Genomic DNA, 115,343 nt, shown 5'->3' with positions numbered 1-115,343 from the left:
CACTCTAAAAGAGTGGGTTTCCGTATTCAAATCAATTGATTCGAGAAATTAGTTTTTCTCTTTATCAACGATTTTGTTTGCTTGAATCCAAGGCATCATCGCACGTAACTTGTTACCAGTTACTTCGATACCGTGAGCCGCGTTTTGACGACGACGAGCAGTCATAGAAGGGTAGTTTAAAGCACCTTCTTGGATGAACATCTTCGCGTATTCGCCAGATTGAATACGTTTAAGCGCATTACGCATCGCTTCACGAGATTGTTCGTTGATTACTTCAGTACCAGTTACATATTCGCCGTATTCAGCGTTGTTAGATACTGAGTAGTTCATGTCCGCGATACCGCCTTCGAACATTAAGTCAACGATCAATTTAAGTTCGTGTAGACATTCGAAGTACGCCATTTCTGGAGCATAACCAGCTTCAACAAGAGTTTCGAAGCCCATTTTAACAAGTTCAACAGCACCACCACAAAGAACTGCTTGCTCACCAAATAGGTCAGTTTCAGTTTCTTCACGGAATGAAGTTTCGATAATACCAGTACGGCCGCCACCTACGCCTGAAGCATAAGAAAGAGCTAAGTTACGAGCGTTACCAGAAGCATCTTGGTGAATAGCAATAAGATCAGGAACACCTGAACCACGTTGGTATTCAGAACGTACTGTGTGACCAGGTGCTTTTGGAGCAACCATGATTACGTCTAAGTCAGCACGTGGAACAACTTGGTTGTAAAGAACAGAGAAACCGTGAGCAAATGCAAGAGTTGCACCTTGCTTGATGTTTGGCTCGATTACGTCGCGGTAAAGTTGAGCTTGGAACTCATCTGGAGTCAAGATCATTACTACGTCAGCTTGAGCAACAGCAGCAGGAACCTCAGCAACTTTAAGACCAGAATTCTCAGCTTTCTTCCAAGAAGTAGAACCAGCACGTAGACCAACAGTTACGTCAACGCCTGAATCTTTAAGGTTAAGCGCATGCGCGTGACCTTGTGAACCGTAACCAATGATCGCTACTTTCTTAGATTGGATGATAGATAAGTCGCAGTCTTTATCGTAAAAAATTTGCATTGCTGTCTCCGCTTAAATGCTTAGTGTTCGTTTAATCAGGCGATGACCCTGTGTTTACATCGCCTGATACCCTCTTCTGTTTAAAGTCGAGGAAATAAATTCAATTTTAGATGGTCAATACTTTTTCGCCGCGTGCGATACCCGAAACACCTGAACGAACTACTTCTAAAATAGTATGTTCTGCAAGTGCATCAATAAACGCATCCACCTTTTCAGTCGTTCCTGCGATTTGAATCGTGTAAGTCGTTGGTGTTACATCAACAATCTGACCACGGAAAATATCAGCAGTACGCTTAATTTCGTCACGAGATGAACCCAATGCTTTTACTTTGATCAGCATTAATTCACGCTCGATGTGTGCACCTTCTGACAGATCAACTACTTTTACCACTTCAACTAATTTATTCAACTGCTTAGTGATTTGTTCGATCTTGTGATCATCGCCATAAGTGGTCAATGTCAAACGAGAAAGCGTTGGATCTTCAGTTGGCGCAACGTTTAATGTTTCAATGTTGTAGCCACGTTGTGAGAACAAACCCACTAAACGAGAAAGCGCGCCTGATTCATTTTCAACAAGTACAGAGATGATATGTCTCATGCTGTGCGCTCCCCTTTCGCTAACCACATATCTTGCATTGATTGACCTGCAACCAACATCGGATAAACGTGCTCAGTGCGGTCTACCATGACGTTAATGAATACACACTTGTCATTGATTGCCATTGCTTCAGCAAGCTTAGACTCAAGCTCATCTGCATGGTCAATCTGAATGCCCACGTGACCGTATGCTTCCATTAACTTGGCAAAGTCAGGCAATGACTCTACATAAGAGCTCGAATGACGACCTTCGTAGTTCATGTCTTGCCATTGTTTCACCATACCTAAGGCACGGTTATTCAAGCACAAGATTTTCACGTTCAAGCCGTATTGCTTACATGTAGAAAGCTCTTGGATACACATCTGAATTGATGCTTCACCGGTAATACACACCACTTGCTGATCTGGGAATGCAAGCTTCGCTGCCATTGCGTATGGCAAGCCCACGCCCATGGTGCCTAGACCACCCGAGTTGATCCATTGACGAGGACGCTTGTAGCGATAGTGCAATGCACCAAACATTTGATGCTGACCTACGTCAGAGGTAATGATCGCTTCGCCATTGGTGATTTTGTCTAAAGCACGAACCACTTGCTGCGGTTTCATTGAACCGTCAGTTGGTGTTTCATATTTCAAGCAATTCACTTGGCGCCATTCATCAATCTGTTTCCACCAATCTGCAATCACTTCAGGATTTGGCTTAGACACATTCATTTGCTTCAATTGGCTCAACATTTCGTTCAATACAGGTTCAACTGCACCTACGATTGGAATGTGTGCCATGATCGTTTTTGAAATCGTCGCTGGGTCGATATCAATATGAATCACTTTTGCGTTTGGACAGAATTTTGCCGGATTATTGGTTACACGGTCATCGAAACGTGCGCCAACACAGAAGATCAAGTCTGCATTGTGCATTGCCATATTGGCTTCGTAAGTACCATGCATACCCAACATGCCCAGGAACTGCTCATCATCACCAGGGAATGCGCCAAGACCCATTAAGGTATTGGTTACTGGATAACCAAGGATGTGCGCAATTTCAGTCAATTGAGCTGAAGCATTGCCTTGAACCACACCACCGCCAGAGTAAATCACTGGGCGTTTCGCGTTGATCAATTCTTCAATCGCTTTACGAATTTGACCTGAATGACCCCGGTAAGGTGGTTGGTAAGAACGCATCTTCACTTTTTCAGGATATTCGTATGCAAATTTTTCTGCAGGATTGGTTGCATCTTTTGGAATATCAACAACAACTGGACCTGGACGACCAGAAGACGCGATATAGAATGCTTTTTTGATGATTGCAGGAATTTCGCTTGCATGACGCACTTGGAAGCTATGCTTCACGATTGGGCGAGAGATCCCCACCATATCGGTTTCCTGGAATGCATCTTCACCAATCAGATGACTCGCAACCTGACCAGACAAAATCACCATTGGGATTGAGTCCATATAGGCTGTTGCAATTGGAGTTACCGTATTGGTTGCGCCCGGGCCTGATGTGACAAGTACAACACCTGTTTTACCGGTTACGCGCGAGTAAGCATCTGCCATGTGGCCGGCAGCTTGTTCGTGACGTACGAGGTAATGATTAATTCTGTCTTGTTGAAATAGCGCATCATAAATATGAAGAACTGCGCCGCCTGGATATCCAAAAACATGTTCAACGCCTTCGTCCGCTAATGCGCGAACAAGCATTTCACCACCAGATAGAAGTTCCAACGTGATTCACCCTAATATTATTCACTGCACAAATGGGAGGCATTTGCAGTGTTCATTCATTAACTGTCTGCACTGTTATAGCACATAAATTTCATAGTTTTCATCGCAATAGGGAAAAAATCTGATCTTTCAGCTGTTCGAGCAATACAAGACCTAAAACATGTTGGGATAAACATATTTTGTTTAGCTTTGTTCAATTTCTCGGCTAGAGAAATTGCCCACTGCATGAAATGACACTTATTCGAAGGGTGATCGATCTAAGGCATATAAAACTAATGCTGCATTCTTGTGTTTTCAGGCTTTAAAGTCAAGTTTAAAAAACACTCTGTTTCATCTACCTCGCAGGTTTTTTGCTGTTTTTCTAAACTTTTATCAAAAGTAAAGCTTTAAGCACCCTCTATATCAACCAAATATATTTAATAAAATCATTATGATAGATATTTATTTGCATAAATTTTTAATATGTCTCATATAAAAAAAATGAATGAATTTTTCTATTTTTTGATTTTAACGTTTATAAATAAATTTACTTATTCGCTTGCTTACATTTTACTCAATTACCTTTCTCTGCATTTACTACGAAATGTCGATAAAAATAGATAAAAATTCTCCTCTGATTATTTAAACTGACTACAATATGCACAAACTGAATGCTGAAATTGCAAAGGATCGAAAACTATGAAACGCTCACTGTTTGCTATTTTAACCAGCACCCTTCTGCTCAGTTTTGTGAGTGGAAATACCATGGCAGATCAATACTATAAATGGGTCGATGCCAAAGGGGTAACGCATTACACCAAAACACCACCGCCGAAAAATGCCAAAAAAGCAGGCAAAGTGGAAACTTATGGCTGGAAAAATTCAGCACCAACATCTCCTAGAAGTACTGATCCTGTTGAACAAACCGAGAACCTTTCTCAAGGCCAGCAGCAACAATCGCCTCAAGCTCCAGCGGATCAAGACCAGCAGCAACGCGAAGCGAACGAGGCATTGCAACAATCTAAAAATCGCGCAGTCGCTTTATAAGGACTCCGCCCTATAGAACCGTCGTTTTTTCTTCGGGAAATGTGAGTGCAAAATTCACTTTTAGGTGCATTTTGCGCTATGCTGTGCGTTAAATTTTTTAACCGTTCTCTTGTATTACGTATATGACTACTCACATTGACTCTGAATACCAAGCCAGTGCGATTGAGCCTCAAGTCCAACAGGATTGGGAATCTCGCAAAGCCTTTAAAGTTGCCGACACAGTAGAAGGTCCACGTCGTTATATCCTCTCGATGTTCCCTTACCCAAGTGGCAAACTGCATATGGGTCATGTGCGTAACTATACGATTGGTGACGTGATCAGCCGTTTCCACCGTTTAAAAGGTGAAACTGTACTTCAACCAATGGGTTGGGATGCGTTTGGTTTACCTGCGGAAAACGCAGCAATTGCCCATCAAGTTGCCCCTGCAAAATGGACATTTGAAAACATTGCTTACATGCGTGACCAATTGAAAAAACTTGGTTTGTCTGTAGATTGGGACCGTGAATTCGCGACGTGCACACCAGAATACTATCGCTGGGAACAATGGTTATTCGTTCAGCTTTATAAAAAAGGCTTGATCTACCGTAAACTTTCTACTGTGAACTGGGATCCAGTCGATCAAACTGTTCTTGCAAACGAACAAGTTGAAAATGGTCGCGGCTGGCGTTCAGGTGCATTGGTTGAAAAACGTGATATTCCAATGTACTACTTCCGCATCACTGACTATGCGCAAGAATTACTTGACGATTTAGACACGCTCAAAGACGGTTGGCCACAACAAGTCTTGACCATGCAACGTAACTGGATTGGTCGCTCACAGGGTATGGAAATTACCTTCCCTTCTGCGAACCCAGACGTGTATGCAGATGGTTTAACAGTATTTACCACGCGTGCTGATACGTTGATGGGCGTGACTTATGTTGCAGTTGCAGCAGAGCACCCAATGGCGCTTAAAGCGGCGGAAACAAATCCTGAACTTGCAGCATTTATTGAAGAATGCCGTATGGGTTCAGTGGCAGAAGCGGATCTTGCGACTGCTGAGAAGAAAGGCATGGCAACAGGTCTGTTTGTTAAACACCCTGTTACTGGCGAAGAAGTTCCAGTTTGGATCGCAAACTACGTCTTGATGTCTTATGGTTCAGGTGCGGTGATGGCGGTTCCATCACACGATGAACGCGACTTCGAGTTTGCCAACAAATATGGCTTAACCATCAAGCAAGTGATTGATGCCAAAGGTGCAGACGATGCGGACTTTGATGCAACTCAATGGCAAGAATGGTACGGCTCGAAAGAAGGCACACTGGTAAATTCAGGTGAATTTGACGGTTTAGATTTCCAAGGTGCATTTGATGCCTTCCTTGCAAAATTAGAGCCTCAAAAGCTTGCCAACGTAAAAGTTCAATTCCGTCTACGTGACTGGGGTGTTTCTCGTCAGCGTTATTGGGGTTGTCCAATTCCAATGATTAACTGTCCATCATGTGGTCAAGTGCCAGTGCCTGAAGATCAACTTCCTGTGGTTCTTCCGACTGACGTTGTTCCAGATGGTTCAGGTAACCCACTGAATAAAATGCCTGAGTTCTATGAAACTAAGTGCCCAAGCTGTGGTGGCGACGCTCGTCGTGAAACAGATACGCTAGATACATTCGTAGAATCATCTTGGTATTATGCACGTTATGCATCTCCAGACTTTACTGGCGGCATGGTAAAACCTGAAGCGGGTCAAACCTGGCTTCCAGTGAACCAATACATCGGTGGTGTTGAACACGCGATTCTGCATTTACTTTATGCGCGCTTCTTCCATAAATTGATGCGTGATGAAGGCGTAGTTCAAGGTAACGAACCATTCACCAACTTGTTAACACAAGGTATGGTATTGGCTGATACGTATTACCGTGAAGCGGAATCAGGTAAGAAAACGTGGTTCAACCCTGCTGACATCGAACTTGAGAAAGATGAAAAAGGTCGTATCACTTCTGCGAAATACAAAGAAGATGGCCAAGACGTTGTCGTTGGCGGTCAAGAAAAAATGTCGAAGTCGAAAAACAATGGTATCGACCCACAATCAATCATTGACCAATACGGTGCAGATACTGCACGTGTGTTCATGATGTTTGCTGCGCCACCAGATCAGTCACTTGAGTGGTCGGATGCAGGTGTTGAAGGTGCGAACCGCTTCTTGAAACGTGTATGGCGTTTGGCAACTGGTTTCCTTGAACAAGGCAACAACGCGTCTAACATTGACAAAGCTGCGCTATCTACTGCTGCGCAAGACTTACGTCGTAAAACACACGAAACCATCCAAAAAGTGGGTGATGACATCGAACGTCGTCATGCATTCAACACTGCCATTGCTGCGATGATGGAACTTCTCAACGCGAATAACAAGTTTGAAGCGAAAGATGACAATGACGTGGCTGTTGCACGTGAATCTATCACTACGCTGTTAACTTTACTTGCACCATTTGCACCACACTTAAGCCAAACGTTATTGGCTGAGTTCGGCATCGAATTGGAAAAAGTATTGTTCCCTGCTGTTGATGAGTCTGCACTTACACGTAATACGCAAACCATCGTGGTTCAAGTGAACGGTAAACTTCGTGGCAAACTTGAAGTGTCTGTAGATGCGTCTAAAGATGACATCTTGGCGCAAGCAAAAGCATTACCTGAAGTTCAACAATTCTTGACAGGTCCAACCAAGAAAGAAATTGTTGTACCAAATAAATTAGTGAACTTGGTGGTTTAAAGAATCTCCCCTAGCCCCTCTTTTTCAAAGAGGGGAAAAGCCTCCCTTTTTTAAAGGGAGGTTTGGAGGGATTAAATCTCTAAATAGAAAAAGGTAGGGATTAAAAAACAATTCCCAAACAAAGCCCGTTGCCAGTCAACGGGCTTTGACTTTACAATCCAATTCAGGATTTCAATATTTTCCCTTTCGGAAAAACAGAGGACAGCACATGCATTTGGGCAAACGTTTAGCAGCAATTGTTTTAACTTGTGGTCTCAGTGCAGGCTTAGTCGGCTGTGGTTTCCATTTAAAAGGCTCAAATCCAACATCAGCACCTGTGGCTTATTCAGTGATGAGCCTGGTTTTACCTGCCAATACCGAGGAGCTTCAGGAAAAGCTGGCAATTTATCTGGGTGCGGCTGGTGTACAATTATCAAATTCACCAAATGCCTATGTACTGCGTGTGTTGGACTATACTCCGCGTCGTCTGGAATTAAACGGTAAACTGGTAGAAACATTATTACGTCTCAATGTGACCTTCCGTATTGAAGATGCACAAGGTAATCCTGTGACCGAACCGCGTACGATCGTCGCGACCCGTACCTATCAATATGATATCGAGACAGTAAATACCGATGACCAGGAGCAGGTTTTCCTGAAACAGGTTCTCATTGATGATGTAGCACAACAGATTGCACGTCAGATATCGTCAAATCGTTTACCATTGGCAAAAACCGAAACTTCTACTCAACCAGTACAATAAGACTGAACTATGAAACTTGACTACCTTCAGGCATTAAAACGTGTTTCCGATGCTCGCGGTGCCTGGGTATTACATGGTCAGGAGCCTCTGCTTGAACAGAACCTGATGGATGCTTTTCGTGCCAGCTGGCAACAGCGGGAAGTTGAACGTCAGCGCTATGATGTCAGTTCCGTCAGCGACTGGAAAAATGTCTTTAATGCATTAAATAGTTTGTCTTTGTTTTCGACTCAACTCGCAGTTGAAGTACATGGCAATATCAAGCCGGATGCCAGTGGCATCAAACTATTAAAAAGCTATTTGCAGCAGGACAGTGACAATTTACTGCTGATCGTCATGCCTAAACAGGATAGCAGCAGCCTCAAATCCAGCTTTTTCCAGGTGATGGATGCGAATGGCGTCAATGTCTCCCTGACAGCCAATTATCCACGTGATCGTCAGCAAATTCTGTCAGTCGAGGCAGAAAAACTAGGCATTAAACTTGCCAATGATGCCTGGGCATGGCTGGAACAGCATCATGAGCACAACCTGCTGGCAGCCAAAAACAGCCTGATGCGTGTCAGTGATACCTTTGCAGAAGTCGATATGATTCAGGTGGATCATTTATATGCCTGCCTGCAAGATCAGTCGCGTTATAGCACTTACGACCTCAGTGATGCCCTGCTGAATGGCAACCTTGCGCAATCGATTAAAATTTTTCAATATCTGATTGCTTCTGGTGAGCCATTGAGCTTAATTTTGTGGAGCATTAGTAAAGAAATGCGTTTGTTAATGCAGCTGTTTGAACAGCCTCACAATGCACTACAGATCGGCATCTGGAAATCCAAAGTTAGCCTATATCAACAGGCCTTACGTCGACTCAGTCCACAAACCTTTTTAGCTTGGCCAGCCCTGTTATTAAAAATTGATGCTTCGATTAAAGGCTTAGGGCATGAAAACCCTGAACATCTGGTGCAGCAAGCGATTGCCAGTATGTGTGGCAAAACTTTGTTTTATTAATAGCTTAATAATCAGATAAATAAAATAATAATCATTCTTATTTGTTAAGAAAATTCACGATTTATCCTCAATTCGCTTTTATAATCACCTACATATCTCTGACTTAAATCTGTTCACTATGCCAAAAATAAAACCGTCTAAACTGATTATGGCAGTGGTCATTGCCATTGCACTTATAGCCACCGGGTGGTATTTCCTGAAACCTGAAGAAAAACCAACGCAGTATATTACTGCTGAAGTCACCCAGGGAGATATTGAAAGCTCGGTACTGGCTACAGGTGTACTGGAAGCAACCAAAATGGTAAGTGTCGGTGCACAGGTTTCTGGTCAGGTGAAAAGAATGTATGTGCAACTGGGCGATCAGGTTAAACAGGGTCAGCTGATTGCTCAAATTGATTCTGTACGTCAGGAAAATGATTTAAAAACGGCTGAAGCCAGCATTAAGAATCAGATGGCACAACTTGCAGTGCGACAAGCAAATCTGGCTAAAGTTGAAGCTGAATACAACCGTCAGAAAGTCATGTATGCCCAGGATGCCACTTCCCGTTCAGAGCTGGAATCAGCCTTGGCAAGTTATAAGACAGCACAAGCGGACATTACTGCAATTAATGCTCAGATTGAACAGTCACGTTTGACGCTGGCGACTGCCAAAGAAGATCTTGGGTATACCCAGATTGTGGCCCCTATGGACGGGACCATTGTCGCGATCGTGACTGAAGAAGGTCAGACCGTAAATGCCAACCAGAGTGCACCAACCATTGTGAAGCTGGCAAAACTCGACACTATGACTATCAAAGCCGAGATTTCTGAAGCAGATGTCATGAAAGTTGAAGAAGGTCAAACGGTTTACTTTACGACTCTAGGCAATAGTGAAAAGAAAATTTACGCGAAATTACGTCAGGTAGAACCAGCACCGAATTCAATTAATACCGATACTAATACTTCAAGTTCATCTTCAAGTTCTGCAGTGTATTACAACGCCCTGTTCGATGTACCGAATGAAGATGGCAAGCTGCGTATTGATATGACGGCACAAGTCTATATTGTGCTCGATGAAGCACGAAATGTAATGACCATTCCTGCTGCTGCGATTCAGAGCTCTAACCGTCCACAACGTCCAAGTCGTGGTGAAGGCACTCAAGGAACACGTGGCGAGGGACGTCCACGCGGTGAAGAATCTGCTGCTCGTGGTGACAATGCTAAAGGTGAGCGCCCTGCCCGTCTGGAACTTTCTGATGCAGAACGTTCTCTGATTGAACAAGGCAAAGCACAACGTGCCATGGTTCGCGTATTACAAGCGGACGGTACTGCAAAACCGACTCCTGTACTGATCGGGCTAAATAACCGTGTCACTGCTCAGGTCATTAAAGGCCTGAAACGTGGTGATCAAGTGGTCATTGCCGATGGTTCAGACACTTCAAATGACGGTGCTAAACGCGGTGCGAATAGCCGTGGCCCAATGAGAATGTAAGCATGAATCAACAACAACAGCCTCTGTTAGAGGTTAAGAATCTGATTCGTGAATTCCCTGCGGGTGAAAGTACGGTTCAGATTCTCAAGGGCGTTAACCTCGAAATCTATCCGGGCGAGCTGGTTGCCATTGTCGGTCAGTCGGGTTCGGGTAAATCGACGTTAATGAACATTCTGGGGTGTCTGGATAAGCCAACTGCTGGCAGTTATAAAGTCAAAGGGCGTGAAACCCGTGAGCTGGAAGCGGATGAACTGGCTCAGTTACGCCGTGAATACTTCGGCTTTATTTTCCAACGCTATCATCTTCTCGGTGACTTGAATGCTGCAGGCAACGTTGAAGTGCCTGCGATTTACGCGGGTGCAGATTCAAATGAACGTCATGAGCGTGCTGTTAAATTACTGACAGACTTAGGTTTAGGTGAAAAAACCGAAAACCGTCCAAGTCAGCTGTCTGGCGGTCAGCAACAGCGTGTTTCGATTGCCCGTGCCTTGATAAATGGTGGTGATGTGATTCTTGCCGATGAACCGACAGGTGCATTAGACAAGAACAGCGGTATTGAAGTCATGCGCATTTTGCGTGAGCTGAATGCCAAAGGTCATACCATTATTCTGGTCACGCATGATCATAATGTGGCGAAGAATGCGACCCGGATTATTGAGATTTCAGACGGTAATATTATTTCTGACCAGCAGAATGTACCTGAAATTGATGATGGCTTTACAAAACAAACACTCGAACGCAGTGAACAGAAGAAAATCTCTAGTTGGCGTTCAGCTGTAGATCGTCTGGGTGAAGCATTCCGTATGGCGCTACTGGCCATGAATGCTCATCGTATGCGAACCTTCCTGACCATGCTCGGGATTATTATCGGGATCGCGTCCGTGGTTTCTGTAGTGGCACTGGGTAATGGCTCCCAGAAACAGATTCTGGAAAATATTAGCAGTCTCGGGACCAATACCATTACCGTCTTCCAGGGCCGTGGCTTCGGGGATAATTCACGATCCTCGCAAGCCAAAACCCTGATTCCTGCTGATGCGGATGCTTTGGCAGAACAGCCTTATGTTGATGGCGTCAGTCCATCCGTCAACAGCAGTGTCACTGGACGTTATAAAGAAATTGAAGCTTCAACCACCGTCAACGGCGTCAGTGAAGATTTCTTTTATGTCAGAGGCATGACTTTTAAATCTGGCCAGCCTTTTGATAAACACAGTGTTTCACAACAAGCACAAGACGTGGTGATTGACACCAATACGCAAAACACCTTCTTTAGAGATGGCACCAATCCGGTTGGACAGGTCATTCTACTCGGTAGTGTACCAAGCCGAATCATTGGTGTGATCGATGCTCAAAAAGGCATGATGGGCAACAATGATAGCTTGAATGTATATTTGCCTTATTCCACCGTCATGAGCCGTATGCTGGGTCAGTCCAATGTGCGTCAGATCATTGTGCGTATTAAAGATGAATACCCAAGTGCCGCAGCTGAAAATGCGATCCTGAACTTGCTGGTACAGCGCCACGGTGCACAGGATGTATTCACCCAGAATGCTGACAGTATTCGTGAAACTATCCAGCAGACAACCCAGACCATGACCTTGCTGATTTCTGCGATTGCAGTCATTTCTCTGGTGGTTGGTGGTATTGGCGTGATGAACATCATGCTGGTATCGGTAACCGAACGTACCCAGGAAATTGGGGTGCGTATGGCGGTCGGTGCCCGTCAAAGTGACATCCTGCAACAGTTCCTGATCGAAGCAGTACTGGTTTGTATCCTGGGCGGTATTCTGGGTGTTTTGCTGTCACTCGGTATTGGTCAGCTGATTACCCATTTTGCTGGAGGTACTTTCCAGATGGCGTATTCGACCACTTCGATTGTGGCGGCCTTTGTCTGCTCTAGCCTGATCGGTATTGTGTTCGGCTTTATCCCGGCACGTAATGCAGCGCGACTGAATCCTGTCGATGCCCTCTCTCGAGAATAAGGAACCTGATATGCAAATGACTTTAACCAAACTTGCCAGTGCCTTGCTTCTCGGGAGTTCACTGGTGGGGTGCGCAGCTGTTGTAAAAACACCTTATGAACAGCCGAGCGTAGCTGTGCCTGGCAGTTTTCAGAATAATACTGCGCTAAGCAGGCAGATTTATGAGGATGTCCTGGCTGATCAGTGGTGGACCTTATTTAGAGATGCACAACTAAATACACTTGTCGAGGATGTGTTATCACGCAATAGCAACCTTGCAGTAGCCGGGATTAACCTGCAACAGGCGCGTATTCAGGCCAGACAAACGCAAAGCCAGCAAGGTGTACGCATTAGTGATGCACGAGTTTCAAATGGTCGTCAGTTTAGTCTGGATGGCGACGGTGACCGTTCTACTGGAATTTCACTAGGTTATCCAGGTCTTAGCTATGAACTGGATCTGTTTGGTAAGCTTGCCAATCAGACTGAAGCGGCCCGTTGGGAAGCCCGTGCTACTGAACAAGACTTGCAGGCAACGGCGCAAAGCCTGATTGGAACGACTGCACAGCTTTATTGGCAATTGGCTTATTTAAATGAGCGCTATAGTGTCGTACAGCAGAACCTGGCAACGGCGCAGAAGACGTATGACCTGGTACGTGTGCAGTATCGTGCTGGTGCAGTTTCCGGACTAGATCTGACTCAGGCCGAACAGGCGATTCAGAGTCAGCAAGCTACTTTAAGCCAGATTGAGCAGCAACGCGTTGAAACACGTACTGCACTTGCTGTCCTTATGAATATGCCGGTACAGCAGCTTTCAATTCAGGAACCGCAACGTCTGCCAAATATTGCCTTGCCTGCAATTAAAGCTGGCTTGCCTGCAAGCCAGCTCTCACGTCGTCCGGACCTGAATGCTGCTGAACTGCGTCTGCGTAAAGCCTTAGCCAATAAAGATGCCAATAAGGCCAGCTATTACCCTTCGATTAGTTTGACTGGTAGTTTAAGTACGGGGATTGGAACCAGTACATCCTTATCAGATGCGCTAAAAAATCCTGTCGCAACATTGGGCGCAGGTCTCACCTTACCCTTCCTGCAATGGAATGACATGAAACGTGACCTGAAAGTAAATGAGCTGGAATATGAAAAAGCGATTCTGCAGTATCGCCAGACCATTTATGAAGCTTTTGCCGATGTAGAAAATGCCCTGTCCAATCGGACTGAGTTAACCAAACAGGTGGAGCTACAGCGCCGTAATGTCGAGCTGGCAGAAAAAACTGAACGCTTGACTGAAGTGCGCTACCGTAATGGTGCGGTTGCCTTGAAAAACTTACTTGATGCGCAGGAAACCACACGTAATGCGCGCCTCAGTCTGGTACAAACGCGTCAAAATCAATACAACGCTTATGTCACTTTGATGCAGGCGCTGGGTGGTAGCCCAGTTAAACAATTACCATAATCTTTAAATAGAAAAACCGCTGCTGAGGCAGCGGTTTTTTATGCCAGTCTGTTTTTCATTTGCAGATAGGCATTCAGATTATTCAACTGCTCCTGCGAAGCCGCATGTCCTTGCAAGCTTCCCTTCTCTAGCCATGCTCGGGCGATCGTTATATCACGATTTACACCAATGCCCTTGGTATATAAACGTCCCAGATGACCATAAGCATCAGCATTTACCTGTGCAGCAGCTTTATGATAGAACTGGATCGCTTGATCCATATTGGCTTCTACACCAATACCTTGTTCCATTGCTTCACCGAGTGCATTCAGGGCTAGAGCATTTTGCTGTGCAGCAGCCTGTTTTAGATAATTCAAACCTAAAGCAATCTCTTGCTCTACACTTTCACCTTTGAGATACATCATACCGAGCTGGGCTTGTGCCTGTGCATGGCCTAACTGAGCTGCTTGATGCAGGTAGCGTTTGGCCTGATTTTCATCTTTGGCAAATACTGGATATTGGCCTGAAAGCGCCTGATACAGATACCAGGCGGCCTCAGCCGAACCTTTGTTCACGGCCTGGTTCAGATATTGAATCGCCTTATCCCGGTTGGGTAATGGATACTCTGGTAGGCTATAAAAACGCCCTAGGATATAAATCAGTTCAGCTTCAGATTGTGCACTGATATTCCAGTACTGCTGCGCAATCTTCTGAATGATTTGTGTGGCTTTCGCTGTATCTTTGACTGTACCAATACCATGCAGATAACACAGCGCCAGGCCCATCTGGCTATAGAAATCGTCTGGATCAATCTCAGCAGCAGCCTGATACAAGCTAAACGCTTTTTCAGGTTCATTCGCAACCAGATAAGACTCATAATATAAGGCTGCAATAATGCACAAAGCTTGAGGAAACTGAGTATTCGCAGCTTCACTCCAATAGCGAAAAGCCATAGTTTCATTCTTATCGACAAACCAGCCATGAAAATAGGCTAAACCAAGTAAAGTCTTGGCTTGAGCATCTTTATGCTCATAAGACAACTGTTGCAAATGCTGCAAAATTCGCTGACGCTGATCAACATCAATCGTACCCAGCAATACCCCAGCATAGTAATCGTACAGCCCCTCCTGATCGCCCAGATTGACGCTTTGCTTGATAAAACGTAAGGCTTGGGATTGGTCCTGTGGTAATAGCTCACCACGTGCATACAGCTGTGCAATCTGTTTGGTTGCTTCGAGGTGATCTTGCTGTGCGGCCAGAAACAGATAATGAATTCCTAAACTTAAATCTTGGACTGTACCATCTGCCAAATAGTATTGTGCCAACTGGTACTGTGAACTAGAGTGTCCTTGATCTGCATTCTGAATTAGCAGTTGTAGACGATGCTGTTCTGCTGCATCTTGAGTGGGTTCGGACAATTCTGTGATTCGATACTGGGCTTCCAGGTTACCGCGTGCCACGGCATGACGATACCAATACAGTGCTTTGTCGGCATCATGGTGCTGATAGCGATCACCTTCATAGATCTGCCCCAGATGATAAGCAGCTTCGTCACTACCTAGACGAAATGCATTTTCAAGCAGACTAATCGCATTTTCGATACTTTGTGGACGACCCAGAGCTTTGAGCTGCATCAGCCCCATGCCCACATAGGCCTGAGGAATTTCCTGCTGCTGAGCCAGATCCTGATAGATCTGATAGGCACGCTCATAATTCGGCTGCTGCCCCTCAGCACTGAGACGAGCCGCATGCTTGAGCTGGGCTTCAACCTGTTCAATCCATAGATCATGTTGCACTGCCCGGGCTTGATCTCGTGTTACCGGGTCAGGACGCTTCCACATCCAGATCCCCAACGCCACGATTCCCAAAATCAGCACCAGTAAGAACCACATAGCTGCTCCCTGATATTGTTTTTTGTTATATGAATATAGTTTTCATTCTAAACGCCGGCATAAAAAAAGCACAGAGAATGTACTTTTTTATTTTGTAAATCAGACTTTTGGTCGCTTCATATCGAGCTTTTTCAACACTTCTGATACTGCGACCATGGCAAAACTGGAGGTCACCACCACCGCAGAACCGTAGCCACCACAGCGTAAGCCTGCGCTTGGGCAGACATCAGCACTGGAGAATGGATTATCAATTGAATAAACACAGGTGATGCCGAATTTTTCTTTCGGTTTTTTACAGATGCCTTTAGCGCGTAACTGTGCACGTAATTTTGCCAGCATCGGATCCTGTTCAGTTTTGGATAAATCGGCAACACGAATTTTTAATGGATCTAACTTACCACCTGCGCCACCCGAGACAATCAGAGGAATTTTGTTAAAACGGCAATGTAGCATCAAAGCAAATTTAGCTTTCACGTCATCAATACAGTCCAGAATAATGTCAGGTTTTCCCGCCAGGATTTCTTTGACATTTTCTTGAGTGAGGTAATTGTCAATCAGATTTACTTTGATACGTGGGTTAATCGCACGGCAGCGTTCTGCCATGATTTCAATCTTTTCACGGCCTAAGGTAGTCGTCATCGCGGGTAACTGGCGGTTGATATTCGATGCAGCCACTACATCCATGTCGACAATAGTCAGTTCACCAATCCCGGTACGTGCCAGTGCCTCGACTGCCCAAGAGCCTACACCACCAATACCAATCACCATCACATGACTGTTTTCGTAATGATGAAAGCTGTCATCGCCATAAATTTTGGCCACACCGGCAAAACGGCGGTCATATTCATCATCTTGAAGCAGATCAGTCATAGGTCATCAATAGCAAGAAAAACATCGGGGCATTTTAGCAAATTCGCAGCCGGTTGACTGCCACTAAAATTCAGATACAAAATCAGTCAAAAAAGTATTCTTGCACCGTCCATAGAATGCTTAAAATCGATCAAATTATACTCATCAGTACAATCATCACTATAACCAAAATACTTTACTCATTATCAGCTTAAAGGGAGTCAGGTCAGTATGCTATTTAACGCCCTTTATGCACTCATGGTTTTTCTGTTCCTGCTTTATCTTTATAGCGTAGTTTTTCAAAAGCAGAAAAATTATTACCTCAGCATCATGATTCGCTTACTGACTTTGGGACTATTTGCTTTAATCGTCTTTGATCAACATGAAACCCAGACCCATCTTGCTTTGGTCCTGCTCACCTGGGTACTGTTTGAAAGTAGCGATAATTTTTATAGTAAAAGGCTCTCTTCTAGCAAATAAAAAAAAGAGGCTTTCGCCTCTTTCTTTGCATCTGATGATTAGTCTTTATTCATGATAAAGAAATAGTCACGATAGTATTTCAATTCTGCAATCGAATCACGGATGTCATCCATCGCCAAGTGCGATGCATTTTTCTTCAGACCACCCATGATTTCTGGACGCCAGCGTTTTGCAAGCTCTTTCACAGAAGACACATCTAAATTACGGTAATGGAAAAATTGCTCAAGTTCAGGCATTAAACGGTGCATAAAACGACGATCTTGGCAGATTGAGTTACCGCACATTGGTGAAGTTTTAGGGTTCACCCATTTTTTCAAAAATTCGAGCGTTTGTAGTTCTGCATCACGTGCGGTCAATTTACTACGGCGCACACGTTCAATTAAACCAGATTGACCATGCTGGCGTGTATTCCACTCATCCATTGCATTGAGCAAAATAGGTGACTGATGAATTGCCAGCACGGGACCTTCTGCCAAAATATTTAAATTATCATCTGTAACAATAGTCGCAATTTCAATAATCTGGTCATTGTCTGTATCCAGACCTGTCATTTCCAGGTCAATCCAAATCAGGCGGCTATCCGGGGTGCTGCTCATAAATGTGCAATCTTATTAGGCTATAAAACATTTATAGTAGCAAATTTATTACGCCGATGCTGTAACTGACACCCTGCTTCATGCTATTTTTGCCATCTCGCTCCCATGGTTTTTTAGGATTTGAATGGCTTTAATACGTAAACGTCGTTTAACTGAACAACAACAACGTCGTATTCAAAAACAGCACAAAACGCGTCAGGAAGAGATTGATACCTCTCAAGACCTGGAAGGTCTGGTCGTGCAGCATTATGGCCGACAGCTAGAAGTCCAGGCACTTTCAGTTCCTGCACAACATCCTGAAAAACCGGTGGTGGCTGAAGGTGAACCTGAACCCTTCTGGAAAGAAATTGAAATGGGCAGTGTATGGCGCTGTCATACCCGCACTAATCTTGAATTGCTGGTGACGGGTGACCGGGTCAAATGGCAGGCTGATCCAAATACTGGCTTAGGGATTATCACGGCAATCCATCCGCGTAAATCACTGCTGACCCGACCAGACCGCTATCATAAGGTTAAACCGGTCGCAGCCAATATTTCCCTGATCGTAATCGTGTTTGCACCTTTACCGGAACCAGCGCCGGGTCTGATTGACCGCTATCTGGTGGCTTGTGCTGATGCAGAGATTCCGGCTCTGTTGGTCCTGAATAAATCAGACTTGCTCAAGGAAAATGACCCGATTCTGGACCTACTCAAAGAGTATGAAAATCTGGGCTATGAAGTCATGCAAACCCAATCTGATGGAGATCTGACTGAACTGTCCGCTCGCCTAAATGATGAAACCGTGGCATTTGTAGGCCAGTCAGGTGTCGGTAAAAGCACCCTGATTAATGCCATCGTGCCTGATGCAGCTCAAAAAACCAATGTCATTTCTGAAAACTCGGCACTGGGTCAGCATACCACGACATCAACACGTCTGATTTCCTTTGGCGATGGCGCTGCGCTGATTGATTCTCCAGGGATTCGTGAATTTGGTCTGTGGCATCTGACTTTAGACAAAGTACAAACCGGTTTTCCAGAGATTGAAAATCTGCTGGGTCACTGTCAGTTCCGTAACTGTACGCATAAGCATGAAAAGCAATGTGCTTTACGTCAGGCAGCAAGTTCAGGTGAAATTCTGCCGCGTCGTTTGGACAGCTATCTGCGATTAATTGATGAAATCACGGAAGCTCAACAAAAAAATTGATATTCTTAAGCTTTAGCCCTTGAAGCGGTGATTTTGATCACCATATTTATGAGCTATACTCTTGGCAATTTTAAAATTGTAATTAGGTGAATTGTGGAACGTTGGTTCGAGTTTATGGGGAATCACCCCTTCTTGTTTGGCGCACTTGCAGCATTGGTGGTCTTGTTCTTCATTATCGAAGGTCAACGTAACGGTCGTAAAATTTCCCCGCAATCGCTGGGTATTTTGGTCAAGGCAAAAAATGCCATGCTGATCGACTTGCGTGATGGCAAAGATTTCCGTGAAGGTCATATCAGCGGTAGCCGTAATATTCCATATAGCCAAATTACCAAACATGTTGAAGAGTTAAAAACAGCAGATCGCCCATTGGTATTCATTTGTAATCTGGGGCAAGTTGCAGGTACTGCGCTACAACAAGTGGGCCATGCAGATGCTTACCGTCTTGATGGCGGCATTAGCAACTGGAAAGCTCAAGGCTTACCTCTGGTGAAAAGTAAATAATTTACGATCAGGAGATTCATTCATGGCTGAAGTCATTATCTATTCAACGACTGTGTGTCCATACTGTGTCCGTGCAAAACAGCTCCTTGAGCGTAAGGGCGTAGAATATAAAGAAATCAATCTGTCTAAAGAAGATCCACAGGTTCGTCTTGATTTGATGCAACGCACCAATCACCGCACCGTGCCACAGATTTTTATTAATGAACAATTCATCGGCGGTTTTGACCAGCTTTATGCTTTAGAGCGTGAAGGCAAACTCGACGAATTACTGGCTTAATGGCCTTTTAATTATCACTTCATATTAAGGATTAAAGAATGAGTGAAGAACAACAAGCTCAACCACAATTGGCATTAGAGCGTATTTATACTAAAGACATTTCTTTTGAAGTACCTGGGGCACAAGTTTTTACCAAGCAATGGCAACCTGAGCTGAACATCAACCTTTCTTCTTCTGCAGAAAAGATTGATCCAACTCACTTTGAAGTCGCTTTAAAAGTAGTCGTACAGGCAAATAACGAAGGTGATACAGCGTTTATCGTTGATGTAACTCAAGCAGGGATTTTCCTGATTGATAGCGTTGAAGAAGAGCGTCTACCTTACATTCTTGGTGCGTACTGCCCGAACATCCTGTTCCCATTCCTTCGTGAAGCAGTGAATGATCTGGTTACTAAAGGTAGCTTCCCACAGTTACTTCTTACGCCGATTAACTTCGATGCTGAATTCGAAGCCAACATGCAACGTGCGCAAGCTGCTGCTGTTGAAGGTCAAGCTTAATCGTTTGATCCTGAATCAAAAAAGACCGCTTGTGCGGTCTTTTTTATGGTCTGTTTATAAGTTATTTAAAAGCTTTATGCCCCTGCTTTTTAATTTCATCCATTTTCACAGATAAATTTTGGGCTTCATCTAATTGATTAGCAGCAACCAGCTGTTCTGCCTGCTTAATCTCTTTCAGCAAATCCTTTAGCAATCCCTGATAGGCCACTACCTGTGCATCTTCGGCTTTCAGCTTTTGCAACTTGGAAGGTAAATGTTTCTGGTAGCTTGCTACAGCTTGCTGCATGATCTTTAATGCTGCTTGTGCCTCTTTAGAATCATCTGCAGCTCTAAATTTTTTCAAATTTTTATCCAGGTCACGCATGCTGTAATGCTGATGCTCTTGTGCTGCCATAGCCGAAGTTCCCAGACCTAAGCCCATGACGAAAATGATGCTAACCCACAATGTTTTAAACATGGTGATTATCCTAAATTGTTTTTTAAACATATTAATGGCAAAGCCTTGAAAGATAAATTATCTTCATCCTAGTTTTTACACCTGATGTCATCAGATTTACATCATTGTCCATTAGCATAAAAAATAAAACCCCTCAATTGAGGGGTTTTATTTGCTCAAAATAAGTATTGAAAAACTTATTCTGCATCCAGCATCAGCTCTGCGCTCATGCCAACCGTATTATAACCAGCATCAACATACATGATTTCGCCAGTGATACCATTTGCCCATGGAGAGCACAGGAACAATGCTGCATTACCCACATCTTCAATCGTTACATTACGTTTAAGCGGTGCAACTTTTTCATTCAGATCCAGCATTTTACGGAAAGATTTAATACCAGACGCTGCAAGCGTACGGATTGGACCAGCGGAGATGGCATTGACACGAATACCTTCTGCACCCAAGCTAGATGCCAGGTAACGTACACCTGCTTCTAGTGATGCTTTTGCTAGGCCCATCACGTTGTAATTCGGCATCACACGCTCAGAACCTTGATAAGTTAAAGTGAGCAGACAGCCTTGACGAGCAGCTAAAAGCGGCTTTGCAGCACGCGCCATCGCGATAAAGCTATAAGCACTGATGTCATGTGCAATCTTGAAACCTTCACGATCCGTTACATCAGTAAAGTCACCGTCTAAGGTATGTGCTGGTGCAAAACCAATAGAATGCACAACACCATCCAGACCATCCCAGTGTTTTGCCAGTTCCGCAAATGCATTGTCAATTTCTGCATCTACTGCCACATCACAAGGAAATACCAATTCAGAACCGAATTGTGCAGCAAAATCATCTACACGTTTTTTCAGCTTTTCATTTGGATAGGTAAAAGCAAGTTCTGCACCTTCACGGTGTAATGCCTGAGCAATACCAAAAGCAATTGATAATTTACTTGCAATACCTGCGATCAGGAAGCGCTTACCCGCCAATAGTCCTTGTGCCATGTGAATCTCACTCAAAATAATTTATATGCATGATGCCAAGTCTAAAGTATTTTAGAAATTGCATAATGCGCCTTTTTTCATTGGATCATACATTGAAATACAGTTTTCGACTGATGCGGGGATTTTATATTAGACATCCAGATGTAGAACCTGATGTGTGTTTTTCCAGAGCTGCTCTGCTAGTTCATCTTGATCCATGTGCAAGCTCTTGGCCAGCCCTTGCAGAACATAGGGCAGATTTGCAGGCGTGTTACGGGTACGCTGTTCAGTAGAATGCTGACAACATAGGGGTGTCATGTCTGGGCAATCGGTTTCAAGGACCAGATGTTCTGGACCGATCTGCTGAACCACCTGATGCAGTTTTTTGGCGTTGGGATTGGTAATTTGCCCTGTCACCCCAATCTTGAAACCCAGTTTGATAAAAGCCTTGGCTTCTTCGATTCCTCCACCAAAGGCATGCGCAATACCGCCCTGTTTAAATTGATGCTGTTTTAAAGTTTGTAGAACATCAGCATGAGATTTACGGATATGCAGCAAGACAGGTTTATCAAACTGCTGTGCCAGTTCAATCTGAACGGCAAAAAAATCTTTCTGCTTCTGGAAAATTTCTGCTTGCTTATGCTGTTTCAGAAAAGTATCCAGACCGATCTCACCAATGGCAACACAGTCTTCAGTTTGTAGAATCTGCTCTAAATCCTGCAAATGATCCTGCTGATGTTGCTCGATATAAAAAGGATGTAAGCCAGGGGCTAAATAGCTTCTTGGTGCATCGGAAAGACCATTTAAAAAATGCTGGGTTTGAATCAGATCCTGAAAACGCTGCTGTAAAAAACCGATTAGAACCAGTCCTTCCACGCCCACCCTTTTAGCAGCATGAGCCAACTGTTCCCGATCATGGTCAAAATCAGGAACATCGAAGTGGGTGTGAGTATCAAACAGTTTCAGGCTCATTTTGCAACTTGAGCTTCTGAAGCAGCCTGTTCAGTTTTCGGCAGATATTCCGGTTTTAAAATTCCCTGCAAATCGCTATAAGGAATATTTAAACGCGGCAAGCCGACCACATAAGGTCCAATTTCATATTCTGCATATTGCAGAACCAGACCTTGTTTGGTCAGGAAGAAATTATCCGTCAGCTTGAATTTCCAGGCCTGCTCATATTCCGCAACGTCAGTTGCCAGCTCTGAATCCATCACCCAGGTTTTAAAGACTTCATGTGCTTTGGCTTCCAGCTGAGCCTTTTTTTTTGGCAGGACAATATCATCCAACTTGACCAGCTTTTTACTGTCCAGATCGAAGTTATAATAGTTCTGTGCAGTAGAACCATGTGCCCCACCCAGATAATGCGTGCTATTCAACACCACCGTTGCCAATGGATTACCTGGATTCAAGATCTTCGGCTTAATCATCAGGCTAATGCTGTGATTGGCACTGAGTGCTTTCAGCTCCTTATCTAGATTCAGGAAAGCCTGCATATAGGGAATGGTCTGCTTTTCCAGCTGCTGACGGGCACTGAGCTGAGGTTGAGTTACAGTTACCTCTGAAGCTGCAGATTCGGCAGGTGCTGGCTCGCTGGCTGCTGGTACTTTCGCTGGCGCAATCGCATCAACATCGAGCACGCCCTTCAATCGAGTTAAAATCTGTTGATCAACAAATTCATCAATAAAACGCTGATTACTGTTCAGACGTTCAATGGTGATTTCAGGACAGCTTTTACCATCACATTCCGGAATATCCAGACTAAGCTTTTCGGTTTCACCCTTGAGCTGGACGACTTCAGGCACTGCCTGAGTGACTTCCGGTGGATTAACCTCTTTGGCTTCCTTTTCTCGAGGCTGACAGGCAGTTAATAGGATCGCTGTCGCCAGTACAGAGAGGCCGAATATCTTGTTATATTTTGGCATTCAATAACCTTTTGTGTTACATCACATTCCACCCGTTTTCGGGCATTAATCCTAAAACATATGCTGATACACTTCAGCTTTCAAGACCTGTTGTGTTTGTTCTTGAGTAAGATAAATATCCAGTTGTTTAGCATCCTTGACAATTTCCCCACCACGATAATGCAGCCCAATCCCTTCCTGATCAAAGAACCAGTCAGCTTGCCCCCAATACAGTTTTTTCTGGGCGGTTTGTCGGACTTCTTTACTATTTTCTTTGAGCCATTTGACGTAAGCATCTTGCACGATCTTGTCCATGGTGACCCGTTTTTGTGGATCAATAATATCTAAGGCTGTCAGATTCTTTTGACTACGACGGTCTGCTACAAAGAAATAATAACGTTCCTTTACCGTAACATTTTCCTGCTCTGTATCCACCCCAATCTGCAGCAGCACATACTGATTACGCTGATAAGGAATGCGGGTATACATAGACAGTTGATAGGCTTTATTGATTTTAATCTGTTCCTGCCAGGCATCCGACTTTTTCACATAGGCATTTACGGCCTGCTGTAAACTTAAATTCTGCTGCTTGTCTTTATCGGTAATCTGGTCCTGAATCACCAGTGCCTGTTTACGTTCCATCCACTGGTTCAGCCATGGATCTACCGTATCCAGCGTCTGAATATCCAGGTCGATACAGTTTTTGGTTTCACAAAATGGAAGTGCAATCTTGGCAGACTGCTCCTGAATATTCAGATAAGGCAACACATCTGCCTTTTCTACTTTCTCAATTTCGACCACCGGATCCTGAGTTTTTATTTCTGGTTCTGATTTTTTTTGATCGCAGGCGCTCAGCAATAATCCCAGACTGATTGCTGAACTCAGCATGATTGCATTGCTAAGTTTCATATTCCCAAGCAAATTTGAAAAGATAAGTGAATGTAGCACAAAATAAAACAGCTTCCTGAGAAGCTGTTTTATTTTTAAATCATTTTATTACTTAGTGTTCACGGGTATTGCGGAACACGATATCCGGATAACGTTCCTGCATCAGTTGCAGGTTTACACGGCTTGGTGCCAGATAAGTCAGGTGGCCGCCGCCATCGACAGACAACTGGTCATGGGCTTTTTTCTTGAATTCGTTGAATTTCTTCTCATCATCACAAGTGACCCAACGCACAGTATTAATACTCACTGGCTCATACACGCAGTCTACTTTGTATTCTTCTTTCAGACGATACGCCACCACTTCAAACTGCAGCACACCGACCGCACCGACGATCAGGTCATTGTTATTCTGCGGCATGAACACTTGCGTCGCACCTTCTTCAGAAAGTTCTTTCAGACCTTTTTGCAGCTGCTTAGATTTCAAAGGATCTATCAGACGTACACGGCGGAACATTTCCGGAGCAAAGTGCGGAATACCTGTGAACTGCAGATCTTCACCTGAAGTGAACGTATCACCAATCTGAATGGTACCGTGGTTATGCAGACCAATAATATCGCCTGGCCATGCTTCTTCCAAATGCTGACGGTCACCTGCCAGGAAAGTTAAGGCATCACTAATACGCACATCTTTACCCAGACGTACATGCTTCATTTTCAGACCCTTTTCATATCTACCTGAACAGATACGCATGAAAGCAATACGGTCACGGTGCTTCGGATCCATATTGGCCTGAATCTTGAAGACAAAACCACTAAAGCCCTCTTCAGTTGCTTCAACTTTACGGTTTTGTGTTGGATGTGCTTTCGGCTCCGGTGCATATTCACTAAATGCATCCAGGACATGATCGACACCAAAGTTACCCAACGCTGTACCGAACAATACTGGAGTTTGGCGACCCGCAAGAAACTCTTCACGGTCTAATGGCTCATTGGCCATTTGAACCAGTTCAAGAGACTCTTCAAATGCTGCCCATGCCAGCTCACCCACTTTTTCACGCAGGTCTGCATGGTCATAACCATCACGTACCTCGATGTCGGTAATCACTGAGCCGAAACCCGCTTTATAAACGTAGAATTTTTCTTCGATCAAGTTATATACGCCAGCAAAGTCACGACCCGTGCCCAGCGGCCAGGTGATTGGCACACATTTAATTTTCAGGACGTTTTCGATCTCATCCAGAAGCTCAAGCGGCTCACGGATTTCACGGTCCATTTTGTTGACGAAAGAGATGATTGGTGTATCACGCATACGACACACTTCCATCAATTTAATGGTACGGTCCTCGACACCTTTTGCACCATCAATCACCATCAGCGCTGAGTCCACAGCAGTCAGGGTACGGTAAGTATCTTCCGAGAAGTCTTCATGCCCCGGGGTATCGAGCAGGTTGATCATCTTGTCTTTAAACGGGAACTGCATGACGGAGGTTGTGATCGAAATACCACGTTCCTTTTCCATTTCCATCCAGTCCGAAGTCGCTGCACGGTCAGACTTACGGCTTTTCACCATACCGGCAACCTGGATCGCCTGCCCCCATAACAGCAGTTTTTCTGTCATGGTAGTTTTACCAGCATCGGGGTGGGAAATAATCGCGAATGTACGTCGCTGAGCGACCTGCGCCGCTAACTCTTGTTTAAAACTCATGGAAAATACCTACTGCAGATCCGCAGTGCAAAAGATCAAGCACGATCAATATGAAAAATTGGCGATATTGTAGCAGAATTTCTAAATACAGTGATCATTCCTCAATGGCAGCCCTCTCTTGTCTTTCTTATTCATAGAGCAGACGGCTCATAAAAAAGATACTTTTTAAATAAGGATCTCCAGAGACATATCGACTTTTATCTCATGGTAAAACTTATCTAATTCGATTTATATTTTAAGAGATCATTTAGCCTTTATAAATTTATTGAAACAACTGATCGTATTTAAATAAGGATAAGAAAATGACAAGGATTGCCTTTCAGGATCTCTATGCTGAACCTTATACCCATTGTTATGGTTGTGGACGTGACAATCCACATGGTCATCAGTTGAAAAGTTATTGGGATATCCCTTTTTTACAGACTATTGCACATATTTGTCCTGCGCCTCACTTTACCGGTGGTGTGCCCGATCATCTATATGGTGGCTTGATCGCTTCCTTATTGGACTGTCATGGTACGGCTTCTGCTGCAGCATTTAAAAGCCATGCAGTTGGCATCGCATTTGATGGTAATGAAAGCTTAGTACGCTGTGTAACGGGCAACCTGAATATTCAGTTTATTCGCCCGGTACCTATAAATACTGACTTGGTATTGACGGGTCGATTACTGAAAATTGAAGACCGTAAAATCCAGGTTTTACTTTCCCTGTCTGCCAATCATATGGAATGTGCTCAAGCTGAAATGCTCGCTATTCAGATGAAATAGCCCCTGAATGCAGAGGCTGTAAAATAAAATTGAACAGATTAAGAAACGATGACGGCTTCAGGTAAATCCTGAACACTGACTGGCCTGCTGAGTAGAAATCCTTGCAACTGCTGACAACCCAAACGAGTCAGGATATCTGCCTGCAGTTGAGTTTCCACACCTTCAGCAGTGACCTGCAGGCCTAGCTTAATTGCAAGATGAATAATACTTTCCAGGATCATCTCTTCTTTAGAGCCTTCAGTCAGATCTGCAATAAACTCTTTATCAATTTTCAGTTCATTCACTGGCAGGTTCTTTAAATACAAGAAACTGGAATGTCCGGTACCAAAGTCATCAATTGCCAGCTGAATCCCCATATCACGTAGGCGTTCTAGGGTACGCACACTGCTATTAATATGATGCATGGCTGTAGATTCAGTAATCTCGATCATCAGGTGATTTGGATTAATCTGATAACGTGCTAACAGTTCTTCCAGATTTTTAAACAGGTTCTTATGTTCAAACTGCACGGCAGACAAGTTGACAGCAATCGGGAAGAAATGTGTTCCTTCCTCTTCCCATTGATGAATCTGCTTGCAGGCCTGTTCCAGTGCCCAATACCCCATCTGGATAATCAGGCCGGTCTTTTCTGCACCTCGGATAAACATGACCGGTGATAACAAGCCAAGTGCTGGGTGCCGCCAGCGAATCAGGGCTTCTACCCCACAAATTTGCAGATCTTCGGTCCGATATTTGGGCTGGTAATATAGCTCGAACTGGTGTTCTTCAACCGCCTTGTATAAATCATTAATCAGCTTGCTCTGACTTCTGGATTCCTTTTCATCATTGCTGAAATTGAAAAATGAATAAGTATTACGCCCCTGATTTTTGGAGCTTAGCATGGCTGAATCTGCATTGATCAGAAGATCCTGAATGTTTTGACCATGTTCCGGGTACATCGAAATGCCGATACTGCCTGAAACATTGATCACCTTACCCGCAATCGTAAAGCTTTCCTGAATCATACTTAAAATTTTTTCAGCAGCTTCAGTGGCTTGTTGCGGTACAGCATTTTCCATAATCAACAGAAATTCATCACCACCAATTCGCAGCAGTCTGGAGTTTTCATTGAGTAAACCGTGAATCCGATTAGCCAGCTGGATCAGGAGCTGGTCACCCACATGATGCCCAAAGACATCATTTACCGCTTTGAAGCGATCCAGATCGATATACAAAAAGGCAAACTGTACATTACGGTAATGATGGTCATTAAACAGAAAGTGAGAATACTCTGCCAGATAAAGACGATTAGGTAACTTGGTCAGATTATCCTGCACGGCCAGATTGGCCAGTTCTTTATTGGCCTCAGCCAGCTGACGATTGCGGTGCTCTAGGCGCTGTTCCAGCATGGCTACACAAAAACCAGCAACAAGAACCATACAGGTAATGAAAATCACGGTGATCAGCAGTTCGTGTTCAAGCGTAGACGTTTCAGCCAAGCCCTCACCCACCATGGAATGAAAACTGGTCGCTGCCATTCCGGTATAGTGCATACCGACAATGGAAAAAGTGAGCATCAATGCCACACCAACTTTCAGCCAGAAACTGCGACGAGCAATACTGCGATTCTTAAACAGCATCCAGAAGCCTAAACCAGCACCGCTGATAGCAATCAATACCGAACAAATCACCAGTACCGGGTCATAACGGATCACATAACCCTGTACCACCATACTCATCATACCAGTATAGTGCATGCCGGAAATTCCCAGACCCATCAATACGGCGCCGAGTACTAGACGGGGAAAAGGCAGAGTTTTTCGTGTCGTCAGCCAGATGGAAAAGGTTGAGGCAATAAAAGCGATAATGTAAGAGGTAAAGGTCAGTCCGGAGTCAAAATAGGTATTTTCCGGCAGATGACTAGCTGTCATGCCGACAAAGTGCATACACCAGATAGAAAGCCCAAGAATCGCACCACTTGTAATCAGAATCAGCTTTTCATATTTGGGAGGAGCTTTATCAAATAACAGCTGTTCAATTGAAATGGCGAGAAAACAAACCACCAAAGCTACAATGATCGAGCCTACAACCAGATTAATGTCATAATGAACATGAATCATATGAATGTCCTGTAGAGGCTTTCTTTCCCGAACTGTTTAAGCCCACATTGCATCTTCACCAGCCTAACTTGAGGGCACCCAAGAACATTGCTCAACCCACACACCCTTGGTCATATCTGACCCATAAAATTTTTTAATTTATAGATACTTGAACCGCAATAAAAACTATGGCTTTACTGACTTCAATTTAAATCAGAAAAATATGTAACACATATTAAAAGTGTTTCAATTTTTAGCAAATGGTTAAAGCCATTCATTGCTTAGAATTTAGTAGACCTATATCACAATATTGTAAATTTCAACAAAACAGCTAGCATTTTAAAGGCTTATCAATTTTTTTCTTGTTTACTATTTTCCAACAAAAAATAGAAAAACAGCCTGCATCTGCAGGCTGTTAGTCAAATTAAATCATTCAATTCTGGTTAACTATTTCGCTTTGCCTTGTAAACGCGCATAGTCATGCAGAACATTGGCAGCTTCCACGACAAATACTTCCTCTTCAGGGAGCTGCGGACGATCTTTCGCTTTCATCTTGGCACGTGCTTCAATCAATGCATCCAATGAAGCCTGGTAACTTTCCCAGTTTGGATAAGGCTTAAGGCCAGTTGCTGCACGACGAGCATTTTCAGATTCCAAGGTCTTACGTTCAAGTTCCAGCAATTCTGCTTTACGCTGATTCAGATCCAGCACTAAACGCTTTTTCTCCTCAGTTTTCTTGGTAATCGCTTTACGCTGCTCAAGATACTTAAACTGAGGATCCAGATTGACACGAACCTGTGAGCTCTTGATCAGATCAGGTACATATTTCTGTACTTCACCTTCACGTTTAAATGGTGCTGTCGGAATGGTATCCCACTGCAAGGCATTTTTAGCCTTACGCTCACCAAACTCTTCATTGTAGATATCAACCAATTTAATGTCTGGGATCACACCCTTGTTCTGGGTACTGCCACCGGTGACACGATAGAACTTACGTTGCGTCAACGTAGCCTGTCCATGTGCCAAGGTATCCAGCTGCACTTGTGCAGTACCTTTACCCGTAGTGGTGCTACCAATGACAATACCACGCTCATAATCCTGAATCGCAGCAGAGTAGATTTCACTTGCTGATGCAGAAGCCAGATTGACCATTACAGCCAGCGGACCTGCATAAGTCTGTGCACCGCCATCGTCATCTTCAAAGACACTGACATTACCATTGCCATCGCGAATCTGTACCACTGGACCAGACTTGATCACTTGCCCCAGCATACGCGCAACTTCCTCTAATGAACCACCAGGGTTATTGCGTAGATCGACAATGATCCCTTCAACATTCTTCGCTGAAAGTTCTTTCAGGGCATTATTGGTATCTTCTGAAACAGAACGATAATCCGTACCTGCACGACGTGCACGATAGTTCAGATAGAACGATGGAATTTCAATGACACCGTATTGATATTTTTTACCATCACGCTGGATTTCGACTACACGGGTACGTACGCCAGCATCTTCTTCCTGGATCACATCACGGGTAATGGTGACATTACGTGCCTGTCCCAGTGTTGCACCTGCGCCCAGTAAGCGTAAAGTGACTTTGGTTCCACGTTTACCACGAATCAGACCGACAATCTCATTGCTCGGCCAACCAATGACATCGACCATTGGTCCGCCATCCTGAGCGACACCAATAATGCGGTCACCAGATTTCACCTGACCTGATTTACTCGCCGGACCACCTTCAACAATAGTTTCAATCTTGGTGTAGTCTTCATTGCCACGTTCTGGACGAATGGAAACACCGACGCCTTCAAGCTGTAATGTCGTTTGACGGTTCAGCTCCATCGCATCCACAGGCGGGAAATAATTGCTGTGTGGATCGTAGGTCAGCATCATGGCATTCAGCGTTTTGTCCAGTACATCATCGCTCTTGAGACGACTTAAACGCTCAAGTTGACGGGTATAACGCTTGGTTAGGGTTTGTACCGGAGTCAAATCCTCTGGACCGCTTAGATCCTGACCATTGGCCAGTTCTGGATTGTCTTTTAATGCTTTCTGTTTGGCCTGCTCTTCTTCCTTACTAATCGTCAGATTAATCAGCTGAGAGACCAGCATTTTTGACCAATAAGCACGTTGTTCCTCAGGTGTCTTGAAGAATGGTGCTTTCTCACGGTCAGTATCGATATAGACATTGCTTTGATTCAGGTTTTGAGGCTTTTTCAGTTCATCCAGCATAAAGGTATAGAACTGCTTGAGACGATCACTATAGTGTGCATGAATCTCAAATGGACCAGCCAGATTGCCTGATTTCAAGTTGGCACCAAAATTAGCGCCATAACGTTTTTTATAGTTATCAATTTCAGGTGCCAGGAACAGGCTATGTTCCGGATCCAGACTATCAATATAAAAATCAAAGATACGCTGTGAGGTTTGAGTATCCAGACGCATATTCAAATAGTGCTGACGATCCACCAGAGTAGCCAGCTGTCTAGATACGAGCGCTTGTTCTTGAGAGGGTTGAAGGGCTTTGCTTACGACTTCTGATTTTTCAGCAGCAATCGCATCGCTCACCACATGGGTAAAAAAGAATCCGCCTGTCGCAACTGCAACTGCGCAAGCTACTGTTTGAAGTTTCATAAATAGTTCGTACTTCCTTGGCCTTTTGACCAATTTAACCGTGTCGTTTTCCGATCTGAAATAAACGTATCCGGGATCTTAAACAACTTAATAAGTTTATGTTGTGTAGTTTTATCATATTCTGTGCAGTCAAAGTGTAGCAAAAGATTGCAGAAATCAGGTATTGTTTTCGCTGAAAAATTCTAACATGGACACCGCATATGATTGGCGCATTGATGCTCGACATCGCTGGCACTCACCTGACTCAGGAAGATATTGAACTGCTACAGGCTCCACAGGTCGGAGGAGTCATTCTGTTCGGCCGTAATATTGAATCGCCTGTTCAAGTTCGTGTCCTGACGGATCATATGCGTCAGATTCGCCCGGATATTCTGATCGCAGTCGATCAGGAAGGTGGTCGCGTTCAGCGCTTGAAACAAGGCTTCACTCTACTCCCAGCGATGGGCCATTTTGGAGAACTCTACCAAAGTGAACCTGAACATGCACTGGAACTGTCAGAGAAATGTGGCTGGTTAATGGCAACAGAAGTCTTGGCGGTCGGCATTGATTTTAGCTTTGCTCCAGTGCTGGATCTGAACGACATCAGCGATGTTATTGGTGACCGTAGTTTTGCCACGAATATTCAGGACATCATTCCACTGGCAAGCGCTTTCCTAAAGGGTATGAAACGTGCTGGTATGGCATCGACCGGCAAACATTTCCCGGGGCATGGTTCTGTGAAAGCTGATTCTCATGTGGCTGCTGCTGTAGATCCACGTAGTTATGAAGAAATTCAGCAAAAAGACATGCAGACCTTTATTCAGCTGCAGTCACAACTGGATGCCTTAATGCCAGCGCATGTGATTTATAATCAGGTCGATCCAAATCCAGCCGGTTTCTCGGAATTCTGGATTCAAAAGGTGTTGCGTCAGGAGCTTGGTTTCGACGGCGTATTGTTCTCGGATGACTTGAGTATGCAAGCCGCTTGTGTTGCTGGTGGTGCTGATGCTCGCATTCAAGCAGCTTTGAAGGCCGGTTGTGATATGGGTCTGGTCTGTAACGACCGAGCAGCCCAATGTGTGGCGCTAGAAGGAATTGTTGATCTCCCTCTTCCTAATCAGCAACGTCTGGAACGTATGCGTGGTCGTATTCCTCAGATTCAGATTGATGAAGTCCTGGATCTTGGCGATGAATGGCGTCAGGTTCGCGATGAGATTATAAGATTTAAAAATCAGGTGGCTGCATAAGCGCATTTAGCCAGTACGATTTAGGAATACGATAAAAGGAACACCACAAGGTGTTCTTTTTGTTTATGATGTAAAAATACAAAAACTTATACAATAACAATAAGGTCAGGATGACATGACACAACCACTATCACAACATCGCCATATTTCCTTTACTGCGCACTATACCGGTTATATCTGGTACCAAATGGGAATTTCTCATCCAGTGTTTGCAACTGGACGAGGAAAATTCCTCGCCGCATTGGTTCATCCATTAGAAACCTGGGCTGAAAAGCATGTGGGCGGCAGTATGCGTACCACCCTGAAACAGCGCCACCAGATGATTGATGAACATCTATGCCAACTTATTACCCAGCACCCGCAACTACAGGTATTGGAAATTGCTTGTGGACTATCTCCGCGCAGCTGGAATTTCAGACAAAAATTTCCTGACATCAATTACCGCGAACTTGACCTACCCGATATGGCTAAGATCAAAACTCAGGCGCTGAAAATTCTGGATCAGGATGCACCAGAAGTTTTGACCGCTGATATTTTTAGTGAAGAACTGGCTAATATTTTTCAGGTTTTTGATCCTGAACAACCGCTAGTGGTCATTAGCGAAGGGCTGATTAACTACTTTGACAAGGATATGCTACATACATTATTAAAAGGTATTGCTGAGTATGGACAACGCTTTCCGGAAATTCATTACCTCAGCGATATTTACCCTGAACCAGTGAAGAACCGCTTAGCCAGCTTTATCTGGACATGCAGCCGCTTACTGAAATTTATGTCACGTAGTGCTTTTACTTTCCACTTTAAGTCACCGCAAGAATTACAGCAGTTCTGTCAGCAGGCAGGCTTTACAGAGGTAGAAGTAAAACAGCCACAGCGCTATTTTGCTCAGCCTCAGCAGACCAATCCCGCAATTGAACAAGATGAGCATTTAGGCGATCTGGTCTGGATGATTCATGCGACAAAAAAAAACAGCGTTAAATAACGCTGTTTTTTTTAAGTATTTAATTAAATTTCGAATTCAGGCCGGTAGCAGTCTAAACGACTGCATCCAGCACTTGCGCTTCAAGTAGCGCTTTTTGAGTCTGAACAAAACGTAGCAAACGTTCCGCCACTTCAAAACTACCGTGCTTAAATAAGGCACGAATCTGCGTTTCAGCATGCTGGAAGATCAGGCATTCAATCTTGAACTCACCCTCTTCATCCTCCAGATGCAAGGCCAAATCGCGTGGATACTGGATAGCCTGTTGCATGTGTGCTTCATTCATTTCAAATAAGACACCAAAGAAACTTAAGTCAACGATAGTGGTAGACAAACGCAGATCCGAGTGCCGGTGACTCAGGAAACGTTCAGGTTCTTGCACTGGAATACGGTCTTCGCCACGACGTTCAAGTTTCAGCATCTGTTCCCGCGTAAAGGGAATAATACCTTCCAGCTGATCTACCGGTTCATCACGCAGGAAAGTCGCAAACAGATGCATGGTTTCTTTACGGCGCTGTAGCTGTGGTACATGGTCGGCACTGGCAATCTGTACATACTGCATGTCTGGACACTGTAGAGCAAAGCCTGCATTTTCATGTGGCAGGGTAAAACTGTCATATTGGCCACACGCGACGAGTACTTTACATTGTGGAATCGGCACATGTTTCAGACGTAAGAGACGGTTGCAGTTAACATCATAACGATCTTGCTCAGTTGCGGTAAACTCCGCCATCTGTCTGAAAAACAGACGCTTGGCCGTCGGTGACATGCGGGTTTCTTTTAAACGTGCATGATTGACCAGATACAAAATAACAGCTTGACCAAACTCGTCCATCCGCCCTTCTCTCATCAGGTGCAGGGATTCTTCCAGCAACATCCGCCAGCTCTTGCGGGTTTTTTGCATCACACCCATCAGGATCATGCGATCCACCAGCTCAGGACGTTGATCTGCCAGACAGGAAGCGACGACAGATCCTAATGACATTCCCAATACTGCAACCTTAGGCAAACACATCTGCTCTAGCCAGCGTCCCAGCATGCCTGCGAGGTCTTCAAGTTCCAGAGAACCCGCAGAGATGCCTGTATCCACATTGGTGATCTGCTGGTTAGCACCCATTGAAGGCAAGTCAATCAAGATGATTGGCCCTGCAGCAAAGAGCTGCTCTACACAGTATTTATAGGAATTAAAGTTCTGAAACGCACCACCAATAATGACCATCGGTGTCATATGCAGAGTTTCAGGGCGGGCAATTGCCATATATTCAATTTTCCAGCCATCCATCCAGGTCGTACGCGGTGGCTGTTTAAAACTGTTTTTATCGTATAGATCAAAAAACGCATGGTGGCTGTGTTGATCAATGCGATGGTGGTCCATCTGGATAATGGAATTCATCTTCCTTTCCTCCATCCTTGCCTTATTTTTATTGTGCAAGCAATTATTGAGAGATTTCATGCTTCAAGATCAAATGGGAAAGACTTGAATACGCGTCCTACTCTTTATTTATTATTGAATTCGACATCAATGTCGCTGTCATCCATTCTATACAGAGGTTCTTTTTACACGCAACTAATCTTGCAACCGCTTGTCTGCTTTTAAAGATAAAACGATTTCAAAATGTTTAACGATTGTAAAAGCACATGAATTTTCGCCAGCAGACTTCATTGTAGCGGCTCAGACTGTTAATATCAGAAGGATATTTCTAAGTGATCGAACCGCTATGCAAGAGTCTATTGAACAATATATGCAAACGGTAGGACAGCAGGCTCGTCAGGCTTCACGCGTCTTGGCGCGTGCGTCCACCCAAACTAAAAACGATGCATTGTCAGCAATTTATACTGCTCTAAAAAACAGTGAAACTGCGATTTTAGCTGCCAACCAGATTGATATGACCAAAGCGCACACCAATAATCTGGACAGTGCCCTCCTCGATCGCTTAGAACTGACTCCCGCACGCTTTAAAGGCATGTTACAGGGACTGAATGATGTAATTAGCCTGGTAGATCCGATTGGTGAAATCACCGATATGGCTTATCGCCCATCTGGCATTCAACTGGGTAAAATGCGCGTTCCTCTTGGCGTGGTTGGCATGATCTATGAATCACGTCCAAATGTGACCTTGGAAGCAGCCTCTTTAGCACTTAAATCTGGCAATGCCATTATTTTACGTGGTGGTTCAGAAGCACTCGAGTCTAACCAGGCTATTGCCAAAGCGATTCAGCATGGTTTACAGGTTTCAGGCTTACCAGAAGCAGCCGTGCAAGTGATCAATACTACAGACCGTGCCGCAGTCGGCCAACTGATTACCATGTCTGAATATGTGGACGTAATCGTGCCTCGTGGTGGTAAGGGTCTGATTGAACGCATTACTAACGATGCACGTGTACCTGTGATTAAGCATCTTGATGGTAACTGTCATGTCTATGTAGAAGCACAGGCAGACTTGCTTAAAGCGCTGCCTATTGCCCTGAACGCCAAGACCCATCGCTATGGTGTATGTAATGCCATGGAAACTTTACTGGTCGATGAAAAAGTCGCTGAGGAGTTCCTGCCACGTATTGCTGAACTCTATGAAGAAAAACAGGTAGAACTGCGTGGTTGTCCTGCAACTCAACGTATTCTGGATAAAGCAATACCTGCTTCAGAAGAAGACTGGTATACCGAATATCTTGGTCCGATCCTGGCAGTGAAAGTGGTTTCTGGTGTGGAAGAAGCGATTGAACATATCAATAAATATGGTTCGCATCATACTGATTCAATCATCACTGAAAACTACAGCATTGCGCGTGAATTTTTAGCTGGTGTAGATTCCAGCTCGGTGATGATCAACGCCTCTACCCGCTTTGCTGATGGTTTTGAATATGGACTCGGTGCGGAAATCGGCATTTCAACCGATAAAATCCATGCCCGCGGTCCAGTTGGCCTTGAAGGTCTGACTTCACAAAAATGGGTAGTATTTGGTGACGGCCAGATTCGCCAATAAGAATTCAGTAGAAAATTATCTTCAGCCCTGTTCGCAGGGCTAATTTTTTTATAGAAGTAAATAAAGAAAAGAAAAATCCAGCTTAGTAAACCTTTGAGTCACTTTTTATGAAGATTATCTTTAGAAATTTGTAAGTTGTTTAAAATTCCAACAATTCAATGTATAAACTATAAAAAGTAAAGCGATTGGCAAGCTTTACAAGGCGTATCAGTTCAACAATGTTCTTTAATAAGATCTGATTTGACTACTATTTCACTGATAAATGAAAACGATGAACTGATAAATTTTAATTATAACTAGCCAAATGATCGATAGTGCTTAAGTCTAATCACCTAAAGTCTATCTAGGACGGAAAAATATCGCATGTTACAACTGCATCACTGATCTAAATTGCATCGCCTAGGCTTGCAAACCAGATCAACCAAATGGATGAGAATTTTAATTAGAATCGGGTAAACAATCGTGTCTAAATCAGTATTAGTTATTAATTGTGGCTCTTCTTCAATCAAATTTGCCTTATTACTTGAAGAACAGAATTTCCGTATTCACGGCTTAGCTGAGAACTTAGGCACAGAAAATGCCCGTATTAAAGGTGTGACTGTCGGTAATGAACCGGTAGACATCCATATCCCATTTGCAGATCATAAAAAAGCACTAGAAGTTGGTCTGGAACGTTTAGCCAACTATAAGCCAGATACAATTGGTCACCGTGTAGTACACGGCGGCAGCTTGACCAAAGCTGAACTGATCAATGATGAGATCATTGAAAAGATTCGTGAAGCCACTCCGCTTGCACCGTTACATAATCCGGCACATTTGATCGGGATCGAAGCGACACAACGCCTGTTCCCGGATTTGCCACAGGTTGCGGTATTTGATACGGCTTTCCATCAAACCATGCCAGCGCATGCTTACCGTTATGCTGTACCTAAATTCCTTTACGAGGATTTTGGGGTACGTCGTTACGGTTTCCATGGTACCAGCCATGCTTATGTATCTGAGCGCGGTTCTGAACTGGCGGGTAGCTTCAAACAAGGTGGCTGGTTAACAGCACATCTGGGTAATGGTAGCTCGACCTGTGCAGTATGGAATGGGCAAAGTGTCGATACCTCTATGGGCCTGACTCCACTGGAAGGGCTGGTAATGGGTACGCGTAGCGGTGATGTTGACCCGAGTCTGCATAGCTTCCTGGCAGCGAATCTGGGCTGGGATGTCTATAAAATTGACAGAATGCTAAACAAAGAAAGTGGCTTGCTCGGCTTATCAGACAATCTGTCTAATGACATGCGTACGCTAATCGAAGCCTCTGAACAAGGCAATGAAGATGCTACGCTTGCGATTGAAGTATTCTGCTACCGTCTAGCAAAATCACTGGCTGCTTTAAGCTGTGGCCTACCACGTCTTGATGGTCTGTTCTTCACAGGTGGTATCGGTGAAAACTCGGCTTATATCCGTGAAAAAACCATGGCCTACCTGCCACACTTTGGTTTCAACCTGGACAAAGAAGCCAATAATGTGTTGAAACGTGGTACCGAAGGTCGTATCGATAATGGTACAGGTCCACAAATCTGGGTGGTACCAACCGATGAAGAAGGCCGTATCGCCAAAGAAACCCAAAGCGTGGTTGAGCAGGAAGTGGAGAACGCTACTGCAAAAAAGTCTGAACTTGAGGCTACGCTTGCTTAAGCAAGCGTAGGATTCCTATACCTTCTATTTGATTTTAGATATTTGAATACACTATGAAGACCATTCTATTAGTTCCGACTGGGGAAGGCGTTGGTTTAACGTCTGCATGCTTAGGCCTGATTTACGCACTGGAATGCCAAGGTGTGAAGGCTGGTTTTGTCAAACCATTCTCTCAGGAAATTACTGATACGGCAGACCGTACCACTGCCCTGTATCGGCACGTCTCCAATGCCCAGACTGTGGAACCCATCAGCTATAACGCAATGATGCAACGTCTTAGCCATGGCGATCAGGATGAACTTCTAGAAGATGCTGTGCGTCTGCATCGTGAAATTGCCCGCAATCATGACCTGATCATTGTAGAAGGTGTGGTACCCAATGGTCGTGACAGTTTTGTCGATGACCTAAATGCTTCTCTGGCTCAGGCACTCGATGCCAAAGTGATTATTGTCAGCAATGCCGATATCCGTCATCCAGCGCAAACAGCAGAAAAAGTTGAAAATCAGATTCGTAATTTTGGTGGTGCGAGCTCAACACGTCTGTCTAGCGTCCTTTTCATGCGTACTAAAGGTTTATCTGAAGAATCTGCTCAGATTCCAGTGACCATTGATCCAGAACTGCGTCTGACTGCTGAAACTGAACAGTTTGTGCAAGCCATTCAGAAAACCCATCCCTATATCGGCTCTGAAAAGCTTCCAGTGATTGGCTTGGTACCATTTAGTAAAACCCTGAGCGTGCCACGTATGTCAGATCTGGCTGCGCACATTTCTGCGCTGTGGATTCATCAAGGTGAAGCCGCTCAACGCCGTGTTCAGCACAGCAGCCTGATTGCTTCTAGTATTGAACATGAACTGCATAAATTTATCGCGGGTGAACTGATCATTACTGCCTCTGACCGTGTCGATGTGCTGTTAGCAAGTAGTCTCGCGAGCTGTAATGGTATTCCACTGGCTGGTTTAGTCCTGACTGAACAACATCAGCCAAACGAACAGGTACTGGGTTTCTGCCAGTCTGCAATTAAACATGGCTTGCCAATTTTACACACCCCATTAAGCACATTCGAAACTGCGCAGAAGCTGGCCAATCTTGGCAATGAAATTCCAGTTGATGATACAGAACGTGCTGATCAGGTCACCCGTTTTGTATCTAGCCATATCAATCCAGACTGGCTGATTCAGATGCTAAATGGCACCTACAAGCCACGCCTGTCTCCTTCTGCTTTCCGTCATGAGCTGGTACAGAAATCGATTGCAGCAAAAAAACGTATTGTGCTACCTGAAGGTGATGAGCCACGCACCATTCAGGCCGCGGCTATCTGTCAGTCACGTGGTATTGCGCATTGTATTCTGCTGGCTAAGCCTGAAGCTGTACTGGAAGTTGCCAAAGCACGTGGTATTGAACTGCCAGAAGGTTTAGAAATTGTCGATCCTGACCTGATTCGCGATGACTATGTCGAAAAAATGGTAACGCTGCGTAAAGGCAAGCTGAATGAACTGCAAGCCAAAGAACAACTGCAGGATACTGTTGTTTTAGGTACGATGATGCTGGCACTTGATCAGGTGGATGGCCTAGTATCTGGTGCAGTTCACACTACTGCAAATACTGTGCGTCCAGCCTTCCAGCTGATTAAGACTGCGCCAGATTATTCACTGGTTTCTTCGGTGTTCTTTATGCTGTTACCAGATGAAGTATATGTGTATGGTGACTGCGCGATTAATCCGGATCCGGATGCTGCGCAACTGGCAGAAATTGCCATCCAGTCTGCTGACTCGGCAAAAGCTTTTGGTATTGACCCACGTATTGCTATGATTTCCTACTCTACCGGAACTTCTGGCGCCGGTGCTGATGTAGAGAAAGTGGCAGAAGCTACTCGTATTGCCAAGGAACGTCGTCCTGATCTGTTGATTGATGGTCCATTACAATATGATGCTGCATCAGTTGAAAGCGTAGGTCGTCAAAAAGCACCGGATTCACAAGTGGCTGGTCGTGCCAATGTCTTCATCTTCCCGGATTTGAATACGGGTAACACGACTTATAAAGCGGTGCAACGTGCAGCAAATGTGGTGAGTGTCGGTCCAATGCTGCAAGGCCTGAATAAGCCAGTAAATGACTTGTCACGTGGTGCCTTGGTCGATGACATCGTATTTACCATTGCACTCACTGCAATTCAGGCGGATCAGCAAGGTCAATAGATATATTCTAAATTTTTACAACCACCCATAAGGGTGGTTTTTTATTCTCTTTAAATAAATTTATTTTTAAAACATATATTTATTTTTCATGTAAAAATTCCTCTATTAATAATTTTGTTTACTAATAGAAATACGTTACCAAAAGAGCTTGACTTCCTTTTGCATAAATTATATACATCAATAATGATACGAATCGTATCATTATATGGAAATTATAAGAATATTTAAAATAGACAGGATGTGTGCCCATGATAGGTTTGATAGGAATTGTCTTATCCTTAATATTGCTCATGTATCTAGCATATAAAGGATTTAGCGTAATTATTTTGGCACCTGCTTTAGCATTATTTGCTGTGCTTTGGAGCGGGTATAGTCATGAACTACTCGGGTTTTACTCGCAAGTTTTTATGACTGGTCTCGGTGGTTACATCATCAAATATTTCCCATTGTTTTTACTTGGTGCCATTTTTGGGAAATTAATGGATGATTCAGGTTCAGCAAATACCATTGCTAACTTCTTTGTAAATAAATTAGGTCATCACCGTGCAATGCTTTCAATTGTATTGTCATGTGCAGTACTAACATATGGTGGAGTGTCGCTGTTTGTTGTTGGTTTTGCCGTCTTTCCAATTGCAGCCGCATTATTTCGAGAACTAAATATCCCTAAACGTTTGATTCCAGGTGCAATCATGTTAGGTGCATTGACCTTTACAATGACTGCATTACCAGGTACACCAGCCATTCAGAATGCTATTCCAATGCCTTTCTTTGGAACAGATCTTTATGCAGCACCTGGTTTAGGAATAATTTCTTCAATCTTTATGCTAATTGCAGGTATGTGGTGGCTTAATCGCAGAATTGCGCATGCTGCTGCAAATAATGAGGGCTATGGCAATCATATAGAACATCATCAAGGTCCGCGCCAACATGCAGGTCCTAGCTTGATGATCGCATTTGCTCCAATTATTGTAGTGATTGTGGCAAACCTTGTTTTAACTAAGTTGATCTTACCTCAACTTGACGTTTCCTATTTAGCCACCGATAAATTTGGCAATACTTCTCTTAATTCTGTTGTTGGTTTATGGGCCATTATCTGTGCCTTAGTACTTGCCTGTTTGACTATTATTTTCTGTAACTGGAACAGGATTGCTGATGTTAAAGAGTCATTACAACAAGGTGTATCTTCTTCTTTCTTGCCTATTTTTAACACAGCATCAGAAGTAGGTTATGGCTCAGTCATCGCTTCCTTAGCTGGCTTCCTCATTCTTAGAGACTTTCTTGTAGGGCTTGCACCTCATAACCCTCTTATCTCAGAAGCAATCGTAATTAATGTCTTAGCCGGAATTACAGGTTCAGCTTCTGGTGGTTTGAGTATTGCCCTAAATACGATGGGTGAAACCTATATGAATTTGGCAACTGAATTCGGAATCAATCCAGAACTTATGCATCGTGTTGCATCCATGGCCTCTGGTGCACTTGACTCTCTCCCTCACAACGGTGCGGTGATAACCATTATTACTTTATGTGGACTGACACATAAACAATCCTATTACGACATGTTTGTCGTCGCAGTCATTATTCCATTAATTGCACTGACTGGTGTTATTACACTTGGAACGATGTTTGGTTCTTTCTAAAACAAGTTGGAAAGTTATTAATAAAGGAAGATATGAATGACTCATACTATTAATTTACCAAGAATTATGGAAGTTGGTAAAAATTCAAGATTTAAACTCCCAGACATATTAAAAACGATAGGATGCAGCAAGCCACTTATTATCACAGATAAAGTGATGGTATCGCTGGGTTATGTTTCAGAAATCCAGTGCATCCTCAGCGAGGCAAATATTACATCAGAATATTTTGATGAAACTATCCCAGAACCAACATCGGCTTCTATTGAAGCAGGTGTAGTTAAAGTCAGATCAAGTCAATACGATTCAATTATCGCAGTTGGCGGTGGTAGCCCAATTGATAGTGCCAAAGCTATTAGTATCTTAGGAAAGTTTGGTGGTGAGATTCGTGACTACAAATTTCCTCGCCAGGTCAATGAAACAGGTTTACCTATTATTGCCATTCCCACGACAGCTGGTACCGGCTCTGAATGTACACGTTTTACCATTATTACCAATGATGCAACGAATGAAAAAATGCTCTGTGCAGGAATAGGCTTTCTCCCGATTGCTGCGATAGTAGACTATCAACTAACTATGTCTTTACCTGCCCGGACAACAGCAGATACAGGTATTGATGCTTTAACCCATGCCATAGAAGCCTATGTGAGTAAAAAAGCAAGTCCTTATAGTGATGCACAGGCTATCGCTGCTATGCGTTTAATCGGTCCTAACTTACAACGTGTTTACCACGAACCGAGCAATGAACTTGCGCGAGAAAGCATGATGCTTGGATCTACCTTGGCCGGTATCGCCTTTTCAAATGCATCTGTTGCTCTCGTTCACGGTATGAGTCGACCAATAGGTGCTTTTTTCCATGTACCTCATGGGCTGTCTAATGCCATGTTATTACCCATGATTACTGAGTATTCAATTGCAGCTGCACCTGAACGCTATGCTGACTGTGCCCGTGCAATTGGGGTCGCACATATTGATGATCATGATGATGTTGCAAACCAAAAACTGGTATCTGCACTCATTCAAATCAATCAAGAGCTACAAGTTCCAACTCTTGCGGAATTTGGAGTTGAAAAGACCTATTTTGATGAGGTTGTGCAAACTATGGCAGAACAGGCTTTAGCTTCTGGCTCACCAGGTAATAACCCGCGTGTGCCCTCTATCCCAGAAATGGTCGAACTTTATTACAAGCTTTGGTAATTCAGAATTCAAAAACTCACCTAATCATTTTTATTCAAGGAATTAGATTATGACAACTATCGGACATTTTATTAATGGTGAAACTTGCTTAGACGCTCATCGTACTCAACCAGTTTTTAATCCATCAACTGGTACTTCAGAAAATGAAGTTGCGATTGCAAGCAAGCAAACAGTCGAACAGGCCATTGCTGCTGCTGTAGCCGCTTTTCCAGAATGGCGTAACACACCTGTACTCAAACGTGCTCGGGTGATGTTCAAATTTAAAGAATTACTTGAGAAAAATGCAGATAAAATCTGTGAGCTGATCGGTAGTGAACACGGTAAAATTGTCCATGATGCAGCAGGTGAACTACAACGTGGCATTGAAAATGTTGAATATGCCTGTGGTGCTCCTGAATTCCTAAAAGGAGAATACAGTAAAAACGTAGGACCTAATATTGATTCCTGGAGTGAAATGCAGCCTTTAGGTGTGGTTGCAGGCATTACACCATTTAATTTCCCAGTTATGGTTCCACTGTGGATGTTCCCAATGGCAATTGTATGTGGGAACACTTTTGTATTGAAACCTTCAGAGCGCGATCCATCTTCTACACTATTTATTGCCCAACTTTTAAAAGAGGCTGGCTTACCAGATGGTGTATTAAATGTTGTAAATGGGGATAAAGAAGCGGTCGACACCTTATTATATGACCCTCGTGTACAAGCAATCAGTTTTGTAGGTTCTACCCCGATTGCTGAATACATTTATACTACTGCTACTTCACAAGGTAAACGTTGTCAGGCGCTAGGTGGAGCAAAAAATCATGCCATTATTATGCCTGACGCTGATATAGACAATGTCGTTAGCTCTTTGCTTGGTGCAGCATTTGGTTCATCGGGTGAGCGCTGCATGGCTTTATCCGTGGCTGTTGCAGTCGGTGACGAAATTGCCGACCAAGTTATTGAAAAATTAAAAAATGAAATTCAAAAATTAAAATTTGGTCATTTTTCTGACAAAAGTAATGATTTCGGTGCTGTGATTACCGCTCAACATAAAGCTAAAGTGATTGGTTATATTGATAGTGCAGAACAGCAAGGCGCCACCATTGTAGTAGATGGCCGTCAGGTAGCTCCTGAAGGCTATGAGAATGGTTTTTATGTTGGACCTACACTCATTGATCAGGTACGTTCAGACATGGTGAGTTATAAAGAAGAAATTTTTGGCCCCGTATTACAAATCTTGCGAGTAAATACCATGCAAGAAGCGATGGACTTGATTGATCAACATGAATACGGGAACGGAACATGTATCTATACTCGTGATGGTGAAGCTGCACGTTATTTCTCAGATCACATTCAAGTTGGGATGGTAGGAATTAATATCCCACTACCCGTACCAGTTGCATCACACAGCTTTGGTGGGTGGAAAAGATCATTATTTGGTGATTTACATGCTTATGGTCCGGATGGTGCACGTTTCTACACACGCCGTAAGACCATCACCCAACGTTGGCCATCTGCCAATATTAGAGAAGGTGCGCAATTCTCTATGCCAACCTTAAATTAATTTCAGTTATTCCCTTCTAAAAAGAGCAAATCTTTAAAAAGAATTGCTCTTTTTTTTACTCTTCATTTTCAATAAGCTTACTCAGTTCATGTGCTGCATTTCTTAATAATGGCTCAAATGCTAGTAAATCATCTAATGACTTTCTTATCGTGGGTGCATGAGTGTATAAACAGGCTACAATATTGTCATTTTTTTGAATAGGTACAGAGCAAGCTACCATACCTGCAACAAACTCCTCATTATCTGTTCCTAATTTTTTATTAAAAATTTCTTCCAAGTTTTGTTCTAAAAGTTCAGGATTAGTAATGGTATTTTTAGTCAGTTGAGTAATAGGTAAATGCTCAACAATATTTTTACGTTTATTTTTCGGCTGATAACTTAAAAATAATTTTCCACTCGAGGTACACCATAAAGGTACTTCTGAGCCTACAGGTAAGTAAATTTGTAATGGCCAGTTGGTTTGTACACGATCGGTATAAAGCATCTGATTATTATTTAAAATAGCAATCCCACAAGTTTCATTAATCTGATTAGACAATTTCTGAAGAATCGCCAGTCGTTCAACTTTTCGAGGTTCTTGTTCCCATGTGCACATCAGCATCTTATAGGTACGGTCAGCAATAATATAACCACCATACATATCATAGGTAACAAAACCTTCCTGTTCTAATGTCTGTAACAGTCGATGAATACTAGGCTTAGGGATATCAAGTTGAATGGATAAATCCAAGGGAGTTGGAGGATGCTTTGCTGTAGAAATTGCTTCCACAATATCTAATACTCGTGTAATCGATGATCCCTTTTTCATTCATCCCTCATAAGATTATGCAATTTATGATTTTCATTAGCGCTCTTTATTTTAGAGTTACCTTTTAAATTAATCTATGAAAATCGAATTTAATATCTATTAATAAAATATTAGACAGTTAACGATTAAAGCAGCTCATTAAGCTCTGACTCAATTCTCTATCTGTATTTACACCATCCAATGGACACATTGGATGGTTTTTTGTTTTTAAAGATGTATAAGAATGCCAGTCGATTTGACTGGCATTCTTGGGTAAATCATTTGCTTTTCTCCCTCTATTATAAAGAGAGGTAGGAATATAAAGAAAAGCAGTTTAACTTACATGGTTGTCCATTCATTACGAACATCATCTGCTGCTTTATTCAAAATCACCTGATCACCTTTGACTTCGCTGACCCAGTTTAACGGAATCAGATGATGCTCATTATTTTCGTCGTCACTTCTTGTTAATTTAATTGAATCTTGGCCTTCTAAATGGTCCACTTTTCCAACCTGTGTCCCGTCTGAAGCAATTACTGATGCATGTTCCTTGATGTCACCTGGATTTACTGTAGTCATTACAATTGCCCTATTATTAATAGAAGTTGAGAGAAATCAGTCTAGGCAATAAAAATTCGGTTGTGTGTAAGGGTTATCAGGCTTTGAGTATTACTGGGTTAATAATAGATCTCTTTCATAAATCAAAAAACGATCTTCTTTTTGGTTAATATTTGCACTCCGGATTTCTTGGCATTCGTGCATAATCTGCGGATGAAATACATCGATTCAAACAAGCTTTCTGATCCTCAGTTCAAGCGATACACAGGCATCTCATGGTCAACTTTCTATTTGATGGTTGAGCAATTGCAGAAGCATGTCTCTGCCAAAGGCAGACCGCCCAAGTTAAGCCTGGAGGATCAGGTTCTGCTCTGTCTGAGCTATTGGCGGGAATACCGAACCTTATTTCACGTTGCGACGAGTTACGGGGTTTCAGAGCCCACAGCCTCAAGAATTGTCCGTCATGTTGAAGACTGCCTGATTCGGTCCAATCTGTTTAATTTACCCAAAGATTTACCCGAGGGCGAAGGCATCGACTGGAATGTTGTGATCGTGGATGCCACGGAAATTCCAATCCAAAGGCCTAAAAAAACAGAAGAAAAGCTATAGCGGCAAGAAAAAGACCCATACCTTTAAAGTACAGGCCATGATTCACTACAAAACTCAGCAAATTCTGAGTTTATGTACCAGTCGCGGTGCAGTGCATGATTTCGAGTTGTTCAAACGCAATTTAAACCAGATTCCTTTTGGGGCTTTTATCCTTGCAGATAAAGGCTATCAGGGGATTTATGTGTTGTATCCGAATAGCCTGTTACCATTAAAAGCCAAAAGACACTGTAAATTGGATCCTGAATTGAAAATCTATAATCAGGAAATCAATAAAAGAAGAATCGGAATTGAGCATGTATTTGGCAGCCTGAAAACCTTCAAAATCCTTGCTGAGCGTTATCGAAATAGAGGTAAAAGGCTTGGTTTGAGATTCAATTTAATCGCTGGAATCTACAACTTGGAACTGAGCAAAAAATGATTTATGAAAGAGGTCTACTGTTTTTTTACTGCTTTTTAAATAAAATAATGATTTTAAAATCAATTGATTAAATATGTTTTAATAAAATATTTAAAGCTCAAATTTTGATTTGGTTTACGTAAAATATGAACAACTCAAAGAAAACCAACTCAATTAAAATTTAATGCTTATAACATGACATTTATTCAACATAGATCAACACAGAATACGGACTTTTAGCATCAAGACTACATATTCATTCCGCTATGGCTTGCATAATTTTGGGTGAGAATTAATCAAATATAACCTGGAGAAAAATCATGAGAAGACTTGGAACTTTAGACTGGATCGCCTACGCATTAGCCATTATTGGTGGCTTGAATTGGGGCTTGGTTGGTGCATTTGACTTTAACTTAGTCGCAGCAATCTTTGGTGAGCAGAGTGCACTTTCTCGAATTATTTATGTTCTGGTTGGCCTGTCTGCGATTTACCTGATCTATACTGCAACTAAGTTAGGCCGTCATGATGTGCATCATGAAGCTCATACACGAACAATGCATTAATAAATCAGCATATATAAGCTCACTCATTATTTAGTTAATGAATTAAATAGTTAAAGTGAGTTGGCTGCTAAATAAAAACGGAGCTTATGCTCCGTTTTTATTGTATAAAGAATAATTAAATATAGATTTATATTTTTATTTATCTGAATAATAGACTTATTTCATAAGTCATTTTTTACTCAGTTCCATATTGTAGATTCCAGCAATTAAATTGAATCTTAAACCCAGTCTTTTTCCTCGATTACGATATCGCTCAGCAAGGATTTTGAAGGTTTTTAAACTGCCAAATACATGCTCAATCCCAATTCTTCTTTTGTTGATTTCTTGATTATAGATTTTTAGTTCAGGATTCAATTTACAGCGCTTTTTTGCTTTTAATGGCAATAGGCTATTTGGATACACTGAGTAAATCCCTTGATAGCCTTTATCTGCAAGGATAAAGGCACCTGCCGGAATCTGATGCAAGTTTCGTTTGAAGAGTGCGAAATCATGTACAGCACCACGACTCGTGCATAAACTCAGAATTTGTTGAGTTCTATAATGAATGATGGCCTGTACTTTGAAAGTATGTGCCTTCTTTTTGCCACTATAGCTTTTCTTCTGTTTTTTTAGGTCTTTGTATTGGAATTTCTGTGGCATCAACAATCACCACGTTCCAGTCGATGCCTTCGCCCTTAGGTAAATGCTTCGGTAAATTAAATAGATTAGACTTGATCAGGCAGTCCTCTACATGACGGACAATTCTTGAAGCAGTCGGCTCTGACACACCATAACTAGTTGCAACATGGAACAATGTTCGATATTCACGCCAATAACTTAAGCACAGAAGGATTTGATCTTCTATGCTTAATTTGGTGGGTCTACCTTTAGCAGGAACATGCATTTTCAGTTGTTCCACCATTAAATCAAAGGTTGACCATGAGATGCCTGTGTATCGCTTAAACTGTGTTTCAGAAAGCTTTTTTGAATCGATGTATTTCATCCGCAGATTATGCATGAATATTTAAAATTCTTCGGTACAAATAATCAGCAAGAGACTGTTTGTTTTTTGATTTATGAAAGAGGCCTAATGTAATGATAAAAATACAGTGTGTTTCAACAAGTGAATTGCGTAGCAGAGTGGTGTAAAGATTTGGATTTGGAAGACTGTTTAGAAAAATATGAGAATAACTTTTATAAAATTATGGGCATAAAAAAAGAAGATTAAGCTTAGGCTTGATCTTCTTTCTGACCGTACATCCAAGTCGCTGCGATATATACACAAAAACCGCTAGCCATCAAAATACCTGTAACCATTGTCTTAGGATCTCTTCGTTTCGATGTGTGCATTATGCGAAAGTTTTATGACAGTTATATGACAATATACAAAGTAGTGTATTTTAAGAATATATATAAATTTCAAATACTTAATTAAATAGATAATGTTTTTCTATTTTTAAAATATGAAATATGACAGTCATTATGACAGTTTTTAGTCAAATTATGACACGCTAGACTCTATCTCTAGGCAGCTAAACGTATATTAAACTTTCGCCCAAAAGCGCCGTAAAACGTCCCACAACTTTTGTGTTTTGTCATATAATTTAGCCCGCTAGCTATCAGCCCGCTCAAGAGATTTTTGTATGACAACTATTATCAAGCAAGATGACTTGATCACATCGGTTAAAGATGCGCTTCAGTTCATTTCTTACTACCATCCACAAGACTTCATCCAGGCGATGAGTCGTGCGTATGACCGTGAAGAAAACAAAGCGGCTAAAGATGCGATCGCGCAAATCTTAATTAACTCTCGTATGTGTGCAGAAGGCCACCGCCCAATCTGCCAGGATACCGGTATCGTAAACGTATTCGTTGAAGTGGGCATGGACGTTAAATTCGATTTAACGATGAGCTTAGACGATGCGATTAATGAAGGTGTACGTCAAGGTTACCTAGAAAATTCTAACGTCCTGCGTGCGTCTGTACTTGCTGACCCTGCATTCGGTCGTAAGAATACCAAAGACAACACCCCTGCTGTGATCTACCACAAACTTGTTCCAGGTAACAAAGTTGACATCACTGTTGCAGCGAAAGGTGGCGGCTCAGAAAACAAATCTAAACTTGCAATGTTGAACCCATCTGACTCAATCGTGGATTGGGTACTGAAAACTGTTCCAACGATGGGTGCAGGCTGGTGTCCACCAGGTATGCTCGGTATTGGTATCGGTGGTACAGCTGAAAAAGCTATGATGCTTGCAAAAGAAGCCTTGATGGAAGAGTTGGACATGGACGAACTTCTTCGTCGTGGTCCACAATCTAAACTTGAAGAACTTCGTATTGAAATCTTTGAGAAAGTAAACGCGCTTGGTATTGGTGCTCAAGGTCTTGGCGGTTTAACCACTGTTCTCGACATCAAAATCAAAGATTACCCTTGTCACGCTGCGGGCAAACCAGTCGGCATGATTCCGAACTGTGCTGCAACGCGTCATGCACACTTCACGCTTGATGGTTCAGGTGTTGCAAACATTATTGCACCGAAACTTGAAGACTATCCTGAAGTAACTTGGGATTCATCTTCTTCTAAACGTGTAGATTTAGATACCATTACTCAAGAAGAAATGAACGCTTGGCAACCAGGTGACACATTACTTCTGAACGGTACAATCTATACAGGTCGTGATGCTGCACACAAACGTATGGTAGACATGCTGAACAACGGAGAAGAACTTCCTGTTGATCTTAAAGGCAAGTTCATCTACTACGTAGGTCCTGTTGATCCAGTGGGCGACGAAGTTGTAGGTCCTGCAGGTCCAACAACTGCAACACGTATGGACAAATTCACACGTCAAGTGCTTGAAGCAACTGGCATGTTCGGCATGATCGGTAAAGCAGACCGCGGTCCTGCTGCTGTTGAAGCAATCAAAGACAACAAAGCAACTTACTTAATGGCTGTTGGTGGTGCTGCATACTTAGTATCTAAAGCCATCCGTGAAGCTGAAGTTGTTGCATTTGCAGACCTTGGTATGGAAGCAATCTACAAGTTTGTTGTAAAAGACATGCCTGTATCTGTTGCTGTTGACGTAAACGGTACTTCTGTACACGCAACTGCACCGAAAATCTGGCAGGCTAAAATTGGCAAAATCCCAGTAGTTGACGCTGCTGCAGGCTAATTTAAGCTGCAAAAAAGCACCCTTGATGGGTGCTTTTTTATTGCGTTCTTTTATTACACAGGTTTGCTTACCAAGTGCGCGGATCCCACAATTTAAATGGTGTAGTCAGTTGTACGTCTTCAGCAGGATCATATTCGATGGCTTTAATTTTCTGAGCCTTCTTGCGAAGTTTCCCAGTGTCCTGATCTTGGGCAACAAAATTAAAACTGTCTGATTTAAGCTGGGTAAATGCAATTTCATTTAAACCAACATTTTCAGGCATCAACATTAATGGGCCTGTATCTGTACGGCGAGTCGCTATATTTTCTTCATCATATTTAATGAAGTAGGATTTGCCTGATTCCACACTGAAATCCAGATATTTCGGTTTCTGAAAATGCAGGGCACCGAGCGGACGACTGGTGCTAAGACGATAAGTACCCGGTGGCAGTTCAACCCAGTAATAATGATTATGCAACAGGCTTGGAATACGTTCCTGATTGATAAAAATGCTGGCAGCTACAATTTCCTGGCGGTTCCATTTCGAATCTGGACGATATAAGTAGACCAGTGCTGCCTGTTCATGCTGCGGCTTCACTGGTGCAAAACGTTGACCCAGCTTTTGATTGACCCATCCACCAATCGTGAACATGCCTACCTTATGCTGCTCGATAAAACCCGGTTTTTCGTTCAGATCGATATTTTTCAGTGTTGATGTCAGTTGCTGTTCCTGAACGGCGTGCTTCGAATGACACCCCATCAAAGCTAAACTGCTGATGAGTACAATTGCGGCTCCACGCATGCTTATCCCTCACTGCGTCTTTATTATTTTATGCACATTTTTATAAATTTATATGAATGATCAGGCGTCCACGCCTAAGAAGTGAGATTAACATTGTGCTTTATTTTTGAAAATAAAAAACGTGCGAAAACTGTTCATTTTCGCACGTTTCAGACGAACAGCAGTTAAGCAGACTTGCTATTTACTAGCTTTAAGTCAGCCTTGGGTGTAGCAGTCTGTTCAATAGCCTCCTGACGTTCCGGACGGAATTCCGGTTTAGCCTCACCATTGATCACAGCCTCACTCACCACCACAGTACCGACATCGGTACGGCTTGGCAGGTCATACATGGTTTCAAGCAATGAGTTCTCAAGAATAGAACGCAGACCACGCGCACCTGTATTACGTTCCAAGGCTTTTTTCGCCACAGCACGTAATGCAGAATCTTCAAACACAAGGTCTACATTTTCCATATCGAACAGATGCTTATACTGACGAGTTAAAGCATTCTTCGGCTCAGTCAGAATTTGCATCAAGGCTTCTTCATCCAGCTCATCTAGCGTTGCAATCACTGGCAGACGACCAATAAATTCTGGAATCAGACCGAATTTCACCAGGTCAGTTGCTTCAACTTGGCGGAACAGTTCAGACAACTTCTTGGTTTCTTCTTTATTGCGTACTTCTGCAGTAAAGCCGATACCACCCTTTTCCTGACGTTGCTGCACAATTTTCTCAAGACCTGAGAATGCACCACCACAGATGAACAGGATATTCGAAGTATCAATCTGAATAAATTCTTGCTGCGGATGCTTACGACCACCTTGTGGCGGGATTGAAGCAACCGTACCTTCGATCATTTTCAGTAACGCTTGCTGAACGCCTTCACCAGATACATCACGAGTAATCGATGGGTTTTCAGACTTACGGGTAATCTTGTCGATTTCATCGATATAGATAATACCCTTCTGCGCTTTCTCGACATCATAATCCGCTTTTTGCAGTAGCTTCTGTACGATGTTTTCAACATCCTCACCCACATAACCAGCTTCGGTTAATGTAGTGGCATCTGCCATGGCAAATGGGACATCCAGCAAACGTGCAAGGGTTTGTGCCAGTAAGGTTTTACCCGAACCCGTAGGTCCTACCAGCATGATGTTACTTTTCGAAATTTCAACGCTGTCATCAGCTTTTTTACCATTGGTCTGCACTTTCAGGCGCTTATAATGGTTATAGACTGCAACAGATAACGTCTTTTTCGCTACGTCCTGACCAATTACATATTGATCCAGCGCCGCACGGATCTCATGCGGTTTCGGCAAAGGACGATTCGCCCAGTCATTGGTTTCCACCTGTTGACTGGTCTGAACCAGATCCAAGCATACGTCTACACATTCATTACAAATGTAGGCGTCTTCGCCAGCAATCAGCTTGCCGACTTCAGACTGCGTTTTACCGCAGAATGAACAATGCTTTTGTCCTTGAGTATGTTCGGACATAGTCTCTCCAATATCTCAATCTTTCAAACTTATGGACGTTTCGTTAGAACTTCGTCCACGAGACCATATTCTTTCGCTTGCTGAGCAGTCATGAAGTTATCACGGTCAGTATCACGCGCGACTTTATCAAAGTCCTGGCCACTGTGTTCTGCCATCAGACGGTTTAAACGCTCTCTGATAAACAGGATTTCACGGGCATGGATTTCGATATCAGATGCCTGCCCCTTAAAACCACCCAATGGCTGGTGAATCATGACACGGGCATTTTCAAGGCAATAACGTTTGCCTTTTGTGCCCGCATTTAGCAGGAATGCACCCATTGATGCGGCCTGACCCATACAATAAGTCACAACATCCGGCTTAATGAATTGCATGGTATCGTAAATCGCCATACCTGCAGTCACCGAACCACCTGGCGAGTTAATATAGAGATGAATATCCTTATCAGGATTTTCAGCTTCTAGAAACAGCATTTGCGCAACAATTAAGTTGGCCATGTTGTCTTCAACTTCACCAGTCAAGAAAATTACCCGCTCACGTAAAAGACGTGAATAAATATCAAAAGAACGCTCACCACGAGATGATTGTTCTACCACCATTGGAACTAAAGCGTTTTCAATCGCTGGAACATACATACGTTTATTTATTCCTAAATTTTTTGTGACTTAACCCATAATTACAATATGAGGGATAATGATCTAAATTGCAAAAAATTCGCCACGAATTCCATGATATTTTTTGCATTAGTTTTGTGAAAAACTGATTAGGTCATAGAAAGCTAAAGTATTAAAAAAAGGCGCTTAAAGCGCCTTTTTTATGACCAGCTAAACTTAGCCTTGTTGGCGAGCTTGCTGAGCTTTCAATAGGTCTTCATAGCTAACCTTAGTGTCAGTCACTTTAGCAGCAGCCAGGATGTGATCAACAACTTGGTCTTCAAGAACAACTGCTTCGATTTGAGCACGTTGTTGCTTGTCGTTTTTGAAGTATTCAATCACTTCAGCAGGATCTTCGTAAGAAGAAGCCATGTCTTCGATGTAAGCTTCTACACGTGCTTGATCAACTTCAATTTTCGCGTCAGCAAGTACTTTACTTACCAATACGCCAAGTTTAACTGATTTTTCAGCTTGTTCTTTGAACAGTTCGTCTGGAAGCATGCTTGAATCAAATGCTTTCGCGCCCTGGGCACCGAACTGTTGAGTGAACTGCTGGATCATTTGTTGACGTTGACGGTCAACTTCTTGAGCAAGCATAGCAGCTGGAATTTCAACTTCGTTTGCAGCTACAAGTGCATCAAAAGTTGCGCCTTTAACCTGGTTGCGAAGACCGTTTTTCACTTCACGTTCCATGTTTTTACGAACGTCAGCTTTAAGTTTTTCAACGCCTTCTTCTTCAGTTAAACCGAAGATTTTCAGGAATTCAGCATCAATTTCTGGAAGTTTTTGCTTTTCAACAAGTTTTACAGTGATTTTGAATTGAGCTTGTTTACCAGCAAGGTTTTCAGCTTGGTAGTCTTCTGGGAAAGTTACATCGATAACTTTCTCTTCGCCTTTCTTCATGCCGATGATGCCATCTTCGAAGCCAGGGATCATACGACCAGAACCTAAAACAAGTTTAAAGTCTTGTGCAGAACCGCCTTCGAATTTTTCGCCATCAACTGAACCTTCAAAATCGAAAGTAACTTGCATGTCTTTTTTCGCCATGCCTTTGGTTTCAGCCCAAGCAGCACGTTGTTTTTGAAGATTTTCGATCATCTTCTCAACGTCTTTATCGTTTACTTCAGCTTCGTTGCGCTCAACTTCAAGGCCTTCAAACTTCACTTCAACTTCTGGGTAAACTTCAACAGTTGCTTCATAAACTAAAGCATCGTCTTTCATTTCAGTTTTTTCAATGTTTGGCATACCAACAGCGTTGATTTTCTCTTGTTGGATTGCTTCAAAAACTGTATCACGAATGATGTCGTTAACAACTTCTTGGTAGATACCAGCACCGTATTCACGACGAATAACGTTCAAAGGCACTTTACCAGGACGGAAGCCGTTGATCTTCGCAGTTTTAGCAGTGCGTTTTAAACGAGCTTCAAATTGCTCATTAATTCGGCTCGTCGGTACAGAAACATTTAAACGACGGGCAACGCCCGAAACCGCTTCAGAAGTTACTTGCATGGCTTCCTCTATATATTTGGTAATAACAGGTTATAAAAAAATGTGCCACATTATATGACATCATTTAAAGATATACAAAACATACAGCCTTGTTACAGTTTTTAGAAACGATTTCTTCACATTATTCCTACTTATACGATGAATCGCTCGTTTGATTAAATATTTATAGACACTTTATTGCAAATGATAAATATTATCATTATTATTGCAAAAATTAATTCAACCCTCTACATTTTCTCCATCTTTTTGGAATCTTGGTTATGCGCACTTTCAGTCTTCGTCCACTTGCTGTGGCTATCCTTGGGGTCACATCATCCTCAGTATTTGCAAATACAGACAATACACCAGTGACTCAATTATCCACCATCGTGGTATCGGCTGCGGGTTTTGAACAAGAATTAAAAAATGCCCCTGCTTCCATCAGTGTTGTAACCAAAGAAGATATTGAAAAGAAAAACGCCACCAGTATTGCTGATTTGTTAGCAGATGTTCCGGGTATCGACGTACGTAATGGCGTTGGTAAAACTGCAGGATTAAATGTCAGCATGCGTGGTATGGGAGCTGATGACACTCTTATTTTAATTGATGGTCGTCGTCAAACGACATCAACGGATGTAACACCAAATGGTTTTGGTGAAACATCAACAGGATTTATGCCACCACTTTCAGCGATTGAGCGTATTGAAGTCATTCGTGGCCCAATGTCTACCCTGTATGGTTCAGATGCCATGGGCGGCGTAATTAACATTATCACTAAAAAAGTTAGCGATGAATGGAATGGTAACGTGACTGTCAGTGGCAACGTTATGGAGCATGGTGCTGAAGCAGATTCTTGGAAAACGAGCTTTTTACTCAACGGGCCTGTAATTAATGACAAACTAGGTTTACAGCTTCGTGGCTCTTATTTAGATCGTCAACGTTCTGAACGTGTTGTAGAAGGTTCAACAAGTAGAGATCCTCGTCCGAATAAAGCAGACAATTACGATGTAGGTAGTAAATTATCATATGTGGTTGATAATAAGAATGCTGTTTGGTTTGATGCTTTTCATTCTAGCCAAACCTATAGCAATGAAGAAAATCGCTTAGGCAACCTAGATTGGACAACTACAGCAAAACTTTCCGATAACTCTGTGGTTCCTTCTGCTGATGGTTATAAAGATGAACTAGAATTTAATCGTACTCAATTTGCAGTTGGTCATGATGGTGATTACGATTTTGGTATTTGGAAAACATATATCAGCCACTCAACTACTGAAACAAAAGGACGCTCACTACCAACTGGTGCATTTACAGAATCTGAAATTATTAACAAAGATCCATTAATTGGTAGTCCTCGAAATTTATCAAATACTGACATTATTGCCGATAGCCATCTAGTTTCAACTATTAGCAATCACAAATTAACTATCGGAACACAATATAAAGAACAAAACATTGAAGATAATATTGCTCAACATATTACGGGTAAAAACGAATTTGATAGCAAATCTTGGTCACTTTATGCCGAAGATGAATGGCGTATTTTTGACAATTTAGGTCTTACATTAGGTGGTCGTTATGAAGATCACTCTGGTTTTGGTGGGCATTTCAGTCCACGCGCTTACTTAGTTTGGAATACCAATGACATTTTAACGGTTAAAGGCGGCGTCAGCACCGGTTATAAAGTACCGTCAGCAAAAGCTTTGGAAGGCAGCCTCATCAACCTAGGCAATCAAGGGAAAAGCTATACTTTCGGCAATCCTGATTTAAAACCTGAAGAATCAACAAATTACGAATTAGGTATCAACCTGCAACCTAATGATCAAATCACTTTTACCGCTACTGGTTTCTATAACGAAATTGAAAATGCTGTCGTATCAGGCATAAGAGTTCCTAGTCATCCTCAATGTCCAGCAGGTAAAACGTGTTCTCAAAGCATCAATGCCAGTGAAGCTGAGGTGTATGGCGTAGAGACAACTTTACAATACAGCATTATTCCTGAATGGGATATTAAAGCGGCTTATACTTATACAAAGAGTAAAATTACACAGAGTAATAATGCTGCAAATGAAGGTAATTATTACAACAACAACCCACGAAATGCGTTGAATTTAACCTCAACGTGGCATATCAATCCTGACATGGATTTATGGTTGCAACATGAGTATAAGTCGAGCCGTGTTCGTTCAACCTCTGTACCAACAGATGCTGATGATCTAGCAATTTATCAAGCTTCAGGCAATAAATTATCTGGTTATAATCTGTTTAATTTAGGTGCAAGTTATACAGTAAATGACCAAGTACGCTTTAATATGGCGGTAAATAACCTTTTAGATAAAGACTTTACCGAATACACAACTGTAGAATATTTGGATGACACCACTAATAAAACAACTCAAAGTTACAAGTATTTGTCAGGATTACAAGGAACATATCTTCCAGGCCGCAACTACTGGTTATCTGTCTCTTATGACTTCTAATCGTATCTAATCAATAAAAAAACCTGCTTCGGCAGGTTTTTTATGTCCTTAAAATTCTTACAAAATCCCTACTTTATGTACATAAAAAATCCCCATCAAAGAGACCTCAAACACCTATTTCCCCAATATTTATTAAATTCATTTACTTAGATATATTTTGTTACATCATTACATTCAATTTTCCAAAATCAGGCATTTATTAGATTGGCAAAAACAATGATAAAAACAAGCATTCACAAATAGGAATAATTATTATTCGCAAACATTTTCAGAATAATTAGTTATCTCATGTCATACATTAAATCACGTAAAAAAATGGTTTCTTCAGCCATCGCCTCATCCCTGTGTATTGTCACTGGTCAAGCCATTGCTGATGATGCTGTGATTCAACTCGAAACCATTCACCAAACCGTCGCCGAAGCACCCAAAGCTTCATTCAAAACGGATCAGTCTGCGAACCAAAAATTTACTGCCCCTCTTTTAGATACACCTAAATCGGTTTCTGTGATTTCAAAACAACTGATCGAAGATACCCAAGTTACTAGTCTTACAGATGCACTTCGTACTGTTCCTGGTATTACGCTAGGTGCAGGTGAAGGTGGTAACCCAAACGGCGATCGTCCATTTATTCGTGGTTATAACTCTGAAAGCTCAATGTATGTAGATGGAATTCGTAGTGCAACTTCGCAAAATCGTGAAATGTTTGCTGTAGAACAGGTTGAAGTCACCAAAGGTTCGGCTTCTGCTATGGGCGGTGCAGGGACCACTGGTGGTAGCATTAACATGATTTCTAAAGTTGCCAAAGCAGGGGATTCTTTAGAAGGTTCTGTTGCTGGAGGCACTGACAGCTACGCACGTATTACCTTAGATGGTAATAAAGATTTTGGTAATGGTGTTGCAGCACGTGTGGCGGTGATGGGTCATCATAATGAAAAAGCCGGTCAAAAAGACGGTACTGAATATAAACGTGCAGGTATTGCGCCAAGTATTACTTTTGGCCTGGATACCCCTACCCGTGCAACCTTAAGTTATTACTACTTAAAAACTGATGACACGCCAGATTCAGGTGTACCTTATAACAATCCATTTGGTGCCCCAGCTGCTGGTGCGACAGACAATAGACCTTTAAATGGCAATGGTAAACCAATTAATGTTAAACAAGGCGTTTACTATGGTTGGGAAGATCGCGACTTCCAAAAACAGGAAAATCAAATCGGTACGATCAAACTTGAACATGATTTAACCGACAATCTGACAATTTCCAATACTGCTAGCTACAGTAAATCTAAAAATGATTACCTGTGGACCAATCCTGATGACTCAAAAGGTAACATTTATCTAAATAATAGTGTTTTTGCACGTGCAAATTCACGTGTAGCTGATACAGATACTTTTACGGATCAATTAGCACTTACAGGTAAATTCAATACTGGCTCACTACAACATAGCTTTAACTTGGGTGCCGAATATTCTGACCAAGAAAATGACCGTACCCAGTATATTATCAATGGCTTAAATGCTACTGGTAGTGCCTATCAAACATGTCCTGATAGTGCACCAGCTGGTTGGTGTACTCCAGTTCAAAATCCCAACCGAGGCCCATGGACTGGCACAATTAGTACAGAGGGCGCTGATCAATACAACACAAGAACCAAATCTACCTCGATCTATTTCTTAGACAGTATTGAATTTAATCCTCAATGGATTTTGGATCTAGGTCTTCGTTGGGATAAATTTGATACAGAGCAAACCATGACTTATGGCGCGAATAACGCTGCAACAAAGCCAACAACCGTAGATGGTGTTGTCATTCCTCCTAAGAAGAATGTTGGTGACCAAGACACGGTAACAAGCGATACCGACTTTTTCACCTACCAAGCAGGGGTAACTTTCAAACCTGTTGAAAATGGTTCAATCTATGCAAGCTATGCAACTTCAGCTAACCCAGTTGGTGTTGATGCAGGTGATGGCTCTGAAGGTATCGGAGAGGCTTACAGTAACCTTGACCCAGAAGAAAGCCGTACTTTTGAAGTGGGTACAAAATGGGATTTATTCGATGATCGCTTGAATTTAACCGCTGCGATTTTCCGTACTGAAAAACAGAATGCCCGTATCCAGCTTGATTCAACCACTTATGCAAATATCGGCGAAAGTAAAGTAGACGGTTTTGAACTTGGTTTGAACGGTAACATCACGGATAAATGGGCAGCTTCTCTAGGTTACACCTACTTAGATAGTGAACAAACAGATCCAGGTCCATCTTGTACACGTGCTGGTGTGTGCACCTACCCGAATGCTGCAAAAGGCAAACGCTTACCAAATGTTCCTGAAAACAGTGCAACACTTTGGACAACTTATGCGTTCACACCATCATTCACCCTTGGTGCGGGTGCGGTTGCTATGGACAAAGTTTATGGTGATGCAGCCAATACTAAATATGTTCCAGGTTACGTACGTTACGATGCAATGGCTCGTTATAACGTGAACAAAAATGTTGACTTACAATTGAACGTAAATAACCTGACTGATGAACGTTACTTCACCAAAGCATATGCTTCTCACTATGCAACTGAAGCAGAAGGCCGTAACGCAGTACTTTCTCTAAACTTTAAATACTAAGTTTTAGCTTCTTCCCTCATCAAAAAATAGCCTCATTCGTGAGGCTATTTTTATTTTCTGAAAGATATAAAACCTTAAATCTAGATTTAGTTATATTTACGCACCTTTTGATAAAAAGCTTTAAATAGAAAATAATTACATTTTTTTAATCTTAGGTAAAAAACTGAAAAATAAGTTTATTTTGAAATTTTTCTTAATAGAAATCCTAGATTAAAGTTTGAATATTAAACAGTAATTTCATCCATAAATTCATAAGAATGACTTAATTGAATATTGTTAATGATAATTATTATCACTAAAATTCGTAAAATTGTTAAAGGCCATAACAATAACTCCATAATTGCTGCTATTTGATGAACTCGAGCATATCAAGGTGGTAAGGGAAATATTATTCAATTCAGGAATTCTGTCACATGGCACATATCAAAAGCCGAAAACATCATTACAAGACTTCATTGGTCGCACTTGCTGCAACTTTGCCACTGATCACTCATGCAGATAACATCACCAATGAAGGCGTAATTCAGCTTCCAGAAATTACAGTTAAGAATAAAACTGCAAATGAATATAAAGTGGATCAATTAAGTTCCGCTAAATCTAGCCAAGCTTTAGTAGATACGCCTCAAACTGTTTCGATTATCAACAAGAATTTATTAAAAGAACAAGGTGCAACTACTTTGGTTGAAGCCTTACGCAATACGCCAGGAATTACCTTACAACTCGGTGAGAATGGGAATACCAGTGCTGGCGATGCCTTCCAGATGCGCGGCTTCTCAACTCAAAGCTCCACCTATTTAGATGGCATTCGTGACCTCGGCGCTGTAAGTCGTGATGTATTTAACCTGGAACAGGTGGAAGTCGTAAAAGGCCCTGCGGGTGCCGAAGGTGGGCGTGGTACGGCGTCTGGCTATGTGAATCTGGTCAGCAAATTGCCTCATTTAGAAAACAGTCGTGAAGTCTCTGCTACCTACAATACGGCTGAACATACGCGTCTTGCCACTGACATTAATCAGGCGATCAATGACAGCGTTGCTGTCCGTTTAAATGCAATGGGTCAGGATGGCGGTGTAGAAGGTCGCGACTTTATCGAGAATCAAGGCTGGGCTGTTGCCCCTTCTATCGCTTTTGGTCTGGATAGTGATACTCGACTGTATCTTTATTCCCAGCATATCCGCCAACGTAACATTCCGGATGGCGGTATTCCAACGATTGGCATGAAAGGATTCTGGAATGCAGATCCGCTAATCGCCAGCGCACCTAAAGTAGACCGTGAAAATTATTATGGCCATGTAGATGACCATGAAGATGTTGATGCTGATATGTATACAGCCAAAATCGAAAGTGACTGGGCTGAAAATCTGAAATTTACCAATATTACCCGTCTGGGCAATACCCAGATGCAGCGTACTTTGACGGGGATTAATAGCCTTTCAAGAAATGACTCTACCAATCCTCAAGACTGGACAGTAAGCCGTTCACGCCAGGGTGTTGATCAGGAAAATAAAATTCTGGCCAATCAGAGCACGGTGAACTGGAATGTCAAAACCGGTTCAGTAGAGCATGATCTGGTCGCTGGCGTAGAACTCTTAAAAGAGCAGCAACATTCCAGAACACTGGCTACACAAATGCCAGGGCAGCCTACTAACAGTACACCACCCGCGAATCTATACCATCCTGACCGTCACCAGAATCTGCCTGATCCTGTGTATACGGGCGCTTATTCGGATGGTGAAACCCAGACGGCGGCTGCTTATCTTTTCGATACGCTCAGGTTTGGTGAACGTTTCCAACTCAATGGTGGCGTCCGTGTCGATTATTACGATACCAATTACGATGCACTGGGTTATTCAACCGATAGTACGACACTAGCAGTGACTGAAACCAAAACAGATTTAAAAGCCCATGACACTTTATTCAGCTGGAAGCTCGGTGGTTTATATAAGCCAACCGCCTACAGCAGTGTCTATGCATCTTATGCCAAATCCCTGACACCGCCTGGCAGCAGCAACTTTAGCCTTTCAACTACAGGAATAAACAGCTCGGCAGCAGACCCTCAAGAGACTCATCATTATGAAATTGGCACCAAATGGGACCTGCTGGATGGTGATCTGGCTTTAAATGCTGCGGCATATTATACCGAAAATGAAAACCAGTTTACCCAAGATCCAATTACCCGCGAGTCTGTTCAGGAAGGTAAGACTACAGTTAAAGGAATCGAATTGGGTGCTGTCGGTAAAATTACCGATGCTTGGAATATTTCAGCTGGCGTAGCTCATATGAAAACCGAGCAAAAAGGCCAGTTCAGTGTCAACTCCAACACGGGTGCAGTGACCCAGACCAATAGTGTACGCTGGTCACCTGAATGGACCGCTTCACTATGGACGACCTATAACATTGCTGGTTTAAAACTGGGCTTGGGAGCACGTTATGTGGATGAGCAAAAACGTGTGATTACCGACAGTACTGCAGCAGCAAATATGCCAAGTATTCCAAGCTATGTCGTATTTGATGCCATGGCCGGTTATACCTTTAATGACCAGACTTCTTTAAACCTGAATATTTATAATCTAGCAGATAAAGAGTATATCAGCACGCTGAATAATGGAGGTGGCCGTATGATCTTGGGTCAACCACGTTCAGCAGCTTTAACCCTGAACTATAAATTTTAATTCAGCTTTTATCTCTATCTATCAATATCGTGTATTCTCTTGAATGCACGATATTTTCAATTGCAGGAATGCTTTTAAAATGATGTTACATATCCCGGCAGTATTAAGCAAAGCCCAAGTTGCCGAACTGAGACAGCAATTGGATCGTTCAGAACACTGGATGAATGGGCAACTCAGTGCCGGGAGTCAGGCACATAAAATCAAAAAGAACCTGCAGCTGGATTCTTCTTCTGTCCTGTATCAGCAGATTAGCCCTATCATTTTACAGACGCTGAAAAGTCATCATTTAATTACTTCTGCTGCCCTACCGAAACATATCCTGCCGCCCCTGTTTAACTGTTATCAGGATTCAGGCACCTATGGCAATCATGTGGATAATGCCATTCATTATTCACCCCTACTTGGACAGGCCATTCGTACCGATGTGTCACTGACTTTATTTTTATCTGAAATCGATGAATATGAAGGTGGTGAGCTGGTCGTTGAAGACCAGTATGGTTGCCATGAAGTGAAACTGGATGCTGGTGATGTGATTGTTTATCCATCGACCAGCCTGCATCGGGTTGAACCAGTAACTCAAGGCAAACGTATTGCTGCCGTGACCTGGATTCAAAGTATGGTTCGCGAAGATGCCAAACGCAGCATGCTGTTTGATCTAGACATGACGATTATCAAACTACGCCAACAGCTTGGCGATACTGAAGAAGTCCTGCAGCTTACTCATCATTATCACAATCTGATTCGTCAATGGGGTGATTTATAATGTCACGTGAACCAATGGCGCCATTAACCCAGATCCCGGCCTACCTACAAACCATTGCTGACTATGAAATGGAGGCAAAAAAACATCTGTCCAGTATGGTCTGGGATTATCTGCAAGGCGGCTCCATGGATGAAGTCAGTGTCCGGGATAATTTACAGCAATTTCAGGATATTCAGCTTCTGCCGCGTATGCTGAAAGATCTGACCCAAGGCAGTACTGAAATTGAAATTTTTGGACAGAAATTTCCGCATCCGATTTTCCTGGCACCGATTGGACACCAGCAGCAATTTCACCCTGAGGCTGAAGCCGCTTCTGCCCTCGCCGCAGAAGTGATGGGCAGCAATATGATTCTCAGCACTTTTACTAATACCGATATGCGAGCACTCAAGCAGGATAATCCTCGCAAATGGTTCCAGCTTTACTGGCAAGGGCATCGGGAAAAATCTTTAGCTTTAGTGAAAATGGCTGAAGCGCATAATTATAAGGCGTTAGTGATTACGGTGGATTCACCGCATACTGGCATCCGCGATCGTGAACGTCGTGCTTTTTTCTATTTACCGGAAGGCATGCAACATCCGCATACGCCTACCCATATTCCCCTTCCAGAATTAAAGGAAGGTGATCATCCTGTTTTTAATGGACTGATGAAAATTGCCCCGACTTGGGAAGATGTTGCCTGGATGGTACAGCAGACCCATTTACCGGTCATTCTAAAAGGAATCGTGCATCCTCTGGATGCCCAGCTGGCGATTCAGCATGGGGTAAAAGGTCTGATCATTTCCAATCATGGCGGCCGGGTACTGGATACCTGCATTTCTCCACTGATTGCCCTACAACTAATTAAAAAGGTTGTGCCAGCAGATTTTCCTCTGATTTATGATGGCGGTATTCGCCGTGGATCTGATGTATTCAAGGCGATTGCCTTAGGTGCTTCTGCTGTCCTGATTGGCCGTCCTTATATTTATGGTCTGGCGACTGCTGGAGCACTTGGGGTCGCGCATGTGATCAAAATCCTGAAAGAAGAATTTGAAATTACCATGGCCTTAATGGGAACAGCGACCGTGGCAGATATTCAACCGGACTGTCTGTGTAGTGGAATTGATTAATTAGGATTTAATTGAAAATAAAATTGAAACATCAATGAGTTAAAAAATATATTTATCTTCTTGAAGCGTCTTTAAAAGTAATTCAATACAGCATTATCTATCAACAGCTATTATCAATAAAAACCAAACAAGATCCACATTTAATCAATCTATATTAAAAACATAGCGTTGATTCTCAATTTGCACTCTAGTCTATCTATTTTTTAAATTGATTAAATTTTATTCATCGCCAATATCAATACAAGAAGGATAGCAACGATAACAATAATAATTATTATTTGCTAATCCAAACTTAAAAATAAAAAAGAATCATTATGAGCTATATAAAATCTCGTAAAAAAATAGTTTCTTCAGCCATCGTTTCTTCCCTTTCTTTTGCATCCGCACATGCAATTGCCCAAGAAAACGTGGTGCAGCTTGAAACCATCCGTCAGGAAGTGCAAGTGGAATCTGTGCCAGGTTTAAAAATCGATCAGTCGGCAAATAGCAAATTTGTTGCCCCTCTCCTGGATACCCCGAAATCTGTGGTTGTGATCCCTCAGCAACTGATTGAAGATACCCAGGTTACGACCTTGGCAGATGCTTTGCGTACTGTGCCGGGGATTACCCTAGGCGCGGGAGAAGGTGGTAATCCAAATGGGGATCGACCTTTTATTCGGGGTTATAACTCGGAAAGTTCGATGTATGTGGATGGTGTACGGAATTCGACTTCACAAAACCGGGAAATGTTTGCCGTTGAGCAGGTCGAAGTCACCAAAGGTTCTGCCTCTGCCATGGGCGGCGCTGGTATCACTGGCGGCAGTATTAACCTGATTTCAAAAGTGGCGAAAAAGGGAGATGCACTGGAAGGTTCTGTTGCGGGTGGTACAGATATGTATGCACGTATCACTTTAGATGCTAACAAGGACTTCGGCAATGGTATGGCGGCTCGTGTCGCGGTCATGGGCCATCAGAATGAAAAAGCGGGTCAGCATGACGGTGCGGAATATAAACGTGCGGGTATTGCACCTAGCTTCAGTTTTGGTCTGGACAATGCAACACGTGGTACTTTGAGTTATTACTATCTAAAAACTGATGATATTCCAGACTCAGGCATTCCCTATAACAATCCATTTGCAGCGACCAATGCCAATGTCGCTTTAAATGGCAATGGAAAACCAATTGATGCCAAAGCTGGTCAATACTATGGCTGGAAAGATCGTGATTTCCAGAAACAGGAAAACCAGATTGGTACCTTTAAATTGGAACATGACCTGAATGACAATCTGACCCTAAGTAATACGGCGGTATTTAACCGTTCCAAAAATAACTATCTCTGGACCAACCCCGATGATTCACGCGGGAATTTCATTTTGAATGGCAATGTCTGGGCACGGGCCAATTCACGTATCGCAGATACCGGTACCTTTACTGACCTACTGGCTTTAACAGGCAAATTTGATACTGGTGCTATTCAGCACAGCTTTAATCTGGGTGCAGAATATTTAGATCAGGATACCGAGCGTACCCAATATATTATTAATGGTCTGAATGCTACAGGAAGCTCTTTTGCGGCTTGCGGTATTCTTGCCAATGTGGCCTTAGGCTGGTGTACTTCTGTAGACAATCCAGACCGGGGTGCGTGGACAGGGACTATTAGTACGGACGGTGCGGACCGTTATGATATCGAGACCAAATCAAAATCGATTTACTTGCTAGACAGCATCGAACTTCATCCACAATGGATTCTGGATCTGGGTGTACGTTGGGATGATTATAAAACCCAGCAAACCTTGACCTATGGACGATTCAATAGTGCGGTGACAGGCGCAAACAATACACCAATTACCGCCGTTCCAGGTGATCAGCTGACCCTCGAAAATGAAGAAGACTTTTTAAACTATCAGGCAGGTCTGGTCTTTAAGCCAAGAGAAAATGGCAGTATTTATGTCAGCTATGCCACTTCCTCGAATCCGGTCGGTGTCGATGGCGGTGATGGCTCTGAAAGTATTAGTGCAGCTATTGAAAATTTAAAAGCTGAAAAAGTTCGTACTATGGAACTGGGAACTAAATGGGATCTTCTGGAAGATAAACTGAATCTGACAGCCGCCATTTTCCGTACTGAAAAAACCAATACCCGCTCCGCCGACGCTGATGGCAGTACCCGTAATATCGGTGAGACCCGTGTCGATGGGATTGAGCTGGGTATCAATGGAAATGTTATTGAGAAATGGGCAATTTCTGCAGGCTATACCTATTTGGATAGTGAAGTGATTGATGGTGGCTTTGAGAATATTGGAACTACAGCAAATCCTATCTATGTACCAAGCTCGAACAATGGCAATCAGGTTCAGAACGTAGCAGAAAACAGTGCAACCTTATGGACAACCTATCAGATCATACCTCAACTGACATTGGGTGCCGGTGCTGTGGCAATGGATAAAGTTTATGGCAATGCCGCCAATACCAAATTTGTTCCCGGTTATGTGCGTTACGATGCCATGGCACGTTATCAGGTGAACCCCAATGTGGATCTGCAGCTGAATATCAATAACCTGTCCGATACGCGTTATTTTACCAAAGCGTATTCTTCCCACTATGCCACTGAAGCAGAAGGCATCAGTGCCGTTTTAGGGCTGCATTTTAAATACTGATCTGAGCAATCTTCATGCTATTACAGGCTAGTCTGGATCTATCAGGCTAGCCTTTATTTTTTGATATGAAAGATTTCATGTACGCATTGCTTAAGAACTTCTAACAAAGCTATCATATAAAGAAATATTTTAACCTTATCGCTTAATTACAGGAAAATCCAACAAGATTAAAATAGATCAGAGAAATATTTTTCCAATTAATAAATTTATAAGAAAATCTTTTTTAAGATACGACTAAAATCCATAGAAAAAGCAAAAACTTTTCATGTTTTCTGGACTAAAATTTAATTATAGGTTCACCATGCAGGTGTCTGGTTGATCCTGATGATCAAAACTTAAAAAATACAGGATTGATCTAATTTATCCTCACCTGCATGTAAACGAATATATAGACAAAATCTATGCTGTAGACCGAGCAACTGTTACACCAAGCAAGTATGCCGGGCTACCTAAGGAGCTCTCTCATGATGTTGGCTGATCCAAGTAAAAAATACCGTCGCATGTATCAACGTGTAGACTTACCAGACCGTCAATGGCCGAACAATGAAATCACTAAAGCGCCTATCTGGATGAGTACTGACCTGCGTGATGGTAACCAGGCGATCTTCGAGCCAATGAACATCGAGCAGAAGTTCAAAATGTTCCAGATGTTGGTAAAAATCGGTTTCAAACATATTGAAATCGGCTTTCCGTCTGCATCTCAAATTGATTTCGACTTCACCCGCAAATTGATCGAAGAAGGTCATATTCCGGATGACGTTTACATTGAAGTTTTGGTTCAGGCACGTGACCATTTGATCGCACGTACCTTTGAATCTTTACAAGGTGCAAAACGCGCCATCGTGCATATCTACAACTCGAACTCACCAACATTCCGTCAAAAAGTGTTGAATGTGGATGTTGAAGGTGCGAAACAGTTAGCGATCAATGCAGCGCAAAAAGTAAAAGAATACGCAGCGAAACAGCCTGAAACTGAATTTGTATTCCAGTACAGCCCTGAATGTTTCACTGCAACTGAATTAGAAGTGGCAAAAGATGTCTGTGATGCAGTGACTGAAATCTGGGAAGCATCTCCAGAAAACAAAGTCATCTTAAACTTGCCTGCAACGGTAGAAGTATCTTCTCCAAACGTCTATGCAGACCAAGTGGAATGGATGCACCGCAACATCGAACGTCGTGACGGCGTAATCATTTCAGTTCACTGTCATAATGACCGTGGTTGCGGTATCGCAGCGTCTGAATTGGCGATTATGGCGGGTGCTGACCGTGTCGAAGGTTGTGTATTCGGTAATGGTGAACGTACCGGTAACGTGGACGTTGCTGCAATTGCCTTGAACATGTATACCCAGGGTGTGGCACCAGAATTAGACTTCTCGAATATCAACGAAATTATTGCGACTGTTGAAGAATGTACAGGTTTGCCAGTGCATCCACGTCATCCATATGCAGGTGATTTGGTATTTACTGCATTCTCTGGTTCTCACCAGGATGCAATCAAAAAAGGTTTCGAGTTCCAAAAGAACGAAGAAATTTGGGATATGCCGTACTTGCCAATCGATCCAAAAGATTTGGGTCGCGACTATGATGCTGTAATTCGTGTCAACTCACAGTCTGGTAAAGGTGGTATTGCCTACTTGTTAGAATCGAACTACAACGTGACTTTGCCACGTCGTTTACAGATCGAATTCTCACAAATCGTGCAGCAAAAAACCGATGAAGACGGTACTGAGATTTCAGCACAAGCGATTTGGAGTTTGTTCAAAGATACTTATGTGTCAGTCAAAGACTCGCACTATGTGACCAAGAACTACAAATTGTCTGATGAAAATGGCAACCAAGTTGTAGAGCTTGATATTGAAGTAAATGGTGAAACTCAGCACTTACGCGGTGAAGGTAACGGTCCGATCTCTGCGATCTTGGATGCATTGCAATTGCCAATCGACGTATTGAACTATGAAGAACGCAGCATCAGTTCTGGTGCACATGCCAAAGCCTTGGCATTGGTTGAACTTCAAGTGAAAGGTACCGGTAAATCTGCCTTTGGTGCAGGTGTACATGACAACATCGTGACCTCTTCAATTGAAGCGATCATCGCATGTACCAACCGTCTGATTGATCAAGGTGTGTTAAGCACTGAACAAGTGATTGCTGCTGCTGTCTAAACACGGTATTAGAATTAGCAATAATCCATAGCATTAAAAAGACTTTAGAAGGATACCTGCAAATGGTATCCTTTTATTATTCATACTAAAGATTTAAGGCGAATTACTCCCGTGTCTTTTCCAGCAGACTCAGTGGGCCTTGTTACCCCACAAAAGTTCCAATTTGAAGAGCCGCTAGAGCTTGAATGCGGACGCATCCTCCCCCGTTTTGAACTGATGGTTGAAACTTATGGCGAACTGAATGCCGATAAGTCCAATGCCATTTTGATCTGCCATGCCCTTTCTGGTCATCACCATGCCGCAGGCTATCATCATGAAGATGATAAAAAACCAGGTTGGTGGGATGCCTGTATTGGCCCAAACAAGGCGATTGATACCAATAAATTCTTTGTGGTCGCCCTGAATAATATTGGTGGCTGTAGTGGGTCAACAGGTCCAACTTCTCCGAACCCTGAAAATGACAACCGCCCTTATGGTCCCGATTTTCCTCTAGTGACTGTACGTGACTGGGTGAAAACCCAAGCCATGCTGTCTGACCGTCTCGGCATTGATGTGTGGTATTCCATCATCGGTGGTTCATTAGGCGGTATGCAGGCATTGCAGTGGTCGGTAGATTATCCAGATCGTCTGCAAAAATGTGTGATTATTGCCAGCGCGCCTAAATTATCTGCACAGAATATTGCCTTTAACGAAGTGGCACGTCAGTCAATTCTGTCAGATCCAGATTTCCATAATGGCCGTTATCTGGAACATGATAGCTATCCAAAGCGTGGTCTGATTCTGGCACGTATGGTCGGTCATATTACCTATCTGTCTGAAGAAGCCATGAAGCAGAAATTTGGTCGTGATTTAAAATCCGGTAAATTTATGTATGGTTTCGACGTTGAATTCCAGGTCGAAAGCTATTTGCGCTATCAAGGCGAACAGTTCAGCCGTAACTTTGATGCCAATACTTACCTGATTATGACCAAGGCGCTGGATTATTTTGATCCATCTCGTGAGTATGAGCAGTCACTGGTAAAAGCCATGGCCAACACCAAGTGTAAATTCCTGGTGGTGTCATTTACCACAGACTGGCGTTTCTCACCGTCTCGTTCGGTTGAAATTGTCGATGCCTTAATTACCAATCATAAGCCAGTCAGCTATTTAGATATTGATGCTGAACAAGGCCATGACTCCTTCCTGTTCCCAATTCCGCTGTATGTCAAATCTATGCGAGCATTCCTCGGCGGTGAAGAACTATTAAAATCAACCCCGAAGGAGGCTGTGTAATGCGTATTGATCAACAACTGGCAGAACGTTGGATTAAACCGGGTTCACGCGTGCTTGACCTAGGCTGTGGTGATGGTGAATTACTGGCGCATATGAGCAAAAAGCACAATATTCGTGCATATGGATTAGAAATTGATCAAGAAAAGATTGCAATTGCAGTCAGTCGTGGGTTAAATATCATCCAGCAGGACTTAAATCTGGGATTAAGTCGTTTTGCGGACCAGTCTTTTGACTATGTTGTCATGGCACAGGCTTTGCAAGCTGTAGATGCACCGGACGTTTTATTACGTGATATGGTACGAGTGGGTAAACAGGCCATTATTACTTTCCCGAACTTTGCGCATTGGAAGACGCGTTCTTTCCTTGCCTTAAAAGGGAAAATGCCTGTTTCGGAAGCTTTACCGTATATGTGGTACAACACGCCGAACATCCACTTATGTACCTTCCGTGACTTTGAAGCACTTTGTGCGGAAAATAACATCAAAATTATTAATCGACTCGCTGTAAATGGGAATCAACAAGGTAGCATGCTCAGCAAGCACCTCCCTAATCTGTTTGGTGAAGTCGCAATTTATCGAGTGAGCGCTCTATGAAAAAATTATTACTAAGTACGACGCTACTGGCTGGACTTTTTAGCTTTCAGGCCCATGCAGACTATGTTGCTCCAACACCTTCGGTCGCAAGTCAAGCCGCACAATATTCTGTGATGGATATCAACAGCCTGATTAAGGCCGCGAAGGCAGGACAGCCAGGCGCACAATTTTATTTAGCCACCAAATACCAATATGGCAAAGACATTCAGAAAGATGAACGTCAGGCTTTTGCCTGGTATAAAGCAGCAGCCGATCAAGGTCTGGCAGTTGCCCAATTGAATGTGGGCCGTATGCTGGCAGATGGTATTGGGACCAAGAAAGATGAAGTACTGGCTCGCCAGTATTTTGAAAAAGCGGCAAGTCGTGGCGATAACCGTGCTAGCTTCAACCTCGCCATGATGGAAGAGAAGAAGAAAAACTATATGGGTGCTTACCAGTGGTATGAACTGTCTACCCGTGATGGCATGCTGGACAATAAAGTGATTACCTTATCTGAAGGCAAGAAAACCGCTTTGGCAGCCAACCTGACCCAAGAGCAAATTCGTCAGGCACGTGACCGTGCTGATAAATGGATTCAGGCACAATAAGCTTAATCTGTAAAAAAGCACCTTCGGGTGCTTTTTTATTGCCAGTTTATTTCACGTAAATTAGCAAGCAGGGTTAAAATAGCCCATCCTTAAAGTTCAATGATGAGATTCAACATGGCTTCAACTGACTGGTTATCCCAAGGCACACTGGTACTGGCAAGTAATAACAAGGGCAAGATTGCAGAATTTGAAAAGATGTTTGCAGAACTCAAACTTCCAGTTGAAGTCATTCCTCAGGGCAAACTGAATATTGAAGATGCGATTGAAGATGGTTTGAGCTTCGTTGAAAACGCGATTATCAAGGCACGTCATGCCGCTAAAATTTCTGGCAAACCTGCGATTGCCGATGACTCAGGGATTTGTGTACCAGTTCTGGGCGGCGCGCCTGGGATCTACTCTGCACGTTATGCGGGTGAACATGGTGATGATGCGGCGAACAATGAAAAATTACTGGCTGACCTGAAACCACTACGTAAAGATGGTGAAGCGATTGAAGGCATGTTTGTCTGTGTACTGGCTTTAGTGCAGCATGCTGAAGATCCATTACCACAAATCTTCCAGGGCATCTGGAAAGGTGAGATCCTAGAAACAGCTCGTGGTGAAAATGGCTTTGGTTATGATCCGCTGTTCTGGCTGCCAGAACTGGGGATTGCGAGTGCTGAAATGAGCAAAGAAGAAAAAAATAAAATCAGTCACCGCGGTCAGGCGATGAAATTGTTTAAAGAAAGTTTGGAGAAGTAAGTTCTACCTCTAATTCCCCCTCCCCCTTTGGGAGAGGGCTGGGGTGAGGGATTTTTTAAATAGACCTCTCCCTAACCCTCTCCTACAAGGAGAGGGAACACTCTCTTCTAAAGAATGGGCAACTACTCTTCGTAAGTAAAGCTTTTAAGCCTCTCTAACTCTTCCCCTACGGGAGAAAGAGCTTTCATTATTTATAAGCCCGGTATCACCGCATGCACCACCACTCCATAAATACCAATCAAAATCGCACTGGCAATCGTTCCTGAAGCAATATATTTGGCCGAATAACCTGTGCCCTGATAATGGGTTTCCAGTGCCACAATATTGGCGGCAGGTGGAAGCAGGAAATACATCATCAAGACAGCATAAGTCAGCATTTGATGCGGAATCGGCAATAAAAAATAAGCCCCGGCTGCCAGCCCCAAAGACAGAACAAAGCGGCCACTAATCAATATTAAACTACGTTTCAAATCACTGAGCTGAATCCGGACTTTACTCAACCACATACCCAGAATACACATGCCAGCAAAAGTCACCAGAAACTTGTTGGCTGCGTACCCCCATTGAATCAGCGGATGCAATTCATACGTACTAAAATCCCAAAATGATAAAACTGCTGCAACCGTCAGTGCAATCACCGGTGGTGACTTCAACATATTTTTAATAATAAATTTGGGATCTTGCCGATCAGGACTGACCGCTACTACGGCGCTGACATTACCAAATAATGAGCCACCTATATATAAGGCAACAATGGTATTTAACGCTTCAGGACCGAATAGCGCCAAGGCAAAGGGAAAGCCGAGCCAGACACCATTGAGATAGCTAAAACACAGTGCACGTAATTTATCTTTGGAGAAAAGATAGAACAAGCCAAACAGAAACAGCGAACTAAAAATGCTAAAACCAATCAGCCACAGGCTGCCCTGCTTATAGAACACCATGTTGTAAATCACAATCAATGGAATCAGCAGACGGGCCAGTAAAGCGGCCATGAATGGGCGAACCGGCTTTAAATAATGGACGCCCCAGAATCCAATCAGAAATGAAATAAGTGGTAGGAGCAATGCCATAAAGAAGATAGTGTCAGGAGTGGTAAATAGGCTTCATCCTAGCATACCTCTACATGCTGAGAGTTTGCTGTTTAAACTGATCTTTTTATAAATATCATCATCAATAGTTATTTAGAGAGCAATCGGAATAACTTGATTAACGATCAGCCCTGCTGTTGCACCCTGCTGGGATTTTTCTAACCACTGCCATTCATCGGCTTTCATTCTCAGGAAATTGGAACAGCGCGTGCCATAAATTGGACTTTGAATAAAGGTTGAAGATAATAATTGTTCCATTTCATGTGAAATCCCGGTCTTCGGCAATAACTCGGGAATGATCTTGCGCTCATCTTCCAGAATATCCCAGACGGCATAATAAAGATCCGACTCAAGTATATCGGGATACTGCATCATTGGCAGAAATTCCTGGGTAAAACGCTTGCGTAAGTGACGGGTCTTTTCCCAATGTTCAGTCAGCAAGCCATTGGAGACCACATAAACACCATGCGCCAGCACTTGTGGTGCCTCACCGCGGTTGCTCATATAGACCGCCTGCTCTCGATCACCGACAAACAGGTTAAAGCCTGCGTAGTCACATTGCTTTTTTTCCAATTCCTGGGCGAAACGAATGGGTGTTAATTTAGATTCCAGAAAATCCTGAAGAATATGACCGCGTGAAGTTGGATAAGACTTTTGATCCTGCCCATCTCTAAAATTAGTAATCACCGCCCAACGTCCTGAAGCAGTTACGCCCATCCAGGTACCACCAGACTGCAAATCCTGACCTGCAATAATCGGGCTACCTTCCCAGGCATGCAAGGCAGCTGTCGGACGCTGATAGAACTCATCCCGGTTTGAAATCAGACAAAGTGGCGTGTTATCCAGTACACGCCAGGCCAAGGCAACGATACACATAATTGATGCTCTAGATCTTTACACATTGAATGTACAACATTTTTCCCAAGTTTAGGCTAAAATCAGGACAAAACAGAAAGACAAAGGAAGATGCATGCTTACCTATCCCAATATTGATCCCGTAGCGATTTCGCTCGGGCCATTGCAGGTCCACTGGTATGGCCTGATGTACCTGATGGCATTTTTATTTGCCTGGGGGCTGGCGACTTATCGCGCTAAAAAACGCGGCTGGACATCAGATATGGTCTCGGATTTAATCTTCTTCGGGGCACTTGGGGTCATTATCGGTGGTCGAGTTGGCTATGTATTTTTTTACGGCTTTTCCCAGTTTCTGGCAGATCCATTGTGGCTGTTCCAGATCTGGACGGGTGGTATGAGCTTCCACGGTGGTTTCCTGGGTGTGATTCTGGCGATGCTTCTCTGGTGTAAAAAATACCAGATGACCTGGTTCCAGACGTTGGACTTTATCGCACCATGTGTGCCGACCGGACTGATGTTTGGTCGTATCGGTAATTTCATCGGCGGGGAACTGTATGGCCGTCAGGTGACTGACCCAAATTTTGCTTGGGGTATGATCTTCCCGACTGATCCACTGCAACTGGTTCGTCATCCATCACAACTGTATCAGGCACTTTGTGAAGGTCTAATCCTGTTTATTGTACTGTGGTGGTTCAGCTCTAAACCTCGCCCACGTATGGCAGTTTCTGCGCTATTCCTGATAGGTTATGGTCTGGCACGTTTCATCGTCGAATTCTTCCGTGAACCGGACAATGGCCAGCTGTTTATTGGCTGGATGAGTAAGGGTCAATTCCTGAGCCTGCCAATGATTCTGATTGGCCTATGGATGATGTGGTATGCCTACCAGAAGAAAATTTATGACTGGGGTCCACAGAAAAACGTGTAAGACATCCTGAAAATATTGCGAGGCATCTGCCTCGCTTTTTTATAACTGAAATATGCTAAAGTGCAGATCAACTCTTTTGGATCTTCACGGTTGCCATGCTTGAATACTGGTTTAATCCGCAAATTTCTGTCATTAAAAAATTACTGATTTTTATCGTGATTGCCACACTGACCGCAGTGCTGTACTGGATAGAACCTTTACCGCTGGATGCGATTCTGATGTTCGCCGGTACTGGAATTATTTTCCTGATCTGCCGTTATTGCAAAATTCATTTTGCTGCAAAGAATCCGACAGGCCTGTTCTATCGCGTACTGACCTGGATTCCAATTGCCCTGCTCTTGGCATTAATCTTCATGAATATGCAAGATGGCGAGATCCTGGTTGCAGGCGCTCAAGGAATTGGCTTTATGGCGATTGCCATCTGCCTGTTTTCGCCACTGTCTTTAATGCATAAAAATACGGATACTCCACCACCTCATGCTTAATTACTGGTATTCCGAACGCTGTACACGCCAGATCAGGCTAATTGTCTGTATCGCTACCTGCGCAGTAATTTATTACGCCTCCACCTTTGCGCAACTGAATGCAATATTTGTCGGCATCAGCCTGGCAATTGGGATGCTCAGTCATGGCTTACGTACTGTAGCCTTGAAACTGCCTGAGCAGAATCCCTATCGGGAAGGCTTTACACGACTGTTTTTCTGTATTCCGCTGATTGCCCTGATCACCCTGTTTGGCTATCTGCCTGAACAGCACAAGATAGCTTTAGGCATTCAATGCCTTGGCTTCAGTGCGATTGGACTGTTTATCGTGTCTATTTACGGGAATCGTGCGAAACGCTTCGAAGATTGAACCATTTCGCAAATGCTACTTTCAACTTCTGGTTTAAAGATGAGAATCCAGACGGTAATACGTGTATTTCACATCTGAATTACGATAAACCGCATGACTTGACTGTCTGAAATCGGATACCCATGCAGAACCTGAGTATGCTGCAATATGCCCATACTTATGCTTGGAAGTCCGGTCAATGATATAGATATCACCCTTTTTCGGACGGTCAAATGACAGGTTGATTTTGCGGTAGCCCAATTTTTGTAGGGTACTGCCCCAGTCAGCTGCAGCCACAGGATGATTCACAATTTTCGCACCTGAAGATTGCAAACCGATACGAATACTACGCGCACATTTCTGTGTACTGGTATTCCGGGTAATGCCTTGCAGATAACTGGTGAATTTTTCAATATTAAAACGCTGACCATTCATTACGCTAAAGGTCTTGCGCGATTCAGAACCGGTATTACGAGCTGATTCAGAGCTTTTACGCTGAGGCTGTCGTTTAGAATTTTGTCCCGACTGGGAACGAGTTATGACGTTCGCTTGAACAGGAGCATGAACTTCACTCATATTCACTTGATGATCATAAATCATATTAAACCAAGTACTCCTCGCCCTGAGTAGGCGTTCATATCTTTTGACAGGCCCAAATAGTAGCCCCATTAATGTTATTTTTCACGTTCAAAATGTAAATAAATTTAACAATATTTAATCAATTAAAGCTAAGACCATATTGTATATACAATTATTCAAATTCATTTGTTTACAAAAATATTATTTATTAAGTTTTATTGAACAATAAATTAATTAATCAATTTATTTTTAAGTAAAAAATTATAAAAATTAACCAGATCCTGACTTATTTAACATTTCTTATATATGCTCTACTTATCCCCATCTCATTGAAAACAAACATAACATTTCACTACATGATTACATCTTTTTTTAGCAGCTTCATATTTAGACTGATTGAGTGTAAAAATGAACTGAAATAAAACGGAGAAAATAATGAATCATGATATCCCTACCGTTTCAAATTTTGATCTCAGCAAATATTTAGGTACCTGGTATGAAATTGCCCGTCTCCCAATGAAACATCAACCTGAAGACAGTACTGATATTTCAGCGGTTTATAGCCTGAATGAAAGTGGGAGCGTACGTGTCCAGAACCGTTGTCTGGATGGGGATGGCAAGCTGGATGAATCCATTGGTGAAGCGACGGTTGTTGATGCCGCCAATGCCAAACTGGAGGTCAGCTTCCTGCCAGAGGGCTTACGCTGGGTTCCATTTACTAAGGGAGATTATTGGGTATTAAAGCTGGATGCTAATTATCAAACAGCTTTGGTCGGTGAGCCAAGTATGAAATATCTGTGGCTGTTGCACCGTACCCCAACCATTGATGAAACGACCAAACAGGAATATCTGGCTTATGCACAATCGCTCGGTTATGACCTGTCTGATCTGATTGACACAGTACATACCGGCCAGCCAACAGCTTAAAGTAGGCTATAAACAGGCATCCATTATGGGTGCCTGTTTTATTGCATTTTCTCTCTTATACAGTCACTTTCCCGGCGATGCTGAACTGCGAAAAAAAATGTTATGATGAGCGCAATTTTAAATTGCTCAGTTCAAAGAAAAGCAATTTTTCAACAAATTTTAAGAGAGACTTATGCGCCAATACCTTGACCTTTTACAACATATCCTCGACAACGGCGGCGATAAAGGCGACCGTACCGGTACTGGTACACGTTCGGTATTTGGTCATCAGATGCGCTTTGATCTTTCCAAAGGTTTCCCTTTGCTGACCACCAAAAAAGTTCACTTCCGCTCAATCGTGATTGAACTGCTCTGGTTCCTCAAAGGCGATACTAACGTTCAATATTTGAAAGATAATAAGGTTAGTATTTGGGATGAATGGTCAACTGCGGAACAGACTGCACGTTTTGGTCGTCCTGAAGGTGAGCTTGGTCCTGTATATGGTCATCAGTGGCGGAACTTTGGTGCCACAAAAAATGAAGATGGCAGCTATAAAAATGATGGTTTTGATCAGATCAAATGGCTGGTGAATGAGATCAAGACCAACCCAAACTCACGTCGTCTGATCGTGTCTGGCTGGAACCCGAATGAAGCTGGTCAAGTGGCATTGCCACCTTGTCATACCCTGTTCCAGTTCTTTGTCCATAACGGCAAGTTGTCTTGCCAGCTGTATCAACGTAGTGCTGACGTGTTTTTGGGCGTACCATTCAATATTGCCAGCTATGCTCTACTTACCCATATGATCGCGCAAGTCTGTGATCTGGATGTCGGTGATTTTGTCTGGACAGGTGGCGATACGCATTTATATGCCAACCACTTTGAACAGGCCCAACTTCAGCTGAGTCGTGAACCTTTAGGTCTATGTCAGTTAAAACTGAATCCTGAAATTAAAGACCTGTTCGATTTCAAATTCGAAGATATCGAAATTGTCGGTTATGAATCCCATCCGGGAATTAAAGCGCCTGTGGCAGTTTAATTTTTACTAAACTAAAGAAAATCAAAATCCCACTTTGCTTAAAGTGGGATTTTGCATTTTAATAGAAACAATTTTTATTTGTTTTTGAGTGTGGGTATGGCATTTCAGGATTTAGAAGTCGTTCATGTCGTTGCAATGGATCAGCAGCGCTGTATTGGTAAGGACAATGACCTGCCTTGGCATATCTCAGCGGATCTTAAACATTTTAAAGAAATCACCGAGGGTGGTGTAGTTGTCATGGGACGTAAGACCCTTGAGTCTATGGGTCGTGCCCTGCCTAAACGCGTAAATTGGGTCATTACCCGTGATACTGATTGGTCTTTTGAAGGCACCAAAGTTGCACATACGATTAAAGATGCCTTGAACCAAGCTGTTGCAGATGTAAAAGCGTCAGAAAAACCGGAGTCCATTTACATTATTGGGGGCGGTGAAATTTTCAAACAGACGATGAGTATCGCTGACCGACTGGAACTGACCCATGTGGAACTGGATGTACAAGGTCATGCCTTCTACCCGGAAATTCCTGCTGAATTCAAAAAAGTTTTTTCCGAACAACATATTGACGACAAAACCGGGATTGCTTTTGAGTTTGCAACATATAGAAAATAAAGAATAATTTTTAATTAAAGATTCAATTATGCATGCACAGGGAAATCCTGCACCCCACTGGCTATTCTGGTTAATGAATGCAGTATTTACCCTGTTTGTCATTGCATCGAGTCTATGGCTGTGCCTGGCGATCTGGGTACAGCAACCCTTCGGTGTGATTGGCAGTTCTGTGCTGATCGGCCTTTGGATTGTTTTAGCCTGTGCAGTTCTTGGTATTTATTTTAGCCGTCATCTGATTTCGCATGGTGTGGATACCCTGCTTTATATTCTGGCTTTCCTGTTTAGCCTGTTCTGGTATTTCAGTCTGGACGCCCATCAGGACCGAGAGTGGAATCCTGAAGTCGCCCGTATTCTCAGTTATGAGCAACAAGGTGATCAAGTCACCTTGCATAATGTGCGTAATTTTGTCTGGCAGCCAAATGGAAAATATATTGAGCGCTGGGAAAGTCGCAGCTTCGATTTAAATCAGATTACTGGCGTCAATGTCATCACCTCTTACTGGATGGGACCACATATTGCGCATACCTTGGTGAGTTTTGACTTTGCTGACCAGAAGCCACTGACTTTTTCGATTGAAATCCGCAAGGAAAAAAATGAAGATTTCTCTGCCATCGGCGGCTTCTTCCGCAAGTTTGAGCTGAGTCTGGTCGCTGCTGATGAACGGGATATTATCTACACCCGTAGCAATACTCGCGGTGAGCAGGTATATTTTTTCCCGGTCAACATGCCACAGGCACAAGCCAAGGCGCTATTTAAAGAGTATCTGAATAAGGTCGATGATCTCGCGCAGCAGCCAAAGTGGTACAACACCCTGACCAGTAATTGTACCACGCTGGTTTTTGATATGGTTCAAGCTGTTTCCCAGCAACCCTTACCGACTGATTATCGCCTGATTGCATCAGGTTATTTGCCAAATTATATGTATGACCTGCAAGCCTTGGATCAGGATTGGGATCTAACCACTTGGTATGCTCGAGCGCATGTAAATCCACGTGTCAAAGAATTTGCTCAGGTTAGCAGTGAACAATATTCCGCCCTGCTACGACAGGGATTACCGGTTCCAAAAGCAGAATAAAACCTACTTTCCAGGGAACCTAAAGATACAAATTATATTGGTATCATTCTATTTTTTCTGTTTATATACAGCGGTGTATCAAAGAAAAAGAGTAAGTCCAATGTTAAAAAAAGTGACCGCAATTGCAATGTTCGTTTCAGCTCTGGCCTTCACAGGCTGCCAAACCACACCAGACCAGACTTCCTCCCAGGCGGTTGAAAATCTGCAGCAACTTCAGAACCGCACCTGGATTGTCACTCACATTGGCAGTACAGAAATCACCACTGCCCCTACCACACGTAATATTCCAAGCCTGCAATTTGATGCTGCTACTCAGCGTGTTAGTGGCGCCGATGGCTGTAACCGTATTATGGGCAGCTATACTGCAGGCAAAGATACTTTAAATCTTAGCCAGATGGCGGGTACAAAAATGGCTTGTCTGAACAATGACAATCTGGATCAGAAATTTAATGAAGCCCTCTCCAAAGTCACCCATTATCAGGTTTTTGGTAAAACCCTGAAGCTGCTCGATAGCTATGGAAATCCGGTAATTCAGCTGGCAAGTCCGGTACAACCGCGCTAAAGCTTAAATAAAAAGCCTGTTTTTACAGGCTTTTTTTTATTTAGCATTTACAGCGTAGAATAGAGACAGAGACTCAGAATTAAGGATAAGATTATGCAACAGGCCTTATTTGGTGGTGGATGCTTTTGGTGTACCGAAGCGGTATTCCTGCAGATTCGTGGTGTCAGCAAAGTCGTGAGTGGCTATGCCGGTGGACATAGCACTCACCCAACCTATGAAGAGATCTGTAATGGTGATACCAACCATGCAGAAGTGATTCTGATTGATTTTGATGAAAGCCAGATCAGTTTTAAGCAATTGCTGGATGTATTCTTTGCCACTCATGATCCAACGACCCTCAATCGCCAAGGTAATGATGTCGGTACACAGTATCGTTCTGTTATTTATTATCTGAACGAAGAACAGCAGCAGCAGTCGCAAGAAACTATTGATGCACTGAAGACTGAAGGTCTGAATGTGGTCACTGAACTCAGTCCTGCTCCAACTTTCTATCCAGCTGAAGACTATCATCAAAACTTTTTTGCCAAAAACCCAAGTCAGGGTTATTGCAACTTTGCCATTCCTCCAAAGCTGAATAAGCTGCGTACCAAGTTTGTAGAGCTGTTGAAATAAGACAATCCATCATCATAAAAAAAGCGACCACATCGGGTCGCTTTTTTTGATCTTGAAAAAATCAGTTATCGGTTGCAAAAGCAATATCGCTGAGTCCGGCTCCACTCGCGCGTGACATCACTTGAGCAACTGTGTCATAACGTGATTCTTTATCCGCCTTCAATACAATCGTTGGCTGACGCTCTGCCTGACCTGCTTCATTGAAACGGCTTTCCAGCTGTTCCAGGCTAAGCACATCACCATTCCATGCCACATCACCCTGAGAGTTAATGCTGATGGTAATGTTCTCTGGCGGAAGATCAATAATTTCCGCAGTCGTTTGTGGCAAGGTTAATGGAATTGATGGGTTCGCAACGGTCGCTGTCACCAGGAAGATGATCATCAATACCAACATAATGTCGATCAGGGGAATGAGATTCATCTCATTCATGCCTGTATCGTTGTCTTCACCCAGTTGAAAAGCCATTAAACTTGACCTCTCACTAAACTGTCTTGTGCAACTTTGCTTTCAGCTTTCTTTGCAGATTCCTGTTGCAGCATCGTATCAATCAATAAGCTATGGGCATGGTCTTGTAGTTCATGCGATAAACCACGGTTAAAACGTACCGCGATGTTATAAGCCAATACAGCTGGAATCGCCACTGCCAGACCCAGACCCGTCATGATCAGTGCTTCACCTACTGGTGTTGCCACCTGAGCCAGACCTGCCTGACCACTCTTACCCACTGCTACCAATGCATGGAAGATACCCCATACTGTACCGAATAAACCAATGAAAGGTGAAATCGATGCGATGGTACCCAGAACCGAAACACCTTTCTCCGCATTGGCTTTTTCAGCTGCAATCTGGCGTAGCAATGCTTGTTCAGCTACGGCTTTGCGTTGTTCAAAGCCCAAAGGCGCCATTTTTGATTTCAGTTTATCTAGGGCATCAGATAACTGTGCATAAGCCACTTGCTTGAGTTGGCGCGTACCGAGTAAACGCAGTACAAAGATCGTCCATGTCACAATCGACATTGCCAGTAACACAAAATAAAGTGTTTTACTGACTGCATCAGCATGTTGCCAATAAACTGAAAAGTTCATATTCGAACTCCTAATGGGTTAGCCGTTATCTGGTAATCTGGAAGTCAAAGGGCTGCTCAACACGTGTTGGATAAGCAACGCCATTTTCAACATATTTGGTTAATTGTGCACGACGTACAGCAGACTCGACCTTACGGTTAATCGAAGGACTGCAGCTTGAATTACGTGCTGTCGCAGCCACTACCTTGCCCTGTTCATTCGCTGAGATATCCACCACCATGGAACAGGAACTTTTCAATTCACCTGCTGACATCGATACTTTTGGCGTACGCAACCAGGTCACACCACCACCCAAAGAAACACTCTTAGGAGAAGGAGGCGCAGGTGGTGCCGGTGGCGCAACAGGCGCAGGCGGTGCCACAGGTGCTGGTGGAGGTGTCGGAGCAACTTTGGTTTCTTTCACAACCGTTGGTACAACCGGACTTGGCGTTGGTTTTGCTTCAACTGGTGGTGCCACAACCTTAGGTGTTTCAGCCTTCTTCACTTCCTGGATTTTTTCAACCTTCTTCGGCGGTGGTGGCAACGGTTTTTCAACAATCTTGACCTCTTTCGGCTTCGGCGGCTCTTTCTTCGGCTCAGGCTTTGGCTTCGGAGGTAATGGTTTTGGTGCTTCCTGTAGTTTTACAAAGCGAACCTTCATCGGCTCCTTGTCTACAGGCTTGAGGTCAGGTGCTTCCATCTGGCTGACAGCCCACAATAGGCCAACATGTCCCACCAGCACAGCCGCCATGACAGCTGCAACTTTCTTCTTCATCTGGTTGGGTGGAGTAGGCGTCATAGGAGAAGCAACTTGACTCATTAAATCTTTTACCTTGAGGAGATGATGTAAAACAAACGATCAAGCTCATCGGTTAGCACAATTAAAGTACGCCAATAATAAATGAGAAGTGTTTTCATTTGCAATAACAATCCCCAACTTTCTTCATTTTTTTTCGAAAAAATGAGAGAAACAACTCAAATAAAAAAAGGCATACTTAAAGTATGCCTTTTTAAATGATGATGCAAGACTTATTGGAATACCACCGTCTTGTTACCATCTACAATAATACGGTCTTCCAGATGCCATCTTACGGCACGTGCCAGCACATTACGCTCAACGTCCTGCCCCAGTTCACGCAGCTGATCTACAGTAAAGTCATGGTTTACACGCTCTACGTCTTGCTCAATGATTGGACCTTGGTCCAGATCCGCAGTCACATAGTGTGCAGTCGCACCGATCAGTTTTACGCCTTTCTCATAAGCCTGTTTGTACGGATTTGCACCCACGAACGCTGGCAGGAACGAATGGTGAATGTTGATCACTTTCATTTCCCATTTTTGTACAAATTCTTCATCCAGAATCTGCATATAGCGCGCCAGTACTAACAAATCATTGCCTTGCATCAGCTCATCAATTTTTGCATAAGCTTCACGTTTGTTGTCTTTGGTCACTGGTACCACTTCAAATGGGATACCAAAGTTTTCAACCGATTCACGCAGTGTTTCATGATTCGATACCACTTTGGTGATTTCGCATGGCAAGCCACCACGTGCATGACGCCATAACAGCTCAAGTAAAGCATGATCAACTTTTGACACCAGAATGCCGACTTTTTTCACATCACTTACCAGTGCCAGACGCCAATGCATGTTATAGCGTTCTGCAACATTAGCAGCAAAAGTCTGTAACAGGCTTTCTTTACGGCTTTGCAGGTTATCCAGTTCAAACTCAACACGCATGAAGTAACGTCCACCCTGAGCCTCTGTCGCGTATTGATCAAGCGCAGTAATATTGGCGCCCTGATGATACAAGAAGCTTGAAACAGCCTGCACGATGCCCGGCTTGTCTTCACAAGTAATCAATAAACGTGCGGTGTTAGCAGTCGTCATATTCATGTTGGTAAACGTCACTAATCAGATAAATTAAAAAATAAGCCGAGTATTCTAGCGCGTTTCTTAATTATTCTGAATAGTCTGTTCAGTTTCCCGATCTTTAGCGGATGACAGACTGGCAAAAAGCTCGGAAGAACCAAAGGAATTCAACAGGCTTTCATAAGTCTCACGGCTTTCGCGACGCAGATATGCCCCTTCCAGGAACACCATCTGACGTAATGCCTGCCAGACCCATTTTTCTTCCAGATGGTTCGAGTCGGTAATATGACCTGACATATACAGGAAGTTGGTCCAGTTGGTCAGCACGATCCACAGGTTGATAATTAAGGCTTCAATTTCCGAATCTGTCATTTCCATCAGACCTGCAGTGACGAAAGCCTTGTAGATTTTTTGTCCCTGCTGCATCACTTCACCGGCAAAGCGCGGATATAGCTTACGGAAGTCTTCATTATTTTCAACAAGGTGGTAAACATCACGATGCAGGAAACGATAGGCCCATAACTGGCTGCTGAGCACCTGAAAATAATGAATCTTGTCATTGGCATCCAGCGGACGGTCATCCGGCAATGCCAGCATTTCCAGGGTTTCCTTCTGGTACTGCTCCATCAGTTCCTTGATGATTTCATTCTTATTGCGGAAATGATAGTACAAATTACCCGGGCTCATACTCAGTTCAGCAGCAATATGATTCGTCGTAACAGAACGCTCACCACGCTCATTAAATAACTGCAAACTGAGCTGCAAAATACGTTCTTTGGTTTTCAACGTTTTGGTTTGGGACATCCTAAAATAACCATTCAGTTCATGTACCCGCACGCACCAGCAGCGCATTGACGGTCGAGTACACAAAGTAACTTGACTAATTAGAGTATTTACTCTAAAAATGAATAATCGATTTTCTTAAAAATGGTAGTGCTGCATGAACAGTCACACAAAAACGACATTAATGACACCACATTTTTTTGATAGCCAGTGCCTTAATGACATTCTGGCACAACAAAAACATGCCTACTTACGTTACCCCTTGCCGACTGCAAAGGAACGTATCGATCGTTTAGCTCGACTTAAGCGTATCTTAGTTAAGTATCAAGATCAATTTGCCGATGCAATTAATCAGGATTATGGCAACCGTTCGATTGGGGAAACCAAAATCGGGGAACTGTTGACCTGCCTGGAACACATTAAATACTACAGTAAGAATCTGACTGGCTGGATGAAGCCATCAAAACGTCATGTCAGCATTATTCACCAGCCAGCGAAAGCCTGGGTGCAGTACCAGCCTTTAGGTGTGGTCGGCATCATCGCGCCATGGAACTATCCTTTATTATTATCCATTGGACCATTGGTCTGTGCACTGGCTGCAGGCAACCATGCCATGATCAAGGTATCTAGCGCATCCGCAGCATTTGGTGCAGTACTGGAAAAAGCACTGGCAGAAGCCTTCCCGAAAGAACTGGTCGCGGTAGTAAATGGTGGTGGGACTGTATCTGATGCATTCTCTCATTTGGCATTCGACAAGCTGATTTTCACTGGCTCAACCGCAGTCGGTAAAACCGTGATGGCAGCGGCGGCAGAAAATCTGGTACCGGTGATTCTGGAACTGGGTGGAAAATCCCCTGTTCTGGTTCATCCATCTATTGATATGAAGGATGTGGCAGAGCGTATTGCGGTGGGTAAACTCTGGAATGCCGGTCAAACCTGTGTGGCCCCTGACTATATGTTCCTGCCACGCAGCAAAACCGCTGAATTTATCGACCATTTCCGCAGTTATGTGGAAACCATGTACCCGGATATCACCCATAATCAGGATTACACCTCGATTATCAATGACAGGCAGTACAACCGTCTGCAAGGCTATTTAGAAGACGCACGTGCGCGCGGTGCCCAGGTTATTGAAATCAATCCGCGCAATGAAACACCAGCAAATCTGCGTAAGATTGCACCGACGATTCTGACCAATGTGACGCCTGATATGGATATCATGAAGAATGAAATCTTCGGTCCGTTGCTGCCAATCATGGAATATGATCAAATTGACGATGTAATCGACTTTATTAATAGCCGTCCGCGTCCACTTGCATTATACTATTTCGACTTTGATCAGGCGCGTGCCGATTATGTCGCACAGCGTACCCATTCAGGGCACTTCGGCCAGAACACGGTACTCACTCATGTCGCACAGGATGACCTGCCATTTGGCGGCGTTGGCGCTTCGGGGATGGGTAAATACCATGGGCCGGAAGGCTTCTTCAGTTTGTCGCATGAACGGTCTGTAATGTCTAATCCTAAGCTATATAGCTTGAAATACATTCTCCCACCGTTTAATAAGCCGATTCATAAACTGATTTCGAAGACTCTTCTTCGGTAAATGATCAAGGCATGAGCTGTTGCACCATCTCATGCCCGGTTTTAGACAAAATCGCTTGTCTTTTAAGCGCATTTTTGGTATAAAACGCCCCTTGAATGAATTCAATCCGTTTATTTTTGACTGGCCATACAGATTTGCTGTTGGCTAAATCAATGGAGTTACACCATGTCTAAGGTTTGCCAAGTTACCGGCAAGCGTCCAGTCGTTGGTAACAACGTCTCACACGCCAACAACAAAACTAAGCGCCGGTTCGAGCCGAACCTGCACCAACACCGCTTCTGGTTAGAAAGCGAAAAACGTTTCGTACGTCTTCGTCTTACTACTAAAGGTATGCGTATTATCGATAAATTGGGCATTGAAAAGGTTGTTGCTGACCTTCGTGCTCAAGGTCAAAAGATCTAAGTAAGGAGTCAGGACAATGCGTGATAAGATTCGCTTAGTTTCTTCAGCTGGTACAGGTTATTTCTATACCACTACTAAGAACAAACGTACTATGCCGGAAAAAATGGAAATCAAAAAATTTGATCCAAAAATCCGTCAACACGTGATCTTCAAAGAAGCTAAAATTAAATAATTTTAGTTTTTTGAAAAAAGCGACCTTTTAGGGTCGTTTTTTTTGCATTTTTTTTATTCAGCTTGATAAACTTTCTGTCTCTTTTGGCACTTTTTGTGCTTATTTCCCATAAAAAACTGAAATCTCAAAATTCATCTTAAAGGAGTAGTTAGTGCCACATGACGTAGATCTCATTATATTACTGGCTGTAGGCTTTGGACTGGCGCTGGCATTTGGCTATATCGCTGCACGCTTGCGTTTACCTCCTTTGATCGGATATCTGATCGCGGGGATTCTGATTAGCCCCAATACCCCTGGGGTGGTCGGTGATATCCAGCTCGCCAACCAGCTGGCCGAATTAGGCGTCATGTTCCTGATGTTTGGTGTCGGGATGCACTTTTCCTTAAATGACCTGATGCAGGTAAGGCGTATTGCCCTGCCTGGCGCGATCCTGCAAATTGCAGTGGCTACCCTGCTTGGAATTGGTGTCTCCATGCTCTGGGGCTGGAGTTTTGGTTCTGCGCTTGTCTTTGGTCTAAGCCTCTCCTGTGCCAGTACTGTCGTACTCCTGAAAGCGCTGGGAGATCGTGGTCTGCTCGAATCCATTAACGGCAAGATTGCCGTGGGCTGGCTGCTGGTTGAAGATCTGGTCATGGTATTGGCACTGGTGCTACTTCCTGCAACCGCAGTTTTACTCGGTGGTCAGGCACTAGAAGGCAGCAGTGATGAGAATATCTGGCTCACCTTGGGCATTACCCTACTCAAGGTCGCAGGCTTTATTGCCTTTATGCTGATTGTTGGTAAACGCCTGATACCAATGATCATGCAGGTTGTTGCACGTCTAGGTTCACGTGAACTGTTCACTTTAACCGTTGTTGCTGCTGCTGTATCGATTGCCTTTGGCGCCTACAAAGTCTTTGGTGTCTCGATGGCACTGGGTGCGTTCTTTGCGGGTATGGTCGTGAAAGAATCCGACTTCAGCCATCGTGCAGAAGAAGAAACCCTGCCACTACGTGAAATTTTCTCGATTCTATTCTTCGTAGCTGTGGGCATGCTGTTCGATCCACGTATTTTGATCGAAGAGCCGCTGCATGTATTGGCCGTGGTCGGCATTATTATGATTGGTAAGACCATCGCTGCGATAGCACTGGTACTATTCTTCCGCTATCCAATCAATACAGCGCTGACAGTGGGCGCTTCACTGGCACAGATTGGTGAATTTTCGTTTATTCTTGCTGCACTTGGCGTATCGCTAAATCTGCTCTCCCTGGAAGGACAAAACCTGATTCTGGCGGGTGCCTTGATTTCGATTACCCTGAACTCCTTTATTTTCTCTGCCATCGAACCCGTACAGAAATGGATTCGCGAACGTTCCAACCTGGCGCGCTTACTGGAGCGCAGTGGTGACCCACTGGCCATGCTACCTGATGAAGTGTCCCAGGACTACCTGCGCGATCAGGTCGTGATTGTCGGCCATGGTGAAGTGGGACGTCGCATCACGACTTCCTTGATGGAACAGAACATCAAAGTTGTGATTGCTGAAGAAAACCGGGAGATTGTTGAAAAATTGCGTACCAAAGGCATTGCTGCGGTGTCCGGTGTAGCGACTGAACCAGGCGTACTCATTCAGGCGCATATCCAGCATGCACGTCTGCTGGTCATTTCCCCAATGGATATTCTGGACATTCATAAAATCGTGGATATTGCCAAGACCCTAAATCCTGAAATTCAGGTCCTGGTCTGTGCCGAAAGTAAGGAAGAAGCTGAAGTCATCCGCCGTGATAATATCGGTGCGGTGTACTATGCTAAAGAAGAAATGGCGAAGAATATGAGCCGTCATATCCTGCATCAGATTCAGATTGCCCATCAGAATCCCTCACATCATTAAAACCATTAAAGCAAAAAGCGCACTTTAAAGTGCGCTTTTTTATTCAGGATGGGAGGGCAATCAACTTAAATATTTTGGTTTTTCATCCACAATTTCAGCCTGCATTTCATTCGCCTGCTTTTCGAGCAGACCAAATAAAGCTGCCTGAATCATATGCTGAGCAACCACGGGGGTCTGATCACCGAGAAGGGCTTTTACTTCATCATTAAACTGAATAATGACCAATGGTTGTTTTTCTGAGCCTGCATTGCGTAATGCCAACTCACCACTTTCCAGTTGAACGAGTTCTAAAATCGCTTCTTGATTACCAAATAATTCTTTCAATTGTTCTATAGACATATGTCCTCCATGTTCAACATGGTGGCAAAGCGCAGAATCACTTTGCATCGCTTAGTGTATTGGATATATGGTTAATAATTTCAATTTCAAGGGCCATTGGTCGGATTAAAATTCCACCATCTCATTGCGAAAACCATCGATCAATTGTGTCAGGTCTCGATGCCATTCGCGCAGGATGGCAGTATCCGGCAACCAGGCTTGAGGGGTTTGCGTGACTTTAATAATCAGTTTGGAAGATGTTTCATCTTCAGGTTCTGGCACATTCGGCTCAGGTGTATACTGACAGAGGCGATAAGCACGCTTCAGCTCAGCGATAAAACCACTCTTAGACAATTGCTGCATTACGGTCACTTCAGGAGAGATCTGCCCTTTCGCAGCCATCTGCTCTTCAATCGACTTCAAGGTCGGACTCAGATCATTTAAACGATAGTAACGCACCAGTTCCTGCAAAAAAGCCAAGACTGCACCATGCAAATGAAAGACTGCTGCTTCACGATGTGCCTGAGCCTGCTGGACATGATCGGTTTGCTCTGCTTGCTGACAGGCAAGGCGGGCGAAATAAAGTTTCTGATTGGTACGGTCCGCATGATAGCGAGCAACACGAGTCATGGATTTTTCCTAAGTATTAAAACAAATTTTGGCTTTTATAACTTAAAACCAGATCATTATTTTTACAATGGAATTTATTTTATTTGTTGATCTTTTCCAGGAATCGCCAAGAACATGTACGCTCTATTCTTCTAATTTCTTTGAGTCACTAATCAATCATTCTATTGAAGAGAATTTAAAACCAATACGTTAATTTTTTAAAATTAGGGAAATCACTATTGGCTTAAAGAGAATAAAAGAAAATTTAATTTCCATAAAAAAGGAGCATCATCTGCTCCTTTTTCGATTTACGCCTGTGGCTTTTCTTCAGCCTGTTTGACACGAATGCCTGTGCCATGTAAACGTAAAGTATTTAGACCTTTGATCGCTTTAACTGCTTCACGGCCATGCGGCATTTCTACAAAAGCGAAGCCTTTAGATTTACCAGTTTCAGCATCCAGCACCAGAGTACAAGTATCTACTGTGCCATATTGCTTGAACAATTCCAGTAACTCAGCCTCTGTCACAGTACGTTCCAAGTTACGAACTAAAATTTTCATTTGATAACCTTAAGAAGATAGGCAAAAAACATCAAAAAGCACTCGCCTACTCTACTTTTTGCATACAACAACATCCGTCTAGTTTAATCGAGATCAATGCCAAAATCTAAATTAATCGACTGGCGCTCAATTAAGGCACTTTTCACGGTTTGCTGACGGGGCTTGTAATGGGTTTCTGTCGTACACAAATGGCGAGTCAGATCATTCATAAAATAACTCTCTACTTTACGGCCTTGCTCATCCACTGTTTCACGTGCCCAGTGATTCAGGTTTTGTTTGGTCAGGATCAGTTCATTCTGCGCACGGGTGAGTGCCACATAGAGTACCCGACGTTCTTCTTCGACATCATCAAAATCACCCTGTGCTCGCGTATGAGGATACTGTCCCGGTGTCACATTCGCCACATAACACACTTTCTGCTCTGTCCCTTTGGCAGAGTGGATAGTGATTAAGGTCACTACATCAGGATCTGACTGTCTTTCAATTTCAGAAATCGATACTGGATCGAGTACATATTCTTCCAGGAACTCACTCAGCTGGGCATGTTTGGATGCAAGCTGCTTGACCAGTTCAAAATCACCCTGACGGCGATTCCAGTCTTTTTTATAGTTTTCAGCAAGCTGGCTTTCAATGGCTTGAATGGCCAGAGTGACGCAGGCTTCAACTTCTGTTTTTAGCACAGCCATCTGCTTCATGATCAGAATGGATTCCAATGGAATCTTGCCAAATTTTTCCAGCTTGTCTGCAATGATGTCCATCTCAGGCTCTGCCAGGAGTTGTTGTGACAGTTTGCTGGCACCGACATCACCCACGCCATTCCACAGCGTCAGGAAACGCATCCAGGCAATATCATCCAGCGGATTGGCAACTACGCGTAACAAACTCAGCAAGTCTTTGACATGTGCAGTTTCTAAGAGCTTCATCCCACCGATAAAACGATACGGCACATTGGCAGCAATACAGGCTGCTTCAATATGGCGTGCCGCAAAACTGGAACGCACCAGCACCATATGATCAGACCATTTACTGCCTTGTAAGTAATGACGCTCTTTGATATCGATGGCGATCCATTTGGCTTCATCAAACTCGTTCGGGAAGATATGCATTTTTGGCTTGATGCCTTCACCCCGATGTGCATCCAGCCGCTTGTCATATTTAATTTCGGATTGATCCAGCAGCCAGTTGGACAGGTCTAGAATTTCCTGAGTCGAGCGGTAATTTTTTTCCAGTTTAAAAATCTGTGCATCAGGCACACGCTCTTTGAAATGGTGAATATTTTCAAAGTCCGCACCACGGAAGCCATAAATTGACTGTGCATCATCTCCAACACAGAACAGACTGATATGATCTTTGAGTGGTTCTAGCAAAGCCCATTGGAGTGGATTGGTGTCCTGCATTTCATCGACCAGCATGTGTCGACAAATTGAAGATACATATTCGACCAGACCTTCAGACTGCGCCAATGCACTAGCAACGACTGCAAGGATATCGTCATAATCCAGGAAACTACGTGCCTTTTTACGTGCCTCGTATTCTTTCATGATGTCAGCAATCTGGTCTTTCAGCGCCAGATATTCCGGCATCTGTTTTTCCAAAGCCAAACTGAGTTTCTGACGGGTATTTCGTGCGAAGGAATACAGATCACACAGTTCCTGCGGCTTGGGCAAATGATTGGGATTTTTCTTGTCATCACGACCACGGATCAGGCGAAACATCATCAGCTGATCATCACGGTCAATAATCGAAAACTGCTCCAGTCCAAATGCTTTGGGAATCCGGCGCAATAAATACATACAGAAGGTATGGAAAGTTGATGCACGTAGACCTTTGGCCTGTTCACCCAAAGCCAGTTCCACACGTGCGACAATTTCACTGGCTGCACGGCGGGTAAAAGTCAAAATCTGAATCTGATTGGCGGGCACACCCTGATCGATCAGATAAGCTGCTCGTGCCACGATGGTTTTAGTTTTGCCACAACCTGCCCCAGCCAGGACCAGACTATGCTTGGCATCAGTCGTCGCAGCTTGCTTTTGTTGGGGGTTCAGTTCATCAATTAGGGCGGCTAAACTCATGATCACTCATCTTTTTATGGATAGGTGTAGTTTAACAGATCACTCTTATGAAGGCTTTCTGCTACTTGGAAACAGTTTCAATATTTTATCTTGTGATTTGTTATAGGGATGACAGCATGAATGCTGTCTGCTGAATTGGGGGATAAAAATATACCATCAATCCAGCAAAAGTTTTTTGTTAATTTCATCTTTGAAAAGTAAGATATGCCTACGCATTTGCACCTGATATTTTATAACTCTGTTGAGGCTATGATGGTTTATAAAAATGAACCTAAATATTCTGTTCTTGAATATTTTTGACAGTTCGAACAACTGCTTTTTCCAGATTCACTTCCGCATTTTTTAATGCTTCTTCTAATGAATACCCCGGTGGATTAATTCCCACAATCTGGCTAAATCCAGCCTGATACAGTGACTCAATCCCCTCACCGACCAGACCTGCAAAAGCAATCACAGGTTTATTAAATTGCTTTGCGACCTGAGCAACGCCAAACGGCGTTTTGCCTAAGGCCGTCTGACTATCAATTTTGCCTTCACCAGTCAGCACATAATCCGCCTGCGCAATTTTTTCTGTCAATCGGCTTTGCTCGATAATCAATTCCACACCGGATTGTAATTTGGCACCCATAAATGCCATAAGACTAAAACCCAAGCCACCTGCTGCCCCAGCACCTGCGGTATCTCTCACAGAAATACCTAAGCTTGCTTCGACCAGATCAGCAAAATGACTAAGATTATGATCCAGTTGCCGCACCATTTCCGGTGTAGCTCCCTTCTGCGGCCCAAAGATTGCCGAAGCGCCATTCGGCCCACACAGCGGATTATTAACATCAGACGCTATCAGGATTTCGATATTTTTTAAACGGGAATCCAACTGAGAAAGATCAATTCGGTCTATCTGATCTAAATCACCTCCACAGACTTGAACCAATTCACCTGATGCATTGATAAACTGCACACCCAGTGCCTGCGCCATACCCGCACCGCCATCATTGGTAACACTACCACCAAGTCCAATAATGATTTTTTCAACACCAAGATCTAATGCCTGTTTGATCATCTCTCCTGTGCCATAGGTCGAGGTGAGCATTGGATTGCGTTGAGAGTTTTCCAACAGATGAATACCATTGGCTTTGGCCATTTCAATCACTGCTGTAGCGCCTTGATCGACTAAAGCAAAATAAGTCGAAACTTGCTGAGTCATTAAAGGTCCTGTCACCTTACAGGTAATACGTAGACCATTTAAGGAGCGCAGCAAGGCATCTACTGTTCCCTCACCACCATCTGCCATAGGCACAGCAATACAGCGCGCATCAGGAAAGACATGCAAAATACCACGTTGCATGGCCTGACATGCTTGCTCGGCTGACATACTTTCTTTAAAGGAGTCGGGTGCCAGGACAAAAGTATGCATATTCTTCTCAATTATTACTGTTTTATGGTCAGAAGTTTCACTCTATCGATCAGCTCATGAACCAGTATCAAATTTATTTACCAGCACGACTAAAGTTGTGGATAAATTCAAGGTTATCCACATTAGCGTTTCCAACCCAATTCAATCGCAGTGATCTCGTTAATTAGAGTCTGACTTAAAGATTCTGGCATTTTGCTTGACGTCTGAGAGGTCGGAATATACCCCGCCATCAGTTCTGCTTTAGCTTGAGGAAATAAAGGTTGCTGATCTGGAAATGCATATCCCACAGGATACATCGGCTGACCGGTCGCCAGATCATATTTATCGCTGGCTCCAAAAGCATGTAATAGCTCATGTACAAGGACAATCTTGTTTTGTTCAGTCTGTTTCTTGGAAGCAAACAGGTTCACTGATCCAATCCGTCCTTTTTGTAAAGCCGTTGAATGCTTTAATACTTTATGTTGTGCCGGATCATAATAATTTAAATACAAGGTCACATTGGCTGAAGAATCTGAACTTTGCTGTTGTTGCCAGGCATAGAAACGAAATTTCAGGCTCCAGAAAATGGTATCTATGATTGATGCCTGCTCAGGGACTTTAGGTGGTAATTCTTTTAGTTCACGTCCAAGATTGAAATAAAAATAGGTTGGCTGACCACGATACTGCTGGGCAGCCATTTCCAGATATTTTTGTGCTCCATTTAAATCCTGAGCCGAAAGCTGTTGAATATATTGCTGGGTAACTACTGAACCATCCGCATTGATTGGATGCAACAAAACAAAAACTGGCTTGGACCAGTCCTGGTTTTGGTCACGATAGGCATTGACTGCGACCACAAATAAAATCACAAGCAAGATCAGGATTCGGATTTTTTTCCACATGCTTTAAGCACTCTGTTTTTTTATTTTTCTGAGAAACATCTGGCTCATTTCAATTTTAGTTTCAAAAAGATTTAAAGTTTTAATTAAACCTGAAAGTTTGGCACGACCATAATTTCGAGAGTCAAAATCAGGTTTTACCGCACTTATATATTGCCCAACCATACTTAAATTCGCCCAACCGTTTTCATCCGCATTATCTTTTACAGCTTTATAAATTAAATTAAGCGTAGCTCGATCCATCCCTTCAGGTAACTGAATTTCCTTTTGGGCAGATATAGTTTTTTGTCCATTTGTCTTGGTAATCTCCGAAACTTTTTTATCTATTAGGTCTGTTTCTTCACTATCCTCATTATTTTTAATTTCGCTATCTACAAGTAAGTTCTCAATATAAATGAACTTGTCACAAGCTTTCTTAAATGCTTCGGGTGTAGCTTTTTTACCAAAACCATAGACAGTAAGACCATTTTCACGAATACGTGAAGCTAAAGGCGTGAAATCGCTATCGCTAGATACTATACAGAACCCATCTAATGCACCTGCATAAAGTAAATCCATAGCATCAATAATTAAGATCATGTCTGTTGCGTCTTTACCTTTGGTATAGGCAAATTGCTGTACAGGAGTAATCGCATGTGGAAGTAAAACATCGCGCCATTTTTTTAACGTTTCACTGCTCCAATCCCCATAAACACGTTTAACACTGGCAATACCGTATTTAGCAACTTCTTCTAATACTGATGAGATTGCATTAATCGATGAATTATCCGCATCAATGAGCACCGCAAATTTTTTTGTCTGAATACCCACACCTTCCCCAAATTTTATTATTAAGCAAATTTCTAAAATTTATTCTGCCATAAAAAATGCCGACATCAGTCGGCATTTTTTATTTTTAACTTTTAGGCTTCAACCCATTTTCCGTCCTGGTAAACCAGAGACCATTTGGTCTGCTTACCTTCAGGTGTTTCTGAACCAATATATTGCGACTGGTTTTTACGGCTGAATTTCACCAGAGTTGGATTCCCTTCAGGATCTACATCTGGCGCCTGCAAAATAAACTGATATTTCGGATCCAGCTGCTCTGCAACAGTACGTAGTTCCGCCACCTTCGGCGCACGGGTTTCACGTACTTTAGGGAATTTACTCGCTGCCAGGAACAGACCTGCTGCACCATCACGTAGAACAAAGAAGTCATCATGCTTGGTTGAGCGTAAGTGTTCCATCTTGATTGGATCAACACGCGGTGGCGCAGGCTGACCATTTTTCAGGACTTTACGGGTATTGTCACAGCTGGTGCAGGCAAAGTACGGACCAAAACGGCCAGTCTTCAACTGCATTTCACCATCACATTTGTCACATGGGATGGTTGGGCCATCATAACCCTTAATCTTGAACTCACCTTCTTCCAGTTCAAAACCGGCACAGTCCGGGTTGTTACCACAGACATGCAGTTTACGACCACCATCAATGACGTAGCTGTCCATTGCAGTTGAGCAGATCGGACAACGTTTTTTCGACATCAGATCAGCCGTTTCAGCAGCATCATCGTCAGACAATGCAGCCAAAGACTCAACTGGGGTCAGGTTCAGTGTACCTTTACAACGCTCTTTAGGCGGCAGGTTATAACCTGAACAACCCAAGAATACACCTGTTGTTCCGGTACGGATCTGCATCGGACGGTCGCATTCTTTACAGTGCACAGCATTGACTTCTACTGGCTGATTACGGCGCATACCGCTCTCACCCTGCGCATTGGTTAAACGCTTCTTAAAGTCACCGTAGAAACTATCTAATAGCTCTTTCCAGTTACGTTCACCATCCGCCACCTTATCCAGCTGACCCTCAAGATCTGCAGTAAAGGCATAATTCATCAGGTTGTTGAAACTTTCATCCAGACGATCGGTAACGATTTCACCCATTTTTTCAGCAAACAGACGGCGGTTATCCAGTTTCACATAACCACGGTCTTGAATGGTCGAAATAATCGCTGCATAGGTCGAAGGACGGCCAATGCCACGTTTTTCAAGCTCTTTTACCAATGATGCTTCAGTGAAGCGTGCAGGTGGTTTAGTGAAATGTTGAGAAGGATCAAGTTTCTCAAGTTTCAGCACTTCACCCACTTTGACTGCTGGCAACAAAATATCGTCATCTGCTTTGTTGGCACCACGAACTTTGGTGAAACCATCAAAGACCAGAGTACGGCCTTTGGCTTTCAGCTCCACACCATTGGCATCAACCAGGATGGTAGAAGATAAATATTCAGCAGATGTCATCTGGCAGGCAACAAACTGACGCCAGATCAGATCATATAGACGCTGTGCGTCACGTTCCACACCGACCAGGCTATCGCCTTTTAAGCCAACGGTTGAAGGACGAATCGCTTCGTGGGCTTCTTGTGCACCGGCTTTATTGCCATAACGGTTTGGCTTGGCAGGTAGGTATTTTTCACCGAATTCAGATTCGATGTGACCACGTACCATAGTGACCGCATCATCACTCAAGAAGGTGGAGTCAGTACGCATATAAGTAATGAAGCCTGCTTCATACAGACGCTGTGCCAGCATCATGGTTTTCTTTACCGAGAAACCTAAACGGGTGCTGGCTGCCTGTTGCAAGGTCGAGGTGATATATGGCGCGCTTGGATTGACCTTGGTCGGTTTATCCTCACGGCTCATCACCTTGTATTCGGCATCTTTAATCAGATTCAACAAAGCATCAGTTTCAGCTTTATTGTGCAGCTTTAAGGTTTTGCCATTTTGCTTGACTGCTTCCAGGCGAATGTCATCTTTTTTCGCTTTGGTATCAGCGAATACTTGCCAGTATTCTTCAGGAATAAAGGCACGGATTTCACGTTCACGTTCTACGACTAGTTTTACTGCAACAGATTGCACACGGCCTGCAGACAGACCACGGGCAATTTTTTCCCACAGCAGTGGCGAGATCATAAAGCCGACTACACGATCCAGGAAACGGCGTGCCTGTTGAGCATTCACCTTATTGGTATCCAGACGGGTTGGATGCTTGAAGGCTTCCTGAATGGCATTTTTGGTAATTTCGTTGAAGACCACACGCTGGTAGCGCGAATCATCACCGCCGATCACTTCTTTCAAGTGCCAAGCAATTGCTTCCCCTTCACGGTCCAAATCCGTTGCCAGATAGACTTCATCGACTTGCGATGCCAGTTTTTTCAGTTCAGCAACCACATGTTCTTTGCCGGGTAGGACTTCGTATTTGGCTTTCCAGTCGTGTTCTGGATCTACCCCCATACGGTTAATCAACGCCTGCTGTGATTTTTCCGCTTTTTCTGCTTCAGTCAGCTTGGTTCGCGTTGCTGGTTTTTTCTCTGTGCTTTTGGCAGAGCCGCCAGTCGGCAAATCACGCACGTGACCAACCGATGATTTCACAATGTAGTTCGAACCGAGGTATTTGTTGATTGTTTTCGCTTTTGCAGGCGACTCCACAATCACTAAGGCACGCTTACTTCCAGCGTCGGGAGACTTCGCTGTGCTGCTTTTTGATGTGGACCGAGGAGCGTTCGCCATAATTAACCGTTTAATCCTGTATATTCTAAAAAATTAAAGTTCAGCCAAGGAATGTAATAGTGCCTTGATGTCATCGAGCTGGGCTGCTTTTAGATCAGCTTCTTCATCCCAATACAGTCCAACACAGTTTGCCTGCATATCAATAGCATAAATGCCTTTTAATGCAATGGGAAAATCTTTAAATTTGTCATCACCTTGTACCAGCTCAAGCTTTTGATCTACTACACGGGCACGCATCAGCGGCATGCGTGCGTCTGGAATCAGCACACTATAATAAGCCACCATACTGGCACGCTTTTCAGTGGCCATCGGCACTTTCGTCCAGTCAGGAGCCACGACCAGACGTGGGTGCAATCCCATCTTGCGGGCTTTCTCACGCATCATCCCTAGGGCTTTTTCTCTTGGGCTGACACGCAGACCAAAAATAGATCCCAGTACAAATACAATGATGACGACAGCAACCCAGATTCCTGTATTTTCCATAGCTCAACCTTTATGTTCTATTATTAGAGTTGCATAAGCTCAATATAAAACGCAAGTTTGCGCGACAAAATTAATTCAGGAACATCTCATGGCTGTAGAGAATTTCGTGACCATTCCAGTAAATATAGCCTTTCTCTAGCAGCTCCTTGAGTAACAAACGCACATCGGATTTTGGAAATAACTGTTCCAGCAAATCTCGCAGTTCATAAATATCTTTAGGCTTGTCACCTTGCAGTTCACGCAGCTTGCGTGCCACTTCTATCTGTACCGGATCAATGCGGGCAAAGTTCTTGAATAGCCCCTGCTGTGCAGACTGAATAGTAGATTGCTCTTGAATAACTTCTTGTGGCTCTTCCGGAGTCAATTCAGCAATGGCCTGGCTCAGATCAAGCGGTGTGCTTGGTGCAGCAGACAGATCCAGTTGTGACCATTGTTTTAATACCTTTTTACGGAAAGCTATCTGATCCTCATAGCGTTTCACAATCTTGAGGTTAATCAGCATTCCGACGACATGCTGGGCTTTACTTGGCAGCACTTGCAATATATTCGCTACTGAATTTTTCAGACTTTCTAAGGTAGTTGGCTTACCCGGCATTTTTGCCAGTGCATCACAATATTTTTTGACCAGCTGTAAAGCGGGTTTTTGCTGAATAGTGTCAAGACTTGGAATCTTGAATTTTGGATTAGCTTTTTTATCCTGTTCCGGTTCTGCCTGTACCCGAATCAGGCTACAGTGAATGTCAGATGCGATCAGCATTTGCATGAGCATTTCACTGCTGTCCATGGCTGAAATCAGTTCTACATGCGTATCCGGCTCCAGCAGTGCCATCAACTGCCCGACAATTACCGCATATTCATACTCGCGGTGTTCAGCTTCAGGAATGTCCAGAATAACCACTTGCCCACTGGCAATCCATCCCGCCAGCTCAGTCAGATCTTCCAGTTCAAATTCAAACTTGCCAGCACAGCTAAACAGGTACAAGGTTGGATAATGCTTGGTGATATCACGCAATAGACTGGCAGTCGGGAAATTATTTTCAAGATCGAGTAAAACAACTTTCTGTGACATGGAACACCAATCTAAGCAAAACCTGGAAGCGCTATTAGAGGGGTAAGCGTGAAAAAGGTCAAATTATTTTCAGCATGGATATTTTTACTGGCAAAGAAGACTGTGCTGGAACGAACCAGAGGTGCATTAAAGCGAAAACCCTCACAATGGAGGGTTTTCTACACGACCAATTACATAATTAATAGTGTGGTGGTCGATCAATAATCGGGTCAAATTCTGCAATCCCTTCAGACAAGTCTGCTGACTCAACACGTTGATATAACAGCTTCATTTGCTTCTGGAGATCGATGATTTCCAGATTCTGCCTGGTCACCTGCTGATTCAACTGTTCAACTAAATCGTCCAAAAATGCAATTCGGACTTGCAAATCTTCAATGGGTGCGGAAAATGACGCCTGATCATTTAGATTTTGTTGTTTAGTCATTTTAAGTCCTCATCATAGGATTTCAGGAAACCATTATGGCATATATTACCCTAAGGGACGTCCAACTCGCGTTTGGCGGACCTGCACTGCTCGACGGCGCTAACTTTAATTTAGAACGCGGTGAACGAGTGTGTTTGATTGGCCGTAATGGTGAAGGTAAGTCTACCTTACTTAAACTGATTGAAGGAAGCCTGTTACCTGACGGTGGTGAAGTTTCCTTACAAAATGGCATCACAATTTCCATGTTGGCCCAAGACGTACCGATGGATTCCGGCAAAGTAGCGGATATCGTGGCGGATGGTGCAGGTGAAGCGTCAGAAGTTTTACGTGCCTATCATGAAGCCAGTGAAGCCTGTGTACTCGGCGATATGGAGGCCTGCGACCGCATGGGTTCACTACAGCACAAGATGGATCAACTGGATGGCTGGGCTTTAGAAACCAAGGTGAATTCTATCCTGAGTAAAATGGGCCTGGATCCGGAGGCAGACCTTGCCGATTTATCCGGTGGTCGTAAGCGTCGTGTACTGCTGGCTCGTGCCCTGCTGACCCAACCAGACGTACTTCTACTTGACGAACCGACCAACCATCTGGACGTTGAAAGTATTGAATGGTTAGAGAAATTCCTGCTCGATCAAAATAATTTAACCCTCCTGTTTATTTCGCATGACCGTTCATTCGTGGACAGCATTGCTACCCGTATTGTTGAACTGGATCGTGGTGTTTTACGTAGCTATGAAGGTAACTATTCACGTTATCTGGAGCTTAAAGCACAGCAAATGGAAGCAGAAGAAAAGCAGAATGCGCTGTTTGACAAGCGTCTTGCTGAAGAAGAAGTGTGGATTCGTCAGGGCATTAAAGCACGTCGTACCCGTAATGAAGGCCGTGTCCGTGCCTTAAAAGCATTACGTGAAGAATCTAAAGCACGCCGCTCACAACAAGGCAAAGTGAGCATGGCAACTCAGGATGCTCAACGCTCTGGTAAAGTGGTATTTGAGATTGAACATCTCAGCGTGAAATTTGGTGACAATGCACCGATTATCAATGATTTTTCAGCACTTGTTCTTCGCGGCGACCGCATTGGTCTGGTCGGTGATAACGGTGTGGGTAAAACCACGCTGATTAAAGCGATTCTGGGCCAGCTTGAGCACGGTGGTACGGTAAAAACCGGGACCCAGCTAGAAGTTGCATACTTTGACCAGTTACGTAACGTACTGGATCTGGAAAAATCGGTAAAAGATAACGTGGCAGAAGGTTCGGATCATGTCGATGTGAATGGTCAGCGCCGCCATATCTATAGTTATTTACAAGATTTCCTGTTCTCGCCTGAACGCGCCCGTACGCCAGTGAAAGCACTTTCAGGTGGTGAGCGTAACCGTATTTTGCTTGCAAAACTGTTACTCAAACCATCGAACCTGATTGTGATGGACGAACCAACCAATGACCTGGATATGGTGACGCTGGAGCTTTTAGAGGAAATGTTGAGTGGTTATAAAGGTACTTTACTGCTGATCTCGCATGACCGTGCCTTTATGGACAACGTTGTAACCTCGACCTGGGTATTTGATGGTAAAGGTAACATCGACGAATACATTGGTGGTTATCAGGATTATTTAGAGCAGCGTCCAAATCAGACTGTGGTCGATCAAAAATCTGCTGTTAAAAAAGCCGCTGCCAAAGCTGCAGCAACCGCTGCTCCTGCGCCAAAAAAGGTAAAACTCAGCTATAAAGATCAACGTGAACTTGAACAATTGCCTGCAGAAATTGAAGCACTGGAAAGTGAACAGGCTGAACTTTCTGAAAAACTGGCAGATGGTTCATGGTTTGTGAAAGATGCAGCAGCAGCGACCAAGGCATCTGAACGTTTAGGTGAAATTGATGAAATTTTACTGGAAAAAATGGAACGTTGGGATGAGCTGGAAAATATGACCAAAGGTTAATTTTCTTCCCTCTTGAATGCTAAGCATCTGTATTCGTACAGATGCTTTTTTTTACACTTTTTTGTTTCAAAAAGCTCTTCTGCTACACTGCAGATATCTTTAGGTTTAAATAGCAGATTATGAGTAAAAAGCCAGATTACCAACCCGGTGAATTTCAATGGGCCTTCCTGTCTCCACAGTATTGGGGCATCTGGATTGGCATTGTATTCCTGATGATTCTGGCGATTTTACCTTGGGCGATTCAGCACCGCCTGGCGTCTTTACTGGGAAGTCTGAGTTTTAAATATTTAAAATCTCGCCGTGAAACCACAGTGCGCAATCTGGAGGTGTGTTTTCCAGAGTGGTCTGCACAAGAGGTGCAGGAAAATGCCCGTCAGGTCTTTATTGACCAGATGCTCGGTGTATTTGAAACACTAAATGCCTGGTACACACCCAAGTGGTTTAAAGGCCGTGTGACTATTGAAGGTCTGGAATATATCCAGCAGGCACAAGCTGAAGGTAAAGGGGCGTTATTGCTGGGTACTCACTCTACCCTGCTAGATGCTGGTGGTTATTTATGTGCCCAATATTTTGAACCGGATGTGGTCTATCGTCCGCAGAACAATCCCCTGCTCGACATGCTGATCTACCGTTGCCGCGCCACCATTTATGCCAACCAGATTGATCATGATGATATGCGTGGTCTGGTACGTAACCTGAAAAATGGACATGCGATCTGGTATAGTCCGGACCAGGATTTTGGTCTAAAACAAGGCGTGATGGCCCCGTTTTTTGGTGTTCCTGCTGCCACTGTGACCGCACACCGTCGTTTATTAAAAATGACCAAAGCTGCTGCGATTCCACTATATTTCTACCGTCACGGCGACATTAAAAACCCGAAATATCATGTACTGATTGAGCCACCCGTTGAAAACCTGCCAAGCACAGATGAACTGGATGATGCGACTCGCGTCAATCAGATTATTGAACGGCAGTTACGGATCGCCCCAACGCAATATATGTGGTTTCACCGCCGTTTTAAGACCCGTCCACAGGGTTATGATTCGATTTATTAGAGTTCTTTCATAAATCATTTTTGAATCATTGCAAAGGAAATTCCCTCTCCTTGTAGGAGACTTGCGGAGCATGCTCCTCAGGGAGAGGTTTTTTCTAAGAAACCCCTTCATCCTCTTGCGAAGTAACACTTCTCATCCCAGAGGGAGAAGGAACTTTCAATATCCATTTAAATATGAATATAACGATCATTTTTTGATTTATGAAAGAGATCTATTAAGTGTTCATTAAATTAATGAGTGCTTGAATAATAGATCAATGATCTGTTCCTTGATAAATCCACATGGCTTCAGTCTGTCCAGCAGGACTAAAGCCTAAAGCTTGATAAAAGCCGGTGGCATGCTGGTCAGCGACTAAAATTTTCTGATGAAATCCTGCATAACGCTCTAGCAGGGTTTGCACAATTCGGCGGCCGATGCCCTGCCCTTGTAATTCTGGATGAACCAATAAATGTGGGAAATACACCACCAGATAGCCATCAGAAATGGCATTGCCGAGTCCTACCAATCGACCATCAATACGTGCAGTTACAAGACTATGGGAATGGTTCAAGGCTTCTAAAAGCAGTTGCGGTTTTTCGGCCGCAGACCATTGATTGGCACAATACAGTTCAAGAATTTCGGATTCCTGGACTGAATCACTGTCAGAAATAACAAGTTGCATATCAACTTTCCAAAGAATTATTTTAGTTCGACAAATTATTTTAATAATCAAATAAATATAAAGAAAAATTAAAGCGATAAAATAATTTAACCCGGGCTCTACATCCTGTAAAAACCCGGGTTAATGAGGTTGTGCTTTCAACATTTTAATTCTTGGTTTTTTGTGATTTCCATTTCATCATCATGTCCATGATGTCTTCATTCAGCTTCGTCTTCCTTATGAGAAATTCCCTTCTCGACTCCCTGTGCTGATGTAATCAGAATATCGAAATCACTTAAGAATGAATATCGTTTAGGACCGCAATCTGTGTAAGCCATTTCGTACACTTTTCCGATAAAACCATCACTCTTTTTAGCCATTTTTGTAGGTTTGAGCAATTTCATCCGTGACTATTTTTTCTTCTTTCTCAGCTTTTTCAATACCTTCTTGTATCGCTTCCTCAGCTTCCTGCTCATCTTCTTTAGTCTGTTCCAGTTCTTCTTGTACATGATCAAAGACTCGTCCGGTTTGCAGAATTACAAACACCGGGAAATGATCTGATCCCACATGTGGTAAACGTTCCATATGGACTAAAGCAAAGTCAGTGCTGTGAAAAACATGATCAAGTGACCAGCGAAACATCGGATAATCCGCATGAAAGGTATTGATATAACGGCGTCCGACACGTGGGTCGAGTAAACCACTAATACGCTGAAACAAACGAGTGGTACGTGACCAGGCGACATCATTCAGATCACCCATCACAATACAGCTTTCATCCAGATCTTTGATTTGATCACCAACGATCAGCAATTCAGCATCACGTAGTTTCGAGTCCTTGGCTTCTGTTGGACTTGGCGGTTTTGGATGTAGGCAATATAACTGAACTGGATGGCCAGAGCGTAAAGTGACTGTGGTATGAATTGAAGGAATTTCATTACTCAGAATAAATTTCACCTCGGTATCGCTGAGTTTTAATTTACTGTAGAGATGCATTCCATACAGGTTCTCTAACGGCACTGGTACACGGTAGGGATAATCCGCTTCAATCACTGAAAGTTGTTTCTGCCATTCTGAATTAGTTTCCAGAGTCAGTACCAGATCGGGATTTAAACGTTGAATCTGTTCCAGCAGCAGGTGATATTTTTCATTGGTCATGAGGACGTTTGAAACAAGCAAAGAGATTTGCCTGCTCGGATCCAGTTGCTGCTGTTTGACTTTCTTCACCTGTTTTTTCCAGATAAAGGTATAAGGCAAGACCATCTTCAACTGGTAGGCTTGTGCAGCGAGCAGTCCCACAAAAATAATTTGGTCTGTCAGCGTCCAGGAATGCTCCCAAAATATATAGAGTCCGAGCGCAATGAAGCCAATGATCAGAATTTGTAGTCGCGGGAAATCGGCGCCACGGATCCACCATTCATCACGAGGAATCAGGGACCAGAAACTGAGCCAGATGACCAGCCCTGACAATATCTGAATAAACAAAATCATAAAGTGACTCTTTGCTATGTTTTTATTTTTTCTACAAGAAAATCTGCGTTATCAATTTTGTATGTAACATAAACAAGATATTCCGCTCAATATTATTGATGTTTCTATTGTGTAGCTATTGCAGTTGAGTCCCTTTTTGGTACACTCGAACCCCCTTTTATTTTTTAACGCACCGAGGCAAAGTGACATGAAAGTAGGTCTGGTCGGTTGGCGCGGGATGGTTGGTTCCGTCCTCATGCAACGTATGGTTGAAGAGAATGATTTTGCTCATTTTGAGCCATTCTATTTCTCTACCAGTAATGCAGGTGGTGAAGCACCAGCATTTGGTGGTAAAACTGCCCCAGCACTTATGGATGCGACAGACATTGATAGTCTGAAGCAAATGGATGTCATTATTACCTGTCAAGGTGGCGATTACACCACTGCAGTTTTCCCTAAGCTGAAAGCTGAAGGCTGGAATGGTTACTGGATTGATGCTGCATCTACTTTACGTATGGATGATGAAGCAATCATTGTACTTGACCCGGTTAACCTGAACGTGATCAAAGACGGTCTAGTAAAAGGTACTAAAACTTTCGTTGGCGGTAACTGTACAGTTTCCCTGATGCTGATGGGTCTAGGTTCTCTCTTCCAGAACAATCTGGTGGAATGGGCAACTTCGATGACTTACCAGGCAGCATCTGGTGCCGGTGCACAAAACATGCGTGAGCTGATCACAGGCATGGGTTACCTGTATAACAATACCAAAGACTTGCTAGATGATCCACGCTCTCCAATTTTGGACATCGATTCTAAAATTGCTGCATTACAACGTGGTGAAGGCTTCCCGTCTACAAACTTTGGTGTACCGCTCGCTGGTTCCCTGATTCCGTATATCGACAAGCAGCTGGAAAGCGGTCAGTCGAAAGAAGAATGGAAAGGTCAGGTTGAAACTAACAAGATCTTGGGTAACCAGCAGATCGTTCCAATTGATGGCCACTGTGTGCGTATCGGTGCAATGCGCTGTCATTCTCAGGCGATTACCTTGAAGCTAAAACGTGACGTACCTTTGAATGAAATCGAAGATATGATCCGTCAGTCTAGCCAATGGGCAAAAGTGGTACCAAATACACGTGAAGCATCAATGACTGATCTGACGCCTGTCGCAGTCACTGGTACACTGACTGTTCCAGTCGGCCGTCTACGTAAAATGAACATGGGTAAAGAATACCTCGGTGCATTCACGGTAGGTGACCAGTTACTTTGGGGTGCTGCTGAGCCTTTACGCCGTATGCTCCGCATTCTGATCGATTATAAAAATGCTTAATTAAGCAATTATAATCAATCTAAAAGCCGATCTTTATTGATCGGCTTTTTTGTGTCACTATCAAGAAAATAGTTGAACAAACATAGACATCCCAATCATCGATTCATACTGAATGTAATATGACCGATGCTGAGCCTAGAATTAAGATGACTGTATATAAAAAATTCAAAATTGCGACTTTAGCCATGATGATTGCACAACCTGTTTTTGCAATCACGGTTGAGCCAGTTCAGGTTCAATCGGCACCCGGGGAACTACTTTATGCGGAAATGAATTTCCGCCAGTCAGATATCAATATGCCGCTTGAGGTCAGTCTGGCTACACCAGAAGATTTAATGACTCTTGGCACTACACATCAGCCTCCCGGTCACCTGAACTTTTTCACCCGTCGTAGCAGCAATGGAACTGGTGTAATTACCATTACCTCTTCACGCCCGATCACTCAAAATGACCTGAATTTTGTAGTTAAGGTTAAAGAAGGCAATGCAGCACGCCTACAACATATCAAGACTACGCTTAAACCTAAAACAGACCTGCTTAAAGCTTCAATCAGCGCAAATGAACGCCCATTAACCCCAGTGGTCGTGGTAAATGAAAAAGAGATTGGTTTAAATTTACCTGTCAGTACTCAATACAAGACTCCAACAGCGAATACCAAGACAATGGAAAAACCATTGACTGTACAGCGTCTTGCTCCACCGCCATTATCGCCAAACTCTATTCCTCAGACAGCGTCGATAACCACTCCTGCTGTTAAAGTACCGGTCAAGGTTGAAGAACCTGTTAAAGCTGAAAATACGCGTCCCGTCACAAGTACTTTGACGATACCAACACCAATCGCTGAACCTGCAATACCCGCTATTCAACAAAAGCCTCTGACCTCAAATAATATTCAAAACAATCCGGTCACCACAGCTCAAGCAGAAACTCAGGTAGCAGAAGTTGCTTCTGCGGCTCCTGTTGTACAGCCGAATAATGTACCCGCTCAAAAAGTGCAAAATCAAAAGCCAGTGACCACCTATCCTGCTGCCGCCCCACAATCTAACTCGAGCGATCCATTAGTTAAAAAATATGCCGAAGAACAGGTAGCAAAACAGCAGAAAGATACGCCTAAACAACCAAATCAAGCAGCTGCCGCTCAAACACAACAGCCCCCTCAAGCGAGCCCAGTATCTACTGCAAAAGCAACCTACGTGGTTCAATCCAATGAATCACTCTGGAAAATTGCTGCACGTATTGCGCAGGAACAAAACCGCGGTGTCGGTGAAGTGATGCAGCAAATTAAAAGCAATAATGAACAGGCTTTTATTGGCGGAGATGCGAATCGCCTGAAGCGTGGTGCAACACTGAATCTGAATATTGCACCAGCACAAAAACAGCCGATTACAGTCAAAACCTCTGAGCTTGCACAGGTTCAGAACAAGGCCAAAGGCACCACCAAATATCGTTTAAATCAGGCTGAAATGAGCCTGGTTGCTGAGAACCAGAAAGAATCTGAGCAACTTTCTGCAAATCAAAACACATTAGACCGTCAAACTTCGAAAGAGTTGTCATTAAAAGTTATGACAGTCCGAGAAAAAACCGTTAAATTACAGAGAAACGTAACTGAATTAGAATTGGCGCTTAATCAGAAGGATCAGAGAATTCAATTATTAAATGCACGTCTTGCCCGGTTGCAACAGCAGCTCAAAGCACAACGGGCAGATAAAAAAGCCAATTAACTAATCATTACATACATCGATTTACAGGGATGAGTGGTTATATGGAGCCCTCTATCTCTAAGGGGTACTTATCATGCTGATTTATGTGATTCCACTAATTTTATTGATCATCGTTCTGATCGTAGTCAAAAAACGTCAGGATGCTCAAGGGTCAGATAAACCAAAGGCAAACACAGCTAAGGCAAGAAAAACCACAACTTCAGCACAAGCTACCCCCGCAAAAACCCGGGTGGTTGAAGAAGTTGCAGCCAAACCACAGGAAGCTGTTGCGCTTTCAGCAGATCTGCGTAAAAAAATTGAACGCCTGATCAGTGAGGGAAATTTCTTTGCTGCTGAAGCACAAATCAATCAGGCGCTGAAGAAAGACAATCGTCAGCAAGAACTGTATCTGTTGCTCATAGATATCCATATTCAGCAGAAAGATGAGTTTGCCATTTCCCAGCTGATCAATCATGTTCGTTCACTCGGTTTGGATAACATCCTTGCACAGGCCGAAACTAAAAAGGCAGACTTTCTTGCACAAGCAGAAACCAAAAAAGCAGACTTTGAAAATTCATCTACGTCGACCAAAGATACAATTGACATTCCTTCTGCTCAGTTAAGTTCTGGTTCATCAGCAACTGAGGCAACACCTGTAGACAACAATGCAGCTTTTGAAGAGCTTTCTTCAACCCACAGCCCAATAGTCAATGCTTTAGCTTTTGATGAACTGCAGCAAGAAAATAAGCCTCAAAAAACTGCATTTGAGCCGGCGCCATCACAGAATCATATCCAGCCGCTGGAATTTAATTTTGAGTCAACTCCGACTAAACCAGCAAGTGATGCAACCCAGGATCTGCCAGCGTCTACAGGTTTAGAGTTCAACTTCTCTGACGCTCCTGCAGCATCTGAGCCGGCACCGACGACAATATCGGATACTGCCACACCTGCACTAAACTTTAGCTTTGACTTAGATAACTCAACAAAAACTGAAACTGGAGTCGCAGCTGCTGCCGAGCCTGAAACTGCCGCACCGGTTATGGACTTTAAGCTTGACTTAGGCAGCTCAGAAACATCAGAAGTGACACCAGTACCTGCTGCAGAATCAGTTCAACCTCTCGATTTTTCTTTCTCGGTAGATACAACTTCAACTCCAGATACTCAACCAGAAATCGCAGCACCAGAGTTTGATTTATCAGGTTTAACTACAAATGAACCTATAAATCCAGCAGTATCTGCTGTCTCAGAATTAGACTTTAAACTGGATGCCGCTCCTGAAAAACCAGCCAGTGCTGCAATCAGTTTTGATATTCCATCTGCGCCCGCTACTTCAACCGCTAATCAAAATGATCCACTGATTCAATCCTTCCCTGAATTAAAGGAAACTGATGAAGTGGTATTAAATCTGGAATTGGCGGAACAGTATATTCAATTGGGTGCATATGATGCTGCACGTGAAATCCTGACAGAAAAGGAAGCAGACTATAGTCCACAACAACGTACCCATGTTGATCAATTACTGAATCGAATCGCTTCTTAAGTAAATTCGTTCTACACTAAAGCAGTCACTATGGCTGCTTTTTTTATGATGAAAAATATTGCATTGATTTATATGGGAGGCACATTTGGATGCGTTGGCGATCCACTTGCTCCTATGCCTGCTGAATCTTTTTTTATAAAATTAAAAGAATTATTGCATGAAGACACACATTCGGTAGAGTGCTTCTGCGCCCCTGTCATTAAGGACAGTAGTGCATGTACTGCTCCCGACTGGCTGGCCTTAATCCAGTTTATCCAGCAACTGCAAGCTCAAGATTATCAGCACTTTGTCGTTATTCATGGCACAGACACCATGAGCTATGCCTGCGCTGTGCTGGCTCATCTCTTAGGACAATCTGCCTATGTGGTTTTAACCGGTAGCCAGTATCCATTACTGAATGCAGCAGGTCAGCAGCCACGCGAATTCAGCGATGCTTTGGAAAACCTATGCTTGGCTCTAGATTCTGTACAGCAGGTCGAGATGGGCGTTTACCTGGCATTTAATCAGGAACTGGTTCATGGCAGAACAGCATTAAAACAACATACCACTGAACTCAAGGCTTTTGCTGGCATAGATGCAGAAGTAAAGATTCCCCCGCAATCATACACACATATAATCAACCCGCAGGATTTGCTCAAAGCACAGCAATTTAATTGTATGAGTGTAATGATGCAGCCTGTTGGGCTAGATCAGCAGCTTCACAACCTTAAGCAATTATTAGCCTCACCTCCAGACTTCCTGATTCTGCAGGGCTTTGGCACAGGCAATCTTGCAGTTAATCCTGATCTCATCCAGCTCTTTGATGATTTCTATAATGCTGGCTGTGCTGTAATTCTGACTACACAGGTACCTTTCGGGAGCACAGACCAGCGCTATGCCATTGCAGAATGGGTACAGGATTGCCGGATTTTACTCAATGATGCCTATGGCCATGCCGATCTATATGCAAAAGCCCTGAAAATGTATTTACAATACGAGAGCGTAGAGCAATGGCATCGCCATTGGTCCGATTAGTTGAATCTTGAGGTGAATATGCAGCGTTTTGCAGTCGGTATTGAATTTAGTGGAGCACACTACAGAGGTTGGCAAACCCAACAGCCCGGCGTAGCAAGCGTGCAGGAAACGATTGAAAAGGTTCTGTCTAAAGTCGCCAATGAAACCATTATCCTGCATGGTGCAGGTCGAACTGATGCCGGCGTGCATGCCACCAATATGGTCGCTCACTTTGATACCTCTGCTGATCGCTCCGAATATGGCTGGCTACGTGGCTGTAATAGCCAGCTACCTAAAGATATTGCAATTCAGTGGATTCGGGAAATGGACATGGATTTCCATGCCCGTTTTAAAGCTCAAGCCCGTCGTTATCGTTATGTCGTCTACAATCACCCTGTACGTTCTGCGCTACTCCATAAACAGGTCACCCATATCCATTACGACCTAGATGTCGACAAGATGATTCAGGCGGCGACAAAGTTTGAAGGCACACATAATTTCGAAAGTTTCCGTGCCTCTGCCTGCCAATCCAATCAACCTGTACGCCATGTGCATCACTGTCGTCTGTTACGGCATGGTCATTATCTGGTCCTGGACATTCAGGCAGATGGTTTCCTGCATCATATGGTGCGCAATATTATGGGCTGTTTGCTGGAAATTGGTCAGGGTATGTATGATATCGATCAGATTGATGCCATCTTTGCTGCAGAAGACCGCAAAGCGGCAGGTGTGACTGCACCACCAGATGGACTCTACTTTATTCAGGCACATTATCCTGAGCAATTTAATTTACCAAAAGTTCCCTTAGGGCCACATTGGTTAAACATGCCGGGATAATTTCTTTTTTAAAATTTTAACCTCCCCTAACCCCTCCTGATAGAGGGGAACTACATCCCTGCAAAAGTACAGGAATGAAAAAATCCCTCCTTTTAGGAGGGACTTAGGGAGGTAATTTAACGCTGCTTGCGCTTTCTATATTCTACTGGGGTTTCATTGGTCCAGCGTTTAAAAGCACGATAGAACGTACTTGGTTCAGAGAAACCTGTCAGATATACAATTCGTTCCACGCTTTCAGCGGTTCCGGCCAGCAGACGCTTTGCTAGTCGGCAACGATAATCCGACAGAATTTGCTGAAAACTGGTATTGGCTTCACTCAGCTGGGTACGCAAACGGCGGGGGGTAATATTCAGCTGTGCTGCCACCGTTTCCAGCGTCGTTTCACCACTTTCTAAGGTCGAACCAATCGCACGGCGCACTTCACCCACCAGATCATAACGTGCCAGCTCTTGCAGCTTTTCAATTGCTAACTGCTCATGCAGCTGGAGTAATTCCGGTTCTGCCTGCCAAAGCGGATATTCAAGAATACTCGGATCAAAATAAAGACGCGTTTCTTTCTGTCCCAAACTTACTGGACATTCATAGACACGGAAGTATTCATCATCAGTTGCACCTTTGGAAAAATTGAAGTCGATATAGATCGGCTCAAAACGTCCTTCAGTAATAAACTTAAAGAAACGCAGCACACCAGATATGGCACATTCAGTAAAATGGCGATTGACAATGTTCTCGGCAAAAGGCTGCTCACCATTGGTCAAATAGCAGCGGTCATCTTCAACGACCAGTTGGGCATGGAAGGCATCACTGATGAGACGCTGGTAAGCCAAGGCACGTTTTAGTCCCTCACCAAAGTTTTCTGATGAAATAAACAAATGCTCAATGACCTGACCACGGTAAAGTGGCAGGTGCTCACCCAAATGTAAGCCGATATCAGGGTCCTTGCTGACCTCTTCTGCCGCGACCCAGAATGCATACTGTGCACTCAACGGGGTACGGTCATTGGCTTCAACCTGGTTTAAGGCGACTCCTGCTTTAGTAAGCAATTCTTCGGTTGGCAAACCCGCACGACGTATCGCCTGGTAGCCTAATCGCAGTACAACCGATGCATCTGTTAGCTGACCCACTCAAAAACCTTCCTTGTATGTGCTTCATTTATACTTAAAAAGATATTTTTTAGATTAACTGCGATTGACCAAACTGACAACATCATCAAGCAGTTTTTTAATTAAAATATTTGTACTGATGCTTCGCTTATTTTGCTTTCAGATGATCAGTCTAAAGCCTGCTATGCCTTGTGTTATACGAAAAAATTGACTATAATTTGCGCCTTTCTTAATTTATTCTTTTAGGTAGGCTATGGCCAATAAAGAGGAACTCATCGAGTTCGAAGGCGTTGTCACCGAGACGCTTCCTAATACTATGTTCCGTGTACGTTTAGAAAACGGTCACGAAGTGATTGCTCATATCTCTGGTAAAATGCGTAAACACTACATCCGTATTTTGACTGGCGACAGTGTAAAAGTGGAGATGACTCCTTACGACTTAACTAAGGGTCGTATCACTTATCGTGCGCGCTAAGATTTAGCGTTAGTAAAAAAGCCACTGATCAGGGTGGCTTTTTTGTGCCTGTTATTTCAGGCTCGAGCTTGACCGTGTGTCAAATTACAACAATAAACTGGTTTTCTACTCGCTACAATGACAGCAATGGCGGTTTTTGTAGGAGTCAGAATATGTTATCTGCATTTCGCCAAATGAAACTCGCGTTGCCGGGCATGCTTCTCCTGTTATCTGCATGTACCCATACACCGACCCTGTCTCAAGCTGAACGTGACGCTTATTTACAGCAGTATATTGGACAGTCCAGCCAAACGATTTATGCCAATCTGGATTTAAGCAAACTCGGCTATCAGCAGATCAATGAGCCTGTACTTTCAGCCGAGCAGCTGGTCTATATCGTGCAGCGTCCCGTTGCACTCCCCCTTTCAATAGCTCAGCATCCAGTTGCCGGTACTGGAACAGTACCCATTCCGGTGACACATAGTCCTTCACGTGGTTATGACGTGAACCTGCAATGTAAAATCGTTTTTGAACTGAAGGACAATATTGCTCAAGCGGTGAAATATACCGGCCGAACCTGCTAATCCAGCAGACATAAAAAAACGCAGCCCGAGCTGCGTTTTTTTATTAATCAGTTCCGGAGTGAAACTTAATTCAATGCAGCAACTACTGCCTGACCCATTTCCACCGTACCAACTTTGTTCATGCCTTCAGACATAATATCCGCAGTACGTAAACCTTGATCCAATACATTACCTACTGCATCTTCAATTGCTTTTGCAGCTGCTTCTTCACGGAAAGTATAACGTAGCATCATTGCAACAGACAGAATAGTTGCCAATGGGTTTGCCAGGTTTTGACCTGCGATGTCTGGTGCAGAACCATGACATGGTTCATACATACCTTTACCATTTTCATCTAGAGAAGCAGATGGCAACATACCGATTGAACCAGTTAACATTGCCGCTTCGTCAGACAGGATGTCACCAAACAGGTTAGAAGTTACAATGACATCAAACTGTTTAGGTGCACGTACCAACTGCATTGCAGCGTTGTCGACATACATATGCGACAGGTTAAGGTCTGGATACTGTTCTTCTTTCAGTGCAGTTACAGTC

General features: G+C 43.3%; 104 protein-coding genes (1 of these 104 only partly in view). 58 read left to right on the top strand and 46 right to left on the bottom strand.

What is annotated here, in order from left to right; all coding sequences use genetic code 11:
• Positions 1 to 48: 48 nt before the first annotated feature.
• The 3 genes from ilvC to IHE35_RS02385 all read right to left on the bottom strand — a co-directional run bounded on the left by ilvC (position 49) and on the right by IHE35_RS02385 (position 3,387).
• Entirely contained in the window at positions 49 to 1,065 is a 1,017-nt protein-coding gene (gene ilvC / locus IHE35_RS02395; RefSeq protein ID WP_242789043.1) for a ketol-acid reductoisomerase, read from the bottom strand.
• Between the two features lie 106 nt (positions 1,066 to 1,171).
• Positions 1,172 to 1,663: an acetolactate synthase small subunit gene (ilvN, locus tag IHE35_RS02390; protein ID WP_004278369.1), complete on the bottom strand. Its 492-nt coding sequence runs from the start codon at positions 1,661 to 1,663 to the stop codon at positions 1,172 to 1,174.
• Positions 1,660 to 3,387: an acetolactate synthase 3 large subunit gene (locus tag IHE35_RS02385; RefSeq protein ID WP_242789041.1), complete on the bottom strand. Its 1,728-nt coding sequence runs from the start codon at positions 3,385 to 3,387 to the stop codon at positions 1,660 to 1,662. Before IHE35_RS02385 ends, ilvN begins: the two co-directional genes overlap by 4 nt.
• A gap of 678 nt (positions 3,388 to 4,065) precedes the next feature.
• Here IHE35_RS02385 and IHE35_RS02380 point away from each other — a divergent pair.
• The 7 genes from IHE35_RS02380 to IHE35_RS02350 all read left to right on the top strand — a co-directional run bounded on the left by IHE35_RS02380 (position 4,066) and on the right by IHE35_RS02350 (position 13,774).
• Complete coding sequence (locus tag IHE35_RS02380; protein WP_242789040.1) at positions 4,066 to 4,413, top strand: DUF4124 domain-containing protein; 348 nt, start codon at positions 4,066 to 4,068, stop codon at positions 4,411 to 4,413.
• 122 nt (positions 4,414 to 4,535) lie between these two features.
• Complete coding sequence (gene leuS, locus IHE35_RS02375) at positions 4,536 to 7,157, top strand: leucine--tRNA ligase (protein WP_242789037.1); 2,622 nt, start codon at positions 4,536 to 4,538, stop codon at positions 7,155 to 7,157.
• Between the two features lie 208 nt (positions 7,158 to 7,365).
• On the top strand, positions 7,366 to 7,899 hold the full coding sequence (locus tag IHE35_RS02370; protein WP_242789036.1) for a hypothetical protein: 534 nt from the start codon (positions 7,366 to 7,368) through the stop codon (positions 7,897 to 7,899).
• Positions 7,900 to 7,908: 9 nt separating this feature from the next.
• Entirely contained in the window at positions 7,909 to 8,895 is a 987-nt protein-coding gene (holA, locus tag IHE35_RS02365; RefSeq protein ID WP_242789035.1) for a DNA polymerase III subunit delta, read from the top strand.
• A gap of 118 nt (positions 8,896 to 9,013) precedes the next feature.
• A complete protein-coding gene (locus tag IHE35_RS02360) occupies positions 9,014 to 10,366 on the top strand; it encodes an efflux RND transporter periplasmic adaptor subunit (protein ID WP_242789034.1) in 1,353 nt (450 codons plus the stop codon).
• Positions 10,367 to 10,368: 2 nt separating this feature from the next.
• The gene (locus IHE35_RS02355) at positions 10,369 to 12,345 is read left to right on the top strand and encodes a MacB family efflux pump subunit (protein WP_242789033.1); all 1,977 of its coding nucleotides are present in this window, start codon (positions 10,369 to 10,371) and stop codon (positions 12,343 to 12,345) included.
• Between the two features lie 10 nt (positions 12,346 to 12,355).
• Positions 12,356 to 13,774 (top strand): efflux transporter outer membrane subunit, encoded by a 1,419-nt coding sequence (locus tag IHE35_RS02350; protein ID WP_242789032.1) that lies wholly within the window; start codon positions 12,356 to 12,358, stop codon positions 13,772 to 13,774.
• A gap of 38 nt (positions 13,775 to 13,812) precedes the next feature.
• Here IHE35_RS02350 and IHE35_RS02345 read toward each other — a convergent pair whose 3' ends face one another.
• Both IHE35_RS02345 and IHE35_RS02340 read right to left on the bottom strand, forming a co-directional pair.
• Complete coding sequence (locus IHE35_RS02345) at positions 13,813 to 15,645, bottom strand: tetratricopeptide repeat protein (protein WP_242789027.1); 1,833 nt, start codon at positions 15,643 to 15,645, stop codon at positions 13,813 to 13,815.
• 99 nt (positions 15,646 to 15,744) lie between these two features.
• Positions 15,745 to 16,515: a tRNA threonylcarbamoyladenosine dehydratase gene (locus IHE35_RS02340; RefSeq protein ID WP_242789025.1), complete on the bottom strand. Its 771-nt coding sequence runs from the start codon at positions 16,513 to 16,515 to the stop codon at positions 15,745 to 15,747.
• Positions 16,516 to 16,725: 210 nt separating this feature from the next.
• On the opposite strand from IHE35_RS02340, the gene IHE35_RS02335 reads away from it, so the two are divergent.
• A complete protein-coding gene (locus IHE35_RS02335; RefSeq protein ID WP_242789023.1) occupies positions 16,726 to 16,974 on the top strand; it encodes a hypothetical protein in 249 nt (82 codons plus the stop codon).
• 38 nt (positions 16,975 to 17,012) lie between these two features.
• Here IHE35_RS02335 and orn read toward each other — a convergent pair whose 3' ends face one another.
• A complete protein-coding gene (gene orn, locus IHE35_RS02330; protein WP_242789020.1) occupies positions 17,013 to 17,570 on the bottom strand; it encodes an oligoribonuclease in 558 nt (185 codons plus the stop codon).
• Between the two features lie 124 nt (positions 17,571 to 17,694).
• Here orn and rsgA point away from each other — a divergent pair, with 124 nt between their 5' ends.
• From rsgA to secB, 4 genes are all read left to right on the top strand, one after another.
• The gene (rsgA, locus tag IHE35_RS02325; RefSeq protein WP_242789019.1) at positions 17,695 to 18,753 is read left to right on the top strand and encodes a small ribosomal subunit biogenesis GTPase RsgA; all 1,059 of its coding nucleotides are present in this window, start codon (positions 17,695 to 17,697) and stop codon (positions 18,751 to 18,753) included.
• 93 nt (positions 18,754 to 18,846) lie between these two features.
• Positions 18,847 to 19,254, top strand: a complete 408-nt coding sequence (locus tag IHE35_RS02320; protein ID WP_242789018.1) for a rhodanese-like domain-containing protein — start codon at positions 18,847 to 18,849, stop codon at positions 19,252 to 19,254.
• Positions 19,255 to 19,276: 22 nt separating this feature from the next.
• Positions 19,277 to 19,531 (top strand): glutaredoxin 3, encoded by a 255-nt coding sequence (gene grxC / locus IHE35_RS02315; RefSeq protein WP_004813145.1) that lies wholly within the window; start codon positions 19,277 to 19,279, stop codon positions 19,529 to 19,531.
• Between the two features lie 38 nt (positions 19,532 to 19,569).
• Positions 19,570 to 20,028 (top strand): protein-export chaperone SecB, encoded by a 459-nt coding sequence (gene secB / locus IHE35_RS02310; protein WP_242789015.1) that lies wholly within the window; start codon positions 19,570 to 19,572, stop codon positions 20,026 to 20,028.
• Positions 20,029 to 20,089: 61 nt separating this feature from the next.
• On the opposite strand, the gene IHE35_RS02305 is transcribed toward secB, so the two are convergent.
• The 6 genes from IHE35_RS02305 to IHE35_RS02280 form a co-directional block, all read right to left on the bottom strand.
• Positions 20,090 to 20,485 carry a cytochrome b562 gene (locus IHE35_RS02305; protein WP_242789013.1) on the bottom strand — a complete coding sequence of 132 codons (396 nt, stop codon included), beginning with the start codon at positions 20,483 to 20,485 and terminating at the stop codon, positions 20,090 to 20,092.
• A gap of 176 nt (positions 20,486 to 20,661) precedes the next feature.
• Entirely contained in the window at positions 20,662 to 21,468 is an 807-nt protein-coding gene (locus IHE35_RS02300) for an enoyl-ACP reductase (protein ID WP_004782067.1), read from the bottom strand.
• Between the two features lie 129 nt (positions 21,469 to 21,597).
• Positions 21,598 to 22,419 carry a TatD family hydrolase gene (locus IHE35_RS02295; protein WP_242789010.1) on the bottom strand — a complete coding sequence of 274 codons (822 nt, stop codon included), beginning with the start codon at positions 22,417 to 22,419 and terminating at the stop codon, positions 21,598 to 21,600.
• Complete coding sequence (locus IHE35_RS02290; RefSeq protein ID WP_242789007.1) at positions 22,416 to 23,369, bottom strand: RsiV family protein; 954 nt, start codon at positions 23,367 to 23,369, stop codon at positions 22,416 to 22,418. Before IHE35_RS02290 ends, IHE35_RS02295 begins: the two co-directional genes overlap by 4 nt.
• Before the next feature lie 51 nt (positions 23,370 to 23,420).
• On the bottom strand, positions 23,421 to 24,257 hold the full coding sequence (locus IHE35_RS02285; protein WP_242789006.1) for a hypothetical protein: 837 nt from the start codon (positions 24,255 to 24,257) through the stop codon (positions 23,421 to 23,423).
• A 91-nt stretch (positions 24,258 to 24,348) separates the two neighbouring features.
• Positions 24,349 to 25,941 carry a peptide chain release factor 3 gene (locus IHE35_RS02280; RefSeq protein ID WP_242789005.1) on the bottom strand — a complete coding sequence of 531 codons (1,593 nt, stop codon included), beginning with the start codon at positions 25,939 to 25,941 and terminating at the stop codon, positions 24,349 to 24,351.
• 302 nt (positions 25,942 to 26,243) lie between these two features.
• Here IHE35_RS02280 and IHE35_RS02275 point away from each other — a divergent pair, with 302 nt between their 5' ends.
• Positions 26,244 to 26,708 (top strand): PaaI family thioesterase, encoded by a 465-nt coding sequence (locus IHE35_RS02275; RefSeq protein WP_242789004.1) that lies wholly within the window; start codon positions 26,244 to 26,246, stop codon positions 26,706 to 26,708.
• A 38-nt stretch (positions 26,709 to 26,746) separates the two neighbouring features.
• Here the strand turns inward: IHE35_RS02275 and IHE35_RS02270 are convergent, their stop codons facing one another.
• Together IHE35_RS02270 and IHE35_RS02265 are read right to left on the bottom strand one after the other, a co-directional pair.
• Positions 26,747 to 28,807, bottom strand: a complete 2,061-nt coding sequence (locus IHE35_RS02270; protein ID WP_242789003.1) for an EAL domain-containing protein — start codon at positions 28,805 to 28,807, stop codon at positions 26,747 to 26,749.
• A 426-nt stretch (positions 28,808 to 29,233) separates the two neighbouring features.
• Positions 29,234 to 31,423, bottom strand: a complete 2,190-nt coding sequence (locus IHE35_RS02265) for a carboxy terminal-processing peptidase (protein ID WP_242789001.1) — start codon at positions 31,421 to 31,423, stop codon at positions 29,234 to 29,236.
• A 200-nt stretch (positions 31,424 to 31,623) separates the two neighbouring features.
• Between IHE35_RS02265 and nagZ the strand changes: the two genes are divergently transcribed.
• Positions 31,624 to 32,649, top strand: a complete 1,026-nt coding sequence (nagZ, locus tag IHE35_RS02260; RefSeq protein WP_242789000.1) for a beta-N-acetylhexosaminidase — start codon at positions 31,624 to 31,626, stop codon at positions 32,647 to 32,649.
• A 115-nt stretch (positions 32,650 to 32,764) separates the two neighbouring features.
• Positions 32,765 to 33,631 carry a class I SAM-dependent methyltransferase gene (locus tag IHE35_RS02255; RefSeq protein ID WP_242788997.1) on the top strand — a complete coding sequence of 289 codons (867 nt, stop codon included), beginning with the start codon at positions 32,765 to 32,767 and terminating at the stop codon, positions 33,629 to 33,631.
• 52 nt (positions 33,632 to 33,683) lie between these two features.
• Here the strand turns inward: IHE35_RS02255 and IHE35_RS02250 are convergent, their stop codons facing one another.
• A complete protein-coding gene (locus tag IHE35_RS02250; RefSeq protein ID WP_242788995.1) occupies positions 33,684 to 35,021 on the bottom strand; it encodes an alpha/beta hydrolase in 1,338 nt (445 codons plus the stop codon).
• Between the two features lie 325 nt (positions 35,022 to 35,346).
• Between IHE35_RS02250 and IHE35_RS02245 the strand changes: the two genes are divergently transcribed.
• The 6 genes from IHE35_RS02245 (at position 35,347) to IHE35_RS02220 (ending at position 44,864) form a co-directional block, all read left to right on the top strand.
• A complete protein-coding gene (locus IHE35_RS02245) occupies positions 35,347 to 36,609 on the top strand; it encodes a glutamate-5-semialdehyde dehydrogenase (RefSeq protein WP_242788989.1) in 1,263 nt (420 codons plus the stop codon).
• A 462-nt stretch (positions 36,610 to 37,071) separates the two neighbouring features.
• Positions 37,072 to 38,295 carry an acetate kinase gene (locus IHE35_RS02240; protein WP_242788987.1) on the top strand — a complete coding sequence of 408 codons (1,224 nt, stop codon included), beginning with the start codon at positions 37,072 to 37,074 and terminating at the stop codon, positions 38,293 to 38,295.
• A gap of 53 nt (positions 38,296 to 38,348) precedes the next feature.
• A complete protein-coding gene (gene pta / locus IHE35_RS02235) occupies positions 38,349 to 40,487 on the top strand; it encodes a phosphate acetyltransferase (RefSeq protein WP_242788986.1) in 2,139 nt (712 codons plus the stop codon).
• A gap of 248 nt (positions 40,488 to 40,735) precedes the next feature.
• Complete coding sequence (locus tag IHE35_RS02230; RefSeq protein WP_242788985.1) at positions 40,736 to 42,124, top strand: GntP family permease; 1,389 nt, start codon at positions 40,736 to 40,738, stop codon at positions 42,122 to 42,124.
• A gap of 36 nt (positions 42,125 to 42,160) precedes the next feature.
• Positions 42,161 to 43,318: an iron-containing alcohol dehydrogenase gene (locus tag IHE35_RS02225; RefSeq protein WP_242788984.1), complete on the top strand. Its 1,158-nt coding sequence runs from the start codon at positions 42,161 to 42,163 to the stop codon at positions 43,316 to 43,318.
• A 49-nt stretch (positions 43,319 to 43,367) separates the two neighbouring features.
• Entirely contained in the window at positions 43,368 to 44,864 is a 1,497-nt protein-coding gene (locus IHE35_RS02220) for a CoA-acylating methylmalonate-semialdehyde dehydrogenase (protein WP_242788983.1), read from the top strand.
• A gap of 55 nt (positions 44,865 to 44,919) precedes the next feature.
• Here IHE35_RS02220 and IHE35_RS02215 read toward each other — a convergent pair whose 3' ends face one another.
• Both IHE35_RS02215 and IHE35_RS02210 read right to left on the bottom strand, forming a co-directional pair.
• Complete coding sequence (locus IHE35_RS02215; RefSeq protein WP_242788981.1) at positions 44,920 to 45,672, bottom strand: IclR family transcriptional regulator; 753 nt, start codon at positions 45,670 to 45,672, stop codon at positions 44,920 to 44,922.
• Between the two features lie 318 nt (positions 45,673 to 45,990).
• Positions 45,991 to 46,230 carry a DUF2171 domain-containing protein gene (locus IHE35_RS02210; RefSeq protein WP_242788980.1) on the bottom strand — a complete coding sequence of 80 codons (240 nt, stop codon included), beginning with the start codon at positions 46,228 to 46,230 and terminating at the stop codon, positions 45,991 to 45,993.
• A 192-nt stretch (positions 46,231 to 46,422) separates the two neighbouring features.
• Between IHE35_RS02210 and IHE35_RS02205 the strand changes: the two genes are divergently transcribed.
• From IHE35_RS02205 to IHE35_RS02195, 3 genes are all read left to right on the top strand, one after another.
• Entirely contained in the window at positions 46,423 to 46,818 is a 396-nt protein-coding gene (locus tag IHE35_RS02205; protein ID WP_008306679.1) for a transposase family protein, read from the top strand.
• Entirely contained in the window at positions 46,766 to 47,236 is a 471-nt protein-coding gene (locus IHE35_RS02200) for an IS5/IS1182 family transposase (RefSeq protein WP_004809604.1), read from the top strand. The genes IHE35_RS02205 and IHE35_RS02200 overlap by 53 nt, the downstream gene beginning before the upstream one ends.
• 299 nt (positions 47,237 to 47,535) lie before the next feature.
• Positions 47,536 to 47,778 (top strand): DUF378 domain-containing protein, encoded by a 243-nt coding sequence (locus tag IHE35_RS02195; protein WP_004810720.1) that lies wholly within the window; start codon positions 47,536 to 47,538, stop codon positions 47,776 to 47,778.
• 168 nt (positions 47,779 to 47,946) lie between these two features.
• Here the strand turns inward: IHE35_RS02195 and IHE35_RS02190 are convergent, their stop codons facing one another.
• Entirely contained in the window at positions 47,947 to 48,417 is a 471-nt protein-coding gene (locus IHE35_RS02190) for an IS5/IS1182 family transposase (RefSeq protein WP_004646477.1), read from the bottom strand.
• On the bottom strand, positions 48,365 to 48,760 hold the full coding sequence (locus IHE35_RS02185) for a transposase family protein (protein ID WP_004646478.1): 396 nt from the start codon (positions 48,758 to 48,760) through the stop codon (positions 48,365 to 48,367). The genes IHE35_RS02190 and IHE35_RS02185 overlap by 53 nt, the downstream gene beginning before the upstream one ends.
• A 640-nt stretch (positions 48,761 to 49,400) precedes the next feature.
• Here IHE35_RS02185 and IHE35_RS02180 point away from each other — a divergent pair.
• Positions 49,401 to 50,927, top strand: a complete 1,527-nt coding sequence (locus IHE35_RS02180) for a fumarate hydratase (RefSeq protein ID WP_242788974.1) — start codon at positions 49,401 to 49,403, stop codon at positions 50,925 to 50,927.
• Between the two features lie 67 nt (positions 50,928 to 50,994).
• On the opposite strand, the gene IHE35_RS02175 is transcribed toward IHE35_RS02180, so the two are convergent.
• The 4 genes from IHE35_RS02175 to tig form a co-directional block, all read right to left on the bottom strand.
• On the bottom strand, positions 50,995 to 51,708 hold the full coding sequence (locus tag IHE35_RS02175) for a DUF2846 domain-containing protein (RefSeq protein WP_242788972.1): 714 nt from the start codon (positions 51,706 to 51,708) through the stop codon (positions 50,995 to 50,997).
• 164 nt (positions 51,709 to 51,872) lie between these two features.
• Positions 51,873 to 53,183: an ATP-dependent protease ATP-binding subunit ClpX gene (gene clpX, locus IHE35_RS02170; protein WP_242788969.1), complete on the bottom strand. Its 1,311-nt coding sequence runs from the start codon at positions 53,181 to 53,183 to the stop codon at positions 51,873 to 51,875.
• 29 nt (positions 53,184 to 53,212) lie between these two features.
• Positions 53,213 to 53,818 carry an ATP-dependent Clp endopeptidase proteolytic subunit ClpP gene (clpP, locus tag IHE35_RS02165; RefSeq protein ID WP_242788968.1) on the bottom strand — a complete coding sequence of 202 codons (606 nt, stop codon included), beginning with the start codon at positions 53,816 to 53,818 and terminating at the stop codon, positions 53,213 to 53,215.
• 195 nt (positions 53,819 to 54,013) lie between these two features.
• Complete coding sequence (tig, locus tag IHE35_RS02160) at positions 54,014 to 55,345, bottom strand: trigger factor (RefSeq protein WP_242788963.1); 1,332 nt, start codon at positions 55,343 to 55,345, stop codon at positions 54,014 to 54,016.
• Between the two features lie 260 nt (positions 55,346 to 55,605).
• On the opposite strand from tig, the gene IHE35_RS02155 reads away from it, so the two are divergent.
• The 11 genes from IHE35_RS02155 to rdgB all read left to right on the top strand — a co-directional run bounded on the left by IHE35_RS02155 (position 55,606) and on the right by rdgB (position 72,949).
• Positions 55,606 to 57,804: a TonB-dependent receptor gene (locus IHE35_RS02155; protein WP_242788961.1), complete on the top strand. Its 2,199-nt coding sequence runs from the start codon at positions 55,606 to 55,608 to the stop codon at positions 57,802 to 57,804.
• Positions 57,805 to 58,092: 288 nt separating this feature from the next.
• Complete coding sequence (locus IHE35_RS02150; RefSeq protein WP_242788959.1) at positions 58,093 to 60,423, top strand: TonB-dependent siderophore receptor; 2,331 nt, start codon at positions 58,093 to 58,095, stop codon at positions 60,421 to 60,423.
• Positions 60,424 to 60,836: 413 nt separating this feature from the next.
• Positions 60,837 to 63,092, top strand: coding sequence for a catecholate siderophore receptor Fiu (locus IHE35_RS02145; RefSeq protein ID WP_242788957.1), 2,256 nt, complete (start codon positions 60,837 to 60,839; stop codon positions 63,090 to 63,092).
• A 79-nt stretch (positions 63,093 to 63,171) separates the two neighbouring features.
• Positions 63,172 to 63,855: a Fe2+-dependent dioxygenase gene (locus IHE35_RS02140; protein WP_242788950.1), complete on the top strand. Its 684-nt coding sequence runs from the start codon at positions 63,172 to 63,174 to the stop codon at positions 63,853 to 63,855.
• The gene (locus IHE35_RS02135) at positions 63,855 to 64,961 is read left to right on the top strand and encodes an alpha-hydroxy acid oxidase (RefSeq protein ID WP_242788948.1); all 1,107 of its coding nucleotides are present in this window, start codon (positions 63,855 to 63,857) and stop codon (positions 64,959 to 64,961) included. Before IHE35_RS02140 ends, IHE35_RS02135 begins: the two co-directional genes overlap by 1 nt.
• A 314-nt stretch (positions 64,962 to 65,275) precedes the next feature.
• Entirely contained in the window at positions 65,276 to 67,594 is a 2,319-nt protein-coding gene (locus tag IHE35_RS02130; RefSeq protein WP_242788946.1) for a TonB-dependent siderophore receptor, read from the top strand.
• 464 nt (positions 67,595 to 68,058) lie between these two features.
• On the top strand, positions 68,059 to 69,756 hold the full coding sequence (leuA, locus tag IHE35_RS02125; RefSeq protein ID WP_242788944.1) for a 2-isopropylmalate synthase: 1,698 nt from the start codon (positions 68,059 to 68,061) through the stop codon (positions 69,754 to 69,756).
• A 111-nt stretch (positions 69,757 to 69,867) separates the two neighbouring features.
• On the top strand, positions 69,868 to 71,028 hold the full coding sequence (locus IHE35_RS02120) for a homoserine O-acetyltransferase (protein WP_242788942.1): 1,161 nt from the start codon (positions 69,868 to 69,870) through the stop codon (positions 71,026 to 71,028).
• Entirely contained in the window at positions 71,028 to 71,621 is a 594-nt protein-coding gene (gene metW / locus IHE35_RS02115) for a methionine biosynthesis protein MetW (RefSeq protein WP_004890183.1), read from the top strand. The genes IHE35_RS02120 and metW overlap by 1 nt, the downstream gene beginning before the upstream one ends.
• The gene (locus IHE35_RS02110; RefSeq protein WP_242788940.1) at positions 71,618 to 72,208 is read left to right on the top strand and encodes a tetratricopeptide repeat protein; all 591 of its coding nucleotides are present in this window, start codon (positions 71,618 to 71,620) and stop codon (positions 72,206 to 72,208) included. The genes metW and IHE35_RS02110 overlap by 4 nt, the downstream gene beginning before the upstream one ends.
• Before the next feature lie 114 nt (positions 72,209 to 72,322).
• Positions 72,323 to 72,949, top strand: coding sequence for an RdgB/HAM1 family non-canonical purine NTP pyrophosphatase (gene rdgB, locus IHE35_RS02105; RefSeq protein WP_242788939.1), 627 nt, complete (start codon positions 72,323 to 72,325; stop codon positions 72,947 to 72,949).
• Positions 72,950 to 73,140: 191 nt separating this feature from the next.
• Here the strand turns inward: rdgB and IHE35_RS02100 are convergent, their stop codons facing one another.
• Both IHE35_RS02100 and IHE35_RS02095 read right to left on the bottom strand, forming a co-directional pair.
• Positions 73,141 to 74,022: a permease gene (locus IHE35_RS02100; protein WP_242788937.1), complete on the bottom strand. Its 882-nt coding sequence runs from the start codon at positions 74,020 to 74,022 to the stop codon at positions 73,141 to 73,143.
• 111 nt (positions 74,023 to 74,133) lie between these two features.
• Positions 74,134 to 74,916 carry an NRDE family protein gene (locus IHE35_RS02095; protein ID WP_242788934.1) on the bottom strand — a complete coding sequence of 261 codons (783 nt, stop codon included), beginning with the start codon at positions 74,914 to 74,916 and terminating at the stop codon, positions 74,134 to 74,136.
• Positions 74,917 to 75,010: 94 nt separating this feature from the next.
• Here IHE35_RS02095 and lgt point away from each other — a divergent pair, with 94 nt between their 5' ends.
• The 3 genes from lgt (at position 75,011) to IHE35_RS02080 (ending at position 76,672) form a co-directional block, all read left to right on the top strand.
• Positions 75,011 to 75,820 carry a prolipoprotein diacylglyceryl transferase gene (lgt, locus tag IHE35_RS02090; protein WP_242788933.1) on the top strand — a complete coding sequence of 270 codons (810 nt, stop codon included), beginning with the start codon at positions 75,011 to 75,013 and terminating at the stop codon, positions 75,818 to 75,820.
• Positions 75,821 to 75,915: 95 nt separating this feature from the next.
• Complete coding sequence (locus IHE35_RS02085) at positions 75,916 to 76,305, top strand: hypothetical protein (RefSeq protein ID WP_242788932.1); 390 nt, start codon at positions 75,916 to 75,918, stop codon at positions 76,303 to 76,305.
• On the top strand, positions 76,298 to 76,672 hold the full coding sequence (locus IHE35_RS02080) for a hypothetical protein (protein ID WP_242788931.1): 375 nt from the start codon (positions 76,298 to 76,300) through the stop codon (positions 76,670 to 76,672). Before IHE35_RS02085 ends, IHE35_RS02080 begins: the two co-directional genes overlap by 8 nt.
• A gap of 33 nt (positions 76,673 to 76,705) precedes the next feature.
• Here the strand turns inward: IHE35_RS02080 and IHE35_RS02075 are convergent, their stop codons facing one another.
• On the bottom strand, positions 76,706 to 77,251 hold the full coding sequence (locus IHE35_RS02075; protein WP_242788930.1) for a CHAP domain-containing protein: 546 nt from the start codon (positions 77,249 to 77,251) through the stop codon (positions 76,706 to 76,708).
• Between the two features lie 414 nt (positions 77,252 to 77,665).
• Here IHE35_RS02075 and IHE35_RS02070 point away from each other — a divergent pair, with 414 nt between their 5' ends.
• From IHE35_RS02070 to msrA, 6 genes are all read left to right on the top strand, one after another.
• A complete protein-coding gene (locus IHE35_RS02070) occupies positions 77,666 to 78,157 on the top strand; it encodes a lipocalin family protein (RefSeq protein ID WP_242788928.1) in 492 nt (163 codons plus the stop codon).
• A gap of 172 nt (positions 78,158 to 78,329) precedes the next feature.
• A complete protein-coding gene (gene thyA, locus IHE35_RS02065) occupies positions 78,330 to 79,172 on the top strand; it encodes a thymidylate synthase (protein ID WP_242788926.1) in 843 nt (280 codons plus the stop codon).
• Between the two features lie 96 nt (positions 79,173 to 79,268).
• On the top strand, positions 79,269 to 79,781 hold the full coding sequence (dfrA44, locus tag IHE35_RS02060) for a trimethoprim-resistant dihydrofolate reductase DfrA44 (protein ID WP_242788923.1): 513 nt from the start codon (positions 79,269 to 79,271) through the stop codon (positions 79,779 to 79,781).
• Positions 79,782 to 79,809: 28 nt separating this feature from the next.
• A complete protein-coding gene (locus tag IHE35_RS02055; RefSeq protein WP_242788921.1) occupies positions 79,810 to 80,856 on the top strand; it encodes a DUF4105 domain-containing protein in 1,047 nt (348 codons plus the stop codon).
• A 100-nt stretch (positions 80,857 to 80,956) separates the two neighbouring features.
• The gene (locus tag IHE35_RS02050; protein WP_242788918.1) at positions 80,957 to 81,418 is read left to right on the top strand and encodes an META domain-containing protein; all 462 of its coding nucleotides are present in this window, start codon (positions 80,957 to 80,959) and stop codon (positions 81,416 to 81,418) included.
• A gap of 93 nt (positions 81,419 to 81,511) precedes the next feature.
• Positions 81,512 to 82,030, top strand: coding sequence for a peptide-methionine (S)-S-oxide reductase MsrA (msrA, locus tag IHE35_RS02045; protein ID WP_242788916.1), 519 nt, complete (start codon positions 81,512 to 81,514; stop codon positions 82,028 to 82,030).
• A 61-nt stretch (positions 82,031 to 82,091) separates the two neighbouring features.
• On the opposite strand, the gene IHE35_RS02040 is transcribed toward msrA, so the two are convergent.
• The 5 genes from IHE35_RS02040 to IHE35_RS02020 all read right to left on the bottom strand — a co-directional run bounded on the left by IHE35_RS02040 (position 82,092) and on the right by IHE35_RS02020 (position 85,771).
• Positions 82,092 to 82,496, bottom strand: coding sequence for a biopolymer transporter ExbD (locus tag IHE35_RS02040; protein WP_242788912.1), 405 nt, complete (start codon positions 82,494 to 82,496; stop codon positions 82,092 to 82,094).
• A complete protein-coding gene (locus tag IHE35_RS02035) occupies positions 82,496 to 83,116 on the bottom strand; it encodes a MotA/TolQ/ExbB proton channel family protein (RefSeq protein WP_242788911.1) in 621 nt (206 codons plus the stop codon). Before IHE35_RS02035 ends, IHE35_RS02040 begins: the two co-directional genes overlap by 1 nt.
• Positions 83,117 to 83,141: 25 nt before the next feature.
• Positions 83,142 to 83,915 (bottom strand): energy transducer TonB, encoded by a 774-nt coding sequence (locus tag IHE35_RS02030; RefSeq protein WP_242788910.1) that lies wholly within the window; start codon positions 83,913 to 83,915, stop codon positions 83,142 to 83,144.
• Positions 83,916 to 84,124: 209 nt separating this feature from the next.
• Positions 84,125 to 84,991: a formyltetrahydrofolate deformylase gene (gene purU, locus IHE35_RS02025; protein ID WP_242788908.1), complete on the bottom strand. Its 867-nt coding sequence runs from the start codon at positions 84,989 to 84,991 to the stop codon at positions 84,125 to 84,127.
• 60 nt (positions 84,992 to 85,051) lie between these two features.
• Entirely contained in the window at positions 85,052 to 85,771 is a 720-nt protein-coding gene (locus IHE35_RS02020) for a TetR/AcrR family transcriptional regulator (protein ID WP_242788905.1), read from the bottom strand.
• A gap of 136 nt (positions 85,772 to 85,907) precedes the next feature.
• Here IHE35_RS02020 and IHE35_RS02015 point away from each other — a divergent pair, with 136 nt between their 5' ends.
• From IHE35_RS02015 to IHE35_RS02000, 4 genes are all read left to right on the top strand, one after another.
• A complete protein-coding gene (locus tag IHE35_RS02015) occupies positions 85,908 to 87,356 on the top strand; it encodes a coniferyl aldehyde dehydrogenase (RefSeq protein WP_242788903.1) in 1,449 nt (482 codons plus the stop codon).
• 165 nt (positions 87,357 to 87,521) lie between these two features.
• Complete coding sequence (rpmB, locus tag IHE35_RS02010) at positions 87,522 to 87,758, top strand: 50S ribosomal protein L28 (RefSeq protein WP_004813275.1); 237 nt, start codon at positions 87,522 to 87,524, stop codon at positions 87,756 to 87,758.
• A 16-nt stretch (positions 87,759 to 87,774) separates the two neighbouring features.
• Entirely contained in the window at positions 87,775 to 87,930 is a 156-nt protein-coding gene (gene rpmG, locus IHE35_RS02005; RefSeq protein ID WP_001205031.1) for a 50S ribosomal protein L33, read from the top strand.
• Between the two features lie 151 nt (positions 87,931 to 88,081).
• Positions 88,082 to 89,797: a cation:proton antiporter gene (locus tag IHE35_RS02000; RefSeq protein WP_242788900.1), complete on the top strand. Its 1,716-nt coding sequence runs from the start codon at positions 88,082 to 88,084 to the stop codon at positions 89,795 to 89,797.
• 60 nt (positions 89,798 to 89,857) lie between these two features.
• On the opposite strand, the gene IHE35_RS01995 is transcribed toward IHE35_RS02000, so the two are convergent.
• The 11 genes from IHE35_RS01995 to IHE35_RS01945 all read right to left on the bottom strand — a co-directional run bounded on the left by IHE35_RS01995 (position 89,858) and on the right by IHE35_RS01945 (position 101,169).
• On the bottom strand, positions 89,858 to 90,136 hold the full coding sequence (locus IHE35_RS01995) for a hypothetical protein (RefSeq protein WP_242788897.1): 279 nt from the start codon (positions 90,134 to 90,136) through the stop codon (positions 89,858 to 89,860).
• A gap of 105 nt (positions 90,137 to 90,241) precedes the next feature.
• Entirely contained in the window at positions 90,242 to 90,745 is a 504-nt protein-coding gene (locus tag IHE35_RS01990) for a DUF6586 family protein (protein WP_242788895.1), read from the bottom strand.
• Positions 90,746 to 91,032: 287 nt separating this feature from the next.
• Positions 91,033 to 91,284: an RNA-binding protein gene (locus IHE35_RS01985; RefSeq protein WP_004890294.1), complete on the bottom strand. Its 252-nt coding sequence runs from the start codon at positions 91,282 to 91,284 to the stop codon at positions 91,033 to 91,035.
• Between the two features lie 83 nt (positions 91,285 to 91,367).
• On the bottom strand, positions 91,368 to 93,356 hold the full coding sequence (locus tag IHE35_RS01980) for an ATP-dependent helicase (RefSeq protein WP_242788894.1): 1,989 nt from the start codon (positions 93,354 to 93,356) through the stop codon (positions 91,368 to 91,370).
• A gap of 271 nt (positions 93,357 to 93,627) precedes the next feature.
• On the bottom strand, positions 93,628 to 94,770 hold the full coding sequence (locus IHE35_RS01975) for a glycerate kinase (protein ID WP_242788892.1): 1,143 nt from the start codon (positions 94,768 to 94,770) through the stop codon (positions 93,628 to 93,630).
• Between the two features lie 122 nt (positions 94,771 to 94,892).
• A complete protein-coding gene (locus tag IHE35_RS01970) occupies positions 94,893 to 95,651 on the bottom strand; it encodes a hypothetical protein (RefSeq protein WP_242788890.1) in 759 nt (252 codons plus the stop codon).
• Between the two features lie 3 nt (positions 95,652 to 95,654).
• The gene (locus IHE35_RS01965) at positions 95,655 to 96,458 is read right to left on the bottom strand and encodes an NYN domain-containing protein (protein WP_242788884.1); all 804 of its coding nucleotides are present in this window, start codon (positions 96,456 to 96,458) and stop codon (positions 95,655 to 95,657) included.
• Positions 96,459 to 96,550: 92 nt separating this feature from the next.
• Complete coding sequence (gene topA / locus IHE35_RS01960; protein WP_242788883.1) at positions 96,551 to 99,193, bottom strand: type I DNA topoisomerase; 2,643 nt, start codon at positions 99,191 to 99,193, stop codon at positions 96,551 to 96,553.
• 33 nt (positions 99,194 to 99,226) lie between these two features.
• On the bottom strand, positions 99,227 to 99,676 hold the full coding sequence (locus tag IHE35_RS01955; RefSeq protein WP_163172224.1) for an ammonium transporter: 450 nt from the start codon (positions 99,674 to 99,676) through the stop codon (positions 99,227 to 99,229).
• A gap of 70 nt (positions 99,677 to 99,746) precedes the next feature.
• On the bottom strand, positions 99,747 to 100,745 hold the full coding sequence (locus IHE35_RS01950) for a hypothetical protein (RefSeq protein ID WP_163172226.1): 999 nt from the start codon (positions 100,743 to 100,745) through the stop codon (positions 99,747 to 99,749).
• 178 nt (positions 100,746 to 100,923) lie between these two features.
• The gene (locus IHE35_RS01945; protein WP_163172228.1) at positions 100,924 to 101,169 is read right to left on the bottom strand and encodes a SlyX family protein; all 246 of its coding nucleotides are present in this window, start codon (positions 101,167 to 101,169) and stop codon (positions 100,924 to 100,926) included.
• A gap of 35 nt (positions 101,170 to 101,204) precedes the next feature.
• Here IHE35_RS01945 and IHE35_RS01940 point away from each other — a divergent pair, with 35 nt between their 5' ends.
• Together IHE35_RS01940 and IHE35_RS01935 are read left to right on the top strand one after the other, a co-directional pair.
• On the top strand, positions 101,205 to 103,106 hold the full coding sequence (locus tag IHE35_RS01940) for an ATP-binding cassette domain-containing protein (RefSeq protein ID WP_163172230.1): 1,902 nt from the start codon (positions 101,205 to 101,207) through the stop codon (positions 103,104 to 103,106).
• 119 nt (positions 103,107 to 103,225) lie between these two features.
• Complete coding sequence (locus IHE35_RS01935) at positions 103,226 to 104,161, top strand: lauroyl acyltransferase (protein ID WP_163172232.1); 936 nt, start codon at positions 103,226 to 103,228, stop codon at positions 104,159 to 104,161.
• Between the two features lie 253 nt (positions 104,162 to 104,414).
• Here the strand turns inward: IHE35_RS01935 and IHE35_RS01930 are convergent, their stop codons facing one another.
• Together IHE35_RS01930 and IHE35_RS01925 are read right to left on the bottom strand one after the other, a co-directional pair.
• Entirely contained in the window at positions 104,415 to 104,822 is a 408-nt protein-coding gene (locus IHE35_RS01930; RefSeq protein ID WP_163172234.1) for a GNAT family N-acetyltransferase, read from the bottom strand.
• A 351-nt stretch (positions 104,823 to 105,173) separates the two neighbouring features.
• Entirely contained in the window at positions 105,174 to 106,289 is a 1,116-nt protein-coding gene (locus IHE35_RS01925; protein WP_171522381.1) for an endonuclease/exonuclease/phosphatase family protein, read from the bottom strand.
• Between the two features lie 190 nt (positions 106,290 to 106,479).
• On the opposite strand from IHE35_RS01925, the gene asd reads away from it, so the two are divergent.
• From asd to truA, 5 genes are all read left to right on the top strand, one after another.
• The gene (gene asd / locus IHE35_RS01920) at positions 106,480 to 107,598 is read left to right on the top strand and encodes an aspartate-semialdehyde dehydrogenase (RefSeq protein ID WP_163172239.1); all 1,119 of its coding nucleotides are present in this window, start codon (positions 106,480 to 106,482) and stop codon (positions 107,596 to 107,598) included.
• A 119-nt stretch (positions 107,599 to 107,717) separates the two neighbouring features.
• Positions 107,718 to 109,319, top strand: coding sequence for a hypothetical protein (locus tag IHE35_RS01915; protein ID WP_242788882.1), 1,602 nt, complete (start codon positions 107,718 to 107,720; stop codon positions 109,317 to 109,319).
• Positions 109,320 to 109,392: 73 nt separating this feature from the next.
• Positions 109,393 to 110,838 (top strand): hypothetical protein, encoded by a 1,446-nt coding sequence (locus tag IHE35_RS01910; protein WP_242788881.1) that lies wholly within the window; start codon positions 109,393 to 109,395, stop codon positions 110,836 to 110,838.
• A gap of 30 nt (positions 110,839 to 110,868) precedes the next feature.
• The gene (locus IHE35_RS01905; protein ID WP_242788880.1) at positions 110,869 to 111,852 is read left to right on the top strand and encodes an asparaginase domain-containing protein; all 984 of its coding nucleotides are present in this window, start codon (positions 110,869 to 110,871) and stop codon (positions 111,850 to 111,852) included.
• A gap of 18 nt (positions 111,853 to 111,870) precedes the next feature.
• Positions 111,871 to 112,668: a tRNA pseudouridine(38-40) synthase TruA gene (gene truA / locus IHE35_RS01900; protein WP_242788879.1), complete on the top strand. Its 798-nt coding sequence runs from the start codon at positions 111,871 to 111,873 to the stop codon at positions 112,666 to 112,668.
• Between the two features lie 116 nt (positions 112,669 to 112,784).
• On the opposite strand, the gene IHE35_RS01895 is transcribed toward truA, so the two are convergent.
• Complete coding sequence (locus IHE35_RS01895) at positions 112,785 to 113,792, bottom strand: AraC family transcriptional regulator (protein WP_242788877.1); 1,008 nt, start codon at positions 113,790 to 113,792, stop codon at positions 112,785 to 112,787.
• A gap of 232 nt (positions 113,793 to 114,024) precedes the next feature.
• Here IHE35_RS01895 and infA point away from each other — a divergent pair, with 232 nt between their 5' ends.
• Positions 114,025 to 114,246 carry a translation initiation factor IF-1 gene (gene infA, locus IHE35_RS01890; protein WP_001284370.1) on the top strand — a complete coding sequence of 74 codons (222 nt, stop codon included), beginning with the start codon at positions 114,025 to 114,027 and terminating at the stop codon, positions 114,244 to 114,246.
• Positions 114,247 to 114,398: 152 nt separating this feature from the next.
• Positions 114,399 to 114,809, top strand: coding sequence for a hypothetical protein (locus tag IHE35_RS01885; RefSeq protein WP_242788875.1), 411 nt, complete (start codon positions 114,399 to 114,401; stop codon positions 114,807 to 114,809).
• A 65-nt stretch (positions 114,810 to 114,874) separates the two neighbouring features.
• Here the strand turns inward: IHE35_RS01885 and leuB are convergent, their stop codons facing one another.
• Positions 114,875 to 115,343, bottom strand: partial view of a 3-isopropylmalate dehydrogenase gene (gene leuB, locus IHE35_RS01880; RefSeq protein WP_242788873.1) — the 3' end only. Its footprint extends 611 nt past the window's final position; 469 of the gene's 1,080 nt are visible here — the last part of the coding sequence; its start codon lies off the right edge, out of view — the gene reads right to left on this strand; it ends in the stop codon at positions 114,875 to 114,877.

The sequence above is a fragment of the Acinetobacter sp. ASP199 genome, from assembly GCF_022700675.1.
Classification (GTDB): domain Bacteria; phylum Pseudomonadota; class Gammaproteobacteria; order Pseudomonadales; family Moraxellaceae; genus Acinetobacter.
This window is presented reverse-complemented; position numbering and strand designations above follow the sequence as displayed.

What these genes read in the sequence shown, in the direction of transcription:
- ilvC (WP_242789043.1), bottom strand. Translation starts at nt 1,065, where the DNA reads ATGCAAATTTTTTACGATAAAGACTGCGACTTATCTATCATCCAATCT.
- ilvN (WP_004278369.1), bottom strand. Translation starts at nt 1,663, where the DNA reads ATGAGACATATCATCTCTGTACTTGTTGAAAATGAATCAGGCGCGCTT.
- IHE35_RS02380 (WP_242789040.1), top strand. Translation starts at nt 4,066, where the DNA reads ATGAAACGCTCACTGTTTGCTATTTTAACCAGCACCCTTCTGCTCAGT.
- leuS (WP_242789037.1), top strand. Translation starts at nt 4,536, where the DNA reads ATGACTACTCACATTGACTCTGAATACCAAGCCAGTGCGATTGAGCCT.
- IHE35_RS02370 (WP_242789036.1), top strand. Translation starts at nt 7,366, where the DNA reads ATGCATTTGGGCAAACGTTTAGCAGCAATTGTTTTAACTTGTGGTCTC.
- holA (WP_242789035.1), top strand. Translation starts at nt 7,909, where the DNA reads ATGAAACTTGACTACCTTCAGGCATTAAAACGTGTTTCCGATGCTCGC.
- IHE35_RS02360 (WP_242789034.1), top strand. Translation starts at nt 9,014, where the DNA reads ATGCCAAAAATAAAACCGTCTAAACTGATTATGGCAGTGGTCATTGCC.
- IHE35_RS02355 (WP_242789033.1), top strand. Translation starts at nt 10,369, where the DNA reads ATGAATCAACAACAACAGCCTCTGTTAGAGGTTAAGAATCTGATTCGT.
- IHE35_RS02350 (WP_242789032.1), top strand. Translation starts at nt 12,356, where the DNA reads ATGCAAATGACTTTAACCAAACTTGCCAGTGCCTTGCTTCTCGGGAGT.
- IHE35_RS02345 (WP_242789027.1), bottom strand. Translation starts at nt 15,645, where the DNA reads ATGTGGTTCTTACTGGTGCTGATTTTGGGAATCGTGGCGTTGGGGATC.
- IHE35_RS02340 (WP_242789025.1), bottom strand. Translation starts at nt 16,515, where the DNA reads ATGACTGATCTGCTTCAAGATGATGAATATGACCGCCGTTTTGCCGGT.
- IHE35_RS02335 (WP_242789023.1), top strand. Translation starts at nt 16,726, where the DNA reads ATGCTATTTAACGCCCTTTATGCACTCATGGTTTTTCTGTTCCTGCTT.
- orn (WP_242789020.1), bottom strand. Translation starts at nt 17,570, where the DNA reads ATGAGCAGCACCCCGGATAGCCGCCTGATTTGGATTGACCTGGAAATG.
- rsgA (WP_242789019.1), top strand. Translation starts at nt 17,695, where the DNA reads ATGGCTTTAATACGTAAACGTCGTTTAACTGAACAACAACAACGTCGT.
- grxC (WP_004813145.1), top strand. Translation starts at nt 19,277, where the DNA reads ATGGCTGAAGTCATTATCTATTCAACGACTGTGTGTCCATACTGTGTC.
- secB (WP_242789015.1), top strand. Translation starts at nt 19,570, where the DNA reads ATGAGTGAAGAACAACAAGCTCAACCACAATTGGCATTAGAGCGTATT.
- IHE35_RS02305 (WP_242789013.1), bottom strand. Translation starts at nt 20,485, where the DNA reads ATGTTTAAAACATTGTGGGTTAGCATCATTTTCGTCATGGGCTTAGGT.
- IHE35_RS02300 (WP_004782067.1), bottom strand. Translation starts at nt 21,468, where the DNA reads ATGGCACAAGGACTATTGGCGGGTAAGCGCTTCCTGATCGCAGGTATT.
- IHE35_RS02295 (WP_242789010.1), bottom strand. Translation starts at nt 22,419, where the DNA reads ATGAGCCTGAAACTGTTTGATACTCACACCCACTTCGATGTTCCTGAT.
- IHE35_RS02290 (WP_242789007.1), bottom strand. Translation starts at nt 23,369, where the DNA reads ATGCCAAAATATAACAAGATATTCGGCCTCTCTGTACTGGCGACAGCG.
- IHE35_RS02285 (WP_242789006.1), bottom strand. Translation starts at nt 24,257, where the DNA reads ATGAAACTTAGCAATGCAATCATGCTGAGTTCAGCAATCAGTCTGGGA.
- IHE35_RS02280 (WP_242789005.1), bottom strand. Translation starts at nt 25,941, where the DNA reads ATGAGTTTTAAACAAGAGTTAGCGGCGCAGGTCGCTCAGCGACGTACA.
- IHE35_RS02275 (WP_242789004.1), top strand. Translation starts at nt 26,244, where the DNA reads ATGACAAGGATTGCCTTTCAGGATCTCTATGCTGAACCTTATACCCAT.
- IHE35_RS02270 (WP_242789003.1), bottom strand. Translation starts at nt 28,807, where the DNA reads ATGATTCATGTTCATTATGACATTAATCTGGTTGTAGGCTCGATCATT.
- IHE35_RS02265 (WP_242789001.1), bottom strand. Translation starts at nt 31,423, where the DNA reads ATGAAACTTCAAACAGTAGCTTGCGCAGTTGCAGTTGCGACAGGCGGA.
- nagZ (WP_242789000.1), top strand. Translation starts at nt 31,624, where the DNA reads ATGATTGGCGCATTGATGCTCGACATCGCTGGCACTCACCTGACTCAG.
- IHE35_RS02255 (WP_242788997.1), top strand. Translation starts at nt 32,765, where the DNA reads ATGACACAACCACTATCACAACATCGCCATATTTCCTTTACTGCGCAC.
- IHE35_RS02250 (WP_242788995.1), bottom strand. Translation starts at nt 35,021, where the DNA reads ATGAATTCCATTATCCAGATGGACCACCATCGCATTGATCAACACAGC.
- IHE35_RS02245 (WP_242788989.1), top strand. Translation starts at nt 35,347, where the DNA reads ATGCAAGAGTCTATTGAACAATATATGCAAACGGTAGGACAGCAGGCT.
- pta (WP_242788986.1), top strand. Translation starts at nt 38,349, where the DNA reads ATGAAGACCATTCTATTAGTTCCGACTGGGGAAGGCGTTGGTTTAACG.
- IHE35_RS02230 (WP_242788985.1), top strand. Translation starts at nt 40,736, where the DNA reads ATGATAGGTTTGATAGGAATTGTCTTATCCTTAATATTGCTCATGTAT.
- IHE35_RS02225 (WP_242788984.1), top strand. Translation starts at nt 42,161, where the DNA reads ATGACTCATACTATTAATTTACCAAGAATTATGGAAGTTGGTAAAAAT.
- IHE35_RS02220 (WP_242788983.1), top strand. Translation starts at nt 43,368, where the DNA reads ATGACAACTATCGGACATTTTATTAATGGTGAAACTTGCTTAGACGCT.
- IHE35_RS02215 (WP_242788981.1), bottom strand. Translation starts at nt 45,672, where the DNA reads ATGAAAAAGGGATCATCGATTACACGAGTATTAGATATTGTGGAAGCA.
- IHE35_RS02210 (WP_242788980.1), bottom strand. Translation starts at nt 46,230, where the DNA reads ATGACTACAGTAAATCCAGGTGACATCAAGGAACATGCATCAGTAATT.
- IHE35_RS02205 (WP_008306679.1), top strand. Translation starts at nt 46,423, where the DNA reads ATGAAATACATCGATTCAAACAAGCTTTCTGATCCTCAGTTCAAGCGA.
- IHE35_RS02200 (WP_004809604.1), top strand. Translation starts at nt 46,766, where the DNA reads ATGCCACGGAAATTCCAATCCAAAGGCCTAAAAAAACAGAAGAAAAGC.
- IHE35_RS02195 (WP_004810720.1), top strand. Translation starts at nt 47,536, where the DNA reads ATGAGAAGACTTGGAACTTTAGACTGGATCGCCTACGCATTAGCCATT.
- IHE35_RS02190 (WP_004646477.1), bottom strand. Translation starts at nt 48,417, where the DNA reads ATGCCACAGAAATTCCAATACAAAGACCTAAAAAAACAGAAGAAAAGC.
- IHE35_RS02185 (WP_004646478.1), bottom strand. Translation starts at nt 48,760, where the DNA reads ATGAAATACATCGATTCAAAAAAGCTTTCTGAAACACAGTTTAAGCGA.
- IHE35_RS02180 (WP_242788974.1), top strand. Translation starts at nt 49,401, where the DNA reads ATGACAACTATTATCAAGCAAGATGACTTGATCACATCGGTTAAAGAT.
- IHE35_RS02175 (WP_242788972.1), bottom strand. Translation starts at nt 51,708, where the DNA reads ATGCGTGGAGCCGCAATTGTACTCATCAGCAGTTTAGCTTTGATGGGG.
- clpX (WP_242788969.1), bottom strand. Translation starts at nt 53,183, where the DNA reads ATGTCCGAACATACTCAAGGACAAAAGCATTGTTCATTCTGCGGTAAA.
- clpP (WP_242788968.1), bottom strand. Translation starts at nt 53,818, where the DNA reads ATGTATGTTCCAGCGATTGAAAACGCTTTAGTTCCAATGGTGGTAGAA.
- tig (WP_242788963.1), bottom strand. Translation starts at nt 55,345, where the DNA reads ATGCAAGTAACTTCTGAAGCGGTTTCGGGCGTTGCCCGTCGTTTAAAT.
- IHE35_RS02155 (WP_242788961.1), top strand. Translation starts at nt 55,606, where the DNA reads ATGCGCACTTTCAGTCTTCGTCCACTTGCTGTGGCTATCCTTGGGGTC.
- IHE35_RS02150 (WP_242788959.1), top strand. Translation starts at nt 58,093, where the DNA reads ATGTCATACATTAAATCACGTAAAAAAATGGTTTCTTCAGCCATCGCC.
- IHE35_RS02145 (WP_242788957.1), top strand. Translation starts at nt 60,837, where the DNA reads ATGGCACATATCAAAAGCCGAAAACATCATTACAAGACTTCATTGGTC.
- IHE35_RS02140 (WP_242788950.1), top strand. Translation starts at nt 63,172, where the DNA reads ATGATGTTACATATCCCGGCAGTATTAAGCAAAGCCCAAGTTGCCGAA.
- IHE35_RS02135 (WP_242788948.1), top strand. Translation starts at nt 63,855, where the DNA reads ATGTCACGTGAACCAATGGCGCCATTAACCCAGATCCCGGCCTACCTA.
- IHE35_RS02130 (WP_242788946.1), top strand. Translation starts at nt 65,276, where the DNA reads ATGAGCTATATAAAATCTCGTAAAAAAATAGTTTCTTCAGCCATCGTT.
- leuA (WP_242788944.1), top strand. Translation starts at nt 68,059, where the DNA reads ATGATGTTGGCTGATCCAAGTAAAAAATACCGTCGCATGTATCAACGT.
- metW (WP_004890183.1), top strand. Translation starts at nt 71,028, where the DNA reads ATGCGTATTGATCAACAACTGGCAGAACGTTGGATTAAACCGGGTTCA.
- IHE35_RS02110 (WP_242788940.1), top strand. Translation starts at nt 71,618, where the DNA reads ATGAAAAAATTATTACTAAGTACGACGCTACTGGCTGGACTTTTTAGC.
- rdgB (WP_242788939.1), top strand. Translation starts at nt 72,323, where the DNA reads ATGGCTTCAACTGACTGGTTATCCCAAGGCACACTGGTACTGGCAAGT.
- IHE35_RS02100 (WP_242788937.1), bottom strand. Translation starts at nt 74,022, where the DNA reads ATGGCATTGCTCCTACCACTTATTTCATTTCTGATTGGATTCTGGGGC.
- IHE35_RS02095 (WP_242788934.1), bottom strand. Translation starts at nt 74,916, where the DNA reads ATGTGTATCGTTGCCTTGGCCTGGCGTGTACTGGATAACACGCCACTT.
- lgt (WP_242788933.1), top strand. Translation starts at nt 75,011, where the DNA reads ATGCTTACCTATCCCAATATTGATCCCGTAGCGATTTCGCTCGGGCCA.
- IHE35_RS02085 (WP_242788932.1), top strand. Translation starts at nt 75,916, where the DNA reads ATGCTTGAATACTGGTTTAATCCGCAAATTTCTGTCATTAAAAAATTA.
- IHE35_RS02080 (WP_242788931.1), top strand. Translation starts at nt 76,298, where the DNA reads ATGCTTAATTACTGGTATTCCGAACGCTGTACACGCCAGATCAGGCTA.
- IHE35_RS02075 (WP_242788930.1), bottom strand. Translation starts at nt 77,251, where the DNA reads ATGATTTATGATCATCAAGTGAATATGAGTGAAGTTCATGCTCCTGTT.
- IHE35_RS02070 (WP_242788928.1), top strand. Translation starts at nt 77,666, where the DNA reads ATGAATCATGATATCCCTACCGTTTCAAATTTTGATCTCAGCAAATAT.
- thyA (WP_242788926.1), top strand. Translation starts at nt 78,330, where the DNA reads ATGCGCCAATACCTTGACCTTTTACAACATATCCTCGACAACGGCGGC.
- dfrA44 (WP_242788923.1), top strand. Translation starts at nt 79,269, where the DNA reads ATGGCATTTCAGGATTTAGAAGTCGTTCATGTCGTTGCAATGGATCAG.
- IHE35_RS02055 (WP_242788921.1), top strand. Translation starts at nt 79,810, where the DNA reads ATGCATGCACAGGGAAATCCTGCACCCCACTGGCTATTCTGGTTAATG.
- IHE35_RS02050 (WP_242788918.1), top strand. Translation starts at nt 80,957, where the DNA reads ATGTTAAAAAAAGTGACCGCAATTGCAATGTTCGTTTCAGCTCTGGCC.
- msrA (WP_242788916.1), top strand. Translation starts at nt 81,512, where the DNA reads ATGCAACAGGCCTTATTTGGTGGTGGATGCTTTTGGTGTACCGAAGCG.
- IHE35_RS02040 (WP_242788912.1), bottom strand. Translation starts at nt 82,496, where the DNA reads ATGGCTTTTCAACTGGGTGAAGACAACGATACAGGCATGAATGAGATG.
- IHE35_RS02035 (WP_242788911.1), bottom strand. Translation starts at nt 83,116, where the DNA reads ATGAACTTTTCAGTTTATTGGCAACATGCTGATGCAGTCAGTAAAACA.
- IHE35_RS02030 (WP_242788910.1), bottom strand. Translation starts at nt 83,915, where the DNA reads ATGAGTCAAGTTGCTTCTCCTATGACGCCTACTCCACCCAACCAGATG.
- purU (WP_242788908.1), bottom strand. Translation starts at nt 84,991, where the DNA reads ATGAATATGACGACTGCTAACACCGCACGTTTATTGATTACTTGTGAA.
- IHE35_RS02020 (WP_242788905.1), bottom strand. Translation starts at nt 85,771, where the DNA reads ATGTCCCAAACCAAAACGTTGAAAACCAAAGAACGTATTTTGCAGCTC.
- IHE35_RS02015 (WP_242788903.1), top strand. Translation starts at nt 85,908, where the DNA reads ATGAACAGTCACACAAAAACGACATTAATGACACCACATTTTTTTGAT.
- rpmB (WP_004813275.1), top strand. Translation starts at nt 87,522, where the DNA reads ATGTCTAAGGTTTGCCAAGTTACCGGCAAGCGTCCAGTCGTTGGTAAC.
- rpmG (WP_001205031.1), top strand. Translation starts at nt 87,775, where the DNA reads ATGCGTGATAAGATTCGCTTAGTTTCTTCAGCTGGTACAGGTTATTTC.
- IHE35_RS01995 (WP_242788897.1), bottom strand. Translation starts at nt 90,136, where the DNA reads ATGTCTATAGAACAATTGAAAGAATTATTTGGTAATCAAGAAGCGATT.
- IHE35_RS01990 (WP_242788895.1), bottom strand. Translation starts at nt 90,745, where the DNA reads ATGACTCGTGTTGCTCGCTATCATGCGGACCGTACCAATCAGAAACTT.
- IHE35_RS01985 (WP_004890294.1), bottom strand. Translation starts at nt 91,284, where the DNA reads ATGAAAATTTTAGTTCGTAACTTGGAACGTACTGTGACAGAGGCTGAG.
- IHE35_RS01980 (WP_242788894.1), bottom strand. Translation starts at nt 93,356, where the DNA reads ATGAGTTTAGCCGCCCTAATTGATGAACTGAACCCCCAACAAAAGCAA.
- IHE35_RS01975 (WP_242788892.1), bottom strand. Translation starts at nt 94,770, where the DNA reads ATGCATACTTTTGTCCTGGCACCCGACTCCTTTAAAGAAAGTATGTCA.
- IHE35_RS01970 (WP_242788890.1), bottom strand. Translation starts at nt 95,651, where the DNA reads ATGTGGAAAAAAATCCGAATCCTGATCTTGCTTGTGATTTTATTTGTG.
- topA (WP_242788883.1), bottom strand. Translation starts at nt 99,193, where the DNA reads ATGGCGAACGCTCCTCGGTCCACATCAAAAAGCAGCACAGCGAAGTCT.
- IHE35_RS01955 (WP_163172224.1), bottom strand. Translation starts at nt 99,676, where the DNA reads ATGGAAAATACAGGAATCTGGGTTGCTGTCGTCATCATTGTATTTGTA.
- IHE35_RS01950 (WP_163172226.1), bottom strand. Translation starts at nt 100,745, where the DNA reads ATGTCACAGAAAGTTGTTTTACTCGATCTTGAAAATAATTTCCCGACT.
- IHE35_RS01945 (WP_163172228.1), bottom strand. Translation starts at nt 101,169, where the DNA reads ATGACTAAACAACAAAATCTAAATGATCAGGCGTCATTTTCCGCACCC.
- IHE35_RS01940 (WP_163172230.1), top strand. Translation starts at nt 101,205, where the DNA reads ATGGCATATATTACCCTAAGGGACGTCCAACTCGCGTTTGGCGGACCT.
- IHE35_RS01935 (WP_163172232.1), top strand. Translation starts at nt 103,226, where the DNA reads ATGAGTAAAAAGCCAGATTACCAACCCGGTGAATTTCAATGGGCCTTC.
- IHE35_RS01930 (WP_163172234.1), bottom strand. Translation starts at nt 104,822, where the DNA reads ATGCAACTTGTTATTTCTGACAGTGATTCAGTCCAGGAATCCGAAATT.
- asd (WP_163172239.1), top strand. Translation starts at nt 106,480, where the DNA reads ATGAAAGTAGGTCTGGTCGGTTGGCGCGGGATGGTTGGTTCCGTCCTC.
- IHE35_RS01915 (WP_242788882.1), top strand. Translation starts at nt 107,718, where the DNA reads ATGACCGATGCTGAGCCTAGAATTAAGATGACTGTATATAAAAAATTC.
- IHE35_RS01910 (WP_242788881.1), top strand. Translation starts at nt 109,393, where the DNA reads ATGCTGATTTATGTGATTCCACTAATTTTATTGATCATCGTTCTGATC.
- IHE35_RS01905 (WP_242788880.1), top strand. Translation starts at nt 110,869, where the DNA reads ATGGCTGCTTTTTTTATGATGAAAAATATTGCATTGATTTATATGGGA.
- truA (WP_242788879.1), top strand. Translation starts at nt 111,871, where the DNA reads ATGCAGCGTTTTGCAGTCGGTATTGAATTTAGTGGAGCACACTACAGA.
- infA (WP_001284370.1), top strand. Translation starts at nt 114,025, where the DNA reads ATGGCCAATAAAGAGGAACTCATCGAGTTCGAAGGCGTTGTCACCGAG.
- IHE35_RS01885 (WP_242788875.1), top strand. Translation starts at nt 114,399, where the DNA reads ATGTTATCTGCATTTCGCCAAATGAAACTCGCGTTGCCGGGCATGCTT.